The following is a 113488-nucleotide window of genomic DNA, read 5'->3' on the forward strand; positions in this document are numbered from 1 at the left end:
TCCTTGTTTGACCATGATCTTTTCGGAAAACCGCTCCACACTTTTCCGGATCATGCTCTAGTAACCTGCGACCGCCAGTGCGACCACCGCGCTCATCCCGATCCAGCCGGGATGCACCGTGCGCGTCGCCCACGCATTGGCGATAGCGGCAAAGCCGAACACCACCGCGAGCGTTGCGATGATCCAGTGTCGCGCCGCGTCCGATCCCATCCAGGGTGCGGCGATCAGGAGCACGCCGCCGGCAAACCACGCCACCGTACCGGCCTGCCAGACCAGACGGATGAGCGTTCGCAGTCGCGGCGGCTCGATGGTGGCGCGGGCAAAGACCTGGGTCTCGCCGAGCACGGCATGGCCAATCGTGACGAGGATCGCGATGACGCCCGCTGCTTGCAGAAGCAGATCGCGCATTGGCACCTCCATCTCCTAACATACAGTACTGTATGGTTTATAGAGAAATGCTGGCGCCTGTCAATACAGTTATGTATGGTGCGGCATCATGGGAGGCAGGAACCGATGGCCGATCAGCTCTCGGCGGGGGATTGGGTCGATCTGGGCCTGAAGACACTGGCAAAGAGCGGCTTCACGGCGCTGAAAGCCGATCCGCTGGCGAAGGCGATGGGGGTTTCCCGCGGCAGCTTCTACTGGCACTTTGCCGATCTCGCCGCATTCCATGCCGCCATCCTCTCCCGCTGGCGCGAAGTCGCCACCGAGCAGATCATCGCCGCCGTCGAGGCGGCCAAGAACGAGAACAAGCGCGAGAACACGAGCGAGAACTTGGGCGATAGCGGGGGCCAGGACCCGCTCGCGGTGCTGCTGAAGCTGACCTTCGGCAGCAAGCTCATGCTGGAAAAGGCGGTGCGGAGCTGGGCCGCCAACGATGCGCGGGCGCGCGCCGCGGTCGTCGCGGTCGATCGCCGCAGGCTCGACTATATCGAGAGCCTCTTGAAGCAGGCCGGGCTCACTGAGGAGGTCGCACGCCCGCGCGCGCAGATCCTGTTCTGGGCTTTCTTCGGCTTTGCCCTTTCGGACCAGACACTGCCGGCGGACAAGCAGCAGGCAGCGCTCGACGAGCTCCGGCGAATTGTCGCACGATGAAGCTTGCGGATCGCCTCGAACGAGTGCTCAGCCTGCGGCGACCGCGTGCCGGGGCGGCTCGGATCCGACCAGCCGCATCAAGGCGATCGTGACCAGGACGACGGCGGCGTAGATCACGAGCTGCATCCCGGTCGGCTGGTCGGTGTAGCCGATCAGCGTGTGCAGGGTGCGGCCCAGGATGCTGTCCTCGGAGAGCAGCCAGCTCGTGTCCCACACCACGGTGTCGAGCGCGGTGAGCCAGTTGGCGCGTTCGAGAAACGAGACCGCCTGCGCGGCCATGCCGGCGGCGAGCAGGGTGATCAGCACCGTCGTGGTCGTAAACAGCGCGCGTGGCGGAATCCGCAAGAGGCCGAAATAGGTGAAGAGACAAACTGCGCCGCCGAGCACGAGGCCGAGCAGGCCGCCGACCAAGAGGCTCATCGCCGATCCGCCGTCGGACGCGGCAACGCCATAGAGAAACAGCGCCACCTCGCTGCCTTCGCGCAGCACCGCAACCCCGACCACCACGGCAAGCGCCAGCAGCGATTTGGATCCTTCGGCGACGGCCTGGCCGACGGCGCGCAATTCGCCCGCCATCTCCTTGCCGTGCCGCGCCATCCAGACATTGTGCCACGTCAGCATGACGACGGCGACGCCGAGAATCGCCGCGTTGAACAGCTCCTGTCCCATGCCCTCGAAGAGCTGCGACAGGGCACCCGCGAACGCCGCGACCACGCACGCGCCCAGAACGCCCGCCAGCACCCCGCCGGCGATCCAGCGGTTGCGACGCTTAACCGAGCGCGTCACCGCGAGCACGATGCCGATGATCAGACCGGCCTCGAAGACTTCGCGGAAGACGATGATGAGCGCGGCGAGCACGAGCTGAGCCTTATTCGACGACGAGGGTGCCGCGCGCCTTCTCGTTGAACTCGTCGAAGAACTCGTAGCGGCCGGCCTTCTGCGCGCGGACGTTGACGACGGCCTCACCCTTCGACGGAATGACCTTCTCGACCTTGAGCGTCTTGCTCTCGAACTCCATCGCCTTGGCGGTGTTGTTCTTAACCTTGACGGTGATCGGCTTGCCGGCCGGTGCGCGCAGCTCGTTCGGCTGGAACGCGCCGTCATAGGTGATCTGGAGTTCGGTCGCCTGCTGCGCGTTCGCGGCGGAGAGCGGCAGCATCGCGGCGGCGCAGAGCGTGGCGAGGGCGAAAGTCCTTGGGTTAAGCGAAGCAAACATGGATCGGCGTGTCCCCGGCTAAATGGTCAAAATCGATGGCAAGCGCAGGCTGCGCTCGCCCCGTCCTGCAAACCAAAAATCAGCGCTGGCGGCTAGGCTGCGCCCTCGCAAAAGGACTTACTCTAAAGCTATTCTAAGTTATGACGACACGCGGAAAGTGCTGTCACACCAGGGATCGCAGAGCGGCCGAGAGCCTTGTGCGGCGACACGCCGCAGCTTTCTGTGCTAAGGGCTGGACCACCGCCGGAGACCATCATGACCACGCCAACCGAACGCCCCGAAGCCACCGTCGATCCCAAGCTGCTGGAGATCCTGGTGTGCCCGCTGACCAAGGGGCCGCTCGAATTCGACGCCGCCAAGCAGGAGCTGATCTCGCGCTCCGCCAAGCTCGCCTATCCCATCCGCGACGGCATCCCGATCATGCTGCCGGAGGAGGCGAGGAAGATTGATTGATTGGATGCGGCGCATTGCGCGAGGGCCGCTCCAAACATTCGGTGTCATCCCGGCGGAGGCCGGGGTCTACGCTCCGCTTCGCTGCGCTTGTCCCTGATGGCGAGAGGAGGGAGTTGCGCTGGCCCGCCTTACAACGCCTCACCCTTCAACAGCCTCGGCACTTCGCCGGTGAGACCGGCGGCCTGGCGGATGAAGAGATTTTTGAGCGGCGGGGCGCGGTCGACGATGCCGAGGCCGATGTCGCGCACGGTGCGCAGAAGTGTCGACCTGTTGGAGAACAGGAAGTTCAGCGAATTCGTCGCAAGCCCCATCGCCATGGTGTCGAAACGCCGCCAGCGCTGATAGCGCTCGAGCACATCGCTCTGGCCGATATCCATGCCGAGCCGCGCGGCATCGACGACCACTTCGGCGAGCGCGGCGACATCCTTCAGGCCCATGTTGAGGCCCTGGCCCGCGATGGGGTGAATGACATGCGCGGCATCGCCGACCAGCGCGAGGCGCTCGGCGATGAAGGAGCGCGCCACGAAATAGGACAGCGGAAACGCGCGCGGCTTGTCCAGCGCCTTGATCTCGCCGAGATGCAGGCCAAAGCGCTGCTCGAGCTCGCCGTGGAATTCGTCCTCACTCAATGCCGTGATGCGCGCGGCCTCAGTGCGGCCCTCGGTCCACACCAGCGAGGAGCGCTTTCCCGTGAGCGGCAGGATCGCGAAGGGACCGGCGGGCAAAAAATGCTCCTCGGCGCGCCCTTCATGATCGCGCTCATGACCGACGGTGACGACGATGCCGGATTGATCGTACTCCCAGCCATGGGTGACGATGCCGGCGCGCTCGCGCAGCTTCGACTTCGCACCGTCGGCCGCGATCAACATGCTCGCCGCGACCACGCTGCCGTCGCCCAGCGTCACGTCGATGCCGTCGGGGCGCGCGTCATAGGAGGTGACAGCGGTCGCCCGGAGATCGATGCCTTCGGCCTCGGCGCGCTTGACCAGCACGTCAATGAGCTGGCGGTTCTCGATCATGTGAGCAAAGGGCTCGCCGGGCTCGACATCGCCGGCGAAAGTCAAAAACACCGGACGCGTGGCGTCCTCCAGCTTGGAATCGGTCACGACCATGTCGAGGATCGGCTGCGCGCCGCCCTTGACGTCGTCCCAGGTGCCGATCGCCTCGAACAGCCGCCGGCAGGCCGCGACGATGGCGGTGGCACGCGGGTCGCGGCTCGGCCGCGTGGCGAGCGCCGGATCGGCGACGATCACCGGAATGTCGGGACCGAGGCCCTGGCGCAATGCGAGCGCGAGCGCGAGGCCCGCAAATGCGCCGCCGCCGATGACAATGCTACCCTGTACTGACATACCCTAGATCCCGGCTAACTCTTGGTCTTGCTAGCAGACTTGAGCTGGGCGAAACAGTGCGGTGAAACAAGGGCCGCAAGGCCTCATGCAGTCATTCCGGGACGCGCGACCCGAACTCGGGTTTACCCGAGTTCGGCTTGTTAAGTTAACCAAGTCGGCAACAGCCGACTTGGTTGGCGAACCCGGAATCCAGAGTTTTATCGGCTCGAGATTCCGGGTTCACGCTTCGCGTGCCCCGGAATGACGAAATCCTTCGAAAGTGCCACCATGTCCAAAAGCCTGATCGACCTCATCTCCATCCTCGATATCGAGCCGCTCGAGGTGAATTTGTTCCGCGGCAACAGCCCGAAAACGAGCTGGCAGCGGGTGTTCGGCGGGCAGGTGATCGGGCAGGCGATGGTCGCGGCCTGCCGCACGGTGGAGGGCCGGCTGCCGCATTCGCTGCATTGCTATTTCATCCTGCCGGGCGACCCGCAGGTGCCGATCATCTACCAGGTCGAACGGCTGCGCGACGGCAAGAGCTATTCGACGCGACGCGTCACCGCGATCCAGCATGGCAATGCGATCTTCTCGATCATGGTCTCGTTCCATGCCGAGGAGGAGGGCGCTTTCGACCATCAGGACAAGATGCCCGACGTGCCGCCGCCGGAGAAGCTGACGGCTGAAGAAGTGTCGAAGCAGCCGATGTTCCGCGAGATGCCGGAATTCATCCGCCGCTACTACGAATCCGACCGTCCGATCGAGCTGCGTCCGGTCGAGCTCGGCCGCTATTTCGGCCAGAAGATCGAGGACGGCCGCATTCACGTCTGGATCAAGACCGCAGCGAAGCTGCCGGACGATCCGGCGCTGCACATGTGCGCGCTCGCTTATGCCTCGGACTTCTCGCTACTCGATGCGGTGATGGCGCGCTACGGCCGCACGCTGTTCGACAAGCGCATGATGCCGGCGAGCCTCGATCATGCGATGTGGTTTCACCGCCCGTTCCGCGCCGACGAATGGCTGCTCTATTCGCAGGATTCGCCGAGTGCACAATCAGGCCGCGGCTTGACCCGCGGCCTGATCTTCAAGCCCGATGGCACGCTGGTGGCCTCCGTCGCGCAGGAAGGCTCCGTGCGCGAGCGGAAGAGCTGAGCGCTAAACCGACCCCTTCGGCACGAGCTCGGTCTGGGAGGCCAGCCAGCCCATCATCCAGCGATACATCCAGGGAATCGGGATGATGAAGCTGCAGAGGATGGCGGTCACGATCGCGCGCCAGAGAAACTCGAGGCCAGTGCCCTTGAAGACGATGTCGCGCCGCGTGCCCTCGATGTTGCGGCACATCCAGCGGATCTGGGCGACCATGACCCACGCCCAGCCGATGATGGTGATGAAGGAGATCGCCACTAGCAGGTTCCAGCCGATATAGATCCAGACCGGGCCCGTGAAGCTGAGGCCCATCGGCTGCCCGTTCGAGGCGAGGTTCGCGACCATCCATTTGAGGAGCAGCCAGGCCAGCCCGATCTCGACGATGGAGATCAGAGTGTTGAGCAACTGGATGCCGGTGAACCTGACCGCGATCACCAGAACGACGAAGCCGAAAAACCAGGGCACCAGCGTCATCGCATTGCCGGTGAAGCTGAGGTTCGGCCGTCCCGGAACCTTTACGCAGGGCACAATCCACTGCAGGTACCAGACGAACACCCAGGGCGCGGGAATGACCAGCATCGAGCCGATCACCATGACGATGGTGCGCCAGCTGAACTCGAGGATCTCGAAATCGATCGAGGGCGAGGAGCCGCCGCCGCTGTAACCGCCGCCGCCATAGCCCCCGGCGGAGGCCATCGCAGGCGGCCCGCCTGCCGGAATGATCGGCGGCGCGCCGCCGCCAGCCATCAATCCCGGAATTTCGGCAGCCCTCTGCCAACCGGCCATGCCCTCGGTCCACACCAGTGTGTCGGCGCGGACCACGCCCTGGGCAATGAGATCGCGGAATTGCCCCTCCGGATAGGGCCCCTGCTGCTTGCCCTCAGATGCGTAGAACCAACTCGCCATGACGCGCCCCTTCCCTCAAACATACTTTTGTGCCGGCCGGGACGGTTCGGTTCACCGCATCCATGCCAAAAAATGCATTTTGGAGGAGGTCCGGCTGCTCTGTACAGGGGCGGCGGCCCTGGTTGCTTCAGCTTTTTCTCTCTTCAACCTGCAACATTTTTGTGCCATTTGCCCGGAAAGATGCCAGATTGACGCAGCGCCACCTGCGTATTGCGTGGCGAAGCTCCGGGGAAACAGGCCTGACCATGAAACTCGTCGTCGCGATCATCAAACCCTTCAAGCTCGATGAGGTCCGCCAGGCGCTGACGGCGATCGGCGTGCACGGCATGACCGTCACCGAAGTGAAGGGCTACGGCCGCCAGAAGGGTCATACCGAAATCTATCGTGGCGCCGAATATGTCGTGAACTTCTTGCCCAAGCTCCGGATCGAGATCGCGGTCCCCTCCGACATCGCCGAGAAGGCCGTCAACGTCATCACCGCGACGGCGCGCACCGGGCAGATCGGCGACGGCAAGATCTTCGTCACGCCGATCGACCACGCGCTGCGCATCCGCACCGGCGAGACCGACAGCGACGCGCTCTAATTCCTTGCTTCGAAACGCGCGAGCGACGCCGGCGCAGCTCTAAGCTTTGGACAGCCTCGGGTCGCTTGGGGCTTGCGCAACACATAAGTGTATGCTTATGTGTTGCCATGATCGAAGCCGACATCTTCAAGGCGCTGGCCGACCCGACGCGCCGAAAGGTCTTTGAAAAGCTCGCTGGCGGAAGCCTGAATGCCAGCGCTTTGCGCGACGGATTGGAGATCAGCCAACCGGCGACGTCGCAGCATCTCGCGGTTTTGCGTGCAGCAGGTCTCGTGCGCGAACAGCGGCAGGGCCGATTTGTGAACTACGAGGTCGACCCGGACGGCATCGCCACCATCGGAACATGGCTTGCCCGCTACCGCGCCTACTGGCCGAAGCGCATGGAAGCGCTCGGCGACCTGTTGAAGGACATGGATCAATGAGCGACGCAGCCAAGCCTGATCACGCCGACACAGACCTGGTGCTTGAATATGACTTCGACGCGCCGCCCGAAAAGGTCTGGCGCGCCGTGACCATTCCGGCGCTGCGCGAACGCTGGCTGCCGGATGCCGACCTGGTTGGCGCCGAGCCCGAATCATCGGTCGCCGGCGAAGAGGTGCGTTACCGGCTCCGCGATTCCGAGCCCCCGTTTCGAGAAAGTCACGTCACCTTCAGGATCGAACCGAACGAGGCCGGCGGCACCCGCTTTCGTATCATCCAGCAGTCCTGCGACATCCGCACGAACTTGCCGAAACCGGCCAACACCAATTGCTGCCTGATGCGCGCGGCGGCCTAACAACACAACGACTTCATCACCTGCAGACATGGAGGTCGCCGATGCGCGACATGCTTCAGCTCGTCCCTATGGTCGTCGAACAGTCCGCGCGCGGCGAGCGATCCTTCGATATCTACTCCCGGCTCTTGCGCGAGCGCATCATCTTCCTCAACGGCGAAGTCAATGATGCAATGTCAGGGTTAGTCTGCGCGCAGCTGCTTTTCCTGGAGGCGGAGAACCCGAACAAGCCGATCAATCTCTACATCAATTCCTACGGCGGCGTGGTCACCAGCGGGTTTGCGATGTACGACACCATGCGGTTCATCAAGGCGCCGGTTCATACGCTATGCATGGGCACCGCGCGTTCCATGGGCTCGTTCCTGCTGATGGCCGGCGAGCCCGGTCACCGCGCCGCCTTGCCGAATGCGAGCCTCCACGTGCATCAGCCACTCGGCGGCTTTCAAGGCCAGGCGTCCGACGTCCTGATCCATGCCACCGAAATGCAGGAAACCAAGCGGCGCATCATCCGGCTCTATGCACGACATTGCGGGCGCCCCGAGCAGGAGGTGGAACGGACCCTGGACCGCGACCACTTCATGACCGCGCAGCAAGCGGTCGAATGGGGACTGATCGACAGGGTTTTTGCGGAACGCGACGCCGCCTGATCGAGGTCACCCGCAGCAACTCCTGATCCAGCTTTGCGGGGCTGCCGAGCTTCGTCCTGCTCTAGCGGGTCGCGCGATTCATGCCTTTGCGCGTCTCGCGTGGGCACGAATTGGAGGGCCTCGGCATTTCCCAGCACGGCGAGGCGCTTCGGTGAGCGCTGTCACGTACCCAAATACCGTTTTGCTGCCCGACACGTGAGCAACATTGTGTCGGCGGCCTGCCCTGCATTCGTTTTAAGCAGGCATGACTACGTTTTAGGCGCGACGTATTAGCGCAGTGCAGCGCGACACCCGTAGAGCGGGAAAAGTCTCGCATTCATAATCCGTTAGGCAACGCCATCGATCTGGCACGGCATTTGATTCTCAGGGCCCGGCTGTGCCCGCGGTGTGAAGCTTCTCCTCGTGGTGAACCAGTCGAGAACGCCCGGCCACGTCCGGACCGGGCCCAAGCGGGGATAGGACCCATGAAAATTGTTATGGCGATTATCAAGCCATTCAAGCTGGAAGAAGTCCGGGACGCCCTGACCGCCATCGGCGTTCACGGTCTCACGGTGACGGAAGTCAAGGGATACGGCCGGCAGAAGGGCCATACGGAAATCTATCGCGGCGCCGAATACGCCGTGAGCTTCCTGCCCAAGATCAAGATCGAGGTGGCCGTCGCCTCCGACCAGGTCGACAAGACCATCGACGCCATCACGTCGGCTGCGAAAACCGGACAGATCGGCGACGGCAAGATCTTCGTCATCAGCCTCGACCACGCGGTCCGCATCCGCACCGGCGAGGCCGACGCCGCGGCACTTTGATTTCGCGCTCAACCTTATCGAATCAGGAGAAAATGAAATGACGTTTAAGCGTCCCTATGGCGCGGGACTGGCCGCCCTCGCAGTCGGCATGTTCGCTGCGACCGCAGCCTACGCCGAGCCAACGGTCAACAAGGGGGATAACGCCTGGATGCTGACATCGACAGTGCTCGTGCTGTTGATGACGATCCCGGGTCTTGCGCTGTTCTATGGCGGTCTCGTCCGCTCCAAGAACATGCTCTCGGTTCTCGCCCAGGTGTTCTACACGGTCTGCGTCGTCACCGTGCTCTGGGCCCTCTACGGCTACAGCCTTGCCTTCACCGGCGGTTCCGACTTCATCGGCGGCTTCTCCAAGGCCTTCCTGATGGGTGTCACCACCGATTCGAAGGCGGCAACCTTCAGCGCCGACGTCAATATCTCGGAGCTGGTCTATGTCTGCTTCCAGATGACCTTCGCGGCGATCACGCCCGCCCTCATCGTCGGCGCCTTTGCCGAGCGCATGAAGTTCTCGGCGGTTGCGCTCTTCATCCCGCTCTGGGTCACGCTGATCTACTTCCCGATCGCGCACATGGTCTGGTACTGGGCCGGTCCGGACGCGATTTCTGCTGCGCTCAAAGCGGTAGAAACAGCGGCTGACGACACCGCCAAGAAGGCAGCCACCGCAGCATTCGAGACAGCCAAGACCGACTTCCTCGCCGACGCTGGCTGGATCTTCAAGAAGGGCGCGATCGACTTCGCGGGCGGCACCGTGGTGCACATCAACGCCGGCATCGCCGGTCTCGTTGGTGCGCTCCTGATCGGCAAGCGCACCGGCTACGGCAAGGAGCTGATGGCCCCGCACTCGCTGACCATGACCATGATCGGCGCCTCGCTGCTCTGGGTCGGCTGGTTCGGCTTCAACGCCGGCTCCAACCTGGAAGCCAACGGCGGCGCAGCCCTCGCCATGACCAACTCCTTCGTCGCCACCGCAGCCGCCGCGCTGTCGTGGATGTTCGCGGAGTGGATCGTGAAGGGTCATCCCTCGGTGCTCGGCGCGCTCTCCGGCGCGGTCGCAGGCCTCGTGGCGGTGACGCCGGCGGCCGGCTACTCCGGCCCGATGGGTGCGATCGTGCTCGGCCTCGTCGTCGGCATCGTTTGCCTGTTCTTCTGCACCGTGGTGAAGAACGCGCTCGGCTACGATGACTCGCTCGACGTGTTCGGCGTGCACTGCGTCGGCGGCATCGTCGGCGCCCTCGGCACCGGCATCCTGGTCAACCCGGCGCTCGGTGGCACCGGCGTGATGGACTACACCATCGGCAAGGTCGGGGAGTACGTTCTGGCCGACCAGATGATCGCCCAGGTCTGGGGCGTCAGCACCACGCTGGTGTGGTCGGGCATCGGCTCGGCGATCCTCTACAAGGTCGTCGACGTGATCGTCGGCCTGCGCGCCAATGTCGAGACCGAGCGTGAAGGCCTCGACATCACCGAGCACACCGAGCGCGCCTACAACATGTAACGCTCTCCTCCCGGGTGCGATCTCCCTCGGGGATCGCATCCAGAACTACGGTTTGGGCACATACCCGGCAATGCCCCGACCGTTGAGGGGCTCCAGCGCAAGTTGGAGCCCCTTTCTTTTTTCGGTGTCACAAAAGAAAAACTTGCCAAGCAAGCCGGCTAGCGCAGAAATAACGAACAACAAAAGGGAGGTCGTCATGCGCTTGGAAGGTGGATGCTATTGCGGCGAGGTGCGCTACGTCGCGGAGGGCGACCCGATGATGCAGGCGCAATGCCATTGCCGCGAATGCCAGTACATCTCTGGCGGCGAGCCCAACACCTTCATCGCGATGCCGGCGAACGGCTTCACCTACATCACCGGCCAGCCCAAGCAATTTACCCGCAAGGACCTCGAACGCGCGGTGACGCGGGAGTTCTGCGCCGAATGCGGCACCCACCTGGTGACGAAAGTGCCGGGGTTGCCGGCCGCGATCGTGAAGGTCGGCACGCTGGACGATCCCGCGCAGTTCAAGCCGCAGATCGCGATCTATACCTGCGACAAGCAGGAGTTCCACCAGATCCCCGCCGGCATCCCGACTTTCGAGAAGCTGCCACCACGCTAGACCGAGATGATTCTGGTTGAATCGGTGCGAGCCCAGGGCGCAGATCACCTCTCCCTACGGGAGAGGTGATCTCACGCGGCCACGAGCGCCCGCTCGTCGGCTTCGACGACGCGATCACGGCCGCGGCGCTTGGCAGCGTAGAGCGCGCGGTCGGCGATCCGGATCAGCTCGGCGAGCTCGGCATCGGCACAGGACACCGTGAAGCCGAGGCTGATGGTGACGCGCTCGAGATTCTCGCCGATCGGGATTTCGCGGGTCGCGCAGGTCGTGCGCAGCGCCTCCGCATGCCGTTCGGCCTGATCGCGAGTGACGCCGACCATGAGGCCGGCAAATTCCTCGCCGCCATAGCGCGCGACCAGCACGCCTTCGGCCCGGGCGAGCTGCCGCAGCACGTCGGCGACCTCGACCAGCACCTTGTCGCCGGCGTCATGGCCGAAGCGGTCGTTGATCGACTTGAAGTGATCGATGTCGCACAAGAACACGGTCACCGGCACGCTGCGCTTGCGTGCCGAGGTCAGCGCGAGCGCGGCCGCATCGTCGAAGCCGCGGCGGTTGAAGAGGCCGGTGAGCTGGTCGGTCTGGGAGATCCGCGCGAGCTCGCTGCGGGTCAGCGTCAGTTCCTGCATCAAGAGCCCCGAGCGATAGCTGAGCGCGGCGGACAGCGAGGCCGAGATTGCGGTCGCAATGCAGAGACTGAAGCCGATGATGTAGCCGACGCTCATCGTGGCGCTGAAATCAGTGCCGAGATGCAGCAGCAGCGTCGATGCGGTCATCACGATGGTCAGGCTCGCCGCGATCGCCGCGCGCCTCGCCGTGTGGCGAAGCACATCGCCATGTGTCGCAATCTGAATCGTCACGCGCCGCCCCCGCTTGTCGTCAGCAGCCATAACACCGGCGGCGCCAGCGAATCGCGAACACGAAAACCTTCTTGGAGGAGGGGGTTAACGATGGGCGACGGTCTTGCCTAAAATGCCGGGAAACGGAACCGTCGATGGACCGTATCTCCTTGTTAACGGGCGGCAATTATTCGGCTCTGGACGGGGGGACCGACCGATGGTTAATCGCGTCTTAACCTCGCCCTATCTATGGTGAACTGAACCGCTTCCGGCCGGTGCGACCTGCAACCGGCAGTTCCAAGAGTGCTGGCGCCCCAACGTATGGCTATGACCGCTTCATCCCGTGCGCCGCAGGGCAGTGGAAGCTCTGATACCGAACGCTCGCCCTTTGTCCGGCTGAACGAGCTGCTGGCTCCGCACCAGCCGGGCAAGCCATTGATTTCGCTCGCAGTTGGCGAACCGCAGCATCCGGTGCCTGACTTCGTCGGGCCGGTGCTGGCAAAGCACATCGCCGATTTCGGCCGCTATCCGCTGAACAATGGCATCGAGCCGTTCCGGAAAGCCGCCGCAAGCTGGCTCGGCCATCGCTTCAAGCTGCCGCGGCCGATCGATCCCGAGAGCGAGGTCCTCGTTCTCAATGGCAGCCGCGAAGGGCTGCTCTTCGCCGCGATCACGGCCGCGCGCTATGTCGGCCCGCGTCCCGGCAAGCCGGCGATCCTGATGCCGAACCCGTTCTATCCGGTCTATGGCGCCGGGGCCCGCGCAGCCGCTTGCGAGCTGGTCTACCTGCCGACGACGGTCGAGAACGGTTTCCTGCCCGACCTCGATGCGATCGACGAGACGACGCTGGCGCGCACCGTCGCCTTCTACATCGCCTCGCCCGCCAACCCGCAGGGCTCGGTCGCCTCGCGCGATTATTTCACCCGCCTGAAGAGCCTTGCCGACCGCTACGGCTTCGTCATCCTGAGCGACGAGTGCTACTCGGAGATCTATACGCGGGAAGCGCCCGGCAGCGCGCTCGAATGCGCCGGCCCCGACTTCACCCGCGTCGTCGCCTTCCAGTCACTCTCCAAGCGCTCGAACCTGCCGGGCCTGCGCGTCGGCTTCGCCGCCGGCGACAAGAAATTCTTGCGCCAGTTTCTCGAGCTGCGCAGCGTAGCCGCACCACAGGTGCCTGTGCCGCTCCAGCATGTCGCAACCGTTGCCTATGGCGACGAGGCCCATGTCGAGGAGAACCGCAGGCTGTACCGCATCAAGTTCGATCTCGCCGATCAGATCCTTGGCAACCGCTACGGCTATCGCCGGCCCGAGGGCGGCTTCTGCGTCTGGCTCGACACCTCGCCGCTCGGCAACGACCAAGCGGTGACCTTGAAACTCTGGAAGGAGGCCGGCGTGCGCGTCGTGCCGGGCAGCTACCTGGCGCGGCTCCAGCCGGACGGTTTCAATCCGGGCGCGGGCTTCATTCGCCTGGCGCTGGTGCAGAGCGGCGAGATCACCGCCGAGGCGCTGCACCGGCTGGTCGCAACGTTGGGTTAGGCGGATGAGCATGTCGGCAATCGAACGTGTCATCCCACTGGTCGCTCACCTGCCGCCGTCGATCCGTGACGCGCTGACGCGCCGCGTGCGCGAGCTGACCGGTCTTGGCCTGGTCGCGCTTTCCGGCGTCGCCGCGACCGCGCTGATGACGTGGTCGGTGCAGGATCCAAGTTTGAGCCACGCCACCTCGCGGCCGATCCGCAACATCCTCGGCTATGCCGGCGCGATCGGCGCCGATCTGGCGATGCAGATTCTCGGTCTCGGCGCGATCATGCTGATCCTCACCGTGGCGGTGTGGGGCTGGCGCATGATGACCCACCGCCCGTTCGATCGCGAGGCGCTGCGGCTCGGCTGCTGGATCCTCTGCACGGTGATCGCGGCGGGTTTTGCGAGCTGCTGGCCGCATGGCGGCGCATGGCCGCTGCCGACCGGCCTCGGCGGCGTGGTCGGCGACGCGCTGGTGCGCGCACCGGCCGTGATCTTCGGACCCGCAGGCGCCATCTATCGCATGGTATTCGGGACGATCCTGTTCGTCGCGATGGCCACGACGTTCCTGATCGCCTGCGGCCTCGGCGCGCGCGAGCGTGACGACGACGAGCTGACGCCGATCGAGGACGACGACACCCCGTTCGAGGAAGAGGGCGAGGATCGTGGCTCGGTGTCGCTTGGATGGCTGTTCCACGCGCTGATGAGCACGAAGGCGCGGATCGTCTGGCTGTGTAGTGCCGCCTATCGCTCACTGGTCTCGAGCGGGTCAAAGCCGCGCGCCGCGGCTTTCGATCGCCAGGAGCCCAGCCTCGGCGGCCGCGCCGCGCCCTCGATCTCGCCGCATGCCGAGGACGAGGAGTACGAGGAAGAAGAGGAAGAGAGCGACGGAGAAGAAGAGGAGGAGGTGCCGGCCGCACGCGCCCCGCGCAAGAAGGCTGCGCCGAAGGCCGCTGCCAAGAAATCCTCCGACAAGTTCGACCTTCCGTCCGTCTCCATGCTGGCCGCACCAAAGGCCGGCGATCGTCAGCCACTCAGCAAGGCCGAGCTGGAAACCAATTCGCGTTCGCTCGAAGGCGTGCTCGGGGATTTCGGCGTGCGCGGCGAGATCGTCAAAGCCAATCCGGGTCCGGTCGTCACGCTGTATGAATTGGAGCCGGCGCCCGGCATCAAGTCGTCGCGCGTGATCGGCCTTGCCGACGACATCGCACGCTCCATGAGCGCGCTGTCGGCGCGCGTCGCCGTCGTGCCCGGCCGCAACGCCATCGGCATCGAATTGCCGAACGCGCATCGCGAGAAAGTTTACCTGCGCGAGCTGCTGGTGGCGAAAGAGGCGACCGAAACGGTGGCAAAACTGCCGCTCTGTCTCGGCAAGACCATCGGCGGCGACCCCGTCATCATCGATCTGGCGCGCACGCCGCACATGCTGATCGCCGGTACCACCGGCTCCGGCAAGTCGGTCGCGATCAACACCATGATCCTCAGCCTGGTCTACCGGCTGCGCCCGGACCAGTGCCGGCTGATCATGGTCGATCCGAAGATGCTCGAACTCTCCGTCTATGACGGCATCCCGCATCTGCTCACCCCCGTCGTGACCGATCCGAAGAAGGCGGTGGTCGCGCTGAAATGGGCCGTGCGCGAGATGGAAGAGCGCTACAAGAACATGGCCAAGCTCGGTGTGCGCAACATCGACGGCTACAATGCGCGCCTGCTCGAAGCCAAGGGTAAGGGCGAGGAGATGACGCGCACGGTGCACACCGGCTTCGACAAGGAGACCGGCAAGGCGATCTACGAGGAAGAGAAGCTCGCGCTCGATCCGCTGCCCTACATCGTCATCATCGTCGACGAAATGGCCGACCTGATGATGGTCGCCGGCAAGGACATCGAAGGCGCGGTGCAACGCCTCGCACAGATGGCGCGCGCCGCCGGCCTGCACGTGATCCTCGCGACGCAGCGTCCGTCGGTCGACGTCATCACCGGCACAATCAAGGCGAACTTCCCGACCCGCATCGCCTTCCAGGTCACCTCCAAGATCGACAGCCGCACGATCCTGGGCGAGATGGGCGCCGAGCAGCTGCTCGGCCAGGGCGACATGCTCTACATGGCCGGCGGCGGCCGCATCAGCCGCGTGCACGGCCCGTTCGCCTCCGACGAGGAAGTCGAGAAGGTGGTGCGTCACCTCAAGACGCAGGGACAGCCGGAATATCTCGAAGCGGTCACCGCGGAAGAACCTGCCGAGGACGAAGACGGCGCGGTTTTCGACGCCACCGGCATGGGCGCGGATGGCGGCGGCGACCTGTTCGCGCAGGCCGTTGCGATCGTCAAACGCGACCGCAAGGCCTCCACCAGCTACATCCAGCGCCGGCTCCAGATCGGCTACAACCGCGCCGCCTCGTTGATGGAGCGCATGGAACTGGAAGGTATTGTCGGACCGGCCAATCATGCCGGCAAACGCGAGATTCTGGTCGAGGAAGAGGACAGCCATATGTGAGGCAAGGCGCAAAGCGCCGAAGCGGGCCTCACAATGAGTTTTTCACGCAAAAACGATATCTGCTTTTGACCGAAACCACGGTAAAAGGGCGCCCAGCCACACAGGACGACGCTTTGACTGGAAATCCCGATATTCGATCCGCTGCCTGTTTCGCCGCGCGCAGCGCGCGGCTGGCGGGTGCGCTCGTCATCGCCGCCTCGATCACTGCCGCCAGCGCGACGTCGTTCGCGCAGACCGTGCCCGTTCCGAAACCCGCGCCGAAGGGCCGCGACGGCGGACAGATGAGCGGCGGGCCCGCCACGACCGGCGCCACCCAGACACCGCCCAATCCGATCATTCCGGATCCGCGCCGCAACGTGCCGAGCAGCATCTTCCAGACTTTTGACGACAAGCAGAAGGCACAGGCCGCCAGGGTCAGCACCTATCTGTCGTCGTTGCAGACACTGGTCGGTAATTTCGTGCAGGTCGGGCCCGACGGCAGCAAGACGCAAGGCGACTTCTACATCCAGAAGCCCGGCAAGATGCGCGTCGAATACGATCCGCCCAGTCCGATCGACATCATCGCCGACGGATCCTCGCTCGTGGTCCGCGACCGCAAGCTCGCGACCCAGGACGTCTATCCGCTGTCGCAGACGCCGCTGCGCTTCCTGCTCTCGGACCGCATCGACCTGATGAAGGACACCAACGTCATCAACGTCAGCGCGGACGATCTCTTCATCAGCGTCACCATCGAGGAGAAGCAGGCGCTGATCGGCACCAGCCGCCTGCTGCTGATGGTCGGCGCCAAGGACGGCCAGCTGAAGCAATGGACGGTAACCGACCCGCAGGGCTACGACACCACCTTCGCGGTCTATAATCTCGACAGCACCAAGAAGCTCGATCCGAACATGTTCAAGATCGACTTCACCAATTACAACGTCCCGTCGCCGGGTTGAGCTCTTGTAGGGTGGGTTAGCCGAAGGCGTAACCCACCGCTTCTGTCGCCGCTGAAACCAAAGAGGTGGGTTACGCTTCGCTAACCCACCCTACGAAGCCACAAGCGCTTCGTCGCCCTGTGGACAAGCGTCTCCACCGCATCAATCCATGCTATGACGCATCCCCCATGCGTCTTTCCCTGACAACCTGGAACATCAATTCGGTGCGGCTGCGCATCGATCTCGTCGCCAAATTCCTCAAGAGCGCGCGGCCGGACGTGCTGTGCCTCCAGGAGACCAAGTGCATCGACGATGCCTTTCCGCTGAAGCGCTTCAAGCGGCTCGGCTATGAGCACGTCGCGCTGAACGGGCAGAAGGGCTATCACGGCGTCGCCATCGTCTCGAAAATTCCGTTCGAGGCAACCGATATCCGCACCTTCTGCGACAAGATCGATTCACGGCACATCTCGGTGTCGTTCGGCGAGAAGGCGCAGATCGCAAAGCCGCTGGTGCTGCACAATTTCTACGTTCCCGCCGGCGGCGACATTCCCGATCCCGCGCTGAACGAGAAGTTCGACCACAAGCTTCGCTTCCTCGACGAGATGAAGGCGTGCGACCCGCTGCATCCGCGCGGGGAGGATCGCCACATCCTGGTCGGCGATCTCAACGTCGCACCGCACGAGAACGACGTCTGGTCGCACAAGCAGCTGCTGAAGGTGGTCTCGCACACGCCGATCGAAACCGAGAAGCTGCTGGCAGCGCTCTCCGCCGGCGAATGGGTCGACGTCGCGCGCGAGCGCATTCCGCTGTCGGAGAAGGTTTATACGTGGTGGAGCTACCGCGCCGCCGACTGGACCGTCGGCGACCGCGGCCGCAGGCTCGACCACATCTGGGTCTCGCGCGCGCTCAAGGACGCGGTCAGCGACTTCAGCATTCTTCGGGATGCGCGGAGCTGGGAGCGGCCGTCGGACCACGTGCCGGTGACGGTGACGCTGGAGGTCTAATCGTCGCCCTGGCGAAAGCCAGGGCCCATTACCACCAGTCTTCGTTGTTGCACCAGGACGTCGGCAACCGCACCAAGCCACAAGCATTCGGGGTAATGGGTCCTGGCTTTCGCCAGGACGACCGAGTCAGTTATTCAGCTTCGAGCCCGCCATCAAAATATCGCTCGCGATCTGGCTCGACCTTATCGCGAACTCGTCGCGCAGGCGGAGGGCGGCGGCCGGATCGCTCTCCAGCACGCGCTGGAACAGGCTGCGGGCGACGCGGATGACGGAGGAATGCTCCAGCGCGATCGCGCTCGAGGGACGCTTCATCGGCACCACCAGCGCAAGCTCGCCGATCAGGGTACCGGGGCCGGCGATCATCTCGGCACCGGCGCCGTCCTCGACGCGAAAGGCGCCGCGCTGAACCACGAAGCCGGCGTCCGCGTCTTCGCCCTGATTGAAGAGGACATCGCCGCGCACGAAATCGCGCTGCTCGGAGCCGATCGCCAACATGCGCAGCGAGGCGTCTCCCAACAGGCGCAGTGTCGGGACACGCTCGAGCAGCGCTACGTCGTCGTCGATTGACATTCAGGTCCGTGGCTCAAAGGCCCGCGATTTCAAACGATTCGCGGGACGTTCGGAGCGTATCACGGCACCAGCTTGTAGCCACCGGCTTCCGTGACCAGGATTTCCGGGTTGGCGGCATCCTTCTCGATCTTCTGGCGCAGACGGTAGATGTGGGTTTCCAGCGTGTGGGTGGTGACGCCGGAATTATAGCCCCAGACCTCCTGGAGTAGCGTCTCGCGCGAGACCGGCATCTGGCCGGCCCGGTAGAGGAAACGTAGGATCGCGGTTTCCTTCTCCGTCAGCCGCACCTTGCGGGCGTTGGCGGCAGTCAGCATCTTGGAGCCCGGTCGGAAGCTGTAGGGCCCGACCGAGAACACCGCGTCTTCGCTCGCTTCGTGCTGACGAAGCTGGGCGCGGATGCGCGCCAGCAGCACCGCGAAGCGGAAGGGCTTTGCCACATAGTCGTTGGCGCCGGATTCCAGGCCCAAAATCGTGTCGGAATCCGTGTCGTGTCCGGTCAGCATGATGATCGGAGCCTTGAAGCCGCCCTTGCGCAGGCTACGCACCACCTCGCGGCCGTCGGTGTCGGGCAGCCCGACATCCATCAGCACGAGATCGGGGGAATTGGCCTTTGCGGCGCTCGCGCCCTTCGCACCGGTATCGACGGCGGAGGCTTCGAACTCTTCGTGCAGCGATAATTGCTCCACCAACGTATCGCGCAGATCGGAATCGTCATCCACGATCAGGATCTTGCGGGCATTGGCCATGGGGTCATCCTTTTGGACTCGAACTCCCACGCGCGCATGCCGCGTGAGAGCTGCGATTGGTAAGTTAGAGGTCGCCGTTATTATTGTTGTTCGTGTTGAAGTAGTGGGCTGTTACCGATTCTCAAGCCAGAACTACTCTAACGCAGAATAGCAGGGCTTTTCGATGAATGTCCTGTAATGAAGCCGACACCGCGCATTCACATGAAAAATCAAGATATCTCAATAGCTTACGCCAAGAACAGACCGCTTTCCGCGATCCGGGTGAGGGCGTCGGCTGGTAATCCGCGGCGGGGCTGGCTGACCGCCGGACCCCTGACGATTCCCGTGGCGCTCGGCCGCGGCGGCATTCGCGCCAACAAGCGCGAGGGTGACGGCGGCACGCCGAAGGGCAGCTTTCGGCCGCGGCAGCTCTGGTGGCGGGGCGACCGCCACAGGCGGCCGCGGACCTTTCTGCCGGTCCGTGCCATTCAGCCTGACGACGCCTGGTGCGAAGATCCAGGCGACCGCCATTACAACCGGCCGATCCGGCGCGGGGCGGGGCAGGGCGGCGACCGGCTGACGCGCGCCGACCGGCTCTACGACTTCATCGTCGAGATCGATCACAACACGCGGCCGCGCATTCCCGGACGCGGCAGCGCGGTGTTTTTGCATCTGGCGCGCGACAATTTCGGGCCGACGGCCGGCTGCGTGTCGATGACGCAAGCGGCGATGCTGCAATTGTTGCGGCGCCTGGGACCAAAGACCAGGATCATCATCGGGTGAGGGACCATGCTCGACGAGAACCAGATCAGGGCTGCCTCGCATATGCTCGCGGGTCATTGGCGCGCCGGCACCAAGCTTGACGTGCTTGAGAGCTCCTTGCGGCCGCAGACCCGCGCGGAGGGCTACGCCATCCAGGCCGCGCTCGAATCCTCTTCAAGCGGCAAGCTGTTCGGCTGGAAGATCGCGGCGACCAGCGAAGCCGGGCAGAAGCACATCAACGTCAGGGGACCGATGGCCGGGCGCATCCTGAGCGACAGCGTCATCGCCGATGGTGGCACGGCCTCGATGAGGGGCAACGAGATGCGGGTGGGCGAGCCGGAATTCGCCTTTCGCATGGCGCGCGATCTGCCGCCGCGATCTTCAAGTTATGGCGTCGATGAGGTGCTTGCGGCGGTCGACACGCTGCATCCCGCGATCGAAATTCCGGACTCGCGCTTTTCTGATTTCGTCAGCGCCGGCGAGGCGCAGCTCATCGCCGACAATGCCTGCGCGCATCTGTTCGTGCTCGGGCCGCCGGCGACGGCAAACTGGCGCGCGATGGATCTCGTGGAGCAGCGGCCGGAGATCACGCTGCGTGGCCAGCGCTATGTCGGCCACGGCAAGAACGTGCTCGGCGATCCCCGTGTCGCGCTCGCCTGGCTTGCGAACGAGCTGCGCGCGCTCGGGATCACGCTCAGGGCAGGGGAGGTGGTGACGACGGGCACCTGCCATCCACCGCTGCCGATTCAAGCTGGCGATCACCTCGCCGCAGATTTCGGTGTGCTGGGGAAGGTGTCGGTGACGTTCGCGTAAGCGCCACCCCATCGTCGTCCTGGCGAAAGCCAGGACCCATACCGCGTGATCTCTGCAAGGGGCAGGACGGTCGTTGCCAGAGTCTTCGCCAAACTTGCTATCGGGGTAATGGGTCCTGGCTTTCGCCAGGACGACCAAAATCAAATACGCCCACGGCTACTACCGATGACCGAAGATCGCCGACCCCACGCGGACATGCGTGGCACCTAGCATGATGGCGGTGGCGAAATCGGCGCTCATGCCCATCGACAGATTCTTCAATCCGTTGCGCGCGGCGATCTTGGCGGTGAGGGCGAAATGCGCGGCCGGCGGCTCGTTCGCCGGCGGGATGCACATCAGGCCGGATATGTTGAGCCGATAGATGTCGCGGCAGCTTGCGATGAAGGCGTCGGCCTCGCCGGGCGCGACGCCGGCCTTCTGCGGCTCCTCGCCGGTGTTGATCTGGACGAAGAGCTGCGGGTGCCTGTTCTGGGATTCGATTTCCTTGGCTAACGCTTGGCAAATGCTCGGACGGTCGACCGAATGAATGGCGTCGAACAGCGCGACCGCCTCTTTCGCCTTGTTCGACTGCAGTGGCCCGATCAGATGCAGTGTGATATCCGAGTAACTCGAAATTAACGCCGGCCACTTCGCCTTGGCTTCCTGCACGCGATTCTCGCCGAATACGCGCTGTCCGGCCGCGATGACCGGTGTAATTGCATCCGCAGCAAACGTCTTCGACACCGCGATCAGCGTCACCGCGGCGCGATCACGCTGCGCGTCCTTGCAGGCGCGCGCGATCTCCTGCTCCACGGCGGCGAGCGCATTTGGTGAATGCCCGGTTAGCGGCAAGGCGTTGGCTTCTGTCATGACGTCGCTCGAGACCGTGTCTAACGGAGGTAGTTCCAATTTTACCGAGTTCAAGAAAGGCTTCTTGAACCCTTGGAACTAGGTTGCGCGCGGGGTGGGTAGCACAAATGGCCAACATCAGTCTCAACCGCAAACGCGCGAAACTCAAGCAGGTTCTCGGAATCCGGGCGCGGTTCGCCTTGCTCGCGGTGATTCTGGTGGCACCCTTGATGCTGGAGCGCATCCGTTCACTCGAGGACGCGCGCGCAAAACAGATCGCGCAGGCGACGACCGAGTTCACCACAATCGCGAGGCACAGCGCGGACGCGCAGCGCGAGGTGATTTCCTCGGTCGAGACGATTCTGAAATCCGAGGCCTTCATCCGCGCTTCCGCCGGCGGCGTCAGCAAGAGCTGCGACGTGCTGCGCGCGAGCCTGCCGGCCAGCCTGCCCTGGATCCGCACGCTGCTGATCGCCGGCCAGGACGGACGCATCCAGTGCTCGACCAACAACATGTATGTCGGCCTCGACTTGAGTGACCGGCCCTATTTCCAGCAGGCGCAGGAGACCGGCCGCTTCGTGCTCTCCGATTTCCTGCTGTCAAAACCCTCGCAGACGCCGACCGTGATGGCGGTCTATCCGGTCTCCGCGCTCTCGGGCACCTCCGACGCCGTCGTGCTCGCGACCGTGAACCTCGACTGGATGTCGAAGATCATGAACAATCTGGGCGGCCGCTCCGGCATTTCGGCCGTGCTGGTCGACAGCGCAGGCACGGTGCTGGCCGCGCCCGCCGATCAGTCCAGCTCGGTCGGTCGTCCGCTCGACAATCTGCCGCTGATGTCGGCAATTGCCGACATGGCGCTGCGCTCGGACCAGGACGAGGGATCGCTGTCCTTCATGGCGGTCGATGGCTCCCGCCGCGCGGTCAGCTACATCCGCATCGCCGGCACAAATGCGCGCCTGATCGCCAGCATCGACGAGGACAAGGTTTCCGCCGCGGTCAACCGCGACATCCGCACCGCCTATCTGCAGCTCGCCTTCGTCGTCGTGTTCGTCCTGCTCGGCGCGCTGATCGCGGCCGAGAAGCTGGTGATCAAGCCGATCGAGATGCTGGCCGACATGGCCAAGCGTTTTGGCGAGGGCGACCTGTCGGCCCGCGCCGCGCGCAACCGCCTGCCCGCCGAGTTCGTGCCGCTCGCCCGCGCCTTCAACGCAATGGCAGCCCAACTCGGCCAGCGCGAGCGCGAGCTGATCGCGAGCAACGACCGACTTACTGTCATGGCCTCGATCGACATGCTGTCGGGCCTTGCCAACCGCCGCGGCTTCCAGAGCCGCCTCGATTTCGAATGGATGCGCGCGCAGCAGTACGACAACGACCTGTCGCTGCTGATGATCGACGTCGACCATTTCAAGCTCTTCAACGACACCTATGGCCATCTCGAGGGCGATTCCTGCCTGACCAGGCTCGGCGAGACGCTGTCGGGGATCGCGGCCGACACCATGGGTTTTGCCGCGCGCTATGGCGGCGAGGAATTTTGTCTCCTGCTGCCGAACACTGATCTGGCCCGCGCCATCGAGATCGGCGAGACCGTGCGTGCCGCGGTGCTGCGGCTGTGCCTGCCGCACATCACCTCGAGCCACATGATCGTCACCGTCTCGATCGGCGTCGCCGCGGCGCGGCCCAGCGAGGCCTTGCGTCCGGGCGATCTGATCGAAGCGGCCGATGCCGCGCTCTACGCCGCCAAACATCGCGGCCGCAACACCGTCGTCGAGCACGGCTTGGTGCAGGACAGCGAAGGCGCCGCGGAGATCGCGATGGCGGGCTGAAACAGCCCCTGCTCAGGCCGTTTTGAAGGCCTTAGACGTTGACCCCACAGCGGTTTTTGTGGCCTAGTCCGCCGTCTTTAGGACGGCCCGAACCCTAGAAAACCGCAACGATTCCATGACCTCCGAACGCTACAACGCCCGCGATTCCGAACCGCGCTGGCAAGCCGCCTGGGACGAAAAGGCGATCTTCGTCTCCCGAAACGACGATTCGCGGCCGAAATACTATGTGCTCGAGATGTTCCCCTACCCGTCCGGGCGCATCCATATCGGCCATGTCCGGAACTATACGCTCGGCGACGTGCTGGCCCGCTTCATGCGCGCCAAGGGTTTCAACGTGCTGCACCCGATGGGCTGGGACGCCTTCGGCCTGCCGGCCGAGAACGCCGCGATCGAGCGCAAGGTCGCGCCGAAAGCCTGGACATACGACAACATCGCCGCGATGAAGAAGCAGCTCCGCTCGATCGGGCTGTCGCTGGACTGGAGCCGCGAGATCGCGACCTGCGATCCCTCCTACTACAAGCACCAGCAGAAGATGTTCCTGGACTTCCTGCGCGAAGGCCTCGCCGAGCGCGAGAAGCGCAAGGTGAACTGGGACCCCGTCGACATGACCGTGCTCGCCAACGAGCAGGTGATCGACGGCCGTGGCTGGCGTTCGGGCGCCGTCGTCGAACAGCGCGAGATGAACCAGTGGGTCTTCAAGATCACGAAGTACTCGCAGGAGCTGCTCTCAGCACTGGATACGCTCGACCGCTGGCCGGACAAGGTGCGGCTGATGCAGCGCAACTGGATCGGCCGCTCGGAGGGCCTCTTGATCCGTTTCGCGCTGGATCAGGCGACGACGCCTGCCGGTGAGAGCGAGCTGAAGATCTTCACCACGCGCCCGGACACGCTGTTCGGCGCAAAGTTCATGGCGATCTCGGCCGATCATCCGCTGGCGATCGCGGCCGCCGCCAAGAACCCGAAGCTTGCGGAGTTCATCGCCGAGATCAAGAAGATCGGCACCGCGCAGGAAATCATCGACACCGCCGAGAAGCAGGGCTTTGACACCGGCATCCGCGCGGTCCACCCGTTCGATCCCAGCTGGAAGCTGCCGGTCTATGTCGCGAACTTCGTGCTGATGGAATACGGCACCGGCGCGATCTTCGGCTGCCCGGGCCACGACCAGCGCGACCTCGACTTCGTCAACAAGTACAATCTCGGTGTCACGCCGGTGGTGTGCCCCGAAGGCCAGGATCCGAAGACGTTCGTCATCACGGACACCGCCTATGACGGTGACGGCCGGATGATCAATTCACGCTTTCTCGATGGCATGACCATCGACGCGGCGAAGGAAGAGATCGCAAAGCGCCTGGAAAACGAGATGCGCGGCAACGCGCCCGTCGGCGAGCGGCAGGTGAATTTCCGCCTGCGCGACTGGGGCGTTTCGCGCCAGCGCTATTGGGGCTGCCCGATTCCCGTCATCCACTGCCCCAAATGCGGCGTCGTGCCGGTGCCGGATTCAGACCTGCCGGTGAAGCTGCCTGATGATGCGACCTTCGACAGGCCGGGCAACGCGCTCGATCATCATCCGACCTGGAAGCACGTCACCTGCCCCAAATGCGGCGGCCACGCTAGCCGCGAAACCGACACCATGGACACCTTCGTGGATTCGTCCTGGTACTTTGCGCGCTTCACCGATCCCTGGAACGAGGCCTCACCGACGACGCCTGCGGTCGCCAACCGGATGCTGCCCGTCGACCAGTATATCGGCGGCGTCGAGCACGCGATCCTGCATCTGCTCTACAGCCGCTTCTTTACCCGCGCGATGAAGGCGACTGGGCATATCGCGCTGGACGAGCCGTTCGCCGGCATGTTCACCCAGGGCATGGTGGTGCACGAGACCTACCAGAAGGCCGACGGCACCTATGTGCAGCCGGTCGAGGTGAAGGTCGAGACAGGTGGCAACGGCCGCCGCGCCACGCTGCTTGCGACCGGCGAAGACATCCAGATCGGCGCGATCGAGAAGATGTCGAAGTCGAAGAAGAACACGGTCGACCCCGACGACATCATCGAGACCTACGGCGCCGACGTCGCGCGCTGGTTCATGCTGTCGGACTCCCCGCCCGACCGCGATGTGATCTGGAGCGACGAGCGCGTCCAGGGCGCCTCGCGCTTCGTGCAGCGGCTGTGGCGGCTGGTGAATGAATCCGCCGAAGCCTCCAAGGGCGCGCCGGCGGCCCGGCCGGCGAGCTTTGGCGCCGATGCGCTGGGCCTGCGCAAGGCCGCCCATGGCGCGCTGGACAAGGTCACGGTCGGAATCGAGCGGCTGCACTTCAACGTTTGCCTCGCCCATATCCGCGAATTCGCCAATAGCCTGTCCGAGGTGCTCCAGCGCCCCGGCCAGCCGGCGGACGACCTCGGCTGGGCGATTCGGGAGGCCGGGACCATCCTGGTCCAGCTGTTCTCCCCGATGATGCCGCACCTGGCCGAGGAGTGCTGGCAGGTGCTGGGCCAGACCGGCTTTGTTTCGGAGGCCTCATGGCCCCAAATCGAACGCGATTTGCTGGTTGAAGACGCCGTGACCCTGGTGGTCCAGGTCAACGGCAAGAAGCGGGGTGAGGTCACGGTTGCAACAGTGGCCCAGAATCCGGAAATCGAGGCTGCCGTTTTGGCGCTCGATGCGGTAAAACTGGCCCTGGACGGCAAGCCCGTCCGCAAGGTGATCATCGTCCCCAAGAGGATCGTGAATGTTGTCGGCTAGGATCCGCATCGCAGCCCGCCTCGTCGCGGTCGCCGCCCTCGCGGCGCTCACGGCCGGCTGCTTCCAGCCGATGTATGCCGAGCATACCGACGGTACTCCGGGATTGCGCGACAAGCTGATGGGGGTGGAACTCCCCCCCGTCGACAAACCCAACGCCTCGCGCGAGGCCAGGGTCGGGGTGGAGATTCGCAACGCCCTCGCCTTCAAGCTTTATGGCACAGCTACGGGCGCACCGCCGACCCATCGCCTGGTGCTGCGATTCTCGACCAGCCGGTCTTCGCTGATCGTCAGCGCTGCGACAGGACTGCCGACCAGCGAGAATTACGGCATCGACGTTCAGTATAATCTGATCGACAACGCGACTGATAAATCGGTAATGACCGGTACCACGTTCTCGCGCGTGTCCTACGACATTCCGGGCTCCTACCAGCGCTTCGCCCGTCAGCGCGCCGTTCGTGATGCGGAAGACCGTGCCGCCAACGAGGTCGCCGAGAACATCTCGACCCGCCTCGCCGCGTTCTTTACCGCCGGCACCTGACGTTCTTGGTCGCGCTGCGCGGAAAAGAGATCGACGCTTTCCTGGCCCGGCCCGATTCGGGCCGCCCGATCATCCTGCTCTATGGCCCCGATGCTGGCCTCGTGCGCGAGCGCGCCGACGCGCTGATCGCATCCGCGGTCGATGATCCCAACGACCCCTTCTCGATGGTCAAGCTCGACGGTGATGAGCTCTCGGCTGAGCCCTCGCGCCTCGTCGACGAAGCCATGACCGTGCCGCTGTTCGGCGGCCGCCGCGCCATCCGCGTGCGCGCCGGCTCACGCAGCTTTGCCAGCGGCGTCGACACGCTGGCCGAGATGAGTGTGAAGGACTGCCGCATCGTGATCGAGGCTGGCGAGCTGCGCCCGGAATCGCCGCTGCGCAAGGCCTGCGAGCGCGCCAAGACGGCGGTCGCGATCGGCTGCTATCCCGACACCGAGCGCGATCTTGCCAAGCTGATGGAGGACGAACTCCGCATCGCCAACTTGCGTATCGCGCAGGACGCGCGCGCCGCGTTGATGTCGTTCCTCGGCGGCGATCGCCAGGCCTCGCGCAACGAGCTGCGCAAGCTGACGCTCTATGCTCACGGCAAGGGCGAGATCACGCTCGACGCCGTGATGGCTGTCGTCGCCGACGCGTCCGAGCTGAAGCTCGATCCGATCGTCGACGGCGCCTTCGCCGGACGCCCCGACATCGTCGAAAGCGAGTTCGCCAAGGCGATGATCGCCGGCACCTATCCCGGCATGATCATCTCGGCCGCGCAGCGCCAGGCGGCGTGGCTGCACAAGTCGGCGCTCACCGTCGCCGAGGGCACGCCGATCTCCGCCGTGCTCGAAGGCGGCTTTCCGCGGCTGCATTTTTCACGAAAGCCCGCGGTCGAAACGGCGCTGCGTAATTTCAGCGTGGCGCGGCTCGCCGGCGTCATCGAGCAGCTCGCAACCGCCGCGCTCGACACCCGCAAGCAACCATCCCTCGCCGCCGCGATCGCCCAGCGCACGCTGATGGCGATCGCCGCGAACGCGAAGCGGCGGGGCTGAGGCTCTACTCTATCTACGAGTCATTGCGAGCGCAGCGAAGCAATCCAGAGTCCCTCCGCGGAAAGATTCTGGATTGCTTCGCTGCGCTCGCAATGACGATGTGGAGGCAGATGCGCGCCAAATGCTCGATGTCATTCCGGGGCACGCGAAGCGTGAACTACGGCGCGCAATTGCGCGCCTGAGAATCTCGCGCCACAATCTCTGGATTCCGGGTTCGCCCTGCGGGCGCCCCGGAACGACGATCGTGGCTTAGAGCGCGCCCTTCGCCAGCCGCTTCATCACCTCGTCGAGCTGCTCGAGGTTGCGGTAGTTGATCTGCACGGAGCCGCCGGGATCGCGGTGGTTGACGGTGACCTTGAGACCGAGCGCGTCGCTGACGCGCTTCTCCAGATCAACCGTATCGGGATCCTTCTCCTTGGCCCCGCCGCGCGCCTTCTGCGGCTTGCGCTCCGGCACGCCCTCCTCGTGCGCCAGCGCTTCGGCCTGGCGCACGTTGAGGCCTTCCTCGACGATGCGCTTGGCGGCGGCGAGCGGATCGGGCACGCCGATCAGCGCGCGGGCGTGGCCGGCGGTCAACTGCCCGGTCGCGATGAAGGCCTGCACCTCCGCCGGCAGCTTCGTCAGCCGCATCATGTTGGCGACGTGGCTGCGGCTCTTGCCGACGAGTTTCGCGATGTCGTCCTGGCTGCGTTTGAACTCATTGGCGAGCGCGTGATAGCCCTGTGCCTCTTCCATCGGGTTGAGGTCTTCGCGCTGCACGTTCTCGATGATCGCGAATTCCAGCGCGTCGCTGTCGCTGATGTCGACCGGGACGATCGGCACCTCATGCAGGCCTGCGAGTTGCGAGGCACGCCAGCGCCGCTCGCCGGCAATGATCTCGTAGCGGTCCTGCGAGCCCTTCACCGGTCGCACCACGATCGGCTGGATCACGCCATGCTGCTTGATGGAGTCGCTGAGCTCCTTGAGCTCGGTCTCCGAGAAGGTGCGGCGCGGGTTGCGCGGATTGGCCTTCAAGAATTCGATCGGCACCTTGCGCTGCGCGCGCGGCCGCTCGACATGCGCAGCCTCGCCGCCGACGTCACCGATCAGACTCGCAAGACCCCGGCCCAGTCGCGAACGCGCTTCGTCGGCCATCGCCAGCTCCCTTGGATTCACTTGGCAGCACTCCAGAACTGAATTTCAAAAACTTGTAGGATGGGTAGAGCGAAGCGAAACCCATCTCGCGGGCGACAATGGTGATGATGGGTTTCGCTGCGCTCTACCCATCCTACGGATCAACGTCGCTTCAATGCGTGGTGCGCAGCTCACGCTCGCGCTGGATCACTTCCGTGGCGAGCCGCAAGTACGCTTCGCTGCCGACGCATTTGAGATCGTAGACCAGCACCGGCTTGCCGTAGGACGGCGCCTCGGAGATGCGCACGTTGCGCGGGATCATGGTCTTGTAGACCTTCTCGCCCATGAACTGGCGGACGTCGGCGACGACCTGGTTCGACAAATTGTTGCGCGAGTCGAACATGGTCAGCACGATGCCGTGGATCGACAGATTGGGATTGAGCGTCGAGCGCACCTGCTCGACCGTCTGCAAAAGTTGCGACAGACCTTCGAGCGCGAAGAACTCACATTGCAGCGGCACCAGGATCGCATCGGAGGCCGCCATCGCGTTGACCGTGAGCAGGTTGAGCGAGGGCGGGCAATCGATCAGCACATAGGTGTAGTCGGCATCCGGCGAGACGTTGTTGTTGAGCGAAGAGATCGCATCGCGCAGGCGGAAGGCGCGGCCGGGCGTGGTGCCGAGCTCGAGCTCGAGGCCGGAGAGGTCCATGGTCGAGGGCGCGATGGCCAGCCGGGGCACCGCGGTCGCGACCACCGCTTCGCGCAAGGCCGCTTCGCCAACGAGTACGTCGTAGGTCGAGCAGGAGCGATTGCGGCGATCGATGCCGAGACCGGTCGAAGCGTTGCCTTGCGGATCCAGATCGACGATCAGGACGCGCTCACCAATCGCTGCGAGTGCCGTGCCGAGATTAATCGCCGTGGTTGTTTTTCCCACGCCGCCCTTCTGATTCGCGAGCGCCAGGATCCGCGGATGGCCCTGCGGCACCGTCTCGGTATGCTCCTGCTGAGGTTCGTCAATCACGGTCATGCCACTTCCCCACTCGACCCCGGTTTCCGGGCCTCACCCACGCCGCTGGATAGTGTCCAGCTCCACGATCCAACCGTCGCCCGTCCGGCTTTGATGGAGCTTGGGCTGAATAGTCCAATATTTAGCGGCTTCGGTCAATTCAGCCTCTACATCTTGACCCTTGGGAAACAACGCTTTTGCACCGCTGCGAACCAAAGGCTCCGCAAAGCCGATGAGTTGATGTAGCGGAGCCAGCGCGCGCGCGGTGACGCAATCGACCGGGCCGGTGATTCTATCCACATTATCCCCGATCTCGGCGAGATGTACGACCCCCGGCGAACCCGTGACGCGGATGGCCTCGCGCAGGAACGCGGCCTTCTTGGCGATACGTTCAACGAGGTGGACGCTCGCGCCCGGCACCTCCGCCATCACGCAGGCCAGGACCACACCTGGGAAGCCGCCGCCGCTGCCGAGATCAGCCCAGTGCTTCGCTGATGGCGCGAGCGAGACGAGCTGGAGCGAATCAGCGATGTGGCGGGTCCAAAGATGCGGCAGCGTCGAGGGCGCGACCAGATTGGTCTTGGCCTGCCATTCCCGAAGCAGAGCGACGTAGCGATCAAGACGCGCCTCCGTTTCACGTGAAACGGGGGCGAGCTTGAGGGCTGCGGCCTTGTCCGCCGCCAGAGCCGAGTCCAACGCCTGCTCGCCTTGCGATGGCGCCGGCTTCCGGACCCCCTCGCCCGCGTCAGATTGCCGTGATGAGGATTTGCCCCTGGCCGGTCCGCGCTGTTTCACGTGAAACGCCCTAAGCAGTCGCCTTGGAGGTCTTGCGGCGTGCCTCGCGGCGCAGATAGGCCGCCAGGATGCCCAGGGCGGCCGGCGTCATGCCGTCGATCCGGCCCGCCTGCCCGACCGTGAACGGCCGCGCCTTCTCCAGCTTGGCTCGCACCTCGTTGGAGAGCCCGGGCACGAGCTGGTAGTCGACATCGGCCAGCACCAAGCCCTCGTCCCGGCGGAAGGCCTCGACGTCGGCGCTCTGGCGTTCGAGATAGACATCGTACTTGGCGTCGATCTCGAGGTGGGTCGCGATCACGGGGTCAATGGCCGACAGCTCCGGCCAGATCGCGCGGACCTGGCTCCAGCCGACGTCCGGATAGGCCAATAGCTCAAAGGCCGACCGGCGCTGGCCGTCCCTATTCAAGGACAGACCGTGCTTAGCCGCTTCGTTCGGCGTCAGCGTCAGGGATTTTGACAGCGTCTTGGCCGCCCCGAGAGCCGCCATCTTGGCGCGATGGTGCTTGGTCCGGGCGCTGCCGACGCATCCGAGGTCAATGCCCTTCTCGGTCAGGCGCTGGTCGGCATTGTCCGCCCGCAGGGTCAGCCGGTACTCGGCGCGTGAGGTGAACATCCGGTAGGGCTCGGAGATGCCCCGGGTGACGAGATCGTCGATCATCACCCCCAGATAGCCGTCGGCGCGGTCGAATACCGTGAGCGCCGCCCCGCTCGCGGCCAATGCCGCGTTCAGACCGGCGACAATGCCTTGGGCCGCAGCTTCCTCGTATCCCGTGGTGCCGTTGATCTGTCCGGCCAGGAACAGCCCCCGCACCCGCCTGGTCTGGAGGGTCGGATCGAGCTCCCGGGGATCGATATGGTCGTATTCGATGGCGTAGCCCGGCCGGACCATCTTTACCCGCTCGAGACCCGGGATGCTGGCGAGGATCGCGAGCTGGACTTCCTCCGGCAGCGAGGTCGAGATGCCGTTGGGGTAGACGGTCGGATCGTCGAGCCCTTCCGGCTCCAGGAAGATCTGGTGGCCGTCCCGATCGCCAAAGCGGACGATCTTGTCTTCGATCGACGGGCAATAGCGCGGCCCGGTGCTCTTGATCTGGCCGGAGTACATCGGCGAGCGGTGGACGTTGGCCCGGATCACCTCATGGGTCGCAGCCGTGGTGCGGGTGATGCCGCACTGGATCTGCGGGGTCGTGATCCGCTCCGTCATGACCGAGAACGGCTCCGGCGGATCGTCGCCGGGCTGCATCTCCACGGCGGACCAGTCGATCGTCGTGCCATCGAGGCGTGGCGGCGTGCCGGTCTTGAGCCGGCCCAGTGTGAAGCCGGCCTGCTCAAAGGACTTCGACAGACCCATCGCCGGCGCCTCGCCGACGCGGCCGGCTGGCCAGTTCTTCTCACCCAGATGGATCAGGCCGCGCAAAAAGGTGCCGGTGGTGACCACGATGGCCCCTGCCCGGATCGTCCGGCCATCGGCCAGACGGAGCCCTGTGACGCGACCATCCGAGACGATCAGCTCGTCCGCCTCGCCTTCGATCACGCTGAGACCATCGGTCTGTCGGATCGCGGCCTGCATCGCCGCCGCATAGAGCTTGCGGTCGGCCTGGGTCCTGGGACCGCGGACGGCCGGACCCTTGCGACGATTGAGCATCCTGAACTGGATGCCCCCGGCGTCCGCCACCCGGCCCATCAGACCATCGAGCGCGTCGACTTCGCGGACCAGATGGCCCTTGCCGAGTCCGCCAATGGCGGGATTGCAGGACATCGCGCCGATGGTCGAAAACCGATGCGTCACCAGAGCAGTCGCCGCACCCATCCGGGCAGAAGCAGCCGCGGCCTCACAGCCGGCATGGCCGCCGCCAATGACGATGACGTCGAAACTCTCTGGCTCTGTCCGCATGGCCGGACTTCTAGCTCAGGGAGGAAGAAGCCGGAAGTGGAAACTGGGTGAGTGGCTGTTTCACGTGAAACAGGGTCGCTGGGGCAAAGCGGTTTCGCGAAAACAACCCCATGCAAAGTAGAAGGACTAGCGCTCGCGCTGTTTCACGTGAAACAAGTTGGGGCGTGCGGCAGGAAAGGTGTCACGAGGAAGTCATAGCGCCCCACCCACCAGACAATTCGATCGGCAGCGCCACGACACTATAGTCATTGCGAGTGGAGCCAAGCAATCCAGACTATCTACGCGGCGAAAGCCTGGATTACTTCGTCGCAAGGGCTCCTCGCAATGACGAAATTGAGGCCCGCGTCCAAGCTCAGCCGCCATCCCTCCGCGCGACGATGTCAGATCGCCCCCAGGGACCCGCGAAATCCGGGCTACGCCAATCACGGTCGCTCGTGTTTCACGTGAAACACAAGGAGTGGGAACAAGCGATAGTTCTACAATGAAGAACTAGCGCTACTTTCCGATACAGAATTTCTGGAAGATGGCGCCGAGGACGTCTTCGACGTCGACCCGGCCCAGCAATCGGCCGAGTGCGTAAGCGGCGGCGCGAAGCTCCTCCGCGGCGAGCTCCTCGCCTTCACTGAGAAGACCGAGGCTCCGCTCCAATGATTCGGCGGCCTGGCTCAACAGATCGCGCTGCCGGGCGCGGGTGACCAGCGCGCCCTCGCTCGTTCCGAAGAACTCGGCAGCGAACTCCACCAATGCCGCGATCAGCTCGGGCAGTCCCTCGCCGCGCCGCGCCGAGATCGCAAACATCGTGGCGCGCGGGTCAGGCCCAATAGCCTTGTTCGCCTTCGGCCTCAAGGCCGCATGCGAGATCTCCTGCAAAGTCTCCCGCAAGCTCTCTTGCAAGCTCTCTTGGCCAAGGTCGATCTTGTTGCGCACCGTCCAGACCGGCGCGGTCCCGGCCGGCCGGCCCTCCTCGCTTCGATCGGCATCAGCCAGCCACAGCACAAGATCGGCGTCCGCCGCCCGTGCGCGGGCGCGACGCACGCCTTCCTGCTCGACGGGATCGTCGGTCTCGCGAATGCCGGCGGTGTCGATCACAGTCACGGGATAGCCGTCGAGGTCGAGTTGCACCTCGATCACGTCGCGCGTCGTGCCGGCGTGCGGCGAGACGATCGCGACCTCGCGCCGCGCCAGCTGATTGATCAGCGTCGACTTTCCGACGTTCGGCGGCCCGGCGATCGCGACCACGAGGCCATCGCGCAGACGTTCAGCCTGGCCCTGCGCTGCAAGCACTTTTGCGATTTCGTCATGCAGTGCCTTGATCTTCACGCGCGCCGGCGCCAGCAATTCCGCCGATACGTCCCCTTCATCGGAGAAGTCGATGCCGGCCTCGATCAGCGCGGACGACTCGATGATTCGCTCGCGCCAGTCGCGCGCGCGTTCACCAAGCAATCCCTGCAATTGGCGCAGCGCCTGGCGGCGCTGCCGGTCGGTGTCGGCGTGGATGAGATCGTCGAGGCCCTCGGCCTCGGTAAGATCGAGCTTGCCGTTCTCGAAGGCACGGCGGGTGAACTCGCCTGGATCGGCCGCGCGCACATTCTGATTATCAGAAATCGCTGCGAACAGCGCTGCCAGCACCGCCCGGCCGCCGTGAACGTGGAATTCGGCGACGTCCTCGCCGGTCGCGCTCGCAGGCCCCGGAAACCAGAGCACCACGGCATCATCGATCGCCTGGCCGGTCGCATCGCGCAGCAGCACCCGATGTGCGAGCCGCGGCTTCGGCAACGTCCCAGCCAGCCTCGTCAGGACCTGGCTGGACTCTGCGCCCGAGACGCGGACGATCGCGATGGCGCTTGGTGGCCGCCCTGACGACAGCGCGAAAATGGTCTGGTCCCGCGGATGCATGACCTATTTGTCCGCGCGCCCGTCAAAACGCAAATCTCGTTTTTTGGGTCTGTTCGCGAGCTTGCCGGGCATTCCTGGAGGAGCAAGCGCTGCGTGGTGCACCGCAATATGAAGCGCAGCATTTTGCTGCATGTTTTTGGTTCCAGCCGACCCAGAGCCAATGGCAAGAAAAAATTATCCAGCAATATCAAGTAATTATAAAAAACATTAGCGCGGTGAGCCAGATTCACATTTTGCTGCACGGTCGCGCAGCAATGCTGCAGCAAAAACGCAAAAGGGCGCCCAACGGCGCCCCTCGCGAAAATTGCCGTAACCCGGCTCAGGTGTTCATCGAATCGAAGAACTCGGCATTGCTCTTGGTCGAGCGCAGCTTGTCGAGCAGGAAGTCGATCGCGTCCATCGTGCCCATCGGGTTGAGGATGCGGCGGAGCACGTACATCTTCTTGAGCACCTGCGGATCGGTGATGAGCTCCTCCTTGCGGGTGCCCGAGCGCGAGATGTCGATCGCCGGGAAAGTGCGCTTGTCCGAGACCTTGCGGTCGAGGATCAGCTCCGAGTTACCGGTGCCCTTGAACTCTTCGAAGATGACTTCGTCCATGCGGCTGCCGGTATCGACCAGCGCGGTCGCAATGATCGTCAGCGAGCCGCCCTCCTCGATGTTGCGCGCGGCACCGAAGAAACGCTTCGGGCGCTGCAGCGCGTTGGCGTCGACGCCGCCGGTCAGCACCTTGCCGGATGACGGCACCACCGTATTGTAGGCGCGACCCAGGCGCGTGATCGAGTCGAGCAGGATCACGACGTCGCGGCCATGCTCGACCAGGCGCTTGGCCTTTTCGATCACCATCTCGGCGACCTGGACGTGACGCACCGCCGGCTCGTCGAAGGTTGACGAGACGACCTCGCCCTTCACCGAGCGCTGCATGTCCGTGACTTCTTCCGGACGTTCGTCGATCAGAAGCACGATCAGATAGCAATCCGGGTGATTCGCGGTGATCGAGTGCGCGATGTTCTGCATCAGCACGGTCTTACCGGTGCGCGGCGGCGCAACGATCAAGGCGCGCTGGCCCTTGCCGATGGGAGCGACGATGTCGATCACGCGCGCGGAGAGATCCTTTCGCGTCGGATCGTCGATTTCCATGCGGAAACGCTGATTCGGAAACAGCGGCGTGAGGTTGTCGAAATTGACCTTGTGCTTGGCCTTTTCCGGGTCCTCGAAATTCAGCGTGTTGACCTTGAGCAGCGCGAAATAGCGCTCGCCCTCCTTCGGGCTGCGAATATGGCCCTCGATGGTGTCACCGGTCCGCAGGCCGAACCGGCGGATCTGCGACGGCGAGACGTAGATGTCGTCCGGTCCCGGCAGATAATTGGCGTCCGGCGAACGCAGGAAGCCAAAGCCGTCGGAGAGCACCTCGACGACGCCCTCGCCGACGATGTCGGTCTCAGCGAGCGAAAGCTGCTTGAGGATGGCGAACAACAGCTCCTGCTTGCGCATGGTGCTGGCATTCTCGACCCCATTCTCTTCCGCGAACGAGACCAGTTCGGCCGGGGTCTTGGACTTGAGGTCTTGGAGTTTGATTTCCCGCATTGGGGTGGTCCTGTGGGGTAACCTTGGAAGGGGGGTGCGAGGAGGCTTCGAAAATGCGGACGCGAGCAGGTAAGGTCCGCAGGTCTAGCAAGGTGAGTGCCGGTGAGGCTTCAAACCTGATGCGGCGCCCGGCTTTCGAAGAAGCTCGGACACAACCACATCCGCCTGCGTTGGGTGGGGATAGCGACAATATAGAAAATCGCTTGGCCCTCCGCAAGCCGAAGCGCTGAGCGCTGCCCCTCGAACTTTGCCTAGAACGGCTTCACGATCACCATGATCACGATGAAGATCATCAGGACCGTTGGCACCTCATTGATAATACGATAGAATTTCTGTGTCCGCGGACGCCGGTCGGTAGCGAAATCCTTACACCAGCGGGAAAAAAAGCCGTGGACCGCGGACAGCGCCAGCACCAGTGCCAGTTTTACGTGCAACCAGGGCGACGTGAACCAATGGCCGGACCACGCGAGATAGAGCCCGGCGAGCCAGGTCACGATCATCGCGGGGTTGATGATCGCCTTGAGAAGCCGGCGTTCCATCACCTTGAAGGTTTCCGACTGCTTTGAGCCGATCTCGGCCTCGCAGTGATAAACGAACAGCCGCGGCAGATAGAGCATGCCCGCCATCCAGGAGATGACGGCGATCACATGCAGCGCCTTGATCCAGGGGTAGAGCTCGTCGAGCATTTCCAACGTCCGAATTTGCATCCAGCGTTCCGATCGCTGGGGATAGTAAGAACTCGTTAAGTTCTGTCGGCGCACACATATCCGTCCGTAGTGCCCTTCTCAAATCTAGAATCTTAGATTCTTAAGGTTTGAGTCTGAATGACGGTGGATTGGACTCACGCAATGCTGTCAGGCGCTTTGCTGGCGCTTGTACACATCCATCAACATATCCCGCGCGATCCCGGCGAACGCGGATAATTCATCCATCTTCAAAGACTTGTGAGAAATTATCGGTAGCTTATGAAGCGGCTTGCCGGTGCTGTCCCGCTTCCCCTTCGCCTGTCCTCCGGACTTGTCCTTCCGGGCAGTGGTGTGAAGAAACTTGGCCGTTATCCCGCCCGTCCTGTCGCACAACCCTTTCCGAGGGGTTAAGCTCCACAGAAATTCACAAACCACCCAGCCTTCATCCCAAGCCCTCAAAGAGATTTCGTGCCGACCTCCAACAATTATTTCCATCTCCATCTGGTTTCCGACTCCACCGGTGAGACCCTGATCACCGTGGCGCGCGCGGTCGCCGCGCAATACGCCAACGTCACGCCGGTCGAGCACGTCTATCCGCTGGTGCGCAGCCAGAAGCAGCTCGATCGCGTGCTCGACGAGATCGAGGAGGCGCCGGGGATCGTGCTGTTCACGCTGCTGGAGAAGGATCTGGTCTCCCGGCTCGAGGACAAGTGCAAGCAAATCAATGTTCCGAGCCTGTCGATCATCGGCCCGGTGATGCAATTGTTCGAGGCCTATCTCGGCGCGGCAACGACGGGCCGTGTCGGCGCCCAGCACGTGCTCAATGCGGAATATTTCAAGCGCATCGACGCCCTGAACTACACGATGATGCATGACGATGGTCAGCACGTTGATGGCCTGGAAGAAGCCGACGTCGTCCTCGTCGGCGTGTCGCGGACGTCGAAGACGCCGACCTCGATCTATCTCGCCAATCGCGGCATCCGCACCGCCAACGTGCCGCTGGTGCCGGGCATTCCGGTGCCCTCGCAATTGGAGACCCTGACCCGGCCGTTGGTGGTGAGCCTGCATGCGACGCCGGAGCGGCTGATCCAGGTCCGTCAGAACCGGCTTTTGACGATGGGCGCCGATACCAGCAGCGACACCTATATCGACAAGCAGGCTGTGGCGGATGAAGTCGCCTTCGCCCGCAAGCTCAGCGCCAAGCACAATTGGCCGTTGCTCGAGGTGACGCGCCGCTCGATCGAGGAAACGGCGGCGGCGATCATGAAGCTCTATACCGACCGGCAACGCAACCGTCCCTCGGACTAGGCCGTCTATGTCCCTCTGGCGCGGCAAAGCTCCACTGATCCTGGCCTCGCAAAGCCAGGCGCGAAAAATGTTGCTGGCCAATGCCGGCCTCGCGTTCGAAGCGAGACCTGCCGCTATTGATGAGCGCGGCGTGCAGGAAGCCTCGGAGCTGTCCAGCCCGCGCGAGATCGCGCTGCTTCTGGCGCGCGAAAAGGCGAAGGCAGTATCTGCTCAGTATCCCGGCTGTTACGTCATCGGCGCGGACCAGACCTTGGCGCTCGGCGAGCAGCTGTTCACAAAGCCGTCCGGCCGGGCCCAGGCAATGGCGCAACTGCGCGATCTCGCCGGCCGCACGCATGAGCTGCACTCCGCGGTTGCCCTGGCGCGTGACGCCGCTGTCCTGTTCGAGGATGTTTCGGTCGCTCGCATGACCATGCGACAAATGACTGAGGCTGAGCTCTCCGCCTATCTCGATGCCGCCGGCGATAATGTCACTACCAGCGTCGGTGCCTATCAGCTCGAAAGCCTCGGAGTTCATCTGTTCGAGAAAATCGAGGGCGATCATTTCACCATCCTCGGCCTGCCGCTGTTGCCGCTGCTTGCGTTCCTGCGGCACGAGCGTCTAGTTGCTGACTGAACCGACAAATGGCTGCGACCTGATGCTGATCCTCGGACTGACCGGCTCGATCGGGATGGGCAAATCCACCACCGCGAATCTGTTCGCGGAGGCTGGTGTCCCCGTCTACGACGCCGATGCCGCCGTCCATCAACTCTATGAGGGCGAGGCGGCTCCCGCGATCGAAGCTGCCTTTCCCGGCACCACAGGGAACGGCAAGGTCGACCGTGCAAAGCTGTCGGCGCGGGTGGTCGGCGATGCCGCGGCGATGAAGCAGCTCGAGCAGATCGTCCATCCGATGCTCGGCGCCTCGCGCGCGCGGTTTTTCGCGGATGCCGAGGCCAGGAAGGCGCCCGTCGTCGTGCTGGACATCCCGCTGCTGTTTGAGACCGGCGGCGAGAAGCGCGTCGATGCGGTCGTCGTGGTCACGACCTCACCAGAACATCAGCGCGAGCGCGTGCTGGCGCGCGGCACCATGGATGCCGAAAAACTCGACGCCATCATCGCCAAGCAGACGCCCGATGCCGAGAAGCGCAAGCGGGCCGATTTCGTGGTGGATACCTCGCACGGGCTCGATCCCGTGCGTGCACAGATCAAGCACATCCTGGCCGAGGTCGTTAAAATGCCGCAGCGGCGAAGCTGATTCGCTCATCTGACCGGCTCCTGAAGAATATGCGCGAAATCGTTCTCGACACTGAAACCACCGGCCTCGACCCCCTGCGCGGCGACCGCCTGGTCGAAATCGGCTGCGTCGAGATCTTCAATCGCATGCCCACGGGGCAGACCTTTCACCGCTACATCAATCCTGAAAGGGACATGCCGGCGGAAGCCTTTGCGGTGCACGGCCTGTCGAGCGAGTTTCTTGCGACCAAGCCGCTGTTTCACGAGGTCGTCGACGAGTTCCTGGAATTCATCGGCGATGCGCCGCTGGTGATCCACAACGCCTCGTTCGACATCAGCTTCATCAATGCCGAGCTCGACCGCATCAAGCGCGCCGCGATCCCGCGCGAGCGGCTGGTCGACACGCTCCTACTGGCGCGGCGCAAGCATCCCGGCGTGTCGAACCGGCTCGATGATCTCTGCTCGCGCTATGCGATCGACAATTCCCACCGCACCAAGCACGGTGCGTTGCTCGACTCCGAGCTGCTCGCGGAAGTCTATGTCGATTTGATCGGCGCCCGGCAGTCGCAGCTCATCCTGGCGTCTGACGCCGAGGAAATCCGCGTCGGGGCGAGTGGCGATGCACCGCGGCGGCAGCGGCCGGCACCGCTGGCCCCACGCGTCAGCGAGGCGGAGCGCGAGGCCCATCGGGCCTTCATTGCGACGATGGGTGAAAAGGCGATCTGGAACGAGTATCTCGCCCAGCCGGCAGCAAGTCCGACCTAACTAGACCCTGATGAGATGAGGTCTGGTGGCCGCGGCGGAAGTGCGCTCTCCCGCTTGCGGGAGAGGGTGTTTCCGCAATCAACACTCCCGATGTGGAGAAAGCCCCCACCCGGCGCTTCGCCATAGCCGAGGCTTTGCCTCGGCGTTTTTTAAGAGGACGGCCGCCGAAGGCGGCCTGTGCCTCCCCCGCAAGCGGGAGAGGTTGCATCGAGCCCGTGGCTAGTCGTTCCAACCAAGAGCCATCATTATAATTAGACCTGACTCAGCTCGGCTTGACCTGACCCTGGGCGGCCATTTGTCGCTCCATGTTCTGCCGGTAGAGACCGACGAAGTCGACCGGATCCAGCATCAGCGGCGGGAACCCGCCGTCGCGCACGGCGGTAGCGATGATCTCGCGGGCGAACGGGAACAACAGCCGCGGGCATTCGATCATGACCAGCGGATGCAGGTTTTCCTGCGGCACATTGACGATGCGGAACACGCCGGCATAGGCGAGCTCGAAGGAGAACATCACCTTGCCCGCGGTCTCGGCCTTGCCTTCGACCGACAACACGACCTCATACTCGTGTTCCGAGAGGTTGTTGGCATTGACGTTGATCTGGATGTTGATCTGGGGCTGCTGGCTCTGCGGCTGCAACGAGGTCGGGGCGTTCGGATTCTCGAACGACAGATCCTTGGTGTATTGCGCCAGCACGTTGAGCTGCGGAGCCTGGCCTGCCTCGGGGGTGCCGTTTCCGTTGGTCATGAAAATGTCTCCTTACCCGAATGGGCCTGATATCGCGGCCGGTTGGCTAACATAGGCCTGCCTCGTTCCACAAGGACGAAGGGCCCCGGATTCGGCCGCCTGGCAGTGTCGAAAAGGGTGGCCTTTTACCCATTCTGGCCCAACGGAGTACTTCTTAAACGATTGAAGATGCGCGATTTCCAGTCAGGATCCGATTTCCCCTTAAGGATAAAACGCGCTACAATTCGCGCTGTGCCAAAAGGCGCCATTGGCCGGGCAAGATTTCGTGCCTACATCGCTTGGATCTGAAGCGGACCTAAAAAGGTGATGTGACTTGCCGTCCCTGTGTGGAACGGTTGACTGGCCGGACTGATTTTCCCGGCGAAGACCCTGAGCAGAGACCAGAGAGCGAACACGACGTGGATATCTACACCATCATCTTCCTAGCGTTGGCGGTCTTCATTTTCCTGCGCCTGCGCAGCGTGCTCGGGCAGCGGACCGGCAATGAGCGGCCTCCGTTCGACCGCACCGCCCGCAATGCGCTCCAGGGTGCCCAGGACAAGAACGTCGTGACCATGCCGGGCAAGGTGATCGATCAGGCTCCGCTGGCGCCGACCGCCGACGTCACGCAGCCTGCCGACCGCTGGAAAGGACTGACTGAACCCGGCACTGCGCTGGGCCAGGGGCTGGACGCGATCGTCGAGAAGGACTCGTCCTTCGATCCGCGCCACTTCCTGTCCGGCGCCCGCAGCGCCTATGAGATGATCGTGCTCGCCTTTGCCAATGGCGATCGCCGGTCGCTGCGCGACCTCTTGTCCTCCGAAGTGTTCGAGAGCTTCGACGCCGCGATCAAGGACCGCGAGAAGAACGAGCAGAAGACCGAGACGCGCTTCGTCTCGATCGACAAGGCCGAGCTGGTCGGCGCCGAGATGCGCGACCGCACCGCGCAGCTCACCGTTCGCTTCGTCTCGCAGATGATTTCGGTCACGCGCGACAGGGCCGGCAACATCGTCGACGGGAATGCCGACAAGGTCGCCGACATCACCGACATCTGGACCTTCGCCCGCGACACCACCTCTCGCGATCCGAACTGGAAGCTGGTTGGCACCGGAAGCGCGCATTAAGGCAGCCCTGACAAATTGCGCGACGGCGCTGTGCGCAGGTGCCGTCGCGCTGTCGTCGTTTTCGCTCGGCGCTGAAGCGGCGCGCCGCCATCACTACAGCCGCAGTGCTCCCGAGATCGCCGCCCCACCACCGCGGGCGTTGCCCTACCCTCAGCTCGCGTTGCCGTTCGAGATTCCCGGCGCGCAATATCTGCCGCTTGCCTGGTCCGAGGTGGCCGGCTGGAGCGATGACGATCATCTCGCGGCCTACAAGGCGTTTCGCGCGAGCTGCAAATCGATCGCCGCGCAGCAGCCGGCGGTCGTCGAGCCGAAGGCGATCGGCGGCTCGCTTGGCCAGCCGTGCAAAATCGCCAAGTCGCTCGACCTTTCCGACGAGAGCAAAGCCAAGGCGTTTTTCGAAGAGCATTTTTCGCCGCTACGGATCTCGCGGCTCGGCGAGGCCGACGGCTTCGTGACCGGCTATTACGAGCCGGTGCTCGACGGCTCGCACGTCCAGACCGACGTCTACAACGTCCCGGTCTATCGCCGCCCCTCGAACCTGTTCGTGCGCGGCTTCAAGCAGGATGCGCTGAGCCTGCCCAACAAGGGCCCGGTGTACCGCAAGATCGGCCGCCGCAAGCTCGTGCCCTATTACGATCGCGGCGAGATCGAGGATGGCGCGATCGCCGGCCGCGGCCTCGAGCTCTGCTGGCTCAAGGATCCGACCGACCTCCTGTTCGCGCAGATCCAGGGTTCGGCGCGGATCAAATTCGACGACGGCTCGACGATCCGGATCAACTACGACGCCTATAACGGCTATCCCTATACGGCGGTCGGACGCATCCTGATCGAGCGCGGCATCATCCCGAAAGAGGAGATGTCGATGCAGAAGATCAGAGAGTGGATGGCGCAAAACCCCGATGGCGCCAAGGAGCTCCGCCGCCAGAACCGCTCCTACATCTTCTTCCGCCAGGTCAATCTGTCCGACAAGGACGAGGCGGTCGGGGCGCAGGGCATTCCGCTGACGGCGGGCCGTTCGATTGCGGTCGACAAATCGCTGCATGTCTATGGCACGCCGTTCTTCATCGAGGGTGAGCTGCCGATCGACTCCGAGAAATCGAAGACGCCGTTCCATCGCCTGATGATCGCGCAGGACACCGGGTCGGCGATCATCGGCCCCGCGCGCGCCGACCTCTATTTCGGCGCCGGCCAGGAAGCCGGCCGCGTCTCGGGCCGGCTGCGCCACAACATGCATTTCGTGATGCTGGTGCCGAAAAGCCTCGATCCCGTGGCGCGCGGTTCGAGGCTGCCCCTGCCCGATCCGCGGCCGTCGGCGAAGATCGCAAAGCTGTTTCCACAATCAGATCCGGCGAAACCTGTTGAATCAGGGAAAGCTGGCACGGCGTCAGCCACCGTGTCACAAGCCAGGGATGCCACCGTCGCGGTGGCGAGCCCCGTGCCGCTGCCGGAGCCGCGCCCCGCCATCAAGCCCGCCCGCGAGCAGCGCAAGCACGTGCGCCGTCGTACCAGCCCGCAATGAAGCGATCGTCCCGTCCGCCTGTCCTGGACCCGCCACCCTCGCCCCGCCGTCGCGCGCTCAGCGAAGACGAGCGCGCGCTGTGGGACACGGTTGCGAAGCAGGTCAAGCCGCTTCGAAAACTTCGCGTGACGAAGGCGGAGGCGGCGGCGCGCGCCGAAGTTTTGCCGGCTGCGCCTGCCGCAAAGCATCCAGTGCCCGCAAGGCCGATTGTCCCCGCGCCGGCTCCCCGCGTGATGAAGCCCGCCGTCCCGCCTTTGGCGCCGCTCGGCAAGCGCGAGCGCGCAAAACTGTCGCGCGGCCGCAGCGAGATCGACGCGCGGCTTGATCTGCACGGCATGACCCAGATGCGCGCCCATCGCGCGCTCTCAGGCTTCATCCAGCGCGCCCATCACGACGGCCTGACCTTCGTGCTCGTCATCACCGGCAAGGGAAGAACCGGCGGCGAAAGCGGCGTGCTCCGCCGCCAGGTGCCGGAATGGCTGAGCCTGCCGGAATTCCGTGCCTTCGTCGTTGGATTCGAGGAAGCCCATATCGGCCATGGCGGCGAGGGCGCGCTTTACGTGCGAATTCGCCGGGCGAGATGTTAGAGAACTCGATTTGGCCGCGGGCTCCCTTAACCTCTCCCGCTTGCGGGAGAGGTCGCGCCGAAGGCGCGGCTGAGGGCTCTCTCCGCATCGGGAGTGCCCCATTGCGGAAACACCCTCTCCCATAGCCGATGCTTCGCATAGGCGTTCTTTTTCTAAGAACGGCGGCCGTAGGCCGCCTACGCCTCTCCCGCTAGCGGGAGAGGGAGTGCACCTCCACAGCGGCTGCTGGCAGTGAATCTTCAGAACGGCCGCACGATTCCGACGCGCGGGATCAGGGTGATGATTAGCCCGAAAATGTTCGTCGTACGATCCTCCGCCGGGATCGGCCGCACTTCCCGCTTGGCCGGCAGCATCTTCACCGCGTGCAGGATCAGGAACATGCAGACCGCCCAGTTCGAGATCCAGCGCGAATAGTCGAACACCATCGCGAACATCACGACATAGGCGAGGCTGACGCCAGCGATGCCTGCGATGACAAGACGCCGGTGCGTCTCATCGGCGAGCGCGCGGATCAGGTTCGCAAGATAGCGCCAGAGCGGCGTGTGCAGCCAGATCAGCAGCGCAAACACGGGCACGCCGAGAATGTTGTGGGGCATGCGGCCCCAGGTGTCCGCAAGCTCCTTCGAAAGCGGCTGGTACCAGATGTAGCTGAATTGCAGGAGATCGGTACGCGACGGATCGGCCATCCGGCCCTTGAGGTAGGCGACGAAATCCGCCTCCGGTATCGGCATCGTTCCGAGGAATTGCGCGGCCAAGAACAGCGCACCGACGCAGAGCAGCGCCGCGAGGCCGAACGCGACGTTCGCGCGATTGATGCCGTGCCCGAGATAGTGCCTGACGACGACGATCATGATGATCGTCGGCACGTACATCAAGAGATGAATGTGGTGGATCAGGATCAGCACGATCGCGAACAGGGCAGCCAGCGCGACATAGAGGATCGAGCGCGCCGGGATCAGCAGCAGCACGATCGCGAGCGCACAGCCATAGATGTCGAAATGGCCGAGCGTGTGCATGAAATTCTTCAGGAAGAACGGCGAGCCCGCGATGAACACGAACAACGGCAGGGTCTTCTCGTTGAGACCGAACACCTTGCGGAACAGCTGAACCAACAAAGCGATTGTGACGAGCCATGTCACCCCGCCAAGCGCAAACACCAGCCACACCGGCACCTTCGCCGTGAACAGCGCAATGATGGCGCCGATCAGCGCGCGCTTGATGAAGCCGAAATGATAGTCGACGAGCAGGTGGATATAGGGGACGTAAGGCGGCAGCAGGATTTTATGGATGAACACGCCGGCGATCACGAAGACGTTGATCGCGAGCAACAGGCGCCAGGGATTTTGCCAAAGGCTAGCGCGCACAGCGCACCTGCGCTGCGGACATTACCTCCGCCGTCGTCCCGGACAAGCGAGCTCCTGGCAACGCGCAGCGTTGTCCAGAGCGAGCGCAGATCCGGGACCCATAACCACCGGAGGTCGTTTGAGCCGAGATTGGGGCCGCCATCTGTATCAACAATAAGCGCTCGGGGTAATCGCGACGAGCGCAAGCGCTCGCGCGGGGGGTCCTGGCTTTCGCCAGGACGACGGCCCGATAGATAGCGGACTGGCCGGAAATTACAAAATAAACCGGCTGAGATCGGCGTTCTTGGCGAGGTCGCCGATGTGCTTCTGCACGTAGTCGGCATCGATCTGGATGGTCTCGCCGTTGCGGTCGGGGGCGGTGAAGGAGATCTCGTCCAGCACCCGTTCCATCACGGTCTGAAGCCGCCGCGCGCCGATGTTCTCGACCGTCGAATTGACGGCGACCGCGATGTCGGCGAGTGCGTCGATGGCGCCGTCGGTGATGTCGAGCGTCACGCCTTCGGTGTGCAGCAGCGCGACATATTGCTTGATCAGCGAGGCCTCCGGCTCGGTGAGGATGCGCCGCATGTCGTCGCGGGTCAGGGCCTGCAATTCGACGCGGATCGGCAGGCGGCCCTGCAATTCCGGCAGCAGATCCGAGGGCTTTGCGACGTGGAAGGCGCCGGACGCGATGAAAAGGATGTGGTCGGTCTTCACCGTGCCGTGCTTGGTCGAGACGGTGGTGCCCTCGATCAGCGGCAGCAGATCGCGCTGCACGCCCTCGCGCGAGACGTCGCCGCCGACGCGGCCATCGCGCGCGCAGATCTTGTCGATCTCGTCCAGGAACACGATGCCGTTGTTCTCGACCGCGCTGATTGCCTCCAGCGTGAGCTGGTCGTTGTCCAGCAGCTTGTCGGATTCCTCGTTGACGAGGATTTCGTGTGAGCCCTCGACCGTCAGCCGCCGCGTCTTGGTGCGGCCGCCTAACTTGCCAAAGATGTCGCCGATCGAGATCGCGCCCATCTGCGAGCCCGGCATGCCCGGGATCTCGAACATCGGAAGGCCGCCGGCGGCGGACTGCGTCTCGATCTCGATTTCCTTGTCGTTGAGCTCGCCGGCGCGCAGCTTCTTGCGAAAGGATTCCCGCGTCGCCGAGCTCGCATTGGCACCGACCAGGGCATCCAGCACGCGCTCTTCGGCGGCGAGCTGGGCGCGCGCCTGCACGTCCTTGCGCTTCTTCTCGCGCACCTGGGTGATGGCGACCTCGACGAGATCGCGCACGATCTGCTCGACGTCGCGGCCGACATAGCCGACCTCGGTGAATTTCGTGGCCTCAACCTTGAGGAACGGCGCGTTGGCGAGCTTGGCCAGCCGCCGCGCAATCTCGGTCTTGCCGACGCCGGTCGGGCCGATCATCAGGATGTTCTTCGGCAGCACCTCTTCGCGCAAGGAGCCCTGAAGCTGCTGGCGCCGCCAGCGGTTCCGGAGCGCAATCGAGACGGCGCGCTTGGCGTCGGACTGGCCAACGATGAAACGGTCGAGTTCGGAAACGATTTCGCGGGGGGAGAAGTCTGTCATGGGACCTTAGCTAGGGTCAGAAACCGGCCGGGACAAGCCGCAATTTGGTGGGGTCAGATGATCGGCGGACCGGATTGCCATTGTTTCACGGCCTCGATCGGATGGACCAGCATCAGAATATTAAGCGTCAGATTGTCGCGAATGTGGAGCGCCATCATGATCTCGAAAACGAGCCCGATCAGCACCGTGGCCTTGACCGGCAGAACACGCGCCGCGAGGAAGCCGAGCACCATGAACAGCGTGTCTGAGACCGAGTTGACGATGCTGTCGCCGTAATAGTCCAGCGAGATCGTGCCGGCGCGATAGCGCTCGATGATGAAGGGCGAGTTCTCGACGATTTCCCAGCTGCCTTCAATCAGCATGGCGATGAGCAGCCGCGCCGGCCAAGACAAGCTTAAAAAATTGAGCTGGAAGAACGGCAGGCGGGCGAACAGCAGCCAGGTCAATCCGTAGAACAGGAAGCCATGGAGGATGTGGGAGAAGCTGTACCAGTCGGCGATGTGCTGGGAATTCTCCGAGCTGTTCACCACGCCGTGCCAGAACTTGACGTAGCCGCAGGTGCAGATCGGCACCCGGCCCATGGCAAACAGGATCGAGGCCTGCAGCGCGAGCAGCGAGAGCGCGAGGCCGATCCAGTAGATCGGTGGAACCGCCGTCTTGATGGTATGGGTTGGCGCTGGAGTCATGGATTGCGCATCATCAGCAACGATGGCCCGTCGGGTGTCTCCACCATGCCAACTCTCTCGAAACCCGCTTTTTCATAGGTGCGTACGGCGCGATAGTTCAGCGGATCGGGGTCGGTCACTATGCGCGGCAGCCCTTGCCGCAGCTTCTCATCGACGAACTGCCGGATGAACGATGAGCCGTGCCCGCGCCCGATCATGTCGGCTTCACCGATGAACTGATCGATCCCACGCGTACCCTCCGGCTGCGGCCCAAAGCCCGTATTCCATGCGGTCAGGCTGTAGCACTGAAGATAGCCGAACGGCCGGCCGCCAGCCAACACGATGAACTGGTCCATCGCAGGCTCGATGAGGTCACCGCTCACGAGCGCAAGTTGCTCGTCCGGATCGCCCCACCATTCCCGCACATGGGCCTCTTTCAGCCACCGCAGGATCAGCGGCAGATCGGCCGCTGTCATGGGGCGGAAGGCGTAGGCCGGCGCCACTGGCTAGCCGCTCGACAGGCTTTCGATCGTCACGTTGCGGTTGGTGTAGACGCAGATGTCGGCGGCGATGTCGAGCGAGCGGCGGACGATGGTCTCGGCGTCCTTGTCGGTGTCGAGCAGGGCGCGGGCCGCCGCCAGCGCGTAGTTGCCGCCCGAGCCGATCGCCATCACGCCGGCCTCGGGCTCCAGCACATCGCCGGTCCCGGTCAGGACCAGGGAGACGTCCTTGTCGGCCACGATCATCATGGCCTCGAGCCGCCGCAGATACCGGTCGGTGCGCCAGTCCTTGGCGAGCTCGACCGCGGCCCGGGTCAGCTGCCCCGGATATTGCTCGAGCTTGCTCTCCAGCCGCTCGAACAGGGTGAAGGCGTCGGCGGTCGCACCCGCAAAACCGCCGATCACGTCGCCCTTGCCGAGCTTGCGGACCTTTTTGGCGTTGGACTTGATCACCGTCTGGCCGATCGAGACCTGGCCGTCGCCGCCGACCACCACCCTGCCGCCCTTGCGGACGGTTACGATCGTCGTGCCGTGCCAGACCGAGCTGTTCTGGGAATCCTGCATGAAGTACCTCGTTGTCCGGCCTGATTTAGGCGGTCCGGTCCGAGGGCACAACCGGCGCACAACGGGCCACTCCGGTCCTAAATTCGCTCACCATAGGCCGAAGTAGAGCCCCGCCAGGAGCATCCCGCAGTAGCGAAGGCGTCATTTGGCTGTTAAAAGACCGCCGTTTTCGGCCCAAGCGAGCATGATCCGGAAAAGTGGACGCCGGTTTTCCCTCGCGACAAACGCGGAGCGTTTGCGCGGAGATCATGCTCAACTAGAGTGGAAGCCAGCTTTCAATGCGCACCGCGACGATCAAGCGCAAGACCAAGGAAACCGACATCGAGGTATCCGTGAACCTCGATGGATCCGGCGTGTCCAATATCGCGACCGGCATCGGCTTTTTCGACCATATGCTCGATCTCCTCGCCCGCCATTCCCGCATCGACCTCACGGTCAAGGCGGTGGGCGACCTGCACATTGATTATCACCATACGACCGAAGACACCGGCATCGCGCTCGGCCAGGCCGTGAAGCAGGCGCTCGGTAACATGGCGGGCATCACCCGCTATGCCAGCGTCCACATGCCCATGGACGAGACGCTGTCGCGCGTCGTCATCGACATCTCGGGCCGTCCGGTCCTGGTGTTCAAGGCCGACTTCCCCCGCGACAAGATCGGCGAGTTCGACACCGAGCTCGTGCGCGAGTGGTTCAACGCCTTCGCCATGAACGCGGGCGTGACTCTCCACGTCGAGACCCTATATGGCGAGAACAGCCACCATATCGCCGAATCCTGCTTCAAGGGTCTGGCGCGGGCGCTGCGCACCGCCGTGGCGATCGACCCAAAGGCGGCGGGCGAAGTGCCCTCCACCAAGGGCTCGCTCGGTGGCTGACATCTCCGTCTCGCGGCGATGAGCGCCGCTGGCGGTATCGAACATCTCTGAGAACGGGCAATCCAACATGCCTGCCTACACAGTTCATGCTCCCGGCCCCAGCGGCGCGGACCTGCGCGCGACGGACAACTTCGTCTTCGTGCGCGATGGCTTTCATTTCTGGGCGATGATCTACGGCCCGTTCTGGCTGTTGTGGCACCGGCTGTGGCTGGCGCTGCTCGGCTGGGTGATCTTCTTTGCCGCGTTCCAGGCCGGGCTTTCGAGCCTTGGTGTCGGCCGCTCCTCGATCTTCCTCGCCGATATCGTTTTGGCCCTCCTGATGGGCTTCGAGGCGTCGAGCCTGCGCCGCTGGACGCTGTCGCGCGGCAATTGGCGTCAGCTCGACGTCGTCATCGGCGACGATCGGGAGACCGCCGAGCGCCGTTTCTTCGAGCGCTGGAGTCAGAAGCAGCGCGGCATCGTCAATGATCAATGGGCCGTCGATCGCGGCGGTCCGCCGCCGACCCGCTCCGTCCCGGGTCAGTCGTTCTCAAACCCGCCGCCGCTTCCGTCCGGCGGCATCATTGGATTGTTTCCAGAACCGGGAGGGTCACGATGAGCGTCGCCATCATCGATTACGGTTCCGGCAATCTGCATTCCGCCGCAAAAGCCTTCGAGCGCGCCGCGCGCAGCATGGAGGACGGGCAGAAGGTCTTCGTGACGAGCGATCCGGATCAGGCCTACAGCGCCGATCGCCTCGTGCTGCCCGGTGTCGGCGCCTTCGCCGATTGCCGGCGCGGCCTTGATGCCGTCAACGGCATGGTCGAGGCGATCACCGAAGCGGTGCGCGTGAAGGCGCGGCCGATGTTCGGCATCTGTGTCGGCATGCAGCTGTTCGCGAGCCGCGGCAAGGAGCATGTCATCACCGAAGGCCTGAACTGGATCGCCGGCGACGTCGAGAAGATCACGCCGCGCGACGAAAACCTGAAGATCCCGCACATGGGCTGGAACACGCTCGACGTCCTGCGCGAGCACCCGGTGCTGGAAAAGCTGCCGCTGGGGCCAAAGGGCCAGCACGCCTATTTCGTGCACTCCTACCACCTCAATGCCGCCAATGAAGCGGACGTGCTCGCGCGCGCCGATTATGGCGGACCGGTCACGGCGATCGTTGCCAAGGACACCGCGATCGGCACGCAGTTTCACCCCGAGAAGAGCCAGCGCTTTGGGTTGGCCCTGATCTCGAACTTTCTGAGATGGAAGCCGTGATCCTCTTCCCCGCCATCGATCTGAAGAACGGCCAGTGCGTGCGCCTGGAGCAAGGCGACATGGCGCGCGCCACCGTGTTCAACCTCGATCCTGCGGCGCAGGCGCAAAGCTTCGTCGCGCAGGGATTTGAATATCTCCACGTCGTCGATCTCGACGGCGCCTTTGCCGGCAAGCCGGTGAACGCCGCGGCGGTGGAGGCCATGCTGAAGACGATTCCGATCCCGGTTCAGCTCGGCGGCGGCATTCGCGATCTTGCGACCGTCGAGGCCTGGCTCGCCAAGGGCATCACCCGCGTCATCATCGGCACGGCTGCCGTGCGCGATCCGGAGCTGGTGAAGAGCGCGGCGAAGAAATTTCCGGGCCGCGTCGCCGTGGGACTCGATGCCCGCGACGGCAAGGTCGCCGTCGAAGGCTGGGCCGAGACCTCGCAGGTGACGGTGCTGGAAATCGCGCAGCGTTTCGAGGATGCCGGCGTCGCCGCCATCATCTTCACGGATATCGCCCGCGACGGCCTGCTCAAGGGCTTGAACCTCGACGCGACCATCGCCCTTGCCGACGCCATCTCCATCCCCGTGATCGCCTCCGGCGGCCTTGCCTCGATCGAGGACGTCAAGGCGATGTTGGCGCCGCGGGCGAAAAAGCTCGCAGGCGCGATCGCCGGCCGTGCGCTCTATGACGGCAGGCTCGACCCCGCTGACGCCCTCACCCTGATCCGCAACGCGCGCGCTGCCGCTTAGGAGACGAGACATGTTCAAGGTGCGCGTGATCCCCTGCCTCGACGTCAAGGACGGCCGGGTCGTCAAGGGCGTCAACTTCGTCGACTTGCGCGATGCCGGCGATCCCGTCGAGGCGGCGATCGCCTATGACGCCGCCGGCGCCGACGAGCTCTGCTTTCTCGATATCACCGCGACCCATGAGAACCGCGGCATCATGCTGGACGTGGTCCGGCGCACCGCGGAAGCCTGCTTCATGCCGGTCACGGTCGGCGGCGGGGTGCGCAAGGTTGATGATATCAAGACGCTGCTGCGCTCGGGCGCAGACAAGGTCTCGATCAACAGCGCTGCGGTGTCGCGGCGCGAGTTCGTCAAGGAAGCCGCGGAAAAGTTCGGCGAGCAGTGCGTGGTGGTCGCGATCGACGCCAAACGCGTCAAGCGCCCCGGCGGCTCCGACCGCTGGGAGATCTTTACGCATGGCGGGCGCAACTCGACAGGCATCGATGCGATCGAATATGCCCAGGAGGTGGTGTCGCTGGGGGCTGGTGAAATCTTGCTCACCTCGATGGACCGCGACGGCACCAGGCAGGGCTTTGACATCCCGCTGACCCGGGCGATCGCCGACAGCGTTCCCGTTCCCGTGATCGCCTCGGGCGGCGTCGGCAATCTCGATCACCTCGTCGACGGCATCCGCGACGGCCACGCCACCGCGGTGCTGGCGGCGTCGATCTTCCACTTCGGGGAATTTACCATCCGCGAGGCCAAGGACCACATGGCCCGCCGCGGCCTGCCGATGCGGCTGGATGCCTGACGACTCCGCTTCGCGGAAATGCTACATGTGCAGGTCTGGACCGGCCTGTGAGGCTGGCGTGTGCCTCTGAGTATTTTGTATGTCGCGTTTCACGATCCACGACCTGGCCGCAACCATCGATGCCCGCGCCGCGGCTGGTGGCGAGGTGTCCTATACCCGCAAGCTCCTGGACAAGGGCGCGGAACATTGCGCGAAAAAGTTCGGCGAGGAGGCAGTCGAAACCGTAATCGCAGCAGTCGAAAACGATCGCGCGCATCTGATCGCTGAAAGCGCCGACCTGCTCTACCACTTCCTTGTGCTGCTCAAGGCCCGTGGCGTAAAGCTGGAAGAGGTCGAGGCGGCGCTGGACAAACGCACCTCGATGTCAGGGTTGGAAGAGAAGGCGTCGCGCAAGAGCGACTAGAGCATGATCCGGACCCGGAGGACCGTGTTAGCGCAAAGTGCGAAGCGGTTTTCGGAAAAGATCATGCTCAAGGGAAAGAGCTAAAGTCGCAACGGAAAGGCGGCGTCATGGATATCCGCGCACCCGAGCAGATCTATAATCCCTACCGCGTCTACACGCGCGAGCAGTGGGCAGAGCTGCGAAACGACACGCCGATGACGCTTGAGCCGGGCGAGTTCGACCGCCTCCGCTCGCTGCACGACCGCCTCGACTTGCAGGAGGTCGAGGACATCTACCTGCCGCTCTCGCGTCTGCTGTCGATCTATGTCGATGCCATGCAGCGCCTGTATTACGCACAGCGTCAGTTCCTCAACATCCGCGATCGCAAGATGCCCTACATCATCGGCGTCGCAGGCTCGGTGGCGGTCGGAAAGTCCACCACCGCCCGCGTGCTCCAGGCGCTGCTCGCGCGCTGGTCGCCGCGGCCGAAGGTCGACCTGATCACGACGGACGGTTTTCTCTATCCCCTTGCGGTGCTGGAGCGGCAGGGACTGGTGCAGAAAAAAGGCTTTCCGGAAAGCTACGATCTGCCGCTGCTGCTCAGCTTCCTCTCCGACATCAAGGCCGGCCGCCACCCCGTGCGCGCGCCGGTCTATTCGCATCTGACCTACGACATCGTGCCGAACCAGTGGGTCGAGATCGACCAGCCGGACATCCTGATCGTCGAGGGCGTCAACGTGCTGCAGACCGGCAAGCTGCCGCGTGACGGCAAGGCGGTGCCGGTCGTCTCCGACTTCTTCGACTTCTCGGTTTATATCGACGCTGACGAAGCGGCGTTGCGGCAGTGGTATGTGAAGCGCTTCCTGGCGCTCAGGGACACTGCGTTCACCGATCCCAGATCCTATTTCCACCGTTATGCGCTGCTGTCGGACGAGGAAGCCACCGCCACCGCGACCGCGATCTGGGAGCGCACCAACCTCGCCAATCTCGAGGACAACATTCTGCCCACCCGCCCCCGCGCGACGCTGATCCTGAAGAAGGGCGCCGACCACGTGGTGGAGTCAGTGGCGCTCAGGAGGCTGTAGGCTTCGTGGTGTGGTTAGCCGAAGGCGTAACCCACCACGTTCTATCTCGGCGGGAAGATAAAGAGGTGGGTTACGGTTCGCTAACCCACCCTACGTTGCTACGTTACCCGTCAACCGCGATCAGCCCTTTCGCGCCTGTTTCTGTCTGTCGCGGGCGGCGCGCACCTTGGCGCGGTTGCCGCAGACGCGCATTTCGCACCAGCGGCGGCGGTTGTTCTTGGTGGTGTCGAAGAACAGCCAGCCGCATTCCTGGCCTGCGCAGCGCCTGGTGCGCAAGAGGTCCTTCTCCATCAGAAGCGTCAACGCGGACAGCGTGATGGGGCCGAGGATCGCAGCTTCGATGTCGCGGCGCGGATCAAACACCCAGATGTAGCTGCCCATGCGCATCCTCATCTCGGCGTGGCGCAGGTGTTCCGCGTGGGCGGCTGACAAGAGATCGAGGGGCCTTGCCGGGACCGGCCGCTGCTCGGCGAGCGCGGTGCCGATCGTCCAGATCAGCTCGCGCAGCTCGATTGCGCGCGCAAAGGCTTGGCGCGCGCGGCGCGGATGGCCTGACAGCTGGGCACGGATGTAGGCGCAATCGGACGGCGCCATGACGCGGGCGTGTTCGATCCACTGCATCAGCGTGTCGAAATCCCGCAGGTGCTCCTGGTGCGCGGCAGAGCCGCGCGCCGACGACGTGTTGGTGAAATCCCACGCCAGTTCGCCGCCGACGAGATCGAGGCTGCTGGCGCGCGAGGGTGGAAGCACGGTCTTGGTCCGCGGGATGGTGCTCATGTGTAACCATCAAACTGCACAAGGAAGCTCGCCGTGGCGTGCCGGCCGCCCTGCCCCGTGATGAAACCGGTTCATCTCAGGCGTTTTCGCAGGCCGGCGCAAGGGAAAAGCTGTAACCATCTATCGATTGTTGACTGGCGACGGGGTGCGTGACAGCCTGATACCTCTAAAACGATCTTTGGAGGTTACCATGACCTGTCGTCGCGGCGCTCTCCCCCTGCTCGTGTCCGTTCTGGCTCTTGCGGTTGCGGGCTCGTCCGCGGCGCAACTGGCCGGCAAGGACGTCAAGATCGGCATCGGCGGTCCGTTGACCACGACCTCGGCCGGTTTTGGTGTCGAGATGAAACAGGCGGTGGACCTCGCGGTCGACGAGCGCAACGCGGCGGGCGGCGTCGCCGGCGCCAAGGTTGTTGCGACGGCGATCGACGACAAGGCCGACCCCGAGACCGGAAGGGCCGTCGCCAAGGCGTTTTGCGATGATCCGGCCATTTTGGGCGTGGTCGGCCACGTCAACAGCGGCGTCGCCATTGCCACCGGCCAGATCTATGCGGACTGCTCGCTTGCGGTGATCACGCCGATGGCGTCGAACCCGAAAGTGACGGAGAGCGGCTTTGCCACCGTCTTCCGCCTGACCAACCGCGACGACCGCAAGGGGCCGGGGCTGGCACGCTACCTGATGGAGAAGCTGGGCAAGAAGCGCGCGCTCGTGGTCGACGACGGGACGTCCTACGGCGTTGGCCTCGCCGACCAGTTCGTTGTGGGCTTTGGCGCCGGCGGCACCGTGGTCGCGCGCAAATCGGTCAAGGTCGGCGAAAAGGATTTTGCCGATTTCGTCAAATCGTGGCCTGGGGATTTCGACGTCCTGTTCTTTGCCGGCATTCGCGAAGGCGCGCTGATCCTCAAGGAGATGCGTGCGCAGGGCCTGACCCAGCTGTTCACCTGCGGCGACGGATGCTGGGACACCAAGGCCTTCATCCAGGCCGCCGAAGGCGCGGCGACGACGGCCGAAGGCGTTCGCATTCTCTCCGCGGCGCCCGCGATCGGCACCGTGCCCGGCTCGTCCGACTTCGGCGCCAGCTACACGGCGAAGTACGGCCCCATCAACAACTATGCCGCGAGCTCCTATGATTCAGCGCGGGTGTTGATGGCCGCGATCACGGAAGCCGCCAAGGCGAAGGAAGGCCTGCCAACGCGTGCCGACGTCGTGGCGGCGCTGCGAAAATTGACCTTCCAGGGCATCGCCTATGCCAAGCCGGTGCAATGGACCGAGAAGGGCGACAACAAATCGGCCGTCATTTTCGTCAACGTGGTCGAGGGCGACCATTTCAAGCAGGTCGACCAGATCGGCGAGTGAGGCTTTGCCGGGTCTTGCGCAAAGCGCGCGCCGGTGACAGCTGCGGTAGGGTATACTGCTCCCACATCGTCATTGCGAGCAAAGCGAAGCAATCCAGAATCCCTCCGCGGAACGATTCTGGATTGCTTCGTCGCTTCGCTCCTCGCAATGACGACGGAGAAATACGGTCACACCGCCAGATGCCGTGACGCTGCCAGGCCGGCGAGCGCCTCCTCCAGCTTCTCGCGGTCGAGCGGCTTGATCAAGAAGCCGTCCATGCCGGCTTCGAAACAGGCGTAGCGATCTTCCACCAGCGTGTTCGCGGTCAGCGCCAGGATGGGCGTGCGGCGACCGCCCTCGCCTGCTTCATGCGTGCGGATGCGCATCGCCGCTTCGATGCCGTCGAGCTGCGGCATCTGGATGTCCATCAGCACGAGATGATACGGCGTGCCCGCGGATTTCGCCGCGAGCCAGGATTCCAGCGCCGCTTCGCCATGGGTTGCGATCACGACGCGATGCCCAAGCCGCGTCAGCAGCGATCGCATCAACAGCGCGTTGATCTCGTTGTCCTCAGCGACCAGGATTGACAGACCCTTTGTCACAGCAGACGGCGTGACGGACGCCTCCGCCGGCGGCTCCGGCGCGAGCTCGGGCGAGGCGACTTCCGGCGCCAGCGACAGGCGCGCGGCGAGCGAGGCGGCGCGCAGTGGCTTCACCAGATAACCCGTGAAGGCCGGTGATAACGGTTCGTGCCGCGTGGCGGGCGTCAGCAGCACCAGCCGTTGCACGGCATGACTACGGGCCGCATCGCCAAGCCGCGCCGCCACCTCCGGACCGAGCGCGCGATCGATCAGCACTGCATGCCAGGAGCGCTCTGGCAGTAGCGCCAGCGCGACGTCGACGTCCGAGACCGTGCAGGTCTGGCCGCCCCAGCGCTCCAGCCGCCGCGCGATCAGCGAAGCCTCGATGCCCTGGGCTGCGATCAGCAGGATCGAATTACCTGTGAGGTCGGGACTCGGAAACGTGGTTTGTCCCGTGCTGGCTTGGGCCGGCGCGAGCGAAATCGAGACTTCGAAAGTCGAGCCCCTGCCCGGCTCGCTCTCCAGCGTGATCCGGCCGCCCATGCGCTTGACGATGCGCTCGCTGATCGCAAGGCCAAGCCCGGTGCCGCCATAGGTGCGCGCCACGCGCTCGTCGGCCTGCTCGAATTCGCGGAAGATGCGCGACTGCGCTTCGGGCGCAATGCCGATGCCGGTGTCGCGCACCAGGAAGCTGATCTCGTTCGGCCACAGGCCGGGCTCGACGATCAGCGCGACGCCGCCATGCGCGGTGAACTTGATGGCATTGCCGGCGAGATTGAGCAGCACCTGGCGCAGCCGCGCGGCATCGCCGACGACGTCGAGCGGCAGGCGCTCGTCGACATAGGCCGCGATCTCGAGGTTTTTTGCCTGCGCGCGCGGCGCGAGCAGCTCGGTAATCTCCTCGACCAGGGTCGACAGCGCGAAGGGACGCTGCTCGAGGTCGAGCTTGCCGGCCTCGATCTTTGAATAGTCGAGCAGCTCCTCGATCAGCGCGGTCAGCGCTTCGCCCGAGGTTTTCACGGCCCGCGCGTAGGTCGTCTGCTCCGGCGTCAGCGTGGTGTCGAGCAGCAGGCTGCTCATGCCGATGATGCCGTTGAGCGGCGTGCGGATCTCGTGGCTCGCCATGGCGAGGAAGCGCGACTTGGCGCGATTGGCTGCGTCAGCCTGGTCGCGGGCCTCGGAGAGCGCGCGTTCGGTCTCGGTGCGGTCGGTGACGTCGCGGCCGACGCTCTGGAGCTCGGCCGGCTGACCGGCATCCAGCCGCACGAAGCCCTCGCGCCAGGCGATCCAGCGGGCGCCGATTGGCGTTGCGATTCTCTGGTCGTGGACGCGCGTGCCGTTGCTTTCGAGCGCGCTGTCGCCCTGCTCCAGCACGTCGAAATCAAAGCGCGTGCCGATCAAGGCGCTGCGCGCCTGCCCGGCAAGCTCGCAATAGGCGTCATTGGCAAAGGTGATGCGTCCCTGGGTGTCGCGCAGCACGATCAGATCGCTCTGCGATTCGAAGAGGCTGCGCGCGCGCTCCTCAGCTTCCTTCAGCTCCCAGTTGCGATCGACCAGCGCCTCGTTATGCGTCGCGAGCGAGCGCAGCCGCTTGTTGACGAAGCGCAGCCGCATGCTGAGCGTGGCGAGCCCAAGGCAGGCGAGGGCGAACAGGAAGCTCGCGCCGATCGCAAAGGCGTTGGGATCGTAGCCGGACTTTTCGGCCCGGCTGCCGGCGATGAAGCCGTAGGCGCCGCCGAACGTCGCCGAAAAGATCATGAAGGAGCGGATCGCGAAGGCGACCCTGGGATGGCGGCGCCTGAAGCGGCGCATGCGCACTTTGATCCGGAACGACCGACCCATCGCCAAAGATCCTCAACTCCGCCTAAGATTTCTTTTGCCCGCCCTCGGTGACGATGTGTCGTCCGACCTTGCGAACAGTTTGAGGTTTTGCGGTCGGCTTGAAACAAAGTTGATGAGACGTTAACGCCTCAGAGCGAGGCAGCCTGCAGATGGCGGTGCGCGCCGGCAGCACCGACGATCAGGGCTGCGGCATCGCGGGCCGAGAACGTCTTCGACCGCACATAGATGCGGTAGTCCGCCGGGCCTTCGCTGGAGAGATAGATGACCGGGGCATCGCTGCTGGGGTGCGCGGAGATCGCGACGAGGCGCGTTGTTGCGCTGGCCTGGCACGCGTCCGTTTCCGAGGTGGGCCCGTCGTCGACGAGGACGAAATCCGCAACCTCAGCGGTCTCGGTGATCAGTACGCGGACGGTGGCGCGGGTGGGGTCGTCGGTGAAGGCAACGTGCAGGCCGGCAGCCCAGGGAACCGATGCGAGCTCGACCGGAGTCTCGCCGACGGCGATGCAGGGATGCGACGCCGATCCGGGGCCGCCACGCACGAACACCGCCGCCGCCATCAGGGGAACAACCGAAGCCAGGATCTTGAAACGCAACATGACACTCTACTCGCCCAAGGACTCCCCCAAAGGCCCAGAGAAACGGCCGTGATGAACGCGTGGGCCTTATGGTTTGCAGAGCGTAAAGGAAACTTGTTACCGCCGGGTTGATACGGATGGTCGTCACGCCAGCTGGCGCACATCCTCCGCGAGTGCGCGGTAGGAGAGGGCCTCGGCGAGATGCAGCCGGCCGATTTTGTCGGTGGCGCGCGTTCTCCACTGTTACCGCAGAGGCCCCAATTGAGCCTTTGTGCGCGCGTGGGTAGTGTCCGCTCCATCCTGTTCGGCCTGGAAACGGCGACGCCATGACAACATTCTCGCCTCAACTGGCCTTAGCGGCTGCGAACCAAAAGCTCCAGCTTGCCAAGGGAAAGCTTGATGCGATGCGGAACGCCAAGACTTTGGACGAATTAGCCGCACTCTGGGAAGAATTTGTCGCTGAACAACACCGGGTCTACTTGCGATTGAGAAAGGCCACCGAACACGGTCCCGGCAAAGGTTGGTTCGACCAGATCTTGAACGAGCAGCGGTCGGATGAACTGTTGAGCTACTTACTTCATGCCAGAGATGCAGCTGAACATGGTATAGAGCGGATTACAGAGAAACGTGGCGGTGGAATTGGCATCGGCCCGAAGCAGGGCAACTCCCTTTACGTCAAACACATGCAAATCAGTAACGGACATGATGGCGTCCATGTCGAGGTCGATCCCGAAACCATGGCGCAAATTAAGGTCGAATTCATCCCGGGAAAAGTTCATCTCGTTGCGGTAACGGACCGGGGTAAGGTCTATCAGCCGCCAGTCACACACCTCGGCAAGCCCATCTCAGATTTGAGCCCGATTGTCGCAGCGGAATTGGCAGTAAAATACCTCGAGACGAAGCTGGCCGAAGCTGAAGCTAAGTATGTGAAGTAGGTGGGTGAGGCCATCCCGCCCGCTCCGATGCTGCTGGAGCGCGTCAATGAGCTTGGGGCATAGGTCCCGGTCGTACAGCCACAGGATCTGCGCGGTGGCCCTCAGCAAACGATTTCGTCAATGGCAATTGTCACGGGTCCCTTCCAGTCACCTGTCCCCTTTGGATCGACCCTTCGCCTCCGACTTCAAAATGTTCGACTTAAGGGGGCGGCGGCCACCAAGCTCATCGCTGCAGTGTAGATGCTTCCATGGTGCCGCTCTCGTAGGCCGCTTGCCCGTTGCGCCGCGCATCTATCTCAAGAAGTATAACGCCCGCCTGCAGCGTACGAGGTCTCGTACATAGGCGCATTGGGGCTCAATCGGACAGATATGGCCAAGACAGGTAGAGACCTTCAGAGGCTGATACGCGCCATCGAAGGGGCACGTGCGGCCGGGCAACCCATTCAAATTGAAAGTCCGAAGCGCGTCCGAGACAAGATCACCGGCAAACTCCGTGAACACGATGTGGTTCTAACGATAACTCACGAGCATCACGTCATAGTGGTTGCCTTGGAGTGCCGAGACCGCTCGCGTCCGATTGGCGTTGATGCTGTAGAGGCCTTTCGTAGCAAGTGTGGCGACACGGGGATCCATTCCGGCGTGATGGTCTCAAGCAAGGGATTTACTCGCACCGCCATAAAAAAGGCCGCGGTTTACAACATCCGTTGCTTGTCTCTTGATCAAGTGGACGGCTTCGACTGGTGCCTACCCACGTCGATGACTGTGTTGAGGCGAGAGATCACGAGCGCCACCCTCCACGTTGAGTTTCCGCAAGGAGTGAAGCTCGAAGACTCGGTACTTTACGACGAAAACGGCACGGTAATAGATAAAGACCGTGTGCGTCCGATTGCGCAACAAACCCTAAACGCAACCCCCAATATTCCTTCCGCGGCGGGAATTCATAACGTCCGTATTCATCAGAATAGCCCTCTGATCTACATTCTGGACGGCACGCACCGGCTTCAGGCTTCGTCTTGCACGCTCCTCCTGTCCTACACAGTCACGCGGGAGGAGGTGCCTTTCTCATTCCAAGTCTACTCAAGCGCTAGTACCGAGATGCCCATTGCGCAGGCGGCAGTGGCGACCGCAGAGCTTGCCCCGGGCCGTCACGTTGACTTGGTACTCTGCACTGAGGCTGACGGGACGGTGAGCATTACCGCCGTCCCGAACTCCACAAAGCCCAACTAGGGCCATCAGGTTCCGTTTCCTACCCGACGAGCCGGACCGATAGGCGTTGAGCGATCGCGTCCATCGGTGGCATGGAAATCGCCCGATACCACTTTTGGAACGGATCTCTGACAAAGCCGCTGGATCGTCACGCCAGCTGGCGCACATCCTCCGCGAGTGCGCGGTAGGAGAGGGCCTCGGCGAGATGCAGCCGGCCGATCTTGTCGGCGTTGTCGAGGTCGGCCAGCGTGCGCGCCACCCGCAGCACGCGGTGATAGCCGCGCGCCGACAGCCGCATGGTCTCGGCGGCATCGCGCAAGAGCTTCTGGCCCTGCGCGTCGGGCTTTGCGATTTCTTCCAGCACGGCGGCCGGCGCCTCGGCATTGGTACGCACATTCGGCATGCCGGCGGCCTGATAGCGCGCGAGCTGAATGTCACGCGCCGCGGCGACGCGCGCGGCAACTTCGGCGGATCCTTCCGCCGGCGGCGGCAGGATCAGGTCGGCCGCGGTCACCGCCGGCACCTCGATGCGCAGATCGATGCGGTCCATCAGGGGACCGGAGATGCGCGACTGGTAGTCCGCCGTGCAGCGGTCGATGCGGCCGCGCTTGCAGGCATAGCCGGGCTCGAACGCGTTGCCGCAGCGGCACGGATTCATCGCCGCGATCAGCATGAAGCGGGCAGGGTAGGTGACGCGGTGATTGGCGCGCGACACCGAAACCTCGCCGTTCTCCAGCGGCTGGCGCAGCGAATCCAGCACGCGCGGATCGAACTCCGGAAGCTCGTCGAGAAATAGCACGCCCTGATGCGCGAGCGAGATCTCGCCGGGTTTTGCGCGCATGCCGCCGCCGGTCAGCGCGGCCATGCTGGCGGAATGATGCGGCGAGCGGAACGGCCGTCGCGAGGTCAGCGCGCCGCCTTGGATTTCGCCGGCGACCGAGGCGATCATCGAGACTTCGAGAAGTTCGCCCGGCGACAGCGGCGGCAGGATCGAGGGCAGGCGCGCAGCCAGCATCGACTTGCCGGCGCCCGGTGCGCCGATCATCAGAATGTTATAGTCAATTAACCGGCTATCTGTAGGTTAATAGAACATTTCATCAATATGTTGTGTACAAATGCCCCGAATCGGTTAGTTATCCCCACCTTCCTTCCCCTTGAGCCGAACCATGAAGCCTCGCGCCTATTCCTACGTCCGCATGTCCACGGATGAGCAACTCAAGGGCGATAGCCGGAGACGACAGCTTGAGGCGTCGAAGGCCTATGCCGAAGAACATGGCCTCGACCTCGCGGATGATGCGCAGCTGGAAGACATCGGCATCTCCGCATTCAAGGGGGCGAATGTCCGGGAGGGCGCACTGGGCCAATTTCTGACTGCTGTAAGGGCGGGTTCAGTCGAACGCGGCTCCTATCTGCTCGTCGAGTCGCTGGACCGGCTAAGCAGGGAGGAGATTCTGCCAGCACACTCGCTATTTCTCAGCATCGTGCAGGCGGGTATCAATCTCGTGACGCTCATCGACCAAAGGGTCTATCAAGCGAAGACCACCAACCTCGTCGACATGATCACTTCGCTGGTGATCATGGAGCGTGCCCACGAGGAGTCCAAGACCAAGAGTCTGCGCGTGGGCGCGGCATGGGAGACCAAGCGCAAGAAGGCGGCCGAAGGCGTTCCCATGACCGCCCGATGCCCTGCGTGGCTTCGGCTCTCGGCAAATAGGCAATCCTACGAGCCGATCCCGGACCGGGTCGAGATCGTTCGGCAGATTTTCGCCGATTCGGCGGCGGGCTTAGGAATGTATTCGATAGCAGCTAGACTCAATAGGGCAGGCGTGCCGGCCTTCGAAGGTAAAAACGGTTGGCACCGATCGTATATCGCCAAGACTTTGGAAAATCGTGCCGTCCTCGGCGAGTTTCAGCCGCATGTAAAAGTCGATCGCAAGCGCGTATCTGAGGGAGAGCCGATTCAAGGTTATTACCCTGCTATCATTTCAGAAGAGCTCTATTTTCAGGCTCAGCATTCACGGGCACAACGGAAGATCGGGAGCTCCGGTCGTAAGGGGCCCGGCTACACAAACCTGTTCACCGGATTGGCGCGATGCGCTTACTGCCGATCTACCATCTCATTCGAAAACAAAGGCTCGGGATCACGTGGCGGCACTTACCTTGTTTGCGGGAATTCCCAGCGAAGCCGCGGATGCGACGCCACGAGATGGCGTTATAAGGACTTTGAGGCGTCATTCCTGGCGTTCGTCCAGGAACTCGATCTTGAGAGCATTCTCAATGCCAGTGAAGACGCGGGGAAGCGGAAGAGACTTGGGGACGATGTCCTCGCTCTTCGTGGAGAATTGGCGGCTGTCGCCGACCTCATGGAAAAAACTTACGCGGTGCTGAGCGCTGGCGGCTCGCCGGAATTCGTCGCAGGTAAGCTCAATGAACTCACTGCACGAAAATCACAGCTTGCTGAACGCCTCGCATTGAAGGAGGCGGAGCAGCGTGACTTTAACGGTCGGGATTCGCGCTTCTACACGAGTAGGGAAGAAATCAAACAGCTTGTGAAGAGGCTTCAAATGCCGCCGTCCGATGAGCTCTACAAGCTCCGAGCTCAGATTGCTTCCCGGCTAAAGGTTCTTGTCGAGACTCTTCTGATCGCACCCCAAGGGACGTTGCCATCGATGCAGAGATCGATCGAGGAGTTAAAAAAGACAGCCGGCGGAGAGGCTGATGACGTAGTTGCCCACATGCAACAACTTGCGGCTCATCCCGAACAGTCCCGCCGCTATTTCGTCGTGGGATTTCGTGATGCAGCCGTCCGCGCTGTTTTCCCGTCATACGAAGATCCGCTCCGGTTCGATCAACAAATCGTCGCGGGCCAAAGCCCCGCAGCGAACGGCGCACAGTTTATCGACGTGCTTGAACCGGAAGATCGACGAACCCCCATCATCTAGATCGGCTCCGCGTCATCCATCTCGGCTGGTTTTGGAACTGGAAGCTTGGACGGCAATGTATAACCAGCTTCCTTGAGCTTGGTCAGGACTGAGATGGGGACCATACTTTTGTTGTCGCGTGCCGAGTATCGGGCCGCCTGCTTTACCAGCGAAAAGTCACCGTAATAGACCTCGGTCCAGTCGCCGGTCAGGTCGATCTTTAGGCAAAGCAATAGATCGGCTTCACCGCGAAATCCGATCTGCGAAGCAGCATAGTTGGCCTTGACCTGCACCTTCTTGCCGTCGGGTGTAATAGCGTCATAACCATTTGCTCCACGCGGCGCTTGCTGTAGCCCATAAGCCTCGACCGCGATGAACTCTCCATAATCACCGAGAAGGTTGCCTAAACCGGCCCATTTGAATTGCGGCGCAAGTGACTTAAGCGTTCGTTGAGAGGCAAAGAGAGAGGCGAGAACGCCCTTCATCGCCTCAATGCGTTGTTCTTTTGAGATCATGACGCCCCTCAAGCAGGTAACGGCAGCCTCAGGCGACCGCCGTAGACAGACTCAATCAGAGGGTAAATGTGCTGCTTAACTGCGGATAGGGCGATTCAAACAATTCTTGCAGGCTCGGACGCCAGGTTTTAGTCGCCTTGAGTCGAAAAGGCTCCACGCAGGCCACGAGTAACAAATAATATCGTTAGTTGAACCGGTAAATTGCGTCTCCCCGGTCCGTCGATATAAGAACCTTGACCACGTCGCACGCGCCGAGCCCACGAAGCCCCAGCGAGTACTTCAATGTCTGTCCGATCTTCATCGGCTGCTCGAATGACTGGGGCTGAGTCTGGTTCAGGCAGTTTGGATCGTCGTTCACGAGCACACGCGTCACCGAGATCGCCTGATCTTCGAGTGACTGCAGATTGAGAGCCACCACGTTTCTGTCAAGCACTCCGCGCGATTCGATGAACGGTTGATCTACCCAAACCTTGAAACGCGGAGGCGCCGAAGCCGCTAGCAGACTTGAGGAATTGCTAACCTTATCGAACACATAAGCGGCGCCGTAAAAACCTCCAAGCAGCCCCACCAACGCTATCGCCGACCTAATCTTCGACCCCATAGTGTCTCCCAAAAATCTCTTTGGTCGCTTGGTCCAGCCAGCGATGCAAATTTTGCGGCTTTAAAGCCGTGGGCCAATAAACCACAGATCGCTTGGCTAGGTACATGGACCTACGCCAACTTTTTGCGACCAACCTCCGGCGCGTCCGGCACGCCCGGAAGTTCTCCCAGGAGCAGTTGGCGCACGATGCCGGGGTGGACAGGGCCTACGTAAGCCGGGTTGAGCGGGCGGCGACCTATGTGGGACTGGAGATCATCGGGAAGCTAGCGGACGTCCTGGAGGTAGACCCGGTCGAGTTCTTCCGACGCCCCAGCCGACCCGCCTCTCGGAAGAGGGCCGAATAGGACCTACGTTCCCCTGCCGAGCCCGCCGGTCATCTGAGTCCGGCCACGTGAACTCCCCCCGGCTAGCGGTTGCCCTCAATGGGCGAGCTACCGGCAACGGGTGCCGAGGTCACCACGCGTGTCGGGATTCTGAGCACGGGGCCAATGGCGGGGCAAAAGATCATCAGTTGGCCGTGCCGGCGGTGCCCTGGCCGGCGCTATCGAATCCCGCGCGGCAAATCCATGTTAGACTATTTGTCTCGGGTTCAACCCGGACGAATGTCCTGCAGGTCACTCGGGTGACCCGTCCTGCCTGCAGACAACGCCTGCATACGAGCGCTGTGAAATGCTTGTTGGTTCTCTCATTGAGGCAGTGGTGGTCGACGACAGCGTTGACCCAGACGCCATCTGTCTCCCGACATGTTTTGCAGAAGACCGGACCACTCATATCAACGTCGACATTAGAACCGTCCGACGCGCATATCTCAGATGCCCGCCAGACGGTTCGAGCCGTCAAGCGGCTTTCCGGGGCTTCCCGATCGTTCCGGTCTTGGCGGCCTGACTGAAGAGGTCGTCAAGCTCACCGGCTCGGACCGCGCCGATCAGGGCATCGATCACCGCCGGCAATTTGTCCTTGGAGCCGATGACGATGCCGGCCTTGCCCTTCTCGAACTCGATCGGCTTGGCGCCGAACTTGACGGACATCACCACCTGTCCGGAGGCATCGGTTTTCCACCACGGTCGGACGGCCTGTTGCTTCGTTGAGGCTTGGCGTTCGCCGTTGACCTTGGTCCAGCGCTGGACGGTCCGGAGGTGGTTGGGATCGTTCAGGAGCAGCTTCTGCTCCTCCAACTTCGCAATGAACTTGATCCGGCGCATCTGAACCGGATCGTTGCCGGCCTTGGGCAGTGCGGTAAAGGACAGTGACTTGAGGATCGGCATGCGGGTTCTCCGTTGATGGATAAACCCGCCTGATTCTAAACGCATTTCAAATCACGTACATGCCGCAACGCGGCTTTTCGCGATGTTTCGCCGGCCGGGGGGCCTAGACTCACCTAAAGAGGGGCTTTGACCTTTTCTTTAGGCTGAATAACCTCGGTTGATTCTCTCCGAGTAATACACCTTAAGCGAGTTTGCGAGATTCATCTATGTTCGATTTTGCTCCTATCCTCCATGCCATTGAGAGCAAGCAAATCCCTTCCAGCTTTGCTGACCTGTTCGGCCCCATATGGGACCAATCATCGAGTCGTTTCAACACGCAGGAGAGCTACACGCTCGATTTCAAAGAGACGATCCCTCTCAATTTCTCGGATGAATACGGCATTGGCATTGTTCGACTAGCGTTAGCATTACACAACTCTTACGGGGGCGTTATCGTCTTCGGTGTGAGGGACCGATCTCAGAATATTGTTGGCGTCAATGAAATCTTCGATATTGAAGTCTTCAATCGCTTACTGTCAGACGTATCCAATACAAATCTTCACTGCATTGTAAAAACGCTCGAGGCGACGGTTGAGCCTAAACGACAAATAGCTGTGTTGCTGGTGCCAAAGAGAGGCATCGCTGCTCCCGCCGTTCTGACGCGTGACTTTGGCAAGTACGGAGCAGGCACTTGTTGGATTAGGGATCGTCACGAGGTCCTGATTGCGACCGATCAGCATCTTCCAATGCTGTATTCAAAACGAAGCAATCCGCCAGATCGAACCAGCGACGCGTTACCATATCCAGTGCACAGGTCGCTTCCGCCGTCACCGGCAACCCTTCATCAATTTGTCAGTCGGCGCAATCTTATGGACGCCTTATGGCGCTGGTTCGTTCTCGGCGACCAACCGCGGCTCTATCTCGATGGTCCAGGAGGTTCTGGCAAGAGCACGCTTGCGTTTGAGTTTGCCCGCGTTCTCGCGGAGATGGGAAGCGATATCGTGAGTAAACAGGGGGATCGAGTCGACTATGTCCTGTATATCTCGGGAAAGGAAACAGAATACAACACTCAAGCAGGGAAGGAGCAGACGTTCGCCCTTCGCCAATTTGAAAGTTCGACAGAGCAATTCGCCCAAATACTCTATCATTCTGGATTTCTGAACGAGCCCGATCTCGAATCTCAATCGGACGAGAAGCTCGATGAATTGCTCTCGGAGCTATTTGACAACTTCTCGGGCTTGATCGTGATCGATGACATCGACGCACTGACGAGAAGAAAGGTAGATACTGGGGAAGAACAGCTGTTGATCAAGGCGGTCCAAGCCCGCAAGCGCACGCGCCTCCTCTATACCCTTCGCCAGCCGCCCAGTCACGCGAAGAAGTCAGCGGTGTCTGTTCCTGGGCTCGACAGCGCAACCGAACTTCCTGATTTTCTCCAAACCTGCTGCGCTCAGTTCGACGCGCCGATGCCAGTTGGGCAGCACATAAAAGAGATTGAAACCGCGACCAATAAGCTTCCACTGCTTATAGAAACAATCGTCTGGTCTAGAAAGTTCTCGGGCGACTACGTCGAAGCCATACGCGCATTCAAAGAGCGGGGTGGCGACGGAGCCCGTAGGTATTTGTATCAGAGGGAGTACGATCGGCTCCAGGAAGGAAAATCTCGTCAGCTGCTAGCGGGAGCATGCTTGCTTGGTGAACCGGTCAGCTTCTCTACCTTAGCAAGCCTTTTTCAATTCACGCGCGACCAGCTTATCGATGCGATCAGCGAAAGCTCAGTTGTCTTCCTCGTGGCGACTGAAAACGACAAAGGCGAAACGCTTTACCAGCTGAGCCCGCCGTGCGTTCCCTTCATTGATGAAGTCTCAAAGGGAATATCACACTACGAGCTTCTGAAGAGAAAGGTCGAGCATCTAAAGTCAATCAATGTACGGATGTCTCCGCGTGAAGCCGCCATTTTTGTAACGCTCGAACGCATGGTACGGAAGCGTGACCACGTGAACATTGCAAACATATGCGAAGCAATTCCTTCGGGCGATCTCGCGTTAGAAAATCCCCGGATCAGAGCAATCATGGGACGCGCGTACTCTAGTCTCGGTCCCGACTATAGGGAAAAGGCTCGGCAATGTTTCCGCCACGCAGAGAGCCTGAAATATCTCGACATCTTCATGTTGAGAAGTTGGTTTCACCTGGAAGTTAACTCCGGCTACGGTCTCGACGAGGCCGAGCGCCTTTGTCGCATTGTTATCGACGACGAGCAGATGAGCCCGCGCTACAAGAGTGAATTCTGGAGCAAGTTGGGCAGTTGTCACTATCAGCGCTCATTTTCGTACATAAGCCTGGACGCCGTACGTGCGTTCGCGTTGCTCAGAGAATCGATCAAGGCTTATCTTGAATCCGCTTGGATAGCGCGGTCTTTACGCATGTCTTCGATCGAGACGGTTGGATGGATGAGCAAACCGATCCGCCAATTGGCTAGCTGGGCTGGCGAGGACTTCGAACAACTATTCGTGCTGTTAGAAGAGTTGTCGGAGCAAAAGCACGATGTGGACATTGAGGGGATCGAAGCCTTCTTGGAACTATTTCTACGCTCACCGGTACCGAAGCAGAAACGACAACGAGATCGCCTAAAGGGCCTTTGTTCGCGGTCGATCAATCGGATCAGCAGAAATAAGCGCCCTCTATCCGCTAACAAAGGATTCGAGACCGTCGTCAATACGCTCGAAGCTTTACAAGCAAAGCTCCAAGAATTGAAGTAGGCTACTCTCTGAGCGTTGCCGCACGCCCAGATAACCAAGCAAGCATCTCATCATCGCATCCGGCGACGAAGACTAGCTTCGGTGTCCTGGTGGCTGGCGTCTGCTTCATAGTTTCGAGCCATTCCCATCAATAGGACCGCCGAGACGTATGGATGCGACGACTGCAGAGCTTCTCCCCACTTGCGGTATTTGGCTGCGAGCTCACGTTCCTGATCGCCGCCCTCCCCTCGCCAGTGAACACCGCGTGAGTTAAACAACCCTACCTGAACGCCGCGCATCAGCGGCTCGGACCGAATTTCTTCCATAACTTGCCGGACAGGTTCACACGGCCAAATGCCATCAGAGCCGATCGGCGCGTGCGCTAGAAGGTGGCCAATGCAAGTATCGGCAATGTCACGTCGGCTGAGATCGCGTGCCGATTGACGAACGGTTGCCAGCCATTTCGCCAAGTTGTCTGCCTTGAGCTCTCCGATCTCATTATGGCCGGGAATACGCCTCAAAACATCCAAAAGCTTGTATCCACGCTCCGCCATATTTCTCACGCGGTCGGGCGGCACAGTGAGTTCTTCTGGGTCCGTACCGCCGTCCTCGCGCTTATATGCCCATGCGATGGCCTGCACGAACAGCTCGGGGTGGGCCTCGATGTATCGTTCGAGGTTTGGAATTCCGTAGCTGTCGTGACGGCTATCCCAACGCTGGGCCAACACATCTATGAAAGCGAACTCCAGGCCGGCTTTCTGATCGAGTGTTAGGTCTTGACTATTATTCATATGCTTGAATGCTTGCTCTACATTGTAGTGCTCAAGCATGTACTCGCCCGACTTATCATTTCCGCCTTTTGCCATCTCCGATAGCAAGCGGAAGAGCACTTGTCCGTCGAGCCGATCGGGGTAACGAATACTGGAAAATGCGGCTCGGGGGCGTCCTGCCCTCAAGAGTCGTTCAACACTCTCATTGTTTTCCTCATCTGAATGACCAAGCCAATCGGGTACAACGTCGCTCCAATACTTATTTTGCGCCAATTTGCCGAGCGAATCGACTAGTTGCCAGGTCGGCAAACAATATGGCGCAAGCAATAACAGGCTAACTGTCTCCTCTTCGCATAAGTCGATAGAGATCGTCTTGATAATGAGGGTCCTCTTTCGATCATCCGAAACTGCACGCAGCACACCGGCTATAACGTTCTTGAAAGCGTGAACCTCGTCCTTGGCACCCAAGACCCGTCGAAGGGCGATCTGAAGCAACTCTACGACCTGCCCTTCGGTCAGAACTTGATTAGAAATCGCTATCGTTCCCACGATCCAGGCTGCGTTGCCGCGTTGAGCTAGATCGACCAATCCGGCCACCCCGCGTTGATCCACGATCTCGCGCATCGCATCAGCGCGTTGATCTTGAATTCGTTCGTTGCGCTTTGTGAAGTCTACTTCTTGGAGGTCTTCAATTTCGTCCGCGGATTCATCCACCCAACTATCTCGAAACAGCCATGCATGTCTGTTAACGATGTCTGCTGGTTCCAGCGACACATACGCTGCTTTAGCTGCGGAAGCCAAAGCTTTAGCTTGGGCGTCCTTTTTTGAACGTAGGGCTGCGCGTCGGGAAAGTGTCGAAACACGAATCTTCTCCCGCATCGCTGCCTTGTCAGCATCGCGCGCTTTGTCCTTTGCCCAGGCTTCGATTAGCGTCCAGACACGAGTTTGGTGCTCTGGCGACAAGCCCGGGAGGCGTTCAACAAGGTCGCTGAGAGTACTAAGTGAGTGCTCCTCCCATTTTAATGCCATTTCGACCATTTCGTGTTCGAATGCGAAAATGGGGTCCCAAGTTTGGAAGGGCTCGCCGAAACCAAACCCATCAGGTCGCCACCGGGGCTTATGGCTGTAATGGCCGACCTGATGATGATCGCCAAACTGAGCAACGCAGATCTTCCAGGCGACGTCCGGAAAACGCTGCGCCAACTTCCTCATCAAGCTGACTCGCACCTCATGACTAGCCGCCGTTTGTGGCATCCAGGCTCGAAAGATTGACTGTAACGAGTTCGTAGGTTTGTTGACCCAGTTATCGTTGATTTCTACCTGAGCTAGTCGGGCTAGAATCGACGCGGCGCGGGGCAACGTTTGTGGATTCCAGGACAACCCCTCCAATGCCCAAAGTAGGCCGGTGCGGCTCGGGCTGCGCCCGAAAACACCGGTTGCTGCTGGGCGCAATAACCCAATCACGGCCGGATCGCTCGAATTCAAGTCACGTTCAAGGATCGAAAGGAATTCTTCTGGCGCGGCTTCCGCATAGGTAGGAAGGTCACGGTCATTTGCCTCAAGTATTCGGGTGGTCAGTGGCGTCGATAGAACCCTGCGAATAAGAAGTGTGGCATCGCTTTCGGCGTCGAAGCCGAGCCGCCTCTTAAACAAATGGCCACCATAGAGCGCGAGCAGTACGAGCGTTTCAGAGATGCCCTCGCGGAAAACGCCAGAGAACTCTCGTTTCTTACCGTAAATGCTGGCGGTCCAACGTTTATCTTCGTCCAGATCAAGCGAAGGATCGTCTTCACGGAGCACTATCTCTGCTATCTGGAAATAGCGCTTAAGATCTTCCGCCGTCACCGCATTCGCAATTGCGTAGAGCAAGTCGATCTTAGAAATCACACCTCGATAGGCGCCAATCGACCAGACCGGGGCGTCGTTTAGTAGCGCCGAAGCTTGAAGTTCTTTCTCAAGCTCGTCATACGGCCTGTCACCTGCCAATAGCGATAGCCCTAGTCGGTCGGCATCATTCGTGCTTTGCCAAGCGCCGACAAGCAGGAATGGAACTAACTTCGTTGCGGCCTCCTTACGGTCAGCCCACTCGGGTGTCCGCAACGCTCCGGTCGCAAGACGGCGCCGCAACACAGTTAGCGAACGGCCAGACTCATTGGCGAGCCGGCTAATCTCGTCGCGGTCCTTCCCCATCGCTTCGAGAGCTGTATTGAACTCCTTGTAATTCACGGGCTCCAATACGATGTGAGGTTCTATATTTGCAGCATTGCGCGGGTAGACAACGATTGAATGAAGGAACTTTACGTGTGGGGCGAGTTCGCGCTCCACTTCGCGTGTGAATGCTACTGGGATAAATGTCTGCCCACCTTCTGCGAGTCGGGGCAGTACGCCGGGCCTATCAAAGACTAAGACGCGATCGCGATGTTTCGCGAGTTCGTCATCATCACTTTCATTGAATACTTGGGAAAGGAAGGCTAACGCTTCCTCGGTTGAGTCAGCTGCAATCACGATTGAGCCGTCGGGTGCATTTGCGAGGCGCGAAGATAACACGCGCTTTCCAGCGTTGATCGCCGAGCTGAAGAGCGCACCGATTAGCGGCGGATCGGTAACGTTGGCCCAATCGACCCAGCACTTGTCGAGTGAGCGGACATGCTGTGCCGGTATGAGGGTCTCATTGGCAAACCAGACCTGTCCCGGGATTGACTGCTCCAACCATTGTTCTAGGTCACTTGAATCGTATGCCCGTACATCCTTCCACTGACCTTTCGCTTTCGCGTTAGCGAGCCATGCATCTTTCCCCGGCCAGTGGCGCGGCGTAACAAAAACAAAGGTTGTTTCTTGGCGCTCTTTCCTCTCATGCGCCTTTACGCTTTTCTCGAAATCATCTTCCGCCTTCTGTTTGACGTTCTCATTCGTGCCGAATTCCCAGCCGGAGCGTCCAATGGGGACCCAGGGTGAGCCCTCGCCAGCGTCGACAAAGCCATCCCAACCGGGGCGCTCCGCATCGTCATTGCCGGGAAAATCAACTCCATTCAGCCCTCGGCCCGTCGAATGCACTAGGGTGCGGAGAAGGACCGAAAGTCGTGTGCGCGCAGGAATATTTTGAGTGATCCATCCTTCGATTTGGCGGGCTTTGATGCCAAGGAAGGGCGGAACGTAGGCTCTGGTCTCAGCAGGTACCTTGCCCTTTGCTAGGGTGGCGTCGTATTCGGCCTGCATCTCAAGAAGTTGCTCGCGCGTGTACTTCTTGAATGCGCTTTCAAGGCGCGCCGCCATGTCGGCAGACAGCGAGGAATTTCCATTCAGAAGGTTCGAGAGCGCTGGACGTCCAACGCCCATAAGTTTGGCGGCCCGTGTCACAGACATGCCACGCGGTATGATCTCCGCTCTAATGACGGTACCAGGATGGGGTATTTCTTTGAAAGAGGGCATAGCGGACTCAATTAAGTCGATGTCAATTGCAGCTTGTATCGTGTCGCGCTACAGAATACAATTACTCGGCTTGGCTGGAATCGCGAGAGCCCGGAGGTCGATGTGTCGGACTCGGATTTGGTGGAGATCGCCAAGCGGAATGGTGAGTTTAAGAGGAACTATGGACCGGTCCTAGGCGCAATCCTTTTTGCCTGGGCGAGCCATCTCGCAGTTCGCCCTCGGCCTATCGTGAGGCCGAGCTGGCTATTTGCGCTCGGAAGCGCGGCGATCGGGATCTGGAAACTCTGGCCCTGGTCCTGATGGTGACCCGACGGCTTTTATGGCGGGGCAAGCCGAGCTGATGTCATTAGGTATTGCCAAGCAGACTAAGGCGTTATTCACCCTGAAGTAGACTGATGATAGAAGGACAATTCTATCATCAGTCACAACAAGCCCCTGTGCTGCCGCGCATTATTTCCGACTAAGCATGTACGTGCCTGCCTGACTTGTTACAATCCAGCGTCCTGCTGCCTTTAAATAATGGGTTAGGAGGACGAAGTGGGGCTGGGAAAGCAAGCCAAGACGTTGAACAAGGGCCAGGTCGAAGCGATGCTGGCTTACCTGTCCAAGACAAGATACCCAGAACGAAACCGGCTGATCTTCTTGCTGTCGGTCAAAGCCGGACTCCGGGCGAAGGAAATCGCTCGGCTCACTTGGTGGATGACCAACGACTCCACTGGCGGGATCGGTCAGGTGCTGTGTCTGCAAGACTCGGCGAGCAAGGGGAAGTCAGGACGGATGATCCCGTTGAACACTGAAGTCAGGTCGGCACTGATCGAGTACAGAAAAAAGGTGATGGGCTTCGCCGGTCCCTACGTCGTCAGCACCGAGCGCGGGCTGTCCACTTCCCCACAGGCCATCGTGAACATGTTTCAAAGCTGGTACCGGCACTTGGGCTTCATGGGCTGCTCGAGTCACAGCGGGCGGAGGACTTTCATCACCGGAGCAGCCCGAAAGATTTCCGCCGTTGGCGGCTCACTAAGGGACGTTCAGATTCTGGCAGGTCATTCCAATTTGCGAACTACTCAACGCTACATTGAGCAGAATGGAGATGCTCAGAGAAAGGTAGTCGAGCAGCTATAGCGCCCCCGAGTTGACGGAGAACCCTTCTGCCCACCTGCCGGCTGGATCCCGCGATTTCGTCCGTTCCGCGAGCGCTTGGGATGTGGTAGCGCGATTGAGTTGTATCTGGCGCGCCGCTCCGTGGGACTATTGCGCACGCCCGAATTGGGCCTCATAGCTTTCATGCGATCTCTGTAGGAGAACCAAGTACCAGGCGCAGCACCACTACTTTTCAATGGTCAGCACGCAGTCCGCGTTGGCGTCGGGCGTCGAGAGGAGTCCGAAGTCAGCAGTTGTGTCAGCACCAGCGTTGTTCACATACTCGCCATCTGTGAAATGGCATGCCCAAGCATTGCCTGCATGTTGAGGAACGTTGTTGCTGTTTGAACCCTCGATGTCTCCTTGCTCCGACCGCCAATTCTTGTTGTCTTTGTTATAAAAAAACAAAAAGTGACGAGATGCTATTCGACCCGTGGAATCCCAATCCCTCATACCTAGCCGGACAATGCAACCATCTGGCCCACCACAGAACTCGATTATCGTGGACTCGGGTATCTTGACAGAAGTACCGCGCTGGGTTTTGGGAACAGTGAAGATAACTCGTTTGTTGTAAAATGCGTCTGCGGGCAGGGCTGTAGGTACCGGCTCCTGCTTCGCCTTTGCCTCTCGCGTTGCGTTCTGATCTTCAAGAGCTTGAATGCGGCTGTTGGCCGCTTCGAATGCTCGTTCTAATTGGTCCACCTTATCAGCAAGATTGTGGGCACATTCAACTACTGTCTGGCAATTCTTAAGCGGATCGGCATATGCCTGTGGTGCTACCACGAGCGCCGCGGCAAATGTGATCAAGCGGGCAAACCGGTTTCTCATTTCTCGATCTTCCCCACATTCGGCCCAAAGAGACGCTTCCAAACACCAGCCTCATTCGCGAACTTCACATAGTCGCTTAGATATCGGTCACGATTTGCGTCATCGAAGCATGCAGTCATCCTTGCCACATTAGCTACCGTCCCATACGTCTCAACGAAGCTGCTTATGGGGGTGTCGTCACGCGCATGCTCCAGTCGTTCTTCGATCAAGTATTTTCGAATCTCATTATAAGTATCGTAGAACTGTGTAGGATAAACACGAAACGTTTTGGTTATGGGGTTGCAGGAGAAGAAGCCAGTGCACTCACCAGCATAAAGTACTGGAGCAACAATGGTCAGATCATTTTTGGTAAAGGGGAGTTGTTGCAACACATCGCGCAGAGCTACCTCAAATACTTTCTGCCCGGCACATTGCGCCTGATCTATTAATTGGGAGAGCTTTTGGGTCGCACTGTCGATGAGTTGCTGAACTTTGATCGTGAATTGGGTTAGCAGAGCAAGCAAGTTTTGAGAGGTCTTCTCTTCGAGAGCATCTACTTTCTGTAGAAAGTCTGCGATCATGCCATTGAGCTGATCAAGCCGCTCCTTTGCATCGTTGTTCGTTTGCTGCTCTAGGGCGAACATCACATCGTGAGCACGGTCTATTAGACCTTGAGCTCTATCGGCAGCGTGGTCGACGCTCTCGTTAATACCAAAAATCCCTGGCAGATCGATCAACGTTGCTTTTGCGCCAGTCGAAAATATTGAAAACGCGATAAGGGTTAGGACTCGGGCCGCATATGCTAGGTGCATTCAATTGCCTCCGGCTGGGACGGGTTCGAGATCAAAAAACCTGCCTGCGCGGAGGTCGTTGCCCGGGTGCGGTCGGAGCGTTGCACTTCGCCGTTCCCATTTCAAACTCAATCCCTTTATCACAGCAATGGAAGGATATTAGCTCCATACCGCAATTGTAGACACCAAGCTTGAATGCGACTTGATCAAGCTCATCCATTTGCTCCCTCGTTAGGTGTCGATATTTTGCTGTTGAGAAAATTTATAGCTTGCGGCGTGCACCCATGGGCACAGTAAGAGCTGTACAAGGTACACGAAACAGTGAGGCGAATCTCATTGAATCCCCCGACCCAATTGCTGTCTTTTGAACTATACCACGCCGCAACCCTTGCGCGAGCATTTTTTGAGCACGTGCGATCGGGCGGCGTCAGGAAGGGCTACCTTCCAATCCGCGCTCTTTGACACAACTAGCTCGACCCCTTTCGGAATCAGGAGGGCTGGCCGAGCGAACGACAGACGAGAGTCGACACCCTCGTTGCTCATAGGGGCAGTTTTTCTGTAGCCGGGCGATGATCTTCGCGGTCCAGCTAGCGTACTGATCGATCGCAACAATGATCGCTTGAACGTGCTAGTAGCACCAGCCTTCTCGCGGAGCCCAACTGGTGAACCCACGATCGCGTCTTTCGTCGTTCGGATCGCACCACTTCAGTCCTCGGCACCGTCATAAACCGATCTGCCACCGGGGGGCTTCCTTGGCGGGACAAAGCCTGACCCTTGTGCAAAAACCTCTTCCAGATGTTCTGCAATTGTGATTGACTGGTTGACGTTTGCCCTGCACGCAATTAGGGGGCGATTTATGCTAGCGCGTTCATTTTTTGTCGCGGCCTTGCTTTTTTTTCAGACCGAGTGCGGCTTCTGCCAAAACTTCACTTGGCAGATCAAACCTGCGTACTCGACCCGTGAAGATAAGTCGTTTTCGCTGGAGCTTACGGACGATCAAAATTCGAAGCGGTCCATGTACTCTGACAGCCGTGCTGTCCTCATCATGGAAGCCAGGTACGAAGAAGGCAGCAACTGGACGCCGGTTGTAGAGCCCGCCAAAGAAAACGAGCAGATACTACTGAAGGCTCTGGAAGCTCGCGGATTTCATGTTGATATTTGGCGGGACTTGAAATCAGCTGAGCTGAAAACTGTCTTGGCAGACGTGTTCAGTAACTACGGCAACTTGCCTGATGGAAGGCTGTTCTTTTATTATTTTGGCCATGGCTATACCTTGGGTAGCCCTGCGGATTCTAACGGCACTAGGACGTTCATCGTCCCGGTCGATAGTCCGGATCCCCATCTAGATGCAAATGCCTTCAGATCGAAGGCTTTTTATATTTCGCAGTTGGCCGAGTACGCCAAGCAGGCGACGACTAAACACATCTTCTTCGCACTTGAGGCCTGTCGAGCGGGAGCAATCATTGCTTCTCTGGGGGCTGGAGGATTTCCGGTCGCACCCAAGGGTTATCTGCTGAGCCCAGAGCTACAGAATCCAGCTCGTCAATTTCTTACGGCGGGAAGCGCAGAACAAGACATACCTGCGAAAGGCGAATTCACCAGCATGCTTGTTGAGGGATTGGCCGCCGCCGACTTCAACGAAGATGGGTACGTCACGGGAACGGAGCTTATGCAGTTCGTCTTCACGAGATTGCCGCAGCGCGCCCCGGGTCAAAAGCCGGAGTACGGCAAAGTCGGAAGTCAGGATGGAGACACGATACTAGGTCCTGTTAACCCGCAAACGCATGTAGAAATTCAAAACGCAGCGATTCAGTCGACGCAGTTCCCTTTTTGCCGACATCCCGACCACGGTCTCGAGGGCTGGTCGAACTCGCAGCCTTGGTCGGCTGATTCAGATTGGCGCGGTGGCGGAAGCGACCCGCTGTCCTTTTGTAACTCTCAAAAAGTTCAGCGTGAAAGGGCCTTTCCAGAGCGAAACGTGACACTCGTTAAGACGTCCGAAGACCACCGGGCGACCTACAATCCGTTCAAGCACGATGAGTATCGCTACACTTGTCAATTCCTCGACCAATGGGGCCCGATTTACAAAGAGGCTAGATCGGCCTCCTGCGGCCACCTGTAGAAGGGATATCGCGTATGAATAGAAGGGAACTTCTCCGTCTGGCATCAGCGTTTGCTTCACTAACAATAACTGCTGCAAAGGCTGAGGATGATGCTTCCGATGTGGTGGCCTTTTTGAAAACGTGGGACGCGGGCCAGATTACTCTAGGAAGAAACATCCTCCCGCCCACAGATCCTTCTTGGAAAGATGCGTTCAAGATATTAGGCGAAGCTCCTAGGGGAAAGCGTCCGTTTGAAGTGGCGCAATACTTCAAGGAAAGTGTTCCTGCTAGATTTCAAGAGGCGTGGCCGGAATCAGACGCAAATCCGGTCATCGTAAAATTCTTCTATGATCTAAAGCAAAAACCTGCCGGCGATACCACCCCCTGGTGCGCTGCGTTTGTAAATTGGTGCCTGGCCCAATCTGGAGTCAAAGGGACAAATAGCGCCTCATCGCAAAGCTTCATTGATCAGCATTGGGGCAAAGAGATCTGGAAGGTCGGCGATGGCTCGCCAATCATGGCAAAACAAGGAGATATCGCCATTTTTAAGCATCGTTCCGATCCGACGCATGGACATGTCGCTTTCTTTAACAAGATGGACCCAAGTCAATCCGGGCATATCGAAGTTCTAGGGGGCAACCAACTCAAGCGGGTGGGTAACGCGATTATACATCTGATCGATTATGCCCCCATGCGGATAGACTCCGAGCTTCAACTCTTCTCCATCAGGACATCGGATGGATTGCGAGCAATGTAGAGGACGACGCTCCTTGCGCAGTACCAAAAGGATGCTCATTTATGCGAGCGTCAGACCCGGCACGAACATCAGGCGAACGGCGTTATGCTTGCCCGTGCCGGCTAAAGCCGGAGCCGAACGCGCGCATTGATCACTCCCTCGGCATCGATTTGTTATGATGTCGGCTTTTGGACGACGAGATTGCAATTCCATCCATTTGCATCAAGTGCCGCCATAATGGCCGGCCGCTTATCCGTGAACGTTAGCTGGGAGACGAGCCCTCCCTTTCCGAAAAGCACGCGGACACCTAATGCCGTATCAAGACTAACGGGTGAGGGCGTGTCTTTGCCGACCTTAAAAGCAATGAACATCGCTGCCGCTCCATCCGTATTGCTTCCAAATTTCTCTGTAATTTGGGCGTAACAACCGAAACGGAAATAGTGCTGTGCAATTAACGCCTCGCCGAGCCTTTGAGCGTCGAGCGGCTGCATCGAATCGAATTGTGCTGCTTCAGTCCTGTCGTTGATAATCACTGTCGGCGCCATCGTGGTCTTCAATTCCGAAACGTATTGGGGAAGTGGCTTGCCGTTTGAATCTAGATTCTTGGCTGTGCGCGATAGATCACGCACGAAATCGTCCAACACGCCCTCAACACGGCTGAAGTCGGGCTGGAGCGCTGGTCCGGGCAGATTTGGATCGGTGACAATGCTGGCTTCTTCTTCCGTCACACGTTTTGCTTCTGGTATCCAAGACCAGAGGATATTGCCCAGACGCGTAGCCCGTACCGCATAGATTCCTAGACAACGGATGAGATCGCCTTTGCTCGATAACGCGCCGCTTGCCAAATGGGTCAGCGCATAGGGAATGTCCTGGTCTTGCGAAAAGCCGGCTCCTTGAAGAGTGGTTGCAATTTGACTGCAAACCCCTTCGAAATTGGTCGACGGAATCTTTTGGGGCGCGGCATCAAGCGCTGCACGAAAATCACGTCGCAAGTCGTCGGAGGTGGCTCCCACAATTGAAGGAATCTGAGATACATTCAGAGTGACCGTGCTTAACTTCGTTTTTATAATATATCGCCCGGTCCTCAAGCGTATGGTCGTGCCATAGTTTTGGTCGGCGTTCATCTGCGAAAGTATGCTCTTGATGGGATCCTCGGTCGCTTGAGCGTTGGAAATTTTCGAGGCGATCGCAGCTGGGATAGCCGCCGGATTGAAGAGTGACCACAGTGGGGAGATGAGCTTCGATGCTTGATAGAGTGCCGAGAGCCCCGCGCCTTCCGTGAAATGGGAGGACCAAGCCACCGTCGGAATCAGGTAAATTTTTTGGGTGCCCTGAACGTAGATCGACTTCTGGCACGCATCAAAATTATCGACGACGCTTTGGTCCTTAATCGAAAATACCGGGACTATGGAGATCGCTTTTTCGGGAAGCTTGATCTTGCCGGGATCCGTCGCGTCCACCACGGCACTATCATTGCCCACGATGATATATTGGTTAGCAGAATCGTTGTGATGCAAAAAGAAATCGCCGATAGCGTCTGCTAGATTACCCGAATCCTTGGCGAGGCCCGGGCCGCGCTCACAGACGAACCTTATCTCGTAAAGAGTGTGATCTTTCAGCTCCTGGTGAGGTCCAGAGCTGTCAACACTGTAGCCAAGTGGTGGTTTTGCAAAGGCCGAAGTTGACCACAAGCAGCATGCCAGCAGCGTCAGCCCCAATCCTCTCACGGCAACCTCCTTTTGCGATTCAAAAAAGAATTTTCAAATATGTCCTCCTCACCGGTCCTTGCAGCGCCCTGAATCTGCGAAGACTGAGCTATCAAGGGGTGCTGTCCGGAGAGGCACGAGGGATAGTCCACACCATGTCACTTAAGGTTGCAAGCGGTTCGTGCAGCCAAGCTCTGTGGTAGGGCTTACCAAGCGACCGGTGAGCAACCCCGCGAGCGCAACAGGCATATTGATGGAAGTCTTAATACTCAGGTCGGCGCGGGTCGATGTGGTATAGATGGACTTGGCAGCACCTGCCCCCGGGGGTAGCCGATTTAGGATCCCCCTGAAGGAGAGCCGGCGAGTTACTAAGCGTGACGTCCGAACCGGCCACGGTCGCGCTCGTGATTTGAGCTACCCGTAATCCGATTTATCGACCGGCGATGAGCGCAATTCAGACCATCGAAGCCTCTCCAGGAGCGCTCCAACCAATAAGTAATTCGACATCTCGGCGTGAATGACCAAACCGTGACCTCCGTTGCAGGGGTACTCGCGGAAAATCCCGGTGGGCCGAGACACCGGTCGGAGCGTCGGACCAGTCGGTCCGGTACGCTCCTGGGAATGAACGACCGAAGCGGGCAAGGTCGCTAATCTAAGCCCGCGAGAGACGGAGAAGCTTTAGACCGTCGAGGGTGGCACTGTCGTCGGATCGGCCGTGCCGAGACGCTGCGTAGACAAGCAGAGGCGCAAGGGGGCGAACCGCACTACCCGTCCCGGCCGAGACCATGGCTCCTCTGGTCCGACGTTTCCGACGCCGTTAGACGCAGCGGGAGGGACGCTTTGCCAGTGCGGCAAAGCGTTTGCCTCAACCATAACCGCAACATAAGGGCAGATGCGAGATTCAGGTTACTAGATCTCCCGAACAACCCGAAGGGCGTTCACCCGAACGGAGTGAGGGTGAGGTACAATCTGAATCACTTGAAATCTCGAAATCGACAGGCGACAGCAGGCCGAGACTTCGGGATTTCAGGTAAGTCATCCTGTTCACGGTCAGCATCCAGTATCCCACTCGGCGGGTCGGGGAACGGCACTGCGCGACGGGCTTCCTCAAACACGTGCTCGGCCGAAATCGGATCGTCTCGATCGAGTAGCTTTAGCGCGGCACGCAGCTCCTGCTCGGTGCTCCCCGAGTTGATCTTCAGTTCGTCATCAATCAGGCCAAAGGCTCGGTTGCCCGATTTGGCGATTTTCTTCCTGATCTCGACCAGATCCCTGACGTACGCGCGAACGTGATCGAGCACAGCCTCCTGCCATTCGCAAAGCCGTTTATCGTATCGATTGCGCTCGACGTCTCGCCGATCGAATACGCTGATGCCAGCTTCCCTCAACCGATCCAATGCATCATTCACCATCCGCCGTTGTTCTTCGGTCAGGTTTGATCCGATCACGGCGTAAGCCTCGAAAGGTAGATGGTTCGGTACGGACGACCCATTCGGCTCGGGTCCGTTGGTTGCGCGCTTCTTCCGCAACTTGAACACCCAGGCCAGACGAAGCCTGCCCTGAGCGTCCGGCCTCTCCGTCAAATACGGGTCATCGATCACCTCCACCTCGCCAGCGTAGACGTACCGGGATGTCTCGAAGACCTCGAACAGGTACAGTGTAGCCCCAGCTGCCCGCGAGTTGGCCAGCGTCCGGTTCTGGCGATCAAGCCTCTGTGGTCCGACGGCTCCCATGCCGACGAAATGGAGGTCGCCGTCGATCCACTCATTGCGGTAAGTCGTGTCCGTATTGTTGGACACGAGCACGATGAGGTTGCGTCTGGAATTGACACGGATGCCGCCCATGTTCGCGACCCCAAATGTCGCGCAAACCGTTTGATTGTCGATCGTGTCGCCTATCCCCAGAAACATGACGTGTCTCACCTAGACCTTCGTGAAGCCAAATTGTGCAATCCGAGATATTGAACTGAAGCTACCGTGACTGAAGGGATCGCAGCGCGTGTCGAAAAACTATCAGAAGCTGTGGAAGGATCAGATTCGTGGCCTCGCTCGTAAGAACATGGCACGGCGCAGCCTAGCGCGCGAAATCAATCGAGACGATCCCGGAAGCGCCTTTGACCTAGTTGTCACCCTCATCGAGGACGGAGACGAAGATGATCAAGTGCTGCTTAGGACGTTTCGCGACGCAAAGCTTAACGTGAATGATCCCTTTCATTGGTGGCAGCTGTTGCATGATCTGATCATGATCCACACAGATCGACCCGTCGGCGCGTCAAGGATATGGACACCGGAAAAGATCAAGAAGCTTGAGAGAGACAGCGTAACTGTTGGTCGACATCATCCCCCAACCATCAGCATTGCTGAAGTTTGTAAGCGTTTAAAGAGCGAACTGCGTTATGAACAAACGCCCCAAAACCTCCAGTTCATAATCTCGCGGCTCGGATTGACCGATCGGATCAAGGAAAAGATCCGCCACAGAAAATAGCCGGGACTTCGAGCTTATAACCATTGCGACATGTGGAGGCCGATTGATTCAATTGGTCACCACGCTTCGCAATATCCCTCTGTTGTCAGCCCTGTCAAAAGAGACCCGTCCGGCGACGCCGTGCCCGCTGCAGCTTGCAAGCTGGATGATCGGTGCGCGCGGACGTTTGTGCTCACACAGCGATAGGAGGCAATTTGTGAACGTCGTGAATTGGAACAGGACGGGCAGAGCGGACACCCTGAACAGCAACAAGGAGGGCGATCCGCCCAGCCAACGATACGTCTGGATCGAGGCCGATGAGGCTCGGCTGAAAGCGCTCGACTCAGATCCCACAATGAAGCCCGATCACAGGTTTACGCTCAACGACCTGGTGCTCGCCACTTACTATGAGGACAAGAAGGGGCAGTTGTTCGGCGTCCAAACAGCGGATCAGGAAATCCGCGACGTCATCGACGACCTTCTGGACCTGTCCATCATGGAAATGCAACGTGAGAATGCGACTGTCGTCGGGCTCGTCGTCATCCTGATCATGCGTGTGCTCGAGACACACAGGAGGCTGCGCAAGCAAATTCTCGGACCAGTCCTGTTCCACTCTCGATCCTCGGCCGAGGTGCGTGCAGAAATGGCGTGCGTCTCTAAGACGCTGGATCGGCTTCGCGAGGAGCTCGACGCCACGCTGGTTCTTGAATGCCGCTCCAAGATCGGCGTGGTGAAAACGGAGGAACCTCACCCGAGCGATGGGTCAATCGACGAATCCGATGTCGGACCCTCCAGCTTGGATATCGGTCTGCGCCCCACTTAGGCTCCTCCGCCCTAACTTTCGCGTTGTCGCGCTGCCGCCCACGGGCGGCGCGCTATCGCCCGTCTTATCCCAATCAGGACCCGCATCGTGCGAGATTCCGGCTTCACTTGCTCTATCGGCGTCAACACGGGGATTATAGACAAGCCAAATCGGTCCGCGCCCATCGATTTCGGAAAGAACTGGCAATCGATTGAGGCAACGCTCGACGATCTGGCCGATCATGTCTCGCGTGGCCACGCCATTGCGCCCCAGTACAAGGACGGTCGCCGTAAGGCGATCTCTTTCGCTCGGGCCGGCTTCTTGGCCGCTGACGTTGACGAGGGCATCACCCTCGATGAGGCCAGGGCTCACACAGTGGTGCGTCGCCATGCCGGCCTGATCCATACGACAGCATCGCACACCCCACAGAGACATCGCTTCCGGATCATCTTCGTCTTAGATGAGGTTGTCCAGAGTGCGAAGGATTGGGCGGATGCGCAGCTTGGGCTAGCTGTTGTGCTTGGCTCCGACAGGTCAGTTTCCGACGGAGCGCGCATGTTTTTCGGGAATAGTCGAGCCATCTTCGTCCGAATTTCGAGGTCGATGCCGGCTCAGGTCGTAGCGGACCTGATTGCAAGGGGTAGGGATGCGCGTGCACAAAAGGCAGGTCCGGTGGACAGTCGATGGCCGGTCGATTCGGCCCGACGCATGGGACCCGGCGAGTTGGTGAAACTGGCCACCGGCGAAAGCTGCCGAGTGGATGAACTTGAACTTGCTGCCAGCGTGCATTGCCCCTATCACGCGGATACGAATCCGAGTGCGTTTGTCTTGAGGTCGCGGCGCGGCAGCGTAGGAATCTATTGCTCCGCCTGCAAGGTTACGTTTTGGCCGGACGATCAACGCGACTCATATGACTTCGACGCGTTCGACAAGCTTTTCGAAGCTAGGCGCGCCTGCGAGCAGTACAGTCAGGAAGACGCGATCGGGTTTGAGCGATTTTTTCCGCCGAAGCCGAAGTTCGTTCGGTCCCAGCAGAAGTTCTTGCCTGCGATCACGTATTCGCCGGGGGTCACTCTCGTTAAGAGCCCGAAGGGATCTGGGAAGACGGAAGCGCTAGTCTCGATAATGCGGCAGATCTTGGCGAGACAGCTCCCAGGAATCAGACGAAACGATCGGCCAAAATCAATTCTCCTGATCGGACACCGACGAACGCTCATCATTGAAGCGGCTGCCAAACTTGGCTTGCGCTGTTACATCGATGTTGATCGAGAAGATCCCAAGGGTGTTCTTACCTTGGCAGTGTGCCTAGATAGTCTTCCGAAATTCAATGAGTCGTTCAACGCGAGGAATGGACAACCGGCATGGCGCCGAAAGGGTCCATTCGATTTCGTCATCATCGATGAGGTCGAACAGGTGCTAAAGCACCTCCTAAGCGAGACGATCAAGCAGCGCGCCGGGGTGGAACAATGCTTTGATGCGCTCGCGTATGAGATCACGCATGCTAAGGCCGTGGTCGCTCTTGACGCTGACATGGGCCTCTTGACCACTCACGCAATGCGGACGCTGCGACCACGCGATTGGGAGGGAAACTGCCGGATCATTTGTAACGCGCCGATCGTATCGGGCGAAAACAGACAGATGCGCCTCCACCGGGACCGCAAGCTGCTGGAGATGGAGCTGATTGCGGCAGTGCGCCGAGGTGAACGGTGCTTCGTCGCGAGCAACGCAAAGGAGTTCATCCTGAACGCCGAGCGCATGATCCGGAATGAGTGTGGCGAGGAAGTCGTATTGCGGGTAGTGACTGGTGACAACTCGCAGGACGAAGCTGTCGTGAGGTTCGTCAAGAATATCAGGACCGAGTTCTTGAAGGTGCAAGTCGTGCTCGCGTCGCCATCACTGGGCACTGGCATCGACATCACGTTCCCGAACGGCGAGTGCAAGGTCGACCGTGTCTTCGGGTTCTTCTATCCCTTGGTCAACACGCACACCGACATCGACCAACAGCTTTGCCGGGTTCGCAATCCCGGGGCTGTCGACGTCTGGATTGATCGGGCTACATTTAACTTCACTTGCAACGTCGAGGTGATCAAGGATGATCTCGCGCGCGCCTATGCCGTCAACCGCGCGGTGAGAGGACGGCGCCCCGACGGTATGGTCGACTACGACCCCAATGATCCCCTGCTTCTGATTTGTGCGCACGTCACCGCCCTTGAGCGCGCATCCAAGAACCGCCTCGTCGAGCTGTTTTGCAAGCTCAGAGAGGCGAATGGATGGGTGATCGAGCGGGTCGAGGGCCGAGTAAAGGCGAGCCCTTACGACCAAGCTCGCAGTCAGCGACGAGACGAGCGGGCCGAGATGCTGCTCAAGGCCGCTAAGCTCACGGAGGCCGATTACATCGATCTGGATCTGCGGGTGAGCAATGGCGCCACCCTCTCTCCCGGGGACAGGGCAGCATACGAAAAGTATATTTTCGAGAGCACAATTGGCGTGCCGCTCGATGAGGAGCTGGTAGAGATGAATCTCGACGACAGGCTCATCGAGCGCGTCCGGACCATGGCGGAGATCACCGCGCTTTGGGTGACGGACGACTTCCCCGATCTCCTCAATGTACTGGCCGAACCGCTTCAGCTGTCTAGGGGCCGCGTGCAGATCACCAGCCCGGCTCGAATGATCGGAGTCCTGATGCGAGTAGCTGGCCTAACCAAGCCCGCAGGGTTCAATTCCCATCACTCTGTCACGGCCGCCAGCCTCACCGAGTTCGCACGCGTTTGTGCAGAAAATCGGACTGCCATTGAGGAGATCTTCTCCGAACCAATGCGGCAGGATCTCGAGGAGAACCCGGTTCGCCAGCTCAACCGGTTTCTGGATCGTATCGGCCTGCGACTTAAAGTCGCGCGTTCGGAGAAGACGCAGACCGGCGGCAAGACCCGTTACTACGCGCTTGATCCGGTTCTGCTCGAACGCATGACATGGTTGGCAGCCTCATATTCTGAGGTGCAACGGGAGCGGGAAGTTCGTCAGCAAGAGAACGGCAACTTATTCAGCCGTCGATCACGGGACCAGACGCCCCAACAGGGGACAGCAGAAGAATCGACATATATGAATACAAATACGGGTCTATTGTCCCTGATCGGGGATGATTGATCCGGACAATTGTCTACGACATCAGCAGATGATGTCCGCCGGCCGCCGCGATCTCCAGCGCGCGCTTGGCGCTTTCCTGGCCCTTGATGTCGCGCAGGTCGAGCGGGGAGGCGGCCGCCTCATGCACCTTCGGCGAAGGCCGCGACAGCACCTGCGTGCCCTTGAAGTGGTTGGCGATCTGGATCAGCGAGCTGGCGGCGATGATCTGAATGTCCGGGCTCGCCCAGGCCGCTTCCGAGCCGCAGGCCGCCGGACAGATCAGCCCTTCCTCGCGGGCATTGGCGCCGATCGCGGCCGGCAGCACGCCGGCGACTGGCGCGATCGAGCCGTCGAGGCCGAGCTCGCCGAGCACCGTGAAGCCGGTGAGGGCATCCGGCGGGATGGCACCGATCGCCGCCATCAGCCCGAGCGCAATCGGCAGGTCGTAATGGCTGCCTTCCTTCGGCAGATCGGCCGGCGCCAAATTGACGATGATCCGCCGCGCCGGCAGCGCCAGCCCCGAGGCGATCAGCGCCGAGCGCACCCGTTCGCGCGCCTCCGAAACCGCCTTGTCCGGAAGACCGACAATGGCAAAGGCCGGCAGGCCAGGGGCGACCTGCACCTGCACGTCGACCGCACGGGCCTCGATCCCCTCAAAGGCGACGGTAGAAACCCGCTGAACCATGCTCGAACCAGCCTGCCCCTCTTGCACAATCGAGGGTAGCAGGCGGCCGTTTGTCTGGCAAGAACAAGACGGGAACATTTATCCCGCCCTCCAGGCACGTCCTAACGAGGCGTAAACGGGACGGGGACAGTAAGCCTCGAATGCGAGCCGATCCGCTCAGCACATCCCAACGAATGTTCGCTACCTGTAGAGGCGCGGGATGGGCCGTGATCTAACAAGTGAATAATCGAGATGCTTGCAAATCGCCGGAGAAGCGAACGTCGGGTGTGCAGTCGGCTTGCCAAGATACATTTTGGCGCGGGGTCGCTGCCGAGGGACTGCACGATCACGGATATTTCCGATGGCGGTGTGAAAGTGGTGGCGGAGTTCCTGGAAGTGCCGCCGCAGTTCACCATCATCTTCGCGCCGGACTATTCTCGCCAGTGCCAGCTCCGCTGGCGCATCGGCTGCGAATTCGGCGCCGAATTCATCGACTAGAGCCTGATCCGGACCCGAAGGGCCGCGTTAGCGCAAAGTGTGAAGCGGTTTTCCCTCGCGACAAACGCGGAACGCGTTTGCGCGGAGATCGTGCTCAAACAATAAGACCGCACGAGGCGACGCTCCTTAACCGGAATTTAGCGTTAATCGGGAAAGCATCTCTGATCAGTCGCCGACGGTAGATCAGAGCATGTCCCTGCGTTCGTCCCTTGTCTCTTCTCCGGCGCGATTGCTGCTCTCCGCGCTTCTCGCGCTCGGGCTTTGCGGTTGTCAGACCACCGGGCTCGAGGACGTCACCGGCGCGCTCGGCATCAGGTCGGAAACGACCCGTGAGGCCAAGCCTGATATGGACGCCTTGCGCGAGCGCTACCGGGCCACGCCAGGCGATCCCGAGATCGCGTTGCAATACGGCAAGGCGCTGCGCGAGAACGGCCAGCGCTCGCAGGCCGTCGCCGTGCTCGAGCAGGCCGTGCTCACCCACTCCAACAACAGGCCGCTGCTTGCGGCTTATGGCCGCGCTCTCGCCGACAACGGCAATTTCCAGCAGGCCTTCGATGTCCTGAGCCGCGCGCATACGCCGGAGGATCCCGACTGGCACATCCTGTCGGCGCAGGGCACGGTGCTCGATCAACTCGGCCGCAACGAGGAGGCGCAGCAATATTACGGCAGCGCCCTGAAGATCGTGCCGGACGAGCCGTCGGTGCTGTCCAATCTCGGCCTGTCCTACGTGCTCCAGAACAATCTGCCCAAGGCGGAGGAAACGCTGCGCCGCGCCTATGAGCGAGCGCCGCAGGATGCGCGCGTGCGGGCCAATCTCGCGCTCGTGGTCGCACTGGAGGGCCGCCAGGCCGAGGCCGAGGGCATCGTGAAGGCTGATCTGCCGCCGGACGAGGCCCAGGCCAAGGTCACGGCGCTAAGGCAGCTCCTCACCAAGAAGCAGCAGAGGGCGGAGAAGTAGCTGCCGCCCGCGACAGGCCAGGCTAGGGCATGATGAGTGCACCGTGTCAGCCGGCGAACTCGGATCACCTCTCCCGTAGGGAGAGGTGAGTATCGAGGCGCCGGACGGATCTGATCTTGTCAGAGCTTACGACGCCTTGCGGTGCGGCGCGGATTCGCGCTTCGGCTTGCCCTTCAGCTTCTTCAGCAGCGGCGCCAGCAGCGACTGCCTCGGTTTCTTGACCTCGCCGCGCCCGGCAAGCCGGTTGGCGAGGTTCTGGAACGTCTCGGCGGTGCGGTGGCTCTTGGAGACCTCCGCGATCATCTGGCCGTTATTGGCGGCCGTCGAGAACAGCTTCGAATCGAAGGGAATGACCGCGACCGGCTGGCTTTCCATGGTCTTGGCGAAGGCCTTGACCTCGATCTCCGCGCGCTTGTGCATGCCGACCTGGTTGAGGCAGTAGAGCGGCGGCCGATCGTTGGGCCGCGCGGCCTTCAGCACGCTCAGCATGTTCTTGGTGTTGCGTAAGTTGGCGAGATCAGGCTCGGCCACGATCACGATGTCGTCGGCGTTGATCAGCGCGCGGCGCGTCCAGCCCGACCATTGATGGGGCACGTCGAGCACGATGCAGGGCGTGGTCATGCGCAGCGTGTCGAAGACCGCATCGAAGGCTTCGGCGCCGAAATCATAGACGCGGTCGAGCGTGGCGGGTGCTGCCAGCAGGCTGAGACGCTCGGTGCATTTGGCGAGCAGGCGCTCCATCAGCGCGGTGTCGGGGCGCTCCTGCGTCAGCACCGCGTTGGCGATGCCCTGCACCGGATCCTGGTTGTAGTCGAGGCTCGCGGTCCCGAAGGCGAGATCGAGATCGATCACGACCGAATCGAGCGCCAGATCGCGCGCGATGGTCCAGGCGACGTTGTGCGCGATCGTGGATGCACCGACGCCGCCCTTGGCGCCGACCACCGCGATGACGCGGCCGGTGATGATGGCTTCCGAGGCCGAGAACAGGCTGCAGATCGAGCGCACCACGTCGATGGTCTCGACCGGCCCGATCACGTAGTCGTTGACGCCGCGGCGCACCAGCTCGCGATAGGGCGCCTCGTCGCTGGGATTGCCGATCACGACCACGCGGGTGCCGGGATCGCAGACGCCGGCGAGGTCGTCGAGCCCTTCGAGGATGTCGCGCGTGCCGTCGGATTCGATCACGATCACGTTCGGCGTCGGCATCGTGCTGTAGGCCTCGACCGCCGCAGCAAGCCCACCTTCCTTGACGGTCAGATGCGCCTTCGCAAGCCGGCGGTCCTGGCCGGCCGCGGTGATCGCGTCATAGGTCTGCTCGGTCTCGCAAAACGCCTGCACCGAGACCCGCGGGACCGGCGCAATGTGTACGTCGGGGTGCTGCGGATCGTCGGCGTCGTCTTCGTAGTGGGCGCTCATTGTCATTTGCCCGTGTCGCTGAGTTTGGCCTTGTCGGCGTCGGGATAGGTCGTCGAGGTCGGCATGCCCTTGCGGTACTTTTCGAACGCGATCGCGCGCCGCTCTGCATAGGCAGGCGTTTCGGCGCGCGGCTGCTCGAGATCGGCGGGGTTGTCGATCATCGCCGCGAGGTTGCGCTGCGTCGCGCAGCCGAGGTTGAAGTACGGCCTGTTCTCGTTGTAGCCGGGGTCGAAGATCGACGGCCCGGTATCCTCCGGCCACAGCCCGCAGGGACCTGCGACCGCGGCGATCTTCGAATAGCTCAGCCGGATGGTCGGCAGCAGGGCGGCATCCTCGGGGCGATAGGGGCGCTGCACGATGCCGCGCGCGGGCACGCCGCCGGCCGCCAGCACCGAGCGGATTTCGTGGTAGGTCGCAGCCGCAGCGCGGGCGTTCTTGGTGTCGACGGGCACGTCGACCACGACGGCGCCGGTGCCTTCATGCGCCCAGTCCCGCGCGATGCCCATGACGTCGGCGCGCTGCGCTTCTGATAGGCCGCCGCGGGCCTGGCCGACGAAGATCACGATCGAGCGCTTGCCTTCCTGCACCGCGATCGGATGGCGCTGGCGATAGTCGGTCGGCACCGTCTGGGTGACGACCTCCTCGGTGGTGTTGCATGCACCGAGCATGACGGAGAGCCCCATCAGCGCGACCGCGAGGCGTAGCTTGTTGCGGCAATCGACCGGTAGTCTCGTCATCGCTTCATCCCCCTCGTGTTGAAGCTTCGTTCGTCTCAGTCGATGATGAAGCCGAAATCGCCCTGGTAGCCGGTGACGGGATCGATGTGGCGTGCGATGCCGTAGAGACGGTTCATGCGGCCGAGCAGCGCGGATTGCGAATCCGATGGCGGCGCAAATCCGTCATTGGGCCGGGACAGTTCCTTCTGCGCGACCGCGCGCACGACATAGGGCGTCACGATCACCATCAGCTCGGTTTCGTTGTTCACGTAATCCTGGCTGCGGAACAGCTGGCCAAGCACCGGGATCTGGTCGAAGCCGGGCAGGCCGTTGATCGCCTGCTTGGTCTGTTGCTGGATCAGGCCGGCCATCGCCATCGAGCCGCCCGACGGAATCTCGAGCGTGGTCTCGGCGCGGCGGGTCTGGATCGAGGGGATCGTGACGGAGCTCGTGGAGTTCGAGGAGATGTTCTGCGAGACGGTGATTGAGTTGGTATTCGACAGCTCCGAGACCTCGGTCATCACACGCAGGCTGATGCGGCCCTCGCTCAGCACCACCGGTGTGAAGTTCAGGGAGATGCCGAACTTCTTGTAGGAGATCTGCGTGGTGCAGACGTGCGTGACGGGATCGCAGGCATAGCCTCCCGGAATCGGAAATTCGCCGCCTGCGATGAAGGTTGCCGATTCGCCCGAGATCGCGGTCAGATTCGGCTCGGCCAGCGTCTTCACGACACCGGCGCTTTCCATGGCGCGGATGGTTGCGGCGACCGTGACCGAGCCCTTGGAGAGAGCGCCCAGCCCAAGCCCGTTGTTACTGACCAGCGGCCCGCCACTTACCGAGAACGGGTTGGAATTGTTGAAGCTCACGACCGCCGTGCCAGCATTCAGGCTGGCGCTGAGGTCGACGCCCATCTGCTTGATGATGTCGCGGCGCATCTCGGCGACCACGACCTTCAGCATCACCTGGTCGCGACCGCGCACGACGATGTTGTTGACGACCTTGTCGGCGCCGCCGACAAGTTTCGAGGCGACGTCGCCGGCCTGCTGCGCTTCGACCGGGCTCGACACCGAGCCGGTCAGCATGACGCCGTCACCGACGCCTTCGATCTGGACGCCCGGCATCGACTGCCGGAGCGCGGCGCGCACGCCGTTGAGGTCGCGCTTCACCGCGATGTCGTAGGAGGCAACCTGCTGGCCGTCGGCCGAAAAGAACACGACGTTGGTCTGCCCGACCGCGCCGCCGATGATATAGGCGCGCTGTGCCGAGCGGATCACGGCGTTGGCGATCTTGGGATCTGCGACCAGCACGTCCTTCACCTCGCGCGGCAGGTCGATCACCACCGACTTGCCGACGCCGAGCGCGAGGAAGCGGGTCCTGGCCGGAGCGATCGTTGCGACCGGTGACACGCCGAGATCAGGCGCCTGCACCGGGGTCTGGTCGCCGACCGGTGCGTCCGCCGCGATCGCCGGTGCTGCGGCGAGGCCCAGCATCAGCATGATCCCCATCCCGAAAGAACGCGCGCCATTCCCCCGAATGCGCACCGCGTTCCGATACTCCCCACTCATCATCCCCGGGTATCCCCATCACTTACGCGGGCACTCGAACCGCACGTGGCGGGTTCCCTCGTCGTCGATGAGTAGGCAGTAAAAGTATAAGTGGTGTTGCGAGGCCGAATCTGATCGCCGGTCACGCAGCGAGTTTTGGCTGCATGGTGAACGCCGCGTTATTCGGAATGCGAGAACTCCGTAGATTCACGCACGGGCAAAGGGGTTTTATGTCTGTGCGTGACACGACATGGTGAACGCGTGGTTAGCTCGCTGCGCTCGCAATGACGTGGAGAGGACGTCGAGCCGCCGATGCGGCGGCGTCCGCGGACCTTGAGGTTACTTGCTCCGCTTCTTCTCGATCACGTCCCAGATCTTCGCCGCGACGTCCGGCCCGCCGAGCCGGGAGATCGCGCGGATACCCGTGGGCGAGGTCACGTTGATCTCGGTGAGCCTGTCATTGATCACGTCGAGGCCGACGAACAGCAGGCCGCGTTCGCGCAGTGCCGGCCCGACCGTTTCGCAGATCTCGCGTTCGCGCGGGGTGAGGTCGGTTGCCTGCGCCGCGCCGCCGCGCACCATGTTGGAGCGGAGGTCGTCGGGCGCCGGGACGCGATTGACGGCACCGGCGAACTCGCCATTGACCAGGATGATGCGCTTGTCGCCGTGCTTGACCTCGGGAATGAACTGCTGGATCACCCAGGGCTCCTTGAAGGTCACCGAGAACATGTCGTAGAGCGAGCCGAAATTCATGTCCTGCGGCATCACGCGGAACACCGCGGCGCCGCCATGGCCGTGCAGGGGCTTCATGACGACGGCGCCGTGCTGCTCGCGGAAGGCGTTGATCTCATCGAGATCGCGCGAGATCAGGGTCGGCGGCATCAGCTGCGGAAAGTTCATCACGAACAGCTTTTCCGGCGCGTTGCGTACGCTCGCGGGATCGTTGACGACCAGCGTCTTCGGATGGATGCACTCCAGGAAATGGGTCGAAGTGATGTAGGCGAGATCGAACGGTGGATCCTGGCGCAGCAGCACCACGTCAAAGCCGTTCAGCGCCTCGCGCCTGGGCTCGCCGAGGGTGAAGTGATCACCGGGCTCGTCGCGTACGGTCAGGAGCTGGACAGGCGCGACCAGCTCGTTGCCGACCTGCGACAGCTTGTCGGGTGTATAGTAGGACAGCCCGTGGCCGCGCTTCTGCGCCTCCAGAAGCAGCGCGAAAGTGGAATCGCCGCGGATGTTGATGCGGGCGATGGGGTCCATCTGGACGGCGACGTTCAGTTTCATGGGCTGCCTTTCAGGTCGAGGCGTCGAATGCCGCCAACACATGGCGTGGAAGTGACCGCGGCGCAATCAGCATGGCGTCGAATCGCAATTCAAATTCGGCATGCTCGGGATGCGCGGCGAGCCACCCCTGAGCGGCGTCGATGATGCGCTGCTGCTGGCGCGGCGTCACGGCGAAGGCGGCCTCATCGAGGCTGGCGCGGGCCTTGACCTCGACGAAGGCGATCAGATTGCGCCGGCGCGCCACGATGTCGATCTCGCCGTGCGGCGTGCGGAAGCGTCGCGCCAGAATGCGATAGCCCTTGGCGATCAGGAAGGCCGCGGCGCGGCTTTCCGCGGAAATGCCGGTCTGGAACGCGGCGACGCGTTCGGGCGCGGGGACTTTTGGCTCGGCGGGCCGGGCGCCGTCAGTCTTCGCCATCGTTGCCCCGTAAATCCTTGCGCAGATTCTTGGCGAGTTCGAGCGCGCGGGCATAGACCTCGCGACGCGGCCGGCCGGAGAGCTCGACCGCATGCGCGACCGCGTCCTTGACGCTGCTGGTCGCGAGCTGTTCGCGCAGGAGATCGTCGAGCGCATCCGGCGTCATCTCCTGCGCATCGGCTGCCGGCGGGCCGATCACCAGCACGAACTCGCCGCGGGTCTCCAGCGCGTCGGCCCGGCCGGCGAGCTCGCAGAGCGAGCTGCGCGAAATCTCCTCGTGCAGCTTCGTGAGCTCGCGGCAGATCGCGGCTTCGCGATTGCCCATGACCTCGGCGAGATCGGCCAGCGTCTCCTGCACGCGATTGCCGGAATCGAACAGCACCAGGGTCGCATCGATACGGGCGAGCTCGGTGAGGCGCTTGCGGCGTGCGGTTGATTTGGCGGGCAAGAAGCCTTCGAAGAAGAAGCGGTCGGTCGGCAGCGCGGCGACCGACAGCGCCGCCAGCACCGAGGACGGGCCGGGGAGCGCGTAGACCGCGTGGCCCGCTCTCGATACCTCGCGCACCAGCTTGAAGCCGGGATCGGAGATCAACGGCGTGCCGGCATCGGAGACCAGTGCGATCGAGCCGCCCTGGGACAGCGCCTCCAGGATCTTTGGCCGCGCCGCCTCCGCATTGTGCTCGTGATAGGGTTTGAGCTGCGCCGAGATGCCGTAGCGCTCGGTCAACCGCCGCGTGATCCGGGTGTCCTCGCAGGCAATGATGTCGACGCCGGCGAGCGTCTCGAGTGCCCGCAAGGTGATGTCGCCGAGATTGCCGATGGGGGTGGCGACGAGGTAGAGGCCCGGCGCCGCCTTGCTGGCTGAAAAGTGGTGGGTGCCAATGGCAAAACCGCGCGCAGCGGGTTCCGCCGCACCTTCAGGCGTATTTATCGGGGCGGCTTTTGCGCGCATAATGGATACTTAAAGGGAGAGACGCGCTTGCGCCATATTCGCGGCGAAAAGCCCGCGTTGGTGCAGCCCGGCAAAATCGGCGGATAGCTTGCCATGATGGAGGGGCGGCCGCGTTAAGCGGTCATTATCCTTTTGTTTTGGTTAACTATTTGTCGACAATATGCTGCAATCCGCGTCCTCCCTTGCGGAGGTGAAGTCCTGACCGGGCCTTGGATGGGCTGGTCGTTACGAAGAGCTGCCATGCCGGGCCCGCGTTACCCCAAGTCTCCCACCTCCGGGCCCGCTTCGTCGGGAGCGACCCGGCGCAGCGCGCTTGGGCTGCTATTGGGCGCGCCGCTGCTCTCGGCCTGCACCGGCGTGCAGCAGAGTCTCAGCCAGTTCTCCAATCCCTTCAGCTCCTCCTCGCAGCCGGCACCGGCCGGGCCGCAGCAGCAGGCCACCACCGCCGGCACCGGCGGGGTGAAGGTCGGCCTGATCCTGCCGCTGTCGGCCGCCGGCAATGCCGGGCTTGCTGCGCAGTCGATGCGCAACGCCGCGGAGATGGCGCTCGCCGAATTCCAGAACCCGAACGTCCAGCTCCTGATCAAGGACGACAACGGCACGCCGCAGGGCGCGCAAGGCGGCGCGCAGCAGGCGGTCGATGAAGGTGCGGAGATCATTCTGGGGCCGCTGTTCGCCCAATCCGTGCCCGCCGTCGCGCAGGTCGCGCGCACGCGCGGCATCTCGGTGATGGCGTTCTCGACCGATGCCAGCATCGCCGGCCGCGGCGTCTTCCTGTTGAGCTTCCTGCCCGAGTCGGACGTCAACCGCATCGTCGAATATTCCGCCAGCATCGGAAAGCGCTCCTTCGCGGCGCTGCTGCCGGAGAATGCCTATGGCAATGTGGTGGAGGCAGCCTTCAAGGCCGCCGTGCCGCGGCGGGGTGGACGCGTGGTTGCGTTCGAGAAATTCGGCGGCGATCGCGCCACGCCGGCGCGCAACGTCGCGCAGGCGCTCGGCAGCGCGGACGCGCTGTTCATCGCCGATGACGGCGATTCCGTCGTCGCGGTGGCCGATGCGCTGACCGCGGCGGGCGCCAACCTGCGTAACATCCAGTTGCTCGGCACCGGCCTGTGGGACAATCCGCGCGTCTATGCCAGCCAGGCACTGCAAGGCGGTCTCTACGCCGCGCCGGACCCGGCGGGCTTTCGCGCCTTCTCCGGCCGCTACCGCACGAAATATGGCGCCGAGCCGGTGCGCACGGCGACGCTCGCCTATGATGCGGTGGCGCTCGTCGCAGCGCTCGCGCGCACGCAAGGCACCACGCGCTTCTCACAGGACGTTCTCACCAACGCGTCCGGCTTCGCCGGCATCGACGGCCTGTTCCGCTTCCGTGCGGATGGGACGAACGAGCGCGGGCTCGCGGTGATGAAGGTCACAACCGGCGGCGGCGTCGCGGTCGCAGGCTCGCCAAAGAGCTTTGGGGCGTGATGGATCACCTCTCCCGCTTGCGGGAGAGGTCAGCGCGCAGCGCCGGGTGAGGGCTCTCTCCTCTTGGGGATTCCCACCGCGGCGACACCCTCTCTCCCCAACCTTCCCCCGCAAGCGGGGGAGGGAGCGCAACGCCGATGCGGTTGATACGTTAAGCCGCCAGATCCGCCACTACCGCATCGAGCACCGGAAAACCGCTGCTGGTCACGCGCAGGCGCCCCGTCGTGTCGACGGTGATCGCGCCTTCCTCGCGCAAGAGCGCGATGCGGCGGGGATCGAGCGGCCGGCCGGCGAGCGCGGCGTAGCGCTTGGGGTCGATGCCTTCGGCGAGCCGCAGCCCCATCAGCAGGAATTCGTCGGCGCGCTCCTCGCTGTTGAGGAGCTCGTCGGTGACGACGCCGTCGCCGTTGGTCTCGACCCGCATCAGCCAGGCTTCGGGACGCTTCTCGGTGGCAGTCGCGTGCCTGATGCCGTCGATGTCGAGCCGGCCGTGCGCGCCGGGACCGATGCCGGCATATTCCTCGCCCCGCCAGTAGACCAGATTGTGCCGGCACTCGGCGCCGCGACGTGCGTGATTGGAAATCTCGTAGGCGGGCAGGCCGAGCTTGTCGCAGGTCTCTTGCGTCACGTCATAGAGCGCGCGCGCGACCGCCTCGTCCGGCGTCTTCAGCTTGCCGGCCTGGTGCAGGCCGAAGAACGGCGTGCCTTCCTCGATGGTAAGCTGATAGAGCGACAAATGCTCGGCGGCTTCATCGATGGCGTGGCGAAGCTCACCCTCCCACATTGCCGGCGTCTGGTCCGGGCGGGCGTAGATCAGGTCGAACGAGTAGCGGTCGAACGAGCGGCGTGCGATGGCAACCGCATCGAGAGCCTCGCGCGCGCTGTGGAGGCGTCCGAGCATCTTCAGCGAGACATCATCGAGCGCCTGCACGCCGAGCGAGACGCGGTTGACGCCGGCTGTGCGATAGCCGGCAAAGCGCGTGGCCTCGACGCTGGTCGGGTTGGCTTCCAGCGTGACTTCGACATCGCCAGCGACGCGCCAGTGCTTGCCGATCGCGTCTAACACGGCGCCGACGGTCGCCGGCTGCATCAGGGACGGCGTGCCGCCGCCGAGGAAGATCGAGGTGACGTCACGGCCGGGCGCGCGCTCGGCGGTGGTCTCGATCTCGCGGGCGAAGGCGCGGGCAAAGCGTTCCTCGTCGATCGCGGCGTGGCGGACATGGCTGTTGAAGTCGCAATACGGACATTTCGACAGGCAGAACGGCCAGTGCACGTAGACGCCGAAGGCGCCCCTGTCAGCGCGGCTCAAGGCAGATCTCCGCAAGTTTCACGAAGGCGCGGGCGCGGTGCGAGAGGCCAAGGCCCAATGGCGGCAGGCCGTGCTTCTCGATGCTTTCCATCTCGCCAAAGGTGCGCGCGTGGCCGTCGGGCAAAAACATCGGGTCGTAGCCAAAGCCGGCGGTGCCGCGCGGCGGCCAGACCAGCGTGCCGTCGACGCGCGCCTCGACCTCGTCGAGATGATCATCGGGCCAGGCGACGCAGAGTGCGGAAACGAAATGCGCCCTGCGCTTGTCCGGCGTGGTGGCGCCGCGCTCCCTTAGCAGGCGCTCGATCTGCGCCATCGCCGCGGCAAAATCCTTTTTGGGGCCCGCCCAGCGCGCGCTGTAGATTCCCGGCGCGCCGTCGAGTGCGTCCACCACGATGCCGGAATCATCGGCGAAGGCCGGAAGCTTCATTGCCTTGGCAGCGGCGATCGCCTTGATCGCGGCATTGCTGCGAAAGTCGTTGCCGGTCTCTTCGGGCTCGTCGAGGCCAAGCTCGCCGGCCGAGACCGCCTCGACGCCGTGCGGCGCGAGCAGCTCCCGCATCTCGGCCAGCTTGCCGGGATTATGGGTCGCGATGATCAGCTTGCCTGTGATTCGCCGGTGCATGGCCTATTGACTACGCCACCGCCATTTTCTGCAAGTCCACGAGACGCGCGACACCCTTGCGGGCCAGCGCCATCAACGACAGGAACTCGCCTTCCGTGAACGGCTCGCGTTCTGCCGTTCCCTGCACCTCGATGATGCGGCCATCGCCCGTCATGACGAAATTGGCGTCGGTCTCGGCTTCGGAGTCCTCGGCATAATCGAGGTCGAGCACTGGGGTGCCGTTATAGATGCCGCAGGAGATCGCGGCGACGTTGTCGCGCAGCACGTTGGCCTTGACCATGTTGCGCGTCTTCATCCAGTTGACACAGTCGGCCAGCGCGACCCAGGCACCGGTGATCGAGGCCGTGCGCGTGCCGCCGTCGGCCTGGAGCACATCGCAATCGACCGTGATCTGGCGTTCGCCGAGCGCTTCGAGATCGACGATGGTGCGAAGCGAGCGGCCGATCAGGCGCTGGATCTCGACGGTACGGCCGCTCTGCTTGCCGGCGGAGGCCTCGCGGCGGGTACGTTCCGAGGTCGCACGCGGCAGCATGCCGTATTCGGCGGTGACCCAGCCACGGCCCTGGCCCTTCAGCCACGGCGGCAGGCGGTCTTCCAGCGTGGCGGTGACCAGCACATGGGTGTCGCCGAATTTCACGAGGCACGAGCCTTCCGCATATTTGACCACGCCGCGCTCCAGCGTCACGGGGCGCAATTCGTCGGGCGCACGGCGGCTTGGCCGCATGGGAAATCCTCCAAAACTCGCAGGGAAAAGGCTGTTCGCGGTGCTTGTAGGAGGGGGAAGGGGGCCCGGCAAGGCCTTTTCCCCCCGGGGGCGGCGAAACGCCGTCCCCACCCTGGCCAAAGACGCGCTTGTCAGGGGCCTTCCGGATGGACAAATTATGTGCATCTGAGAGGAGTTACCGTCTGTGGCCCATCACGATCCGATTCATCTGATCGCGCCGCGCGCGGGCCTCGCCCAGCTCAACGAGCGTTCCCGCGACATCTTTCGTCAAATCGTCGAGAGTTATCTGGCGACGGGCGAGCCGGTCGGCTCGCGCAATATTTCGCGCCTGATCGCGCTGCCGCTGTCGCCGGCCTCGGTGCGCAACGTCATGGCCGACCTGGAACAGCTCGGCCTGATCTATGCCCCGCATACCTCCGCCGGCCGGCTGCCGACGGAACTCGGCCTGCGCTTCTTCGTCGATGCCCTGATGCAGGTCGGCGAGCTCAACGAGGCCGAGCGGCAATCGATCCAGAGCCAGCTCACCACCGTCGGCCATGCCCAATCAGTCGAGGCGGCGCTGGAGGAGGCGTTGACGCGGCTGTCGGGCCTCACCCGCGCCGCGGCCGTGGTCTTGACGCCGAAGTCCAATGCGCGGCTGAAGCATATCGAGTTCGTCCGTCTGGAACCCGAGCGGGCGCTGGTGATCCTGGTCGGCGAGGATGGCCAGGTCGAAAACCGCGTGCTGACGCTGCCGCCCGGGGTTCCCTCCTCGGCGCTGACGGAGGCTTCCAACTTCCTCAATGCCCGTATCCGCGGCCGTACCCTCGCCGAGGCGCGGCTCGAGCTGGAAACCGCACTCGGGCAGGCCCGCGCCGAGCTCGACCAGCTCACCCAGAAGGTGATCGCGGCGGGCATCGCGAGCTGGTCGGGCGGGGAGAACGAGGACCGCCAGCTCATCGTGCGCGGCCACGCCAATCTGCTTGAAGACCTGCATGCGCTGGAGGATCTCGAGCGGGTGCGGCTGCTGTTCGACGATCTCGAGACCAAGCGCGGCGTGATCGACCTGCTCGGGCGCGCCGAGACCGCCGAGGGCGTGCGCATCTTCATCGGCTCGGAGAACAAGCTGTTCTCGCTGTCAGGCTCCTCGACGATCATCTCGCCGTATCGGGATGCCGCCGGTCATATCGTCGGCGTTTTGGGCGTGATCGGGCCGACGCGGCTGAATTATGCCCGTGTGATCCCGACCGTGGACTATGCCGCCCGCATCGTCAGCCGCCTTCTGGGTGGCTGACGCCCGTTTTCGCCTGATCACGGGCGCTTGATTTTCGCGCTGCGAAGCACGATATCCCGGCGAGAAAAATCCCTTGAGACGAGTTCGAGAAGGCAGCCGATGACCAATCCAGACCGGCAACCCGAAGACACGACCGCGCCGACCGGCGAGCCCGTTGTGTCGAAGCCCTACATCATGCCCGACGACCCGGAGCCCGGTTCGGTCGAGATCCTGCAGAAGGAAGCGGCTGAGGCGCGCGACCGCATGCTGCGGACGCTGGCCGAGATGGAAAACCTGCGCAAGCGCACCACCAAGGAGGTCGCCGACGCCAGGCTCTACGGCATCACCGGCTTTGCGCGCGACGTGCTCGATATCGCCGACAACCTCCAGCGTGCGCTCGATGCGGTGCCGGCCGAGGCGCGTGCCAATGCCGATCCCGGCCTGACCGCGCTGATCGAGGGCGTGGAGCTCACCGAGCGCTCGCTGCTCAACGCGCTGGAAAAGCACGGCGTGAAGAAGTTCGACCCCTCGGGCCAGAAGTTCGATCCGAATTTCCAGCAGGCGATGTTCGAGGTGCCCGATCCGTCGGTGCCGTCGGGCACCGTGGTTCAGGTGGTCCAGGCCGGCTACACCATCGGCGAGCGCGTGCTGCGCCCGGCCCTCGTCGGCGTCGCCAAGGGCGGTGCGAAAGCCGCTGCCGCCGCTAACAACAACGAGTCGAACGGCGCGGCGTGAGCCGCGCTTCCCGCGTTCCCACAGACCCCGACCCTCATGGTGAGGAGGCGCGCTAGCGCCCTCTCGAACCATGAAGGCCCCCGCTGCGGCAGCTCGGCCTTCATCCTTCGAGACGACCGCTTCGCGGTCTCCTCAGGATGAGGGTTTAGCATCGCGCATAGCTTACGCCGTCGCCGCGATATCCGCAGACTGGATCCGCTTCACGCCCGCCTTGGCCATGTCGGCCCAGGCCTTGGCCAGCGAGCCCTGGGTGTCGATGCCACGGCAGGCGTCCTCCACCACATAGACTTCGAAGCCGGCCTTGCGCGCGTCGAGCGCGGTCCAGGCGACGCAAAAATCGGTCGCGAGGCCCGCGACGAAGACGCGCTTGATCTTGCGCGACTTCAGGTAGGCGGCAAGCCCCGTCGATGTCTTGCCGTCGGCCTCGAGGAAAGCCGAGTAGCTGTCGACGTCCTTGTGAAAGCCCTTGCGGATGATGAGCTCGGCCTGCGGGATCGACAGGTCCTTCGAGAGCGCGGCGCCGTCAGTGCCCTGCACGCAATGGTCGGGCCACAGCACCTGCTTGCCGTAGGGCAGGTCGATGGTCTCGAACGGCTTCTTGCCGGAATGAACGGAGGCGAACGACACGTGCCCCGGCGTGTGCCAGTCCTGCGTCATCACGATGTTGGCGAACGATTTTGCGATCTTGTTGATCACCGGCACCACCTGCTCGCCTTCCTTCACGGCAAGGCTGCCGCCGGGAAGGAAGCAGTTTTGCACGTCGATCACGAGCAGCGCGGAGGCATCGTCGGGCTTGATCGCCGTCGCTGCCCAGAGCTTGCTTGAAACGAGGCTCGCGAGAGCAACAGTCGAAACGCCCGCGAGTACTCTGCGCCGATCCAGCATCGTACGTCCTCCCTCCAGGATGAACCCAACGGAAGCAGAGGCTAGTTCCATTTGTGTACAAACAAAAGCCCGAAAATGCGGCCGGGTTTGGCTAGCGCTTGGGCCTCGGCCTCGTACTCGGTTCGCCTCTCCCGCGGGGGAGGGAGCGCCATCTCGCGCGTGAATTCACTTAGCCTTTGGGCTGGATGCCGTCGCGTACCGCGCGGAAGCGGGTGAAGGCTTCCGACCACTGGTCGCGCGGGGCGCTGGCGATGATGCGCAGTGACGTGCCGCCGCCGAAGCGGATCCACTGCACCACCGTGACCGCTGTCTTGTCCTTGCCGCTGACGCCGTCGAGGCGGGTTTCCATTGCCGGCTGGCCGTTGACGCGGATCTGCTCGGACATGGTGATCCTGGACTCGCGCATGCCGGGGATCTGCATCGCCGCTTCCTGCGCGAAACGGGCGCGGTCGTCCGGCTGCTGCGGCGTTGCGCCGATCAGGCCGATGATCATGTACGGCTTGGGCTCGAAGCCCGTGGTCTCGTCGCCGTCGGCCAACACGATGCTGGCGCCCGGCGACAGCGTGCGGACGTTCTTGAAGTCGGCGAGATCGGTGATCCTGAACGGCATCTGCGCGAGCTGCTCGTCGACCGGCACCTCCTTGCGCGTCACCGCGGTGGCGAACATCTGCCGAACCGCGTCGTCCGAGTAGATCTTGGTGGCGTTCTCGGGGATCTGCACGGCGACATAGCCGGAGAAGCCGGTGCCTGGCACGATCATCGAATAGCGCTTCACAGTTGCCGTGCCGGCCTTGCCGGTCTCGACGGTGTAATAGGCAAGGCCCGCCGGCGTATCGAGCTTGTCCGGCTTGATGCCGCCGGCACCGCCGGGATTGGCCTTGAAGGCGTTGGCGACCTCGCCATAGGCGTCGGGCGGCAACTCGGTGACCAGCACCTTCACGCCTCCGTCGTCGCTCTCGAAGCCCGGAAAGGTCTTGGCCGGGGAGAGGCCGATCAAAGGCACCATGCCGACGCGCGCACCCGGCGCGAAAACGGCATCGGCCGCGAGGGCCGGAACGGCGGAAACAATGAGAAGGGCAAGCGCGGCGAGGGGGCGTATCAATTTCATGGCTAGTCTACTTGGTCCACATTGAGGCCGTTCGATGGTGGGGCATCGGGCCCCTTTGTCGCGCGGGGCGCGGCCCTGGCGGTGCTGTCCGGCCGCCCGGTTTTGTCGCCCGGACTATTAACGGGTTTGGCTGCGCCGTAACAGGGTGGGGCACGATCGGACATGGCCGGGCGCTGAGGCTGGCCCTGAGGATTGAACCCGTTAATAAACCCTCACCGCGAGGGGTCTTTGAGGCCGGTATGATCTTCCAAAACCCAATGTTTTCGCGGCTGAAACTTGCGTTCGGTCCTTGCGGGCCCCTCCCCCCCTCCTATATGAGCCTCAACCATCGCAATATCGCGGATGTTTGATCTTAGGGGGTTTTGGATCGGGTGCCTTCTGGGCCCAACCAACCTGCCGCAATAAAGAAGGATATCAGGACCATGGGAAAGGTCATTGGGATCGACCTCGGCACCACGAACTCGTGCGTCGCCGTAATGGATGGCAAGAACGCCAAAGTCATCGAGAATTCCGAGGGCATGCGCACGACGCCTTCGATCGTCGCCGTCACGGACGACGGTGAGCGCCTCGTCGGCCAGCCTGCCAAGCGCCAGGCCGTCACCAATCCCGAGCGCACCTTCTTCGCAGTGAAGCGCCTCATCGGCCGCCGCTACGACGACCCGATGGTCGAGAAGGACAAGAAGCTCGTTCCGTACAAGATCGTGAAGGCTTCCAACGGCGACGCCTGGGTCGAGGCCGACGGCCAGACCTACTCGCCCTCGCAGGTCTCGGCGTTCATCTTGCAGAAGATGAAGGAGACCGCGGAAGCCCATCTCGGCCAGAAGGTCGAGCAGGCCGTCATCACCGTTCCCGCCTACTTCAACGACGCGCAGCGCCAGGCGACCAAAGACGCCGGCAAGATCGCGGGCCTCGAAGTGCTGCGCATCATCAACGAGCCGACCGCGGCTGCGCTTGCCTATGGCCTCGACAAGACCAAGGCCGGCACGATCGCCGTGTACGACCTCGGCGGCGGCACGTTCGATATTTCGATTCTCGAGATCGGCGACGGCGTGTTCGAGGTGAAGTCGACCAACGGCGACACCTTCCTCGGCGGCGAGGATTTCGACATGCGCCTCGTTGGCTATCTCGCCGACGAGTTCCAGAAGGAGCAGGGCATCAACCTGCGCAACGACAAGCTCGCTTTGCAGCGCCTGAAGGAAGCCGCTGAAAAGGCCAAGATCGAGCTGTCCTCAACGACGCAGACCGAGATCAACCTGCCGTTCATCACGGCGGACCAGACCGGGCCGAAGCATCTGACTATGAAGCTCACCCGCGCCAAGTTCGAGGCGCTGGTCGATGACCTCATCCAGAAGACCGTCGAGCCCTGCCGCAAGGCGCTGAAGGATGCCGGCGTGACCGCCGGTGAGATCGGCGAAGTGGTTCTGGTCGGCGGCATGTCGCGCATGCCGAAGGTCCAGGAAGTCGTGAAGCAGCTGTTCGGCAAGGAGCCGCACAAGGGCGTCAACCCCGACGAAGTCGTCGCGATCGGCGCTGCGATCCAGGCCGGCGTGCTCCAGGGCGACGTCAAGGACGTGCTGCTGCTCGACGTCACCCCGCTGTCGCTGGGCATCGAGACGCTGGGCGGCGTGTTCACCCGCATCATCGATCGCAACACCACGATCCCGACCAAGAAGAGCCAGGTGTTCTCGACCGCCGAGGACAACCAGAACGCGGTCACCATCCGCGTCTTCCAGGGCGAGCGTGAGATGGCGGCCGACAACAAGATGCTCGGCCAGTTCGACCTGATGGGCATTCCGCCGGCCCCGCGCGGCATGCCGCAGATCGAGGTGACCTTCGACATCGACGCCAACGGCATCGTCAACGTCTCGGCCAAGGACAAGGCGACCGGCAAGGAGCAGCAGATCCGCATCCAGGCCTCCGGTGGCCTGTCGGAAGCCGACATCGACAAGATGGTCAAGGACGCCGAGGCCAATGCCGCGGCCGACAAGCAGCGCCGCGAGGCGGTCGACGCCAAGAACCATGCCGACGCGCTGGTGCACTCCACCGAGAAGGCGCTGGCCGAGCACGGCTCGAAGGTCGCCGAGACCGAGCGCCGCGCCATCGAGGATGCCGTCAGCGACCTCAAGGAAGCGCTGAAGGGCAACGATGCCGAGGCGATCAAGGCCAAGACCAACACGCTGGCCCAGGCTTCGATGAAGCTCGGCGAAGCCATGTACAAGCAGCAGGCCGAGGCCGACGCCAAGAAGGATGCTGCCAAGGACGACGTCGTCGACGCGGAGTTCACCGAAGTCGACGACGACAAGAACAACAAGAAGTCCGCTTAAAGCCCGCGAGGGTCATGATGCGGATGGCTTGGACCCATAATGCGACGGCCTTCCCCCGACAGGGGGAGGCTTTCGCGCCGGGCCGAACGGGGCGCCTCCTCGTTACGATCGATCAACTCCCAGCCGCTCTTCTGAACGCTGCTTTGCAGTCCTCTGCCGCAAGGCGCGAGGGCGCTCGTATCGTCGCGTGGCGACGTTGTTTCACCCCGACGTGAACTGCGACTAGACCGGGTTCAACATGTCCACCAAGCGCTGCTATTACGAAACCCTCGAAGTCGAACGCGACGCCGACGATTCCATCCTGAAATCGTCCTTCCGCAAACTGGCGATGAAATTCCACCCCGACCGCAATCCCGGGGACGACAGCAGCGAAGTTCGCTTCAAGGAAATCAACGAGGCCTATGAGGTCTTGAAGGACAAGGACAAGCGCGCGGCCTACGACCGTTATGGCCACGCTGCCTTCGAGCAGGGCGGCGGCTTCGGCGGCGGTGGCGCCGGTTTCGGCGCGGGTTTCGCCTCGTCCTTCTCGGACATTTTCGAAGATTTGTTCGGCATGGCCGGACAGCGCGGCCGCGGCGGCCGCGAGCGTGGGGCGGACCTGCGCTACAACATGGAGATCACGCTCGAGGAAGCGTTTGGCGGCAAGACCGCGCAGATCGAGATCCCGGTCTCCGTCACCTGCGAATCCTGCTCGGGTACCGGCGCCAAGACCGGCACCAAGCCAAAGACCTGCTCGACCTGCGCCGGCGCGGGCCGCGTGCGGCAGTCGCAGGGCTTCTTCACGCTGGAGCGCACCTGCCCGGGCTGCCAGGGCCGCGGCCAGATGATCGAGGACGCCTGCCCGTCCTGCGCCGGGCAAGGTCGCGTCACGCGCGAGCGGACGCTGTCGGTCAATATTCCCCAGGGCGTCGAGGACGGCACGCGGATCAGGCTCGCCGGCGAAGGCGAGGCCGGGGTACGCGGCGGTCCGGCCGGCGACCTCTACATTTTCCTGTCGCTGTCCCAGCACCAGTTCTTCCAGCGCGACGGCGCCGACCTGCATTGCCGCGTGCCGATCTCGATGGTCACGGCGGCCCTTGGCGGCGAATTCGAGGTGCCGACCATCGACAAGGGAAAGTCCAAGGTGAAGATTCCGGCCGGAACCCAGTCCGGCCGCCGATTCCGCATTGCATCAAAAGGCATGCCGGTGCTGCGCTCGCGCCAGATGGGCGACATGTACGTCCAGGTCGCCGTCGAGACGCCGCAAAACCTCACCAAGAAGCAGCAGGAATTGCTGGCCGAGTTCGAAAAGCTCTCCTCCGGCGCGACACAGCCGGAATCCGCGGGCTTCTTCGCCAAGGTCAAGGATTTCTTCGGTAATCGGGCGAATTGACTCGGCTTGACCGTACCGTCCGCGGCCTATACGTCTTTATGACCATTTTCTGACACGCCGCGGCGACGCGGTCCCGTCCGGTCCTGACATGCCCATGCAATCGTCCGTGCGCGCGTTGAAGAAGCCCCGTCTCGACGACGAGGTACGCTTTCTCCGGTCGTGGATTGAAAAGCCGCTGCACATGGGTGCGGTGATGCCGTCGGGCCGCCTGCTCGCCCGCACCATGGCGCAATATGTCGATGTCGATTCGGACGCACCGGTGGTCGAGCTTGGGCCCGGCACCGGCGCCATCACCAGCGCGCTGGTCGAGCGCGGCATCGACCAGAAGCGCCTCGTCCTCGTCGAATACAATCCCGGCTTCTGCGCGCTGCTGCGCGACCGCTATCCGCAAGCCAAGGTGGTGCAGGGCGATGCCTACCGCCTGCGCGACACGCTCTGGAACGTGCTGGGTGGACCCGCCTCGGCCGTCGTCTCCGGCCTGCCGCTGGTCACCAAGCCGATGTTCACGCGCCTGCGGCTCATTCGCGATTCCTTTGCCGCGCTCGCGCCCGGCGCACCCTTCGTGCAATTCACCTATTCGGTGGTGCCGCCGATCCCGAAATCGCTGCCCGGCGTGTCCACAGAGGCCTCGGAACGGATCTGGATGAACCTTCCGCCGGCCCGCGTCTGGGTGTATCGCAAAGACTAATTCCGCCGGCTTTCGTCTTCGCGCGGCGGATCCTTTTCGCCGAACGCGTTTTTCTGGATGGCCGCACCCAAGATCCTGATCATACCCGGCTCGCTGCGCACCGGCTCGCACAATGCGAAGCTGGCGGCGGTCGCCGCCTATGAATTCGCCCAGGCCGGCGTCGACGTCACCCGCGTCTCGCTCGCCGACTTCCCGCTGCCGATCTACGACGAAGATCTGTACGTGAAATCCGGCGTGCCCAAGCACGCCGTGAACCTCAAGCGCATGATCGGTGCGCATCAGGGCATCTTGATCGTCACGCCCGAATACAACGCTTCCGTGCCGCCGCTGCTCAAGAATGCGATCGACTGGATCAGCCGCGTCCAGGACCCACACGAGAAGCGCGGCGAAGTGTTTCGCAACCGTGCGTTTGCGATCGCCGGCGCATCTCAGAGCAGGCTCGGTGGCAGCCGAGCACTCGCCGCGCTGCGGCTGATCCTGAGCTCCTGCCACGCCAATGTGATTGCCAGCCAGTTCGCGCTCGCCTTTGCCGACCAGGCCTATGACGATATGGACAGGCTGAAGAACGAGAGCGATATCGCCGGGTTGAAGGAGCTGGTGCGGCAACTGATCGACATTTCCCAACGCATGATGTGAGGTGACATGACGCAAGCCGAAATTGCCCCCCGCGACCGCCTGATCGTCGCGCTCGACCTGCCGAGCCCGGAACTGGCGGAGGCGATGATCGATCGGCTCGGCGACAGCGTCACCTTCTACAAGATCGGCTATCGGCTCACTTATGCGGGCGGCTTGCCGCTGGTCGGCAAGCTCGCGGATCGCGGCAAGAAAGTGTTTCTCGATCTCAAGCTGCACGACATCGGCAACACGGTGATGCAGGGTGTCCAGAGCATCAGCAAACTCGGCGCGACCTTCCTCACCGTGCATGCCTATCCGCAGACCATGAAGGCGGCGGTCGAAGGGCGCGGCGCGTCGGCCTTGAAGATTCTCGGCGTGACCGTGCTGACCTCCTACAATGACGATGATCTGCATGCGGCCGGCTACCGGCTCGGCGTCTCCGAGCTGGTCGAGGCGCGCGCGCAGCAGGCGCAGGTGCTTGGCGTCGACGGGCTCGTCTGCGCGCCCGAGGAAGCCGGTAGCTTGCGCAAGATCGTCGGCCACCAGATGAACCTCGTCACGCCCGGCATCCGCCCGGCAGGCGCGGCGACCGGCGACCAGAAGCGCATCATGACGCCGGGACGCGCGATTGCCGCGGGCGCCGACTATCTCGTGGTCGGGCGTCCCATCGTCGAAGCTGCAGATCCCCGGGCGACTGCCGAGGCCATCCAGGCCGAGATCGCGCAAGCGCTCACCTGAACATCACAAGGAGAAGAAGAATGGCAGCAAAGGGCTACTGGATCGGGCGCGTCGACGTGCACAATGACGAGGGCTACAAGCCCTATGCGGCCGCCAATCTTGCGATCTTCAAGAAGTTCGGCGGACGCTACGCCGTGCGTGGCGGCAAGCTCACCAGCGTCGAGGGCCAGAGCCGCGCACGCAACGTCGTGATCGAATTTCCCGACTACGAGACCGCGCTCGCCTGCTACAACTCGCCGGAATACCAGGCCAACATCAAGGTGCGCCAGCCGCATTCGATCGCCGACCTCATCGTCATCGAGGGCTACGACGGCCCGCAGCCGTAAGGCTCGCTTCAACCCGCGGCGTCATTCCGGGATGGTCCGAAGGACCAGATCTCCGAGCGCAATTGCGCTTCGGGGAATCTCGAGATTCCGGGTTCGCCCTTCGGGCGCCCCGGAATGACAGGTGCCTGTGCCCCCTCGGTTGCCGGAACAGCATCCCCCCGCTACAACGGGCCCCGAAGAGGATCACACCATGTCCGAGATGCGCTTGATTGTTGCTGGAGCCGGCGGCCGGATGGGCCGGGCGTTGACGCGTGCGATTTCCGAGACCGAAGGTGCGGTGCTGGCCGGCGCGCTGGAAGCGCCCGGCTCGGAACTTTTGGGCAAGGATGCCGGCGTGCTCGCAGGGCTTCCGGCCAATGGCGTGCAAGTGTCGGCCGATCTCTGGGCGATGTCGGCAGAGGCCGACGGCATTCTCGACTTCACCGTGCCGGCCGCGACCATTGCCAATGTCGCGATCGCCGCGCAGCGCGGGCTCGTTCATGTCATCGGTACGACCGGCCTCTCGGCGTCGGACGACGCGGTGATCAAGAGCGTCACCAACCGCGCCGTCGTCGTCAAATCCGGCAATATGAGCCTCGGCGTCAATCTGCTCACCGCGCTGGTCAAGCGCGTGGCGCAGTCGCTTGGCGACACTTTTGATATCGAGATCGTCGAAACCCATCACCGTGCCAAGATCGATGCGCCCTCGGGCACGGCACTGATGTTGGGCGAAGCCGCAGCCAGCGGCCGCGGCATTTCGCTCGGGGATCATTCGGCCCGTGGCCGCGACGGCATCACAGGCGCGCGTCGCACCGGCGACATCGGCTTTGCCTCCTTGCGCGGCGGCACCGCGGCCGGCGATCACAGCGTGAGCTTCCTCGGCCCGTTCGAGCGGTTGACGCTGTCGCATCACGCCGAGGACCGCATGCTGTTCGCCCATGGCGCGCTGAAGGCGGCGCTGTGGGCCCATGGCAAGAAGCCGGGCCTCTACTCGATGGCCGACGTGCTCGGTCTCGGCGATACCTGATCAATCGAACGCAACGAACGGAAAGCAGGAATGAGCGAACGTCTTCTCGTGCTCGTGCGCCACGGCCAGAGCGAATGGAATCTGAAGAACCTGTTCACGGGGTGGAAGGATCCCGATCTCACCGAGCAGGGCGTGGCGGAAGCCAAGGAGGCCGGCCGCAAGCTGAAGGCGAAGGGCCTCGTCTTCGACGTCGCCTTCACCTCGGTGCTGACGCGCGCCCAGCACACGCTCGATCTCATTCTTACTGAACTTGGCCAGACCGGGCTGCCCACGTCGAAGGACCTCGCGCTGAACGAGCGCGACTATGGCGATCTCTCCGGCCTCAACAAGGATGACGCGCGCAAGAAATGGGGCGAGGAGCAGGTCCACGTCTGGCGCCGTTCCTACGACGTACCGCCGCCCGGCGGCGAAAGCCTGAAGGACACGCTCGCGCGCGCGCTGCCCTACTACGTGCAGGAGATCTTGCCGGGCGTGCTCAACGGCAAGCGCACGCTGGTCGCCGCCCACGGCAATTCGCTGCGCGCGCTGATCATGGTGCTGGAAAAGCTCTCGCCCGAAGGCATTTTGAAGCGCGAGCTGGCGACAGGTGTGCCGATCATCTACCGGCTGAATGCGGATTCGACGGTGGCGTCGAAGCTGGATCTGGCGAGCTAGTAAATTGAGGCCGTCATTCCGGGGCGCCCGAAGGGCGAACCCGGAATCTCGAGATTCCGGGTTCGATGCTGCGCATCGCCCCGGAATGACGGAGTAGGTGGCAAGCTACTGCACCCCCAGCTGCCCCGCTTCCCAGCCCAGCATCGCCTGCTTGCGGGTGACGCCCCAGTGATAGCCGGTGAGCTTGCCATCCTTGCCGAGCGCGCGGTGGCAGGGCACGACGAAGGAGACGGGGTTCTTGCCGACCGCGGCGCCGACGGCGCGTGAAGCCTTCGGGCTGTTGATCTTGCAGGCGATGTCCGAATAGGACACCGCGCGTCCCATCGGGATCTTCAACAGCGTCTCCCACACCCGCACCTCGAAGTCGGTGCCGATCATGACGACGCGCAGCGGCTGGTCCGGCCGCCACAGTTTTGTGTCGAAGATGCGCTGGGCGAGCGGCGCGGTGCCTTCATGATCCTCGACGTAAGTTGCCTTCGGCCAACGCCGCGTCATGTCGACGAGTGCGGTCTGCTCCTCGCCGGGATCAGCGAAGGCAAGTCCTGACAATCCGCGACTGGTCGCGATCACGATCGCGGTGCCAAACGGACATGGATGGAAACCGTAGCGCAAGGTCAGGCCCGCGCCGCCGTTCTTCCATTCGCCCGGTGACATCGCTTCGTGGGTGACGAAGAGATCGTGCAGCCGTCCCGGGCCCGAGAGACCCGAGTCGAGCGCAGCGTCGAGGATGCTCGCGGAATCGCGCAGCAGGTGCTTGGCATGGTCGAGCGTCAGCGCCTGCATGAAGGCCTTTGGCGTGATCGACGCCCAGCGGCGGAACAGGTGGTGCAGCTCATCCGGCGTGACGCCGGCCGCATCCGCCATCGCCTCGATGGTCGGTTGCGCGCGCCAGTTCTCCGAGATAAAGGCGATCGCGCGGCGCACGGAATCATAGTCCCGCAGCGCGGCATTCTGGGAGCCCGGCCTGGCCAGGCGCTGGTCATGTATGGCGAGTGTCATCATGACTGGAAATGTAGGAGGAGCAGGCGCTCCAAACCACCCGATTTCTGACAGGGTTCAGGTGACCGGATTGTAGGTCGGGCCGCGCTTGGCGGCGTTCAGGGCGTCCAATAAAGCTTTGGAAAAGCTAGCCTTTTCATCGGGTCCCAAAAAGGTGCCGACCGACAGGCGGCGGCCGCGCGAGACCAGATAGACCCGCTCGATGCCGAACTCCTCGTCCGCTTCGAGATCGAGCTTCACCCAGAGCGGATTGAACACCCATTCGGCGACATGGCCGCGATGGCTGATCCGCCGCACGCGCAATTCGGAGACCGTGACCACGATCTCCTCGCTCGCCCGCGCGGTGCGGAAATTGACCTTGAAGGCCCACCAGATCACCAGCACGTCGAGACCGAAAAAGCCGAGCACCGGCCAGGCGCCCATCATCAGGAAGGCGATCCCGGTGACAAAGCTGACGACGCTCAGGAAAAGCATCACGACGAGAAAGCCGGTGCGGTTCAGCGAGCGATGCGGCGTCAGCAGCGCAGAGAAGATCTGCACCTCGCTCGCGCGCTCAAATTCGTTGCCTGTGCTCATGGCCTGTCAGTATATCCCGGTCATGGCAAAAATCACCCGCAAGGCGGCCGTCCGCAAATCCTCCGTGCCGAAGAAGAAGGCAAAGGCGAAAGCCGCCAAGCCTGCGCGGGCCGCAAAGACATCGCTCAAGGCCGTAAAGCCCACGACGATCAAGGCTTGGACGCCGGCCGAGATCCACGAGGTCTTTTCCCGCTTCCGCAAGGCCAATCCGGAGCCGAAGGGGGAACTCGAGCATCTCAATCCCTTTACGCTGCTCGTTGCCGTCGTGCTGTCGGCCCAGGCCACGGACGCCGGTGTCAACAAGGCAACGCGCGAATTGTTTCAGGTCGCGGACACCCCGCAAAAGATGCTCGATCTCGGTGAGGAGCGCTTGCGCGACTACATCAAGACCATCGGCCTCTATCGCACCAAGGCGAAGAACGTGATCGCGTTGTCGGCCAAGCTGTTGACCGATTTCGGCGGCGAGGTGCCGCGCACGCGCGCGGAGATCGAGTCGCTGCCGGGTGCCGGGCGCAAGACCGCCAATGTCGTGCTCAACATGGCCTTCGGCGAGCACACGATGGCGGTCGACACGCACGTCTTTCGCGTCGGCAACCGCACCGGCCTCGCGCCCGGCAAGACGCCGCTCGAGGTCGAGCTCGGTCTCGAAAAGGTGATCCCGGCCGAGTTCATGCTGCATGCCCATCATTGGCTGATCCTGCACGGCCGCTATACTTGCCTCTCGCGCAAGCCGCGCTGTGAGGTATGCCTGATCAACGATCTCTGCCGATGGCCGGAGAAGACGGTCTGAGGCAAAGTTTCTCCGTTATTCCGGGCTCGATGCTCCGGGCCGCGCTTCGCGGTCCCGTCGCATCGTCCCGGAATGACGATGATAGGA

106 protein-coding genes and 3 pseudogenes are annotated in these 113488 nt (G+C 62.3%); 61 read left to right on the plus strand and 48 right to left on the minus strand.

Translation table 11 applies throughout. The annotated features are described in order from the left end of the window. Positions 1-57 precede the first annotated feature (57 nt). Positions 58-408 carry a hypothetical protein gene (locus NLN62_RS17495; protein ID WP_027525070.1) on the minus strand — a complete coding sequence of 117 codons (351 nt, stop codon included), beginning with the start codon at positions 406-408 and terminating at the stop codon, positions 58-60. A gap of 105 nt (positions 409-513) precedes the next feature. On the opposite strand from NLN62_RS17495, the gene NLN62_RS17500 reads away from it, so the two are divergent. Next, a complete protein-coding gene (locus NLN62_RS17500) occupies positions 514-1095 on the plus strand; it encodes a TetR/AcrR family transcriptional regulator (RefSeq protein ID WP_254109629.1) in 582 nt (193 codons plus the stop codon). A gap of 27 nt (positions 1096-1122) precedes the next feature. Here the strand turns inward: NLN62_RS17500 and NLN62_RS17505 are convergent, their stop codons facing one another. Next, positions 1123-1953: an FTR1 family protein gene (locus tag NLN62_RS17505; protein ID WP_027525072.1), complete on the minus strand. Its 831-nt coding sequence runs from the start codon at positions 1951-1953 to the stop codon at positions 1123-1125. A 10-nt stretch (positions 1954-1963) separates the two neighbouring features. Continuing rightward, entirely contained in the window at positions 1964-2311 is a 348-nt protein-coding gene (locus tag NLN62_RS17510; RefSeq protein ID WP_256575924.1) for a cupredoxin domain-containing protein, read from the minus strand. 255 nt (positions 2312-2566) lie between these two features. Here NLN62_RS17510 and NLN62_RS17515 point away from each other — a divergent pair, with 255 nt between their 5' ends. Further along, a complete protein-coding gene (locus NLN62_RS17515) occupies positions 2567-2764 on the plus strand; it encodes a Trm112 family protein (RefSeq protein WP_027525074.1) in 198 nt (65 codons plus the stop codon). 128 nt (positions 2765-2892) lie between these two features. Here NLN62_RS17515 and NLN62_RS17520 read toward each other — a convergent pair whose 3' ends face one another. Continuing rightward, positions 2893-4113 (minus strand): ubiquinone biosynthesis hydroxylase, encoded by a 1221-nt coding sequence (locus NLN62_RS17520; RefSeq protein ID WP_254109631.1) that lies wholly within the window; start codon positions 4111-4113, stop codon positions 2893-2895. Between the two features lie 267 nt (positions 4114-4380). Here NLN62_RS17520 and tesB point away from each other — a divergent pair, with 267 nt between their 5' ends. Then, the gene (gene tesB, locus NLN62_RS17525; RefSeq protein ID WP_254109633.1) at positions 4381-5244 is read left to right on the plus strand and encodes an acyl-CoA thioesterase II; all 864 of its coding nucleotides are present in this window, start codon (positions 4381-4383) and stop codon (positions 5242-5244) included. A 3-nt stretch (positions 5245-5247) separates the two neighbouring features. On the opposite strand, the gene NLN62_RS17530 is transcribed toward tesB, so the two are convergent. After that, complete coding sequence (locus NLN62_RS17530) at positions 5248-6144, minus strand: DUF4339 domain-containing protein (RefSeq protein ID WP_027525077.1); 897 nt, start codon at positions 6142-6144, stop codon at positions 5248-5250. 245 nt (positions 6145-6389) lie between these two features. Between NLN62_RS17530 and NLN62_RS17535 the strand changes: the two genes are divergently transcribed. The 8 genes and pseudogenes from NLN62_RS17535 (at position 6390) to NLN62_RS17565 (ending at position 11043) form a co-directional block, all read left to right on the plus strand. After that, positions 6390-6728: a P-II family nitrogen regulator gene (locus NLN62_RS17535; RefSeq protein WP_027525078.1), complete on the plus strand. Its 339-nt coding sequence runs from the start codon at positions 6390-6392 to the stop codon at positions 6726-6728. Between the two features lie 107 nt (positions 6729-6835). After that, positions 6836-7150 (plus strand): helix-turn-helix transcriptional regulator, encoded by a 315-nt coding sequence (locus NLN62_RS17540; protein ID WP_254109635.1) that lies wholly within the window; start codon positions 6836-6838, stop codon positions 7148-7150. Continuing rightward, positions 7147-7503, plus strand: a complete 357-nt coding sequence (locus NLN62_RS17545) for an SRPBCC domain-containing protein (protein WP_027525080.1) — start codon at positions 7147-7149, stop codon at positions 7501-7503. Before NLN62_RS17540 ends, NLN62_RS17545 begins: the two co-directional genes overlap by 4 nt. A gap of 41 nt (positions 7504-7544) precedes the next feature. Further along, on the plus strand, positions 7545-8147 hold the full coding sequence (locus tag NLN62_RS17550; RefSeq protein ID WP_254109637.1) for an ATP-dependent Clp protease proteolytic subunit: 603 nt from the start codon (positions 7545-7547) through the stop codon (positions 8145-8147). Between the two features lie 4 nt (positions 8148-8151). After that, a pseudogene (locus tag NLN62_RS53490) lies at positions 8152-8302 on the plus strand (ammonia channel protein); the annotation flags it as partial. A 309-nt stretch (positions 8303-8611) separates the two neighbouring features. After that, positions 8612-8950 (plus strand): P-II family nitrogen regulator, encoded by a 339-nt coding sequence (locus tag NLN62_RS17555; RefSeq protein ID WP_027525082.1) that lies wholly within the window; start codon positions 8612-8614, stop codon positions 8948-8950. 37 nt (positions 8951-8987) lie between these two features. Beyond that, positions 8988-10442 carry an ammonium transporter gene (locus tag NLN62_RS17560; protein WP_027525083.1) on the plus strand — a complete coding sequence of 485 codons (1455 nt, stop codon included), beginning with the start codon at positions 8988-8990 and terminating at the stop codon, positions 10440-10442. Positions 10443-10638: 196 nt separating this feature from the next. Beyond that, on the plus strand, positions 10639-11043 hold the full coding sequence (locus NLN62_RS17565) for a GFA family protein (protein ID WP_027525084.1): 405 nt from the start codon (positions 10639-10641) through the stop codon (positions 11041-11043). A gap of 71 nt (positions 11044-11114) precedes the next feature. Here NLN62_RS17565 and NLN62_RS17570 read toward each other — a convergent pair whose 3' ends face one another. Next, positions 11115-11900 carry a GGDEF domain-containing protein gene (locus tag NLN62_RS17570; protein WP_027525085.1) on the minus strand — a complete coding sequence of 262 codons (786 nt, stop codon included), beginning with the start codon at positions 11898-11900 and terminating at the stop codon, positions 11115-11117. A 300-nt stretch (positions 11901-12200) separates the two neighbouring features. On the opposite strand from NLN62_RS17570, the gene NLN62_RS17575 reads away from it, so the two are divergent. The 4 genes from NLN62_RS17575 (at position 12201) to NLN62_RS17590 (ending at position 17809) form a co-directional block, all read left to right on the plus strand. Next, positions 12201-13415, plus strand: a complete 1215-nt coding sequence (locus tag NLN62_RS17575) for an aminotransferase class I/II-fold pyridoxal phosphate-dependent enzyme (protein WP_254109639.1) — start codon at positions 12201-12203, stop codon at positions 13413-13415. Positions 13416-13419: 4 nt separating this feature from the next. Continuing rightward, positions 13420-15891, plus strand: a complete 2472-nt coding sequence (locus NLN62_RS17580) for a DNA translocase FtsK (RefSeq protein WP_027525087.1) — start codon at positions 13420-13422, stop codon at positions 15889-15891. A gap of 170 nt (positions 15892-16061) precedes the next feature. Then, positions 16062-16826 carry an outer membrane lipoprotein carrier protein LolA gene (locus tag NLN62_RS17585; protein ID WP_027525088.1) on the plus strand — a complete coding sequence of 255 codons (765 nt, stop codon included), beginning with the start codon at positions 16062-16064 and terminating at the stop codon, positions 16824-16826. Between the two features lie 167 nt (positions 16827-16993). Further along, the gene (locus NLN62_RS17590) at positions 16994-17809 is read left to right on the plus strand and encodes an exodeoxyribonuclease III (protein ID WP_027525089.1); all 816 of its coding nucleotides are present in this window, start codon (positions 16994-16996) and stop codon (positions 17807-17809) included. Between the two features lie 126 nt (positions 17810-17935). On the opposite strand, the gene NLN62_RS17595 is transcribed toward NLN62_RS17590, so the two are convergent. After that, positions 17936-18379 (minus strand): cyclic nucleotide-binding domain-containing protein, encoded by a 444-nt coding sequence (locus NLN62_RS17595; RefSeq protein ID WP_027525090.1) that lies wholly within the window; start codon positions 18377-18379, stop codon positions 17936-17938. Between the two features lie 59 nt (positions 18380-18438). After that, complete coding sequence (locus NLN62_RS17600) at positions 18439-19125, minus strand: response regulator transcription factor (RefSeq protein WP_027525091.1); 687 nt, start codon at positions 19123-19125, stop codon at positions 18439-18441. Between the two features lie 201 nt (positions 19126-19326). Here NLN62_RS17600 and NLN62_RS17605 point away from each other — a divergent pair, with 201 nt between their 5' ends. Beyond that, entirely contained in the window at positions 19327-19887 is a 561-nt protein-coding gene (locus tag NLN62_RS17605; RefSeq protein WP_254109641.1) for a L,D-transpeptidase, read from the plus strand. 6 nt (positions 19888-19893) lie between these two features. Next, positions 19894-20679, plus strand: coding sequence for a 2-keto-4-pentenoate hydratase (locus tag NLN62_RS17610; protein WP_254109643.1), 786 nt, complete (start codon positions 19894-19896; stop codon positions 20677-20679). Between the two features lie 159 nt (positions 20680-20838). On the opposite strand, the gene NLN62_RS17615 is transcribed toward NLN62_RS17610, so the two are convergent. After that, positions 20839-21528, minus strand: a complete 690-nt coding sequence (locus tag NLN62_RS17615; protein ID WP_254109645.1) for a YggS family pyridoxal phosphate-dependent enzyme — start codon at positions 21526-21528, stop codon at positions 20839-20841. Positions 21529-21635: 107 nt separating this feature from the next. Between NLN62_RS17615 and NLN62_RS17620 the strand changes: the two genes are divergently transcribed. The 4 genes from NLN62_RS17620 to holA all read left to right on the plus strand — a co-directional run bounded on the left by NLN62_RS17620 (position 21636) and on the right by holA (position 27645). Then, positions 21636-23333, plus strand: a complete 1698-nt coding sequence (locus NLN62_RS17620) for a diguanylate cyclase domain-containing protein (protein WP_254109646.1) — start codon at positions 21636-21638, stop codon at positions 23331-23333. Positions 23334-23448: 115 nt separating this feature from the next. Then, positions 23449-26073 carry a leucine--tRNA ligase gene (leuS, locus tag NLN62_RS17625; RefSeq protein WP_254109648.1) on the plus strand — a complete coding sequence of 875 codons (2625 nt, stop codon included), beginning with the start codon at positions 23449-23451 and terminating at the stop codon, positions 26071-26073. Then, positions 26060-26611, plus strand: a complete 552-nt coding sequence (gene lptE / locus NLN62_RS17630) for an LPS assembly lipoprotein LptE (RefSeq protein WP_027525097.1) — start codon at positions 26060-26062, stop codon at positions 26609-26611. The genes leuS and lptE overlap by 14 nt, the downstream gene beginning before the upstream one ends. A 5-nt stretch (positions 26612-26616) precedes the next feature. Further along, a complete protein-coding gene (gene holA, locus NLN62_RS17635) occupies positions 26617-27645 on the plus strand; it encodes a DNA polymerase III subunit delta (RefSeq protein ID WP_027525098.1) in 1029 nt (342 codons plus the stop codon). Positions 27646-27894: 249 nt separating this feature from the next. On the opposite strand, the gene NLN62_RS17640 is transcribed toward holA, so the two are convergent. The 7 genes from NLN62_RS17640 to hemJ all read right to left on the minus strand — a co-directional run bounded on the left by NLN62_RS17640 (position 27895) and on the right by hemJ (position 36620). Further along, positions 27895-28779 carry a ParB/RepB/Spo0J family partition protein gene (locus NLN62_RS17640; protein WP_254109650.1) on the minus strand — a complete coding sequence of 295 codons (885 nt, stop codon included), beginning with the start codon at positions 28777-28779 and terminating at the stop codon, positions 27895-27897. 151 nt (positions 28780-28930) lie between these two features. Continuing rightward, positions 28931-29785: a ParA family protein gene (locus NLN62_RS17645; protein ID WP_254109652.1), complete on the minus strand. Its 855-nt coding sequence runs from the start codon at positions 29783-29785 to the stop codon at positions 28931-28933. Positions 29786-29818: 33 nt separating this feature from the next. Continuing rightward, on the minus strand, positions 29819-30460 hold the full coding sequence (rsmG, locus tag NLN62_RS17650; RefSeq protein WP_254109654.1) for a 16S rRNA (guanine(527)-N(7))-methyltransferase RsmG: 642 nt from the start codon (positions 30458-30460) through the stop codon (positions 29819-29821). A 109-nt stretch (positions 30461-30569) separates the two neighbouring features. Next, a complete protein-coding gene (gene mnmG / locus NLN62_RS17655; RefSeq protein ID WP_027525102.1) occupies positions 30570-32453 on the minus strand; it encodes a tRNA uridine-5-carboxymethylaminomethyl(34) synthesis enzyme MnmG in 1884 nt (627 codons plus the stop codon). A gap of 495 nt (positions 32454-32948) precedes the next feature. Further along, positions 32949-34349: a tRNA uridine-5-carboxymethylaminomethyl(34) synthesis GTPase MnmE gene (gene mnmE / locus NLN62_RS17660; RefSeq protein WP_254109656.1), complete on the minus strand. Its 1401-nt coding sequence runs from the start codon at positions 34347-34349 to the stop codon at positions 32949-32951. Positions 34350-34668: 319 nt separating this feature from the next. Beyond that, positions 34669-35934: a transcription termination factor Rho gene (gene rho / locus NLN62_RS17665; protein WP_027525104.1), complete on the minus strand. Its 1266-nt coding sequence runs from the start codon at positions 35932-35934 to the stop codon at positions 34669-34671. A 251-nt stretch (positions 35935-36185) separates the two neighbouring features. Further along, positions 36186-36620: a protoporphyrinogen oxidase HemJ gene (hemJ, locus tag NLN62_RS17670; RefSeq protein WP_254113537.1), complete on the minus strand. Its 435-nt coding sequence runs from the start codon at positions 36618-36620 to the stop codon at positions 36186-36188. Positions 36621-37088: 468 nt separating this feature from the next. Between hemJ and NLN62_RS17675 the strand changes: the two genes are divergently transcribed. From NLN62_RS17675 to dnaQ, 4 genes are read left to right on the plus strand one after another with little or no spacing between them, the layout of a single operon-like run. Then, the gene (locus NLN62_RS17675; RefSeq protein WP_027525107.1) at positions 37089-37928 is read left to right on the plus strand and encodes a pyruvate, water dikinase regulatory protein; all 840 of its coding nucleotides are present in this window, start codon (positions 37089-37091) and stop codon (positions 37926-37928) included. Between the two features lie 7 nt (positions 37929-37935). Next, positions 37936-38544, plus strand: a complete 609-nt coding sequence (locus tag NLN62_RS17680) for a nucleoside triphosphate pyrophosphatase (RefSeq protein WP_254109657.1) — start codon at positions 37936-37938, stop codon at positions 38542-38544. A 22-nt stretch (positions 38545-38566) separates the two neighbouring features. Next, positions 38567-39166: a dephospho-CoA kinase gene (gene coaE / locus NLN62_RS17685; protein WP_254113539.1), complete on the plus strand. Its 600-nt coding sequence runs from the start codon at positions 38567-38569 to the stop codon at positions 39164-39166. Between the two features lie 20 nt (positions 39167-39186). After that, positions 39187-39909 carry a DNA polymerase III subunit epsilon gene (gene dnaQ / locus NLN62_RS17690; protein ID WP_256375306.1) on the plus strand — a complete coding sequence of 241 codons (723 nt, stop codon included), beginning with the start codon at positions 39187-39189 and terminating at the stop codon, positions 39907-39909. Positions 39910-40171: 262 nt separating this feature from the next. Here dnaQ and secB read toward each other — a convergent pair whose 3' ends face one another. Then, complete coding sequence (gene secB / locus NLN62_RS17695) at positions 40172-40654, minus strand: protein-export chaperone SecB (protein ID WP_027525111.1); 483 nt, start codon at positions 40652-40654, stop codon at positions 40172-40174. Positions 40655-41052: 398 nt separating this feature from the next. Between secB and NLN62_RS17700 the strand changes: the two genes are divergently transcribed. Genes NLN62_RS17700 through NLN62_RS17710 form a run of 3 tightly spaced genes read left to right on the plus strand, consistent with a single transcriptional unit; the run spans position 41053 to position 43863 of the window. Next, the gene (locus NLN62_RS17700) at positions 41053-41757 is read left to right on the plus strand and encodes a Tim44/TimA family putative adaptor protein (RefSeq protein WP_027525112.1); all 705 of its coding nucleotides are present in this window, start codon (positions 41053-41055) and stop codon (positions 41755-41757) included. After that, positions 41735-43276, plus strand: coding sequence for a murein transglycosylase A (locus tag NLN62_RS17705; protein ID WP_254109659.1), 1542 nt, complete (start codon positions 41735-41737; stop codon positions 43274-43276). Before NLN62_RS17700 ends, NLN62_RS17705 begins: the two co-directional genes overlap by 23 nt. Further along, positions 43273-43863 carry a Smr/MutS family protein gene (locus tag NLN62_RS17710; RefSeq protein ID WP_254109661.1) on the plus strand — a complete coding sequence of 197 codons (591 nt, stop codon included), beginning with the start codon at positions 43273-43275 and terminating at the stop codon, positions 43861-43863. The genes NLN62_RS17705 and NLN62_RS17710 overlap by 4 nt, the downstream gene beginning before the upstream one ends. A gap of 239 nt (positions 43864-44102) precedes the next feature. On the opposite strand, the gene NLN62_RS17715 is transcribed toward NLN62_RS17710, so the two are convergent. The 5 genes from NLN62_RS17715 to hslV form a co-directional block, all read right to left on the minus strand. After that, a complete protein-coding gene (locus NLN62_RS17715) occupies positions 44103-45227 on the minus strand; it encodes a hypothetical protein (RefSeq protein WP_254109663.1) in 1125 nt (374 codons plus the stop codon). A 252-nt stretch (positions 45228-45479) separates the two neighbouring features. Then, positions 45480-46784, minus strand: a complete 1305-nt coding sequence (gene hslU, locus NLN62_RS17720; RefSeq protein ID WP_027525116.1) for an ATP-dependent protease ATPase subunit HslU — start codon at positions 46782-46784, stop codon at positions 45480-45482. A gap of 53 nt (positions 46785-46837) precedes the next feature. Further along, positions 46838-47470: a DUF2585 domain-containing protein gene (locus NLN62_RS17725; protein WP_254109665.1), complete on the minus strand. Its 633-nt coding sequence runs from the start codon at positions 47468-47470 to the stop codon at positions 46838-46840. Beyond that, positions 47467-47952, minus strand: a complete 486-nt coding sequence (locus tag NLN62_RS17730) for a GNAT family N-acetyltransferase (protein ID WP_254109666.1) — start codon at positions 47950-47952, stop codon at positions 47467-47469. The genes NLN62_RS17725 and NLN62_RS17730 overlap by 4 nt, the downstream gene beginning before the upstream one ends. A gap of 3 nt (positions 47953-47955) precedes the next feature. Further along, complete coding sequence (gene hslV, locus NLN62_RS17735; protein WP_027525119.1) at positions 47956-48513, minus strand: ATP-dependent protease subunit HslV; 558 nt, start codon at positions 48511-48513, stop codon at positions 47956-47958. A gap of 278 nt (positions 48514-48791) precedes the next feature. Between hslV and hisB the strand changes: the two genes are divergently transcribed. The 7 genes from hisB to coaA all read left to right on the plus strand — a co-directional run bounded on the left by hisB (position 48792) and on the right by coaA (position 53621). Then, positions 48792-49385: an imidazoleglycerol-phosphate dehydratase HisB gene (gene hisB, locus NLN62_RS17740; protein WP_027525120.1), complete on the plus strand. Its 594-nt coding sequence runs from the start codon at positions 48792-48794 to the stop codon at positions 49383-49385. Positions 49386-49452: 67 nt separating this feature from the next. Beyond that, positions 49453-49983 (plus strand): DUF2628 domain-containing protein, encoded by a 531-nt coding sequence (locus tag NLN62_RS17745; protein WP_027525121.1) that lies wholly within the window; start codon positions 49453-49455, stop codon positions 49981-49983. Next, positions 49980-50630, plus strand: coding sequence for an imidazole glycerol phosphate synthase subunit HisH (gene hisH / locus NLN62_RS17750; protein ID WP_027525122.1), 651 nt, complete (start codon positions 49980-49982; stop codon positions 50628-50630). Before NLN62_RS17745 ends, hisH begins: the two co-directional genes overlap by 4 nt. Further along, the gene (gene hisA / locus NLN62_RS17755) at positions 50618-51367 is read left to right on the plus strand and encodes a 1-(5-phosphoribosyl)-5-[(5-phosphoribosylamino)methylideneamino]imidazole-4-carboxamide isomerase (RefSeq protein WP_035663422.1); all 750 of its coding nucleotides are present in this window, start codon (positions 50618-50620) and stop codon (positions 51365-51367) included. The genes hisH and hisA overlap by 13 nt, the downstream gene beginning before the upstream one ends. A 10-nt stretch (positions 51368-51377) precedes the next feature. Further along, the gene (hisF, locus tag NLN62_RS17760) at positions 51378-52154 is read left to right on the plus strand and encodes an imidazole glycerol phosphate synthase subunit HisF (protein ID WP_027525124.1); all 777 of its coding nucleotides are present in this window, start codon (positions 51378-51380) and stop codon (positions 52152-52154) included. 79 nt (positions 52155-52233) lie between these two features. Then, positions 52234-52557 carry a phosphoribosyl-ATP diphosphatase gene (locus NLN62_RS17765; RefSeq protein WP_027525125.1) on the plus strand — a complete coding sequence of 108 codons (324 nt, stop codon included), beginning with the start codon at positions 52234-52236 and terminating at the stop codon, positions 52555-52557. Between the two features lie 107 nt (positions 52558-52664). Beyond that, positions 52665-53621, plus strand: a complete 957-nt coding sequence (gene coaA / locus NLN62_RS17770; RefSeq protein WP_027525126.1) for a type I pantothenate kinase — start codon at positions 52665-52667, stop codon at positions 53619-53621. A 120-nt stretch (positions 53622-53741) separates the two neighbouring features. Here coaA and NLN62_RS17775 read toward each other — a convergent pair whose 3' ends face one another. Continuing rightward, positions 53742-54398 (minus strand): CGNR zinc finger domain-containing protein, encoded by a 657-nt coding sequence (locus tag NLN62_RS17775; RefSeq protein WP_051389907.1) that lies wholly within the window; start codon positions 54396-54398, stop codon positions 53742-53744. A gap of 190 nt (positions 54399-54588) precedes the next feature. On the opposite strand from NLN62_RS17775, the gene NLN62_RS17780 reads away from it, so the two are divergent. Further along, positions 54589-55752: a branched-chain amino acid ABC transporter substrate-binding protein gene (locus tag NLN62_RS17780; protein ID WP_027525127.1), complete on the plus strand. Its 1164-nt coding sequence runs from the start codon at positions 54589-54591 to the stop codon at positions 55750-55752. 167 nt (positions 55753-55919) lie between these two features. Here NLN62_RS17780 and NLN62_RS17785 read toward each other — a convergent pair whose 3' ends face one another. After that, on the minus strand, positions 55920-58154 hold the full coding sequence (locus NLN62_RS17785; RefSeq protein ID WP_027525128.1) for an ATP-binding protein: 2235 nt from the start codon (positions 58152-58154) through the stop codon (positions 55920-55922). A gap of 128 nt (positions 58155-58282) precedes the next feature. Next, complete coding sequence (locus NLN62_RS17790; RefSeq protein ID WP_027525129.1) at positions 58283-58750, minus strand: hypothetical protein; 468 nt, start codon at positions 58748-58750, stop codon at positions 58283-58285. 305 nt (positions 58751-59055) lie between these two features. On the opposite strand from NLN62_RS17790, the gene NLN62_RS17795 reads away from it, so the two are divergent. Both NLN62_RS17795 and NLN62_RS17800 read left to right on the plus strand, forming a co-directional pair. Then, positions 59056-59664 carry a hypothetical protein gene (locus NLN62_RS17795; RefSeq protein ID WP_254109668.1) on the plus strand — a complete coding sequence of 203 codons (609 nt, stop codon included), beginning with the start codon at positions 59056-59058 and terminating at the stop codon, positions 59662-59664. Between the two features lie 369 nt (positions 59665-60033). Continuing rightward, complete coding sequence (locus tag NLN62_RS17800) at positions 60034-60891, plus strand: restriction endonuclease (RefSeq protein WP_254109670.1); 858 nt, start codon at positions 60034-60036, stop codon at positions 60889-60891. Positions 60892-61018: 127 nt separating this feature from the next. On the opposite strand, the pseudogene NLN62_RS17805 reads toward NLN62_RS17800, so the two are convergent. Further along, positions 61019-61927: pseudogene (locus NLN62_RS17805) on the minus strand (YifB family Mg chelatase-like AAA ATPase); the annotation flags it as partial. Positions 61928-62036: 109 nt separating this feature from the next. On the opposite strand from NLN62_RS17805, the gene NLN62_RS17810 reads away from it, so the two are divergent. Beyond that, positions 62037-63812 (plus strand): recombinase family protein, encoded by a 1776-nt coding sequence (locus tag NLN62_RS17810; protein WP_254109671.1) that lies wholly within the window; start codon positions 62037-62039, stop codon positions 63810-63812. Here NLN62_RS17810 and NLN62_RS17815 read toward each other — a convergent pair. Continuing rightward, a complete protein-coding gene (locus tag NLN62_RS17815; protein WP_254109673.1) occupies positions 63809-64306 on the minus strand; it encodes a hypothetical protein in 498 nt (165 codons plus the stop codon). The two genes, NLN62_RS17810 and NLN62_RS17815, sit on opposite strands and share 4 nt — an antisense overlap. Positions 64307-64490: 184 nt before the next feature. Further along, positions 64491-64907 carry a hypothetical protein gene (locus tag NLN62_RS17820; protein WP_254109674.1) on the minus strand — a complete coding sequence of 139 codons (417 nt, stop codon included), beginning with the start codon at positions 64905-64907 and terminating at the stop codon, positions 64491-64493. Positions 64908-65011: 104 nt separating this feature from the next. Between NLN62_RS17820 and NLN62_RS17825 the strand changes: the two genes are divergently transcribed. Beyond that, complete coding sequence (locus NLN62_RS17825; RefSeq protein ID WP_254109676.1) at positions 65012-65251, plus strand: helix-turn-helix domain-containing protein; 240 nt, start codon at positions 65012-65014, stop codon at positions 65249-65251. A 492-nt stretch (positions 65252-65743) separates the two neighbouring features. Here the strand turns inward: NLN62_RS17825 and NLN62_RS17830 are convergent, their stop codons facing one another. After that, entirely contained in the window at positions 65744-66172 is a 429-nt protein-coding gene (locus NLN62_RS17830; protein WP_254109677.1) for a hypothetical protein, read from the minus strand. A gap of 206 nt (positions 66173-66378) precedes the next feature. On the opposite strand from NLN62_RS17830, the gene NLN62_RS17835 reads away from it, so the two are divergent. Continuing rightward, positions 66379-68910, plus strand: coding sequence for an RNA-binding domain-containing protein (locus tag NLN62_RS17835; protein WP_254109679.1), 2532 nt, complete (start codon positions 66379-66381; stop codon positions 68908-68910). A gap of 50 nt (positions 68911-68960) precedes the next feature. Here the strand turns inward: NLN62_RS17835 and NLN62_RS17840 are convergent, their stop codons facing one another. Further along, positions 68961-73088: a HigA family addiction module antitoxin gene (locus NLN62_RS17840; RefSeq protein ID WP_256575925.1), complete on the minus strand. Its 4128-nt coding sequence runs from the start codon at positions 73086-73088 to the stop codon at positions 68961-68963. Between the two features lie 537 nt (positions 73089-73625). On the opposite strand from NLN62_RS17840, the gene NLN62_RS17845 reads away from it, so the two are divergent. Continuing rightward, positions 73626-74210: a site-specific integrase gene (locus NLN62_RS17845; RefSeq protein ID WP_254109683.1), complete on the plus strand. Its 585-nt coding sequence runs from the start codon at positions 73626-73628 to the stop codon at positions 74208-74210. 204 nt (positions 74211-74414) lie between these two features. Here NLN62_RS17845 and NLN62_RS17850 read toward each other — a convergent pair whose 3' ends face one another. Next, positions 74415-75056: a hypothetical protein gene (locus NLN62_RS17850; protein ID WP_254109685.1), complete on the minus strand. Its 642-nt coding sequence runs from the start codon at positions 75054-75056 to the stop codon at positions 74415-74417. Next, the gene (locus NLN62_RS17855) at positions 75053-75772 is read right to left on the minus strand and encodes a hypothetical protein (protein ID WP_254109687.1); all 720 of its coding nucleotides are present in this window, start codon (positions 75770-75772) and stop codon (positions 75053-75055) included. Before NLN62_RS17855 ends, NLN62_RS17850 begins: the two co-directional genes overlap by 4 nt. A gap of 910 nt (positions 75773-76682) precedes the next feature. Here NLN62_RS17855 and NLN62_RS17860 point away from each other — a divergent pair. Together NLN62_RS17860 and NLN62_RS17865 are read left to right on the plus strand one after the other, a co-directional pair. Then, positions 76683-77948 carry a caspase family protein gene (locus NLN62_RS17860; RefSeq protein ID WP_254109689.1) on the plus strand — a complete coding sequence of 422 codons (1266 nt, stop codon included), beginning with the start codon at positions 76683-76685 and terminating at the stop codon, positions 77946-77948. A gap of 14 nt (positions 77949-77962) precedes the next feature. Beyond that, positions 77963-78685: a CHAP domain-containing protein gene (locus NLN62_RS17865; RefSeq protein WP_254109691.1), complete on the plus strand. Its 723-nt coding sequence runs from the start codon at positions 77963-77965 to the stop codon at positions 78683-78685. 152 nt (positions 78686-78837) lie between these two features. Here the strand turns inward: NLN62_RS17865 and NLN62_RS17870 are convergent, their stop codons facing one another. Both NLN62_RS17870 and NLN62_RS17875 read right to left on the minus strand, forming a co-directional pair. Beyond that, positions 78838-80391, minus strand: a complete 1554-nt coding sequence (locus tag NLN62_RS17870) for a hypothetical protein (protein WP_254109693.1) — start codon at positions 80389-80391, stop codon at positions 78838-78840. 953 nt (positions 80392-81344) lie between these two features. After that, on the minus strand, positions 81345-82280 hold the full coding sequence (locus tag NLN62_RS17875) for a hypothetical protein (RefSeq protein WP_254109695.1): 936 nt from the start codon (positions 82278-82280) through the stop codon (positions 81345-81347). Between the two features lie 88 nt (positions 82281-82368). On the opposite strand from NLN62_RS17875, the gene NLN62_RS17880 reads away from it, so the two are divergent. The 3 genes from NLN62_RS17880 to NLN62_RS17890 all read left to right on the plus strand — a co-directional run bounded on the left by NLN62_RS17880 (position 82369) and on the right by NLN62_RS17890 (position 86779). Continuing rightward, entirely contained in the window at positions 82369-82854 is a 486-nt protein-coding gene (locus NLN62_RS17880; protein ID WP_254109696.1) for a hypothetical protein, read from the plus strand. A gap of 43 nt (positions 82855-82897) precedes the next feature. Beyond that, positions 82898-83656 (plus strand): hypothetical protein, encoded by a 759-nt coding sequence (locus NLN62_RS17885; RefSeq protein WP_254109698.1) that lies wholly within the window; start codon positions 82898-82900, stop codon positions 83654-83656. Positions 83657-83743: 87 nt separating this feature from the next. Continuing rightward, positions 83744-86779: a plasmid replication protein, CyRepA1 family gene (locus NLN62_RS17890; protein WP_254109700.1), complete on the plus strand. Its 3036-nt coding sequence runs from the start codon at positions 83744-83746 to the stop codon at positions 86777-86779. A gap of 19 nt (positions 86780-86798) precedes the next feature. On the opposite strand, the pseudogene NLN62_RS17895 reads toward NLN62_RS17890, so the two are convergent. Beyond that, a pseudogene (locus NLN62_RS17895) lies at positions 86799-87443 on the minus strand (magnesium chelatase domain-containing protein); the annotation flags it as partial. 231 nt (positions 87444-87674) lie between these two features. Here NLN62_RS17895 and NLN62_RS17900 point away from each other — a divergent pair. Both NLN62_RS17900 and NLN62_RS17905 read left to right on the plus strand, forming a co-directional pair. Then, the gene (locus NLN62_RS17900; protein ID WP_027525131.1) at positions 87675-87920 is read left to right on the plus strand and encodes a PilZ domain-containing protein; all 246 of its coding nucleotides are present in this window, start codon (positions 87675-87677) and stop codon (positions 87918-87920) included. A 190-nt stretch (positions 87921-88110) separates the two neighbouring features. Next, positions 88111-88878 carry a tetratricopeptide repeat protein gene (locus NLN62_RS17905; protein ID WP_027525132.1) on the plus strand — a complete coding sequence of 256 codons (768 nt, stop codon included), beginning with the start codon at positions 88111-88113 and terminating at the stop codon, positions 88876-88878. A gap of 126 nt (positions 88879-89004) precedes the next feature. Here the strand turns inward: NLN62_RS17905 and NLN62_RS17910 are convergent, their stop codons facing one another. The 6 genes from NLN62_RS17910 to rsmI form a co-directional block, all read right to left on the minus strand. Then, positions 89005-90294: an AAA family ATPase gene (locus NLN62_RS17910; RefSeq protein WP_254109702.1), complete on the minus strand. Its 1290-nt coding sequence runs from the start codon at positions 90292-90294 to the stop codon at positions 89005-89007. Positions 90295-90296: 2 nt separating this feature from the next. Next, the gene (locus NLN62_RS17915; RefSeq protein WP_027525134.1) at positions 90297-91031 is read right to left on the minus strand and encodes a CpaD family pilus assembly protein; all 735 of its coding nucleotides are present in this window, start codon (positions 91029-91031) and stop codon (positions 90297-90299) included. 35 nt (positions 91032-91066) lie between these two features. Then, positions 91067-92506 carry a type II and III secretion system protein family protein gene (locus NLN62_RS17920; protein ID WP_371932996.1) on the minus strand — a complete coding sequence of 480 codons (1440 nt, stop codon included), beginning with the start codon at positions 92504-92506 and terminating at the stop codon, positions 91067-91069. A 387-nt stretch (positions 92507-92893) separates the two neighbouring features. Beyond that, on the minus strand, positions 92894-93838 hold the full coding sequence (gene gshB / locus NLN62_RS17925; RefSeq protein WP_027525136.1) for a glutathione synthase: 945 nt from the start codon (positions 93836-93838) through the stop codon (positions 92894-92896). Positions 93839-93848: 10 nt separating this feature from the next. Next, positions 93849-94256, minus strand: coding sequence for a YraN family protein (locus NLN62_RS17930; protein WP_027525137.1), 408 nt, complete (start codon positions 94254-94256; stop codon positions 93849-93851). After that, on the minus strand, positions 94243-95208 hold the full coding sequence (rsmI, locus tag NLN62_RS17935; RefSeq protein WP_254109706.1) for a 16S rRNA (cytidine(1402)-2'-O)-methyltransferase: 966 nt from the start codon (positions 95206-95208) through the stop codon (positions 94243-94245). The genes NLN62_RS17930 and rsmI overlap by 14 nt, the downstream gene beginning before the upstream one ends. Positions 95209-95448: 240 nt before the next feature. On the opposite strand from rsmI, the gene NLN62_RS17940 reads away from it, so the two are divergent. Then, complete coding sequence (locus NLN62_RS17940) at positions 95449-96678, plus strand: penicillin-binding protein activator (RefSeq protein WP_027525139.1); 1230 nt, start codon at positions 95449-95451, stop codon at positions 96676-96678. A 151-nt stretch (positions 96679-96829) separates the two neighbouring features. Here the strand turns inward: NLN62_RS17940 and hemW are convergent, their stop codons facing one another. From hemW to rph, 3 genes are read right to left on the minus strand one after another with little or no spacing between them, the layout of a single operon-like run. Further along, entirely contained in the window at positions 96830-97987 is a 1158-nt protein-coding gene (gene hemW / locus NLN62_RS17945; RefSeq protein WP_027525140.1) for a radical SAM family heme chaperone HemW, read from the minus strand. Continuing rightward, complete coding sequence (rdgB, locus tag NLN62_RS17950; RefSeq protein ID WP_027525141.1) at positions 97974-98609, minus strand: RdgB/HAM1 family non-canonical purine NTP pyrophosphatase; 636 nt, start codon at positions 98607-98609, stop codon at positions 97974-97976. The genes hemW and rdgB overlap by 14 nt, the downstream gene beginning before the upstream one ends. A 10-nt stretch (positions 98610-98619) precedes the next feature. Then, positions 98620-99333 (minus strand): ribonuclease PH, encoded by a 714-nt coding sequence (gene rph, locus NLN62_RS17955; RefSeq protein ID WP_027525142.1) that lies wholly within the window; start codon positions 99331-99333, stop codon positions 98620-98622. 184 nt (positions 99334-99517) lie between these two features. On the opposite strand from rph, the gene hrcA reads away from it, so the two are divergent. Then, entirely contained in the window at positions 99518-100606 is a 1089-nt protein-coding gene (gene hrcA / locus NLN62_RS17960) for a heat-inducible transcriptional repressor HrcA (protein WP_027525143.1), read from the plus strand. 99 nt (positions 100607-100705) lie between these two features. Then, a complete protein-coding gene (gene grpE / locus NLN62_RS17965) occupies positions 100706-101320 on the plus strand; it encodes a nucleotide exchange factor GrpE (protein WP_254109708.1) in 615 nt (204 codons plus the stop codon). 162 nt (positions 101321-101482) lie between these two features. Here the strand turns inward: grpE and pncA are convergent, their stop codons facing one another. Both pncA and NLN62_RS17975 read right to left on the minus strand, forming a co-directional pair. Beyond that, entirely contained in the window at positions 101483-102205 is a 723-nt protein-coding gene (pncA, locus tag NLN62_RS17970) for a bifunctional nicotinamidase/pyrazinamidase (RefSeq protein WP_027525145.1), read from the minus strand. A 169-nt stretch (positions 102206-102374) separates the two neighbouring features. Beyond that, positions 102375-103313 (minus strand): hypothetical protein, encoded by a 939-nt coding sequence (locus NLN62_RS17975; RefSeq protein WP_027525146.1) that lies wholly within the window; start codon positions 103311-103313, stop codon positions 102375-102377. Between the two features lie 422 nt (positions 103314-103735). Between NLN62_RS17975 and dnaK the strand changes: the two genes are divergently transcribed. From dnaK to NLN62_RS18015, 8 genes are all read left to right on the plus strand, one after another. Then, positions 103736-105637, plus strand: coding sequence for a molecular chaperone DnaK (gene dnaK, locus NLN62_RS17980; RefSeq protein ID WP_027525147.1), 1902 nt, complete (start codon positions 103736-103738; stop codon positions 105635-105637). A gap of 238 nt (positions 105638-105875) precedes the next feature. After that, a complete protein-coding gene (gene dnaJ / locus NLN62_RS17985) occupies positions 105876-107009 on the plus strand; it encodes a molecular chaperone DnaJ (RefSeq protein WP_027525148.1) in 1134 nt (377 codons plus the stop codon). Positions 107010-107097: 88 nt separating this feature from the next. Next, complete coding sequence (locus NLN62_RS17990) at positions 107098-107697, plus strand: class I SAM-dependent methyltransferase (RefSeq protein WP_027525149.1); 600 nt, start codon at positions 107098-107100, stop codon at positions 107695-107697. Between the two features lie 57 nt (positions 107698-107754). Next, entirely contained in the window at positions 107755-108333 is a 579-nt protein-coding gene (locus NLN62_RS17995) for an NADPH-dependent FMN reductase (RefSeq protein WP_254109710.1), read from the plus strand. A gap of 6 nt (positions 108334-108339) precedes the next feature. Next, positions 108340-109050 carry an orotidine-5'-phosphate decarboxylase gene (gene pyrF, locus NLN62_RS18000; RefSeq protein ID WP_254109712.1) on the plus strand — a complete coding sequence of 237 codons (711 nt, stop codon included), beginning with the start codon at positions 108340-108342 and terminating at the stop codon, positions 109048-109050. A gap of 20 nt (positions 109051-109070) precedes the next feature. Next, positions 109071-109376, plus strand: a complete 306-nt coding sequence (locus NLN62_RS18005; protein WP_035663427.1) for a DUF1330 domain-containing protein — start codon at positions 109071-109073, stop codon at positions 109374-109376. A 190-nt stretch (positions 109377-109566) separates the two neighbouring features. Beyond that, entirely contained in the window at positions 109567-110382 is an 816-nt protein-coding gene (gene dapB / locus NLN62_RS18010) for a 4-hydroxy-tetrahydrodipicolinate reductase (RefSeq protein ID WP_254109714.1), read from the plus strand. Between the two features lie 30 nt (positions 110383-110412). Beyond that, complete coding sequence (locus tag NLN62_RS18015; protein WP_027525154.1) at positions 110413-111036, plus strand: 2,3-bisphosphoglycerate-dependent phosphoglycerate mutase; 624 nt, start codon at positions 110413-110415, stop codon at positions 111034-111036. Positions 111037-111141: 105 nt separating this feature from the next. Here NLN62_RS18015 and NLN62_RS18020 read toward each other — a convergent pair whose 3' ends face one another. Further along, positions 111142-112038, minus strand: coding sequence for a bifunctional helix-turn-helix domain-containing protein/methylated-DNA--[protein]-cysteine S-methyltransferase (locus NLN62_RS18020; protein ID WP_254109716.1), 897 nt, complete (start codon positions 112036-112038; stop codon positions 111142-111144). A 54-nt stretch (positions 112039-112092) separates the two neighbouring features. Next, complete coding sequence (locus tag NLN62_RS18025) at positions 112093-112611, minus strand: DUF2244 domain-containing protein (protein WP_254109718.1); 519 nt, start codon at positions 112609-112611, stop codon at positions 112093-112095. A gap of 22 nt (positions 112612-112633) precedes the next feature. On the opposite strand from NLN62_RS18025, the gene nth reads away from it, so the two are divergent. Beyond that, positions 112634-113401 (plus strand): endonuclease III, encoded by a 768-nt coding sequence (gene nth / locus NLN62_RS18030; RefSeq protein WP_254109720.1) that lies wholly within the window; start codon positions 112634-112636, stop codon positions 113399-113401. Positions 113402-113488 lie beyond the last annotated feature (87 nt).

Source organism: Bradyrhizobium sp. CCGUVB23 (assembly GCF_024199885.1).
Taxonomy (GTDB): domain Bacteria; phylum Pseudomonadota; class Alphaproteobacteria; order Rhizobiales; family Xanthobacteraceae; genus Bradyrhizobium.

Excerpts from the sequence above, each read along its gene's own strand:
- NLN62_RS17495 (WP_027525070.1), bottom strand. The coding sequence starts at position 408 with ATGCGCGATCTGCTTCTGCAAGCAGCGGGCGTCATCGCGATCCTCGTC.
- NLN62_RS17500 (WP_254109629.1), top strand. The coding sequence starts at position 514 with ATGGCCGATCAGCTCTCGGCGGGGGATTGGGTCGATCTGGGCCTGAAG.
- NLN62_RS17510 (WP_256575924.1), bottom strand. The coding sequence starts at position 2,311 with ATGTTTGCTTCGCTTAACCCAAGGACTTTCGCCCTCGCCACGCTCTGC.
- NLN62_RS17515 (WP_027525074.1), top strand. The coding sequence starts at position 2,567 with ATGACCACGCCAACCGAACGCCCCGAAGCCACCGTCGATCCCAAGCTG.
- NLN62_RS17520 (WP_254109631.1), bottom strand. The coding sequence starts at position 4,113 with ATGTCAGTACAGGGTAGCATTGTCATCGGCGGCGGCGCATTTGCGGGC.
- tesB (WP_254109633.1), top strand. The coding sequence starts at position 4,381 with ATGTCCAAAAGCCTGATCGACCTCATCTCCATCCTCGATATCGAGCCG.
- NLN62_RS17530 (WP_027525077.1), bottom strand. The coding sequence starts at position 6,144 with ATGGCGAGTTGGTTCTACGCATCTGAGGGCAAGCAGCAGGGGCCCTAT.
- NLN62_RS17535 (WP_027525078.1), top strand. The coding sequence starts at position 6,390 with ATGAAACTCGTCGTCGCGATCATCAAACCCTTCAAGCTCGATGAGGTC.
- NLN62_RS17540 (WP_254109635.1), top strand. The coding sequence starts at position 6,836 with ATGATCGAAGCCGACATCTTCAAGGCGCTGGCCGACCCGACGCGCCGA.
- NLN62_RS17545 (WP_027525080.1), top strand. The coding sequence starts at position 7,147 with ATGAGCGACGCAGCCAAGCCTGATCACGCCGACACAGACCTGGTGCTT.
- NLN62_RS17550 (WP_254109637.1), top strand. The coding sequence starts at position 7,545 with ATGCGCGACATGCTTCAGCTCGTCCCTATGGTCGTCGAACAGTCCGCG.
- NLN62_RS17555 (WP_027525082.1), top strand. The coding sequence starts at position 8,612 with ATGAAAATTGTTATGGCGATTATCAAGCCATTCAAGCTGGAAGAAGTC.
- NLN62_RS17560 (WP_027525083.1), top strand. The coding sequence starts at position 8,988 with ATGACGTTTAAGCGTCCCTATGGCGCGGGACTGGCCGCCCTCGCAGTC.
- NLN62_RS17565 (WP_027525084.1), top strand. The coding sequence starts at position 10,639 with ATGCGCTTGGAAGGTGGATGCTATTGCGGCGAGGTGCGCTACGTCGCG.
- NLN62_RS17575 (WP_254109639.1), top strand. The coding sequence starts at position 12,201 with ATGGCTATGACCGCTTCATCCCGTGCGCCGCAGGGCAGTGGAAGCTCT.
- NLN62_RS17580 (WP_027525087.1), top strand. The coding sequence starts at position 13,420 with ATGAGCATGTCGGCAATCGAACGTGTCATCCCACTGGTCGCTCACCTG.
- NLN62_RS17590 (WP_027525089.1), top strand. The coding sequence starts at position 16,994 with ATGCGTCTTTCCCTGACAACCTGGAACATCAATTCGGTGCGGCTGCGC.
- NLN62_RS17595 (WP_027525090.1), bottom strand. The coding sequence starts at position 18,379 with ATGTCAATCGACGACGACGTAGCGCTGCTCGAGCGTGTCCCGACACTG.
- NLN62_RS17600 (WP_027525091.1), bottom strand. The coding sequence starts at position 19,125 with ATGGCCAATGCCCGCAAGATCCTGATCGTGGATGACGATTCCGATCTG.
- NLN62_RS17605 (WP_254109641.1), top strand. The coding sequence starts at position 19,327 with ATGAAAAATCAAGATATCTCAATAGCTTACGCCAAGAACAGACCGCTT.
- NLN62_RS17610 (WP_254109643.1), top strand. The coding sequence starts at position 19,894 with ATGCTCGACGAGAACCAGATCAGGGCTGCCTCGCATATGCTCGCGGGT.
- NLN62_RS17615 (WP_254109645.1), bottom strand. The coding sequence starts at position 21,528 with ATGACAGAAGCCAACGCCTTGCCGCTAACCGGGCATTCACCAAATGCG.
- NLN62_RS17620 (WP_254109646.1), top strand. The coding sequence starts at position 21,636 with ATGGCCAACATCAGTCTCAACCGCAAACGCGCGAAACTCAAGCAGGTT.
- leuS (WP_254109648.1), top strand. The coding sequence starts at position 23,449 with ATGACCTCCGAACGCTACAACGCCCGCGATTCCGAACCGCGCTGGCAA.
- lptE (WP_027525097.1), top strand. The coding sequence starts at position 26,060 with ATGTTGTCGGCTAGGATCCGCATCGCAGCCCGCCTCGTCGCGGTCGCC.
- NLN62_RS17640 (WP_254109650.1), bottom strand. The coding sequence starts at position 28,779 with ATGGCCGACGAAGCGCGTTCGCGACTGGGCCGGGGTCTTGCGAGTCTG.
- NLN62_RS17645 (WP_254109652.1), bottom strand. The coding sequence starts at position 29,785 with ATGACCGTGATTGACGAACCTCAGCAGGAGCATACCGAGACGGTGCCG.
- mnmG (WP_027525102.1), bottom strand. The coding sequence starts at position 32,453 with ATGCGGACAGAGCCAGAGAGTTTCGACGTCATCGTCATTGGCGGCGGC.
- mnmE (WP_254109656.1), bottom strand. The coding sequence starts at position 34,349 with ATGCATCCGCGGGACCAGACCATTTTCGCGCTGTCGTCAGGGCGGCCA.
- rho (WP_027525104.1), bottom strand. The coding sequence starts at position 35,934 with ATGCGGGAAATCAAACTCCAAGACCTCAAGTCCAAGACCCCGGCCGAA.
- hemJ (WP_254113537.1), bottom strand. The coding sequence starts at position 36,620 with ATGCTCGACGAGCTCTACCCCTGGATCAAGGCGCTGCATGTGATCGCC.
- NLN62_RS17680 (WP_254109657.1), top strand. The coding sequence starts at position 37,936 with ATGTCCCTCTGGCGCGGCAAAGCTCCACTGATCCTGGCCTCGCAAAGC.
- coaE (WP_254113539.1), top strand. The coding sequence starts at position 38,567 with ATGCTGATCCTCGGACTGACCGGCTCGATCGGGATGGGCAAATCCACC.
- secB (WP_027525111.1), bottom strand. The coding sequence starts at position 40,654 with ATGACCAACGGAAACGGCACCCCCGAGGCAGGCCAGGCTCCGCAGCTC.
- NLN62_RS17710 (WP_254109661.1), top strand. The coding sequence starts at position 43,273 with ATGAAGCGATCGTCCCGTCCGCCTGTCCTGGACCCGCCACCCTCGCCC.
- hslU (WP_027525116.1), bottom strand. The coding sequence starts at position 46,784 with ATGACAGACTTCTCCCCCCGCGAAATCGTTTCCGAACTCGACCGTTTC.
- NLN62_RS17725 (WP_254109665.1), bottom strand. The coding sequence starts at position 47,470 with ATGACTCCAGCGCCAACCCATACCATCAAGACGGCGGTTCCACCGATC.
- hslV (WP_027525119.1), bottom strand. The coding sequence starts at position 48,513 with ATGCAGGATTCCCAGAACAGCTCGGTCTGGCACGGCACGACGATCGTA.
- hisB (WP_027525120.1), top strand. The coding sequence starts at position 48,792 with ATGCGCACCGCGACGATCAAGCGCAAGACCAAGGAAACCGACATCGAG.
- NLN62_RS17745 (WP_027525121.1), top strand. The coding sequence starts at position 49,453 with ATGCCTGCCTACACAGTTCATGCTCCCGGCCCCAGCGGCGCGGACCTG.
- hisH (WP_027525122.1), top strand. The coding sequence starts at position 49,980 with ATGAGCGTCGCCATCATCGATTACGGTTCCGGCAATCTGCATTCCGCC.
- hisA (WP_035663422.1), top strand. The coding sequence starts at position 50,618 with ATGGAAGCCGTGATCCTCTTCCCCGCCATCGATCTGAAGAACGGCCAG.
- hisF (WP_027525124.1), top strand. The coding sequence starts at position 51,378 with ATGTTCAAGGTGCGCGTGATCCCCTGCCTCGACGTCAAGGACGGCCGG.
- NLN62_RS17765 (WP_027525125.1), top strand. The coding sequence starts at position 52,234 with ATGTCGCGTTTCACGATCCACGACCTGGCCGCAACCATCGATGCCCGC.
- coaA (WP_027525126.1), top strand. The coding sequence starts at position 52,665 with ATGGATATCCGCGCACCCGAGCAGATCTATAATCCCTACCGCGTCTAC.
- NLN62_RS17775 (WP_051389907.1), bottom strand. The coding sequence starts at position 54,398 with ATGAGCACCATCCCGCGGACCAAGACCGTGCTTCCACCCTCGCGCGCC.
- NLN62_RS17780 (WP_027525127.1), top strand. The coding sequence starts at position 54,589 with ATGACCTGTCGTCGCGGCGCTCTCCCCCTGCTCGTGTCCGTTCTGGCT.
- NLN62_RS17785 (WP_027525128.1), bottom strand. The coding sequence starts at position 58,154 with ATGGGTCGGTCGTTCCGGATCAAAGTGCGCATGCGCCGCTTCAGGCGC.
- NLN62_RS17790 (WP_027525129.1), bottom strand. The coding sequence starts at position 58,750 with ATGTTGCGTTTCAAGATCCTGGCTTCGGTTGTTCCCCTGATGGCGGCG.
- NLN62_RS17795 (WP_254109668.1), top strand. The coding sequence starts at position 59,056 with ATGACAACATTCTCGCCTCAACTGGCCTTAGCGGCTGCGAACCAAAAG.
- NLN62_RS17800 (WP_254109670.1), top strand. The coding sequence starts at position 60,034 with ATGGCCAAGACAGGTAGAGACCTTCAGAGGCTGATACGCGCCATCGAA.
- NLN62_RS17810 (WP_254109671.1), top strand. The coding sequence starts at position 62,037 with ATGAAGCCTCGCGCCTATTCCTACGTCCGCATGTCCACGGATGAGCAA.
- NLN62_RS17815 (WP_254109673.1), bottom strand. The coding sequence starts at position 64,306 with ATGATCTCAAAAGAACAACGCATTGAGGCGATGAAGGGCGTTCTCGCC.
- NLN62_RS17820 (WP_254109674.1), bottom strand. The coding sequence starts at position 64,907 with ATGGGGTCGAAGATTAGGTCGGCGATAGCGTTGGTGGGGCTGCTTGGA.
- NLN62_RS17825 (WP_254109676.1), top strand. The coding sequence starts at position 65,012 with ATGGACCTACGCCAACTTTTTGCGACCAACCTCCGGCGCGTCCGGCAC.
- NLN62_RS17830 (WP_254109677.1), bottom strand. The coding sequence starts at position 66,172 with ATGCCGATCCTCAAGTCACTGTCCTTTACCGCACTGCCCAAGGCCGGC.
- NLN62_RS17835 (WP_254109679.1), top strand. The coding sequence starts at position 66,379 with ATGTTCGATTTTGCTCCTATCCTCCATGCCATTGAGAGCAAGCAAATC.
- NLN62_RS17840 (WP_256575925.1), bottom strand. The coding sequence starts at position 73,088 with ATGCCCTCTTTCAAAGAAATACCCCATCCTGGTACCGTCATTAGAGCG.
- NLN62_RS17850 (WP_254109685.1), bottom strand. The coding sequence starts at position 75,056 with ATGAGAAACCGGTTTGCCCGCTTGATCACATTTGCCGCGGCGCTCGTG.
- NLN62_RS17860 (WP_254109689.1), top strand. The coding sequence starts at position 76,683 with ATGCTAGCGCGTTCATTTTTTGTCGCGGCCTTGCTTTTTTTTCAGACC.
- NLN62_RS17865 (WP_254109691.1), top strand. The coding sequence starts at position 77,963 with ATGAATAGAAGGGAACTTCTCCGTCTGGCATCAGCGTTTGCTTCACTA.
- NLN62_RS17875 (WP_254109695.1), bottom strand. The coding sequence starts at position 82,280 with ATGTTTCTGGGGATAGGCGACACGATCGACAATCAAACGGTTTGCGCG.
- NLN62_RS17900 (WP_027525131.1), top strand. The coding sequence starts at position 87,675 with ATGCTTGCAAATCGCCGGAGAAGCGAACGTCGGGTGTGCAGTCGGCTT.
- NLN62_RS17905 (WP_027525132.1), top strand. The coding sequence starts at position 88,111 with ATGTCCCTGCGTTCGTCCCTTGTCTCTTCTCCGGCGCGATTGCTGCTC.
- NLN62_RS17910 (WP_254109702.1), bottom strand. The coding sequence starts at position 90,294 with ATGAGCGCCCACTACGAAGACGACGCCGACGATCCGCAGCACCCCGAC.
- NLN62_RS17915 (WP_027525134.1), bottom strand. The coding sequence starts at position 91,031 with ATGACGAGACTACCGGTCGATTGCCGCAACAAGCTACGCCTCGCGGTC.
- NLN62_RS17920 (WP_371932996.1), bottom strand. The coding sequence starts at position 92,506 with ATGCTGATGCTGGGCCTCGCCGCAGCACCGGCGATCGCGGCGGACGCA.
- gshB (WP_027525136.1), bottom strand. The coding sequence starts at position 93,838 with ATGAAACTGAACGTCGCCGTCCAGATGGACCCCATCGCCCGCATCAAC.
- NLN62_RS17930 (WP_027525137.1), bottom strand. The coding sequence starts at position 94,256 with ATGGCGAAGACTGACGGCGCCCGGCCCGCCGAGCCAAAAGTCCCCGCG.
- rsmI (WP_254109706.1), bottom strand. The coding sequence starts at position 95,208 with ATGCGCGCAAAAGCCGCCCCGATAAATACGCCTGAAGGTGCGGCGGAA.
- NLN62_RS17940 (WP_027525139.1), top strand. The coding sequence starts at position 95,449 with ATGCCGGGCCCGCGTTACCCCAAGTCTCCCACCTCCGGGCCCGCTTCG.
- rdgB (WP_027525141.1), bottom strand. The coding sequence starts at position 98,609 with ATGCACCGGCGAATCACAGGCAAGCTGATCATCGCGACCCATAATCCC.
- rph (WP_027525142.1), bottom strand. The coding sequence starts at position 99,333 with ATGCGGCCAAGCCGCCGTGCGCCCGACGAATTGCGCCCCGTGACGCTG.
- grpE (WP_254109708.1), top strand. The coding sequence starts at position 100,706 with ATGACCAATCCAGACCGGCAACCCGAAGACACGACCGCGCCGACCGGC.
- pncA (WP_027525145.1), bottom strand. The coding sequence starts at position 102,205 with ATGCTGGATCGGCGCAGAGTACTCGCGGGCGTTTCGACTGTTGCTCTC.
- NLN62_RS17975 (WP_027525146.1), bottom strand. The coding sequence starts at position 103,313 with ATGAAATTGATACGCCCCCTCGCCGCGCTTGCCCTTCTCATTGTTTCC.
- dnaK (WP_027525147.1), top strand. The coding sequence starts at position 103,736 with ATGGGAAAGGTCATTGGGATCGACCTCGGCACCACGAACTCGTGCGTC.
- dnaJ (WP_027525148.1), top strand. The coding sequence starts at position 105,876 with ATGTCCACCAAGCGCTGCTATTACGAAACCCTCGAAGTCGAACGCGAC.
- NLN62_RS17990 (WP_027525149.1), top strand. The coding sequence starts at position 107,098 with ATGCCCATGCAATCGTCCGTGCGCGCGTTGAAGAAGCCCCGTCTCGAC.
- NLN62_RS17995 (WP_254109710.1), top strand. The coding sequence starts at position 107,755 with ATGGCCGCACCCAAGATCCTGATCATACCCGGCTCGCTGCGCACCGGC.
- pyrF (WP_254109712.1), top strand. The coding sequence starts at position 108,340 with ATGACGCAAGCCGAAATTGCCCCCCGCGACCGCCTGATCGTCGCGCTC.
- NLN62_RS18005 (WP_035663427.1), top strand. The coding sequence starts at position 109,071 with ATGGCAGCAAAGGGCTACTGGATCGGGCGCGTCGACGTGCACAATGAC.
- dapB (WP_254109714.1), top strand. The coding sequence starts at position 109,567 with ATGTCCGAGATGCGCTTGATTGTTGCTGGAGCCGGCGGCCGGATGGGC.
- NLN62_RS18015 (WP_027525154.1), top strand. The coding sequence starts at position 110,413 with ATGAGCGAACGTCTTCTCGTGCTCGTGCGCCACGGCCAGAGCGAATGG.
- NLN62_RS18020 (WP_254109716.1), bottom strand. The coding sequence starts at position 112,038 with ATGATGACACTCGCCATACATGACCAGCGCCTGGCCAGGCCGGGCTCC.
- NLN62_RS18025 (WP_254109718.1), bottom strand. The coding sequence starts at position 112,611 with ATGAGCACAGGCAACGAATTTGAGCGCGCGAGCGAGGTGCAGATCTTC.
- nth (WP_254109720.1), top strand. The coding sequence starts at position 112,634 with ATGGCAAAAATCACCCGCAAGGCGGCCGTCCGCAAATCCTCCGTGCCG.